Genomic DNA, 115343 nt, shown 5'->3' with positions numbered 1-115343 from the left:
GGAGCGACTCGACCAGACTGGGCACGAGGTTCCTCGTGTAGCAGGTAATCACCCAAAAGCTTTGGAGCGACACACGAGGTTCGAACTCGTGACCTCAACCTTGGCAAGGTTGCGCTCTACCAACTGAGCTAGTGTCGCATCTCACTAACAGCTTTAAGCTAACAGCTATCAGTTTAAAAGTGGTTGCGGGGGCCGGATTTGAACCGACGACCTTCGGGTTATGAGCCCGACGAGCTACCAAGCTGCTCCACCCCGCGTCCGAATTGTATCACCGTTAAGTACGATGAAGACTTACTCTCTATTTAAAGAGAAATTTGGAGCGACACACGAGGTTCGAACTCGTGACCTCAACCTTGGCAAGGTTGCGCTCTACCAACTGAGCTAGTGTCGCATAACTTGTAACTGTCAGCTTGAAGCTATTAGCTATAAGTTTTTGAAAGTGGTTGCGGGGGCCGGATTTGAACCGACGACCTTCGGGTTATGAGCCCGACGAGCTACCAAGCTGCTCCACCCCGCGTCCGAATTGTGTCACCGTTAAGTACGATGAAGACTTTCTATTTGGAGCGACACACGAGGTTCGAACTCGTGACCTCAACCTTGGCAAGGTTGCGCTCTACCAACTGAGCTAGTGTCGCATAACTTGTAGCTGTCAGCTTGAAGCTATTAGCTATAAGTTTTTAAAATTGGTTGCGGGGGCCGGATTTGAACCGACGACCTTCGGGTTATGAGCCCGACGAGCTACCAAGCTGCTCCACCCCGCGTCCGAATTGTGTCACCGTTAAGTACGATGAAGACTTACTCTCTATTTAAAGAGAAATTTGGAGCGACACACGAGGTTCGAACTCGTGACCTCAACCTTGGCAAGGTTGCGCTCTACCAACTGAGCTAGTGTCGCATAACTTGTAGCTGTCAGCTTGAAGCTATTAGCTATAAGTTTTTAAAATTGGTTGCGGGGGCCGGATTTGAACCGACGACCTTCGGGTTATGAGCCCGACGAGCTACCAAGCTGCTCCACCCCGCGTCCGAATTGTGTCACCGTTAAGTACGATGAAGACTTACTCTCTATTTAAAGAGAAATTTGGAGCGACACACGAGGTTCGAACTCGTGACCTCAACCTTGGCAAGGTTGCGCTCTACCAACTGAGCTAGTGTCGCTTCGTAAACGTCTTTGTGCCGTTTAGGGATGCGAATTATAAGAGGTTATTTTTGTGATGCAAGCCTTAATTCTGATTTTTTTTATCTCAGCGCGTTAACTGAATAAAAAAACATCAGATCTTCATGATTGTATCTCTGTAATAACGAAGTTCAGCAATTGATTCGCGAATATCATCTAGCGCTAAGTGAACACCTTTCTTGGTAAATCCATCCAATACTTCTGGCTTCCAGCGACGAGTGAGTTCTTTGAGCGTACTTACGTCCACATAACGATAATGGAAGTACTGTTCTAGTTCAGGCATGTGCTTATACAAGAAACGTCTGTCTTGGCCGATGCTATTACCACAAATCGGTGAAGCTCCCTTCGGTACCCACTTTTCAAGGAACTCTATCGTCAGAGCAACGGCTTTATCTTCATCGATGTCGCTGTTTTGAACCCTCTCTACCAAACCACTATTGGTATGAGTGTTGGTGCACCAATCGTCCATCTTAGCCAGCTCGGATTCTGGTTGGTGAATGGCAATAACAGGCCCTTCAGCCAGAATGTTCAATTCGCTATCTGTAACGATAGATGCGATTTCGATGACTTTATGTGTTTCTGGATCCAACCCTGTCATTTCAAGATCGACCCAGATTAAATTTTTATCGTTCAACGCCATGAATGAAATTGCCTATTATTGTTGTGAAAGAATGAAATCTCAGTGGAGTGACTAATATGGGCTGCATAAAAGTAAGCCGTGACCGCTTAGTCTCGCATCTTGAGGTCAATTGGGTATATCATACTCCTCAATTATAGAAAGCCAACTGGACACTAAATAATACATGGCTAAAAAGAAGAAGCTAACCAAAGGGCAAGTACGTCGAGTGCGCGGCAATCAAAAGAAGCGACTGCAACAAGACAATACTGTTCAATGGGATGAGCAAATGCTTGGTGAAACCAAGAAGGGCTTAGTCATCACTCGATTTGGGCAACATGCCGATATTGAGGATAGTGAGACTGGAGAGATTCATCGCTGCAACTTACGCCGTGGTATTGAAAGCTTGGTCTCCGGTGACCGCGTATTATGGCGAATTGGTCTTGAGTCTATGGCTGGTATCTCTGGTGTTGTAGAAGCGGTAGAGCCAAGAACCTCAATGCTCACTAGACCCGACTATTATGATGGTCTTAAACCCGTTGCTGCCAACGTAGAGCAGATGGTCATTGTATCTTCAGTGCTGCCTGAGCTTTCTCTGTCTATTATTGACCGCTACCTGATCGCGTCAGAAACCCTAAACATCGCGCCACTACTGGTTCTCAATAAGATTGATTTACCCACACCAGAGCAACTTGTCGAGCTTAAAGAACAGCTAACGATCTACAGTAACATTGGCTACAAGGTCTTGCTGGTGAGTAAAGAATCTGGCGAAGGCATTCCTGAATTAGAAGCCGAGCTTGCAGGTAAGATAAACATTTTTGTAGGTCAATCTGGTGTAGGAAAATCGAGCTTAGTCAATGCGTTGATGCCAGAGCTTGAAGTAGAAGAAGGCGTTATCTCTGAAAACTCGGGGTTAGGTCAGCACACCACAACAGCAGCACGTCTATACCACTTCCCTGCGGGTGGTGATCTTATCGATTCACCGGGAGTGCGTGAGTTTGGCTTATGGCACTTAGAGGCCGATGAGGTCACCACAGCCTTCGTTGAATTCAGAGAATTCCTTGGCCTTTGTAAGTTTAGAGATTGTAAGCATGCTGATGACCCGGGTTGCGCCATTCAACAAGCGATTATCGACGGTAAGATTCATCCTAACCGATTTGAAAACTACCAGAAAATCATTGAAAGCATGGTCGAAATGAAAGCCAATCGCCAGTACTCGAAAAACAAGAAGCTGGATCAGTAGTATATTTAGACAAACGATGCCAGTTTGAGTAACATTCTGGCCCAATTTAGGAATAATGGACCTTATTGTGATTGATAAAATCAAAGTCGGTGCCCAATACTGGATGCCACAACACGGCCTAACGCGCCTAGTTGGAAAGCTTGCATCTGCGAAACTTGGCGGGGTTACCACGTCGATCATTCGTGGCTTCATCAAGCAATACAAAATTAACATGGACGAAGCGCTGCACTCAGATCCTGCTCACTTCGAAACCTTTAACGAGTTTTTCGTACGTGAACTAAAGCCAGGGATTCGCCCTGTCGTTGAAGACGACTCGGTTATCACACACCCGGCGGATGCTTGTGTGAGTCAGTTTGGTCCAATCGAAGACGGTAAGCTCATTCAAGCGAAGAAACACAGCTATTCAGCTCGTGAACTGCTTGGCGGTGATCTAAACCTTGCTGAAAGCTTTGCTGACGGTAGCTTTGCTACGCTTTACCTATCGCCTAGTGACTATCACCGTGTGCACATGCCTTGCGACGGCACATTAAGACAAATGATTTACGTTCCAGGCGATCTGTTTTCGGTAAACCCGTTAACCGCAGAGAATGTAGAGAATCTATTTGCCCGCAATGAGCGCGTGGTGTGTATCTTTGATACTGAATTTGGCCCAATGGCACAGGTTCTTGTCGGCGCGACTATTGTCGGTAGTATTGAGCTAATTTGGGCTGGCACCGTGACACCACCTCGTGGAAACACTGTCTATCGTTGGGATTACCCTGCAGATGGAGAGAAAGCTATCCACATTAAGAAGGGTGAGGAAATGGGCCGCTTTAAGCTAGGTTCAACAGTGATCAACCTGTTCCCTAAAGATGCCATTGAGTTTGATGAAAGCATGCAGCTTGAAGCTATTACTCGACTCGGTACTGCTTACGCTCACAAGCGCTAATCGCAACCATTTGAAAAATAAAATTAAAAAAGGAGCCTTAGGCTCCTTTTTTGTTATTCCTCAGTGACACAACTCATTTGCAAACCTTCCTCAAGCAGGAGCAATTGCTCTTTACCCAGTTGAGTTGCCATTGGTTTTACCATGGCCAGTATCTGCAACATGCCTTGCATAATCATTGCCTCTGTCACCTTTTGGTTGGCATTCATCGCTGATTGATAACCGAGCCACCCCGTCGCAATAAAATGCAAGTTAGTGACTAACCTAGGCATGTCCTTGGGATCGACTTCGATTAACTCAAGGGTAAGAAACGACTGTACGATGGCGACTAGGTTAACCCTTAGCTTTTCTTGAACTTCCAAATATGCGTGATGCAGTTGAGTATCACGACTCACAATATCGGCTAAGTTGGCATAGAAAAACCGGTACTTCCACATTAAAGAAAAGGTCGAATTTACATAGTGTTTTAACAACACCAAGCTCTCACCCTGGCTTTCATAGGGGCGAAACCTATCCAACAATTCAGAGGTATAGTCCTCAAAAATAGCTCGGATTATCTCTTGCTTGTTCGAGTAATGGTAATAGAGGTTTCCTGGACTGATGCCAAGATGTGCAGCAATGTGGTTGGTCGTGACGTTGCGCTCACCTTGTTGATTGAACAACTCTAGCGCGCCTTGCACAATTCTCTGCTTTGTTTTCATTAAGCGACTCAATACCCTAGGTCATTGTTAATTAGATCGAAATAGAAAAGAGTTTTGCTATACTCAAGCACTCTTACTGTAACGTAAAAAGCTATTATTACTTTGTCTGTATCTCATTGGCTATCTGCCGCTAGACCCAAAACATTGCCCTTGGCGTTAACTTCTATTGTGACAGGAAGTTGCCTAGCCTATACCCACCAGCAATTTTCGTGGAGTGTCAGCATTCTGGCTCTACTCACCGCAACGCTTTTACAAATATTATCAAACCTTGCTAATGATTATGGTGACGCTCAACAAGGAACCGACAATCAAGATCGACTTGGTCCTACGAGAGCGATTCAATCAGGAGAGATAACGGCGAAACAGATGAAAAGTGCAATGGTGTTGTGCTCACTGCTGAGTCTCGCAGCCGGTCTGACACTGATTCTAACATCTTTAACCACTATGGTGGATATTGGTATTTTCCTCGGCTTAGGCGTCCTTGCCATATTTTGTGCCATCGCATACACCGTAGGCAAAAAACCCTATGGTTACATAGGTTTAGGTGATCTGTCTGTCTATATATTCTTTGGTTTGCTTGGTGTAGGTGGGACTTTTTATCTGCACACCAACGCTATCTCTGCAGACCTGTTTTTGCCCGCCACCGCTACCGGATTACTCGCGGTCGCGGTACTCAATGTCAATAACATGCGAGATATTGATAACGACCGTGCGTTTGGTAAAACGACAATGGCGGTGCGCATGGGACTGGCAAAAGCCAAGCACTATCACGCGTTGCTGGTCTTAAGCGCATGGTTGGCTTATTTCATCTTCGTGCTCAATAATCATGGTAGCTCTATCAGCTTGCTTTTGTCCTCATTAATCTTAGTTCCAAGCCTATTGCATTTGCGTTCACTTAACCGCGCAACTGATAGTTTAGCCATTGCTCCATTGATGGCTGGAGTGGTAAAACTTGCACTAATTGCTAACTTATTATTTTCTTTAGCTATTATTGTTTAATCAAAAAGTTAACTTGCATCAATTTTCAATGAGCGTTGCAGGATATACTCGAGCGTAAGAATACTAACTTAGAAGGTGACTCTGATTATGGAATACAACACTTCAGCCCTGTGTGACGTCTACTTAGATCAGGTTGATGTCGTAGAGCCAATGTTTAGCAATTTTGGTGGTAGTGCGTCATTCGCAGGTCAGGTAACCACCATCAAATGCTTTGAAGACAATGGACTTATTCGCTCTGTTCTCGAGCAAGATGGGCAAGGTCGAGTATTGCTTATTGATGGCGGTGGTTCATTAAGACGAGCCTTGATTGATGCTGAGATAGCGTCTCTCGCTGAGGAAAACGAATGGGAAGGCCTTGTCGTTTATGGCTCAGTACGTGAGATTGATGAGCTTGAGGATATGAGCATTGGTATTCAGGCCCTAGCGTCTATTCCTGTTGGTGCAAGCCAAACTGATGTTGGTGAGCTAGATGTTCCGGTTAATTTCGGTGGTGTAAGCTTCTTGCCTGAGGACTACTTGTATGCCGACAATACTGGCATTATTTTGTCCCAAGAGCCTCTAGACACCAACTTTGAGATTGATGTCGAAGACGAAGCCTAGCCTTTTCACTGTCAGATTGAGTTACATTTAGAAGCAGAACGAGAAATTCGTTCTGCTTTTTTTTGATTAAAAGCAAAATAATCTCGAATAAACTTTATCATTTCAAAAAAAATTGCATGACATCCAAACACTTGCAATAACTTTTCGATAGTCTGCATATTCCATGTAGAGAGGAAGCGATGGAATGGACAAAGAAAATTCGAGCCAGGTAATTAAGTTAGCGTTCTGCATACTTATACCTATTTTAATATTGATGATGCCAAGCAGTTGGATCCCTATCAATGATCTTACCGTGGTTCAACATCGATTATTGGCTATCTTCGTCATGTCCGCCCTACTCTGGGTTTTAGAGCCTGTTCCGGTTTTTGCTACCTCGATACTGATCATTACCCTAGAGCTGATTTTCTTATCCGATAAGGGATTGAACGTTCTAATCGTCGATCACGCCAATGAAGCCTTTGGCACCCTTATTCCTTATACGGACATACTTGGGTCCTTCTCTTCACCCATCATCATCTTGTTTATGGGCGGGTTTGCTTTGGCTATTGCCGCCTCTAAGTACCAACTGGACAACAACCTAGCTCGAGTGCTATTGAAGCCATTTGGCACCCAGCCTCGATACATCATGCTTGGCTTAATGCTGATTACCGCGGTGTTCTCCATGTTCATGTCAAATACCGCAACCACGGTTATGATGCTGGCATTGCTTGGCCCTATCGTCGCCTCTGCCAAACCTGGCGATTTAGGTATCAAGGCTTTAGTTTTGTGTATACCTATCGCTGCGAATACCGGGGGTATCGCGACTCCAATCGGTACTCCGCCTAACGCCATTGCCTTGCAGTATCTTACCGGTGAAAACAGTATCGATTTTCTAAGCTGGATGATGTTTGGTTTGCCTTTTGTGATCGTACAGCTCGCTATTGCTTGGCTGTTACTACAAAAGCTATTCCCATCGTCAGAAGACAAAATGGTGCTCTCTTTAGAGGGTGAATTCTTAAAGTCTTGGAAAGCGATCGTTGTTTACATCACCTTTGCACTGACCATAGTGCTGTGGATGACCACCAAGCTCCACGGTATGAACACCTACGTCGTCTCAGTGATTCCTCTGGCGATATTTACGCTGACTGGCATCATGGGTAAAGCGGAAATCAAACAGATTAACTGGGACGTGCTGTGGTTGGTTGCCGGCGGTATCGCCATTGGACTTGCTCTAGATAAGACAGGCCTAGCCAAAGGGTTAGCTCACTCTATTGATTATCAGAGCCTATCGCCTGTTGCTGTCGTACTCACACTGTCCATCATCTGTTGGTTAATGGCCAATTTCATGTCCAATACCGCAACCGCTAACTTATTAATGCCTATTGCTGCGGCAATTGGCGCATCCATGCCTAGCCTAGTAGCGACCGGAGGACTGCAAGGTCTTCTGATTGTCGTCGCATTCTCTGCATCGCTAGGCATGATCTTACCTGTCTCAACGCCACCCAATTCATTGGCTTACTCCACCGGACTTATTGAGAGTAAAGACATGGCGAAAACAGGCATCATTCTTGGTATCGTCGGCCTAGCACTCGTCTACGTTGCTATGTTTATCCTAACCTAAAAGGAGTGCCAAACTTTAACTAGGGAGAAGTTATGTTTGTTGTCGCCCATAGAGGAACAAGAGAAACCCACCCAGAGAATACGTTACTCGCCTTTGAGAGCGCATTAGAGGGAGGCACAAAAGCTATCGAGTTAGATATCCATCAACATCAAGGAGAGTTCTGGGTAATTCACGATAGCTGGGTCAATCGCACGACTGATGGTGCAGGCCCGCTCAATTGGTTTTCAGCTAAGGGCTTAAAAGAACTTGATGCGGGTGAAGGTGAGCAGATCCCGACTCTGAGAGAGACCCTACACCACCTGTCTGGTCGCTGTGCTTTAAACATCGAGTTAAAGGGGCTGGATGACATAGCAACCTTGCTTGCTCACCTCGACTATGCCGTGAATGAGTGTGGGTTCAAACAAGACCAGCTATTGGTGTCATCATTCAATCATCACTGGCTAGCAGAGCTCAATCGCCAGCGCCCTGAGCTTAAGCTTGCGGCATTAACCGCCAGTAAACCCATCGGCTTGTGCCAATTTGCACAAGAGCTCAATGCGTACAGCGTTAATATCGACTTGCACGTTATCGATGGCGAAATGGTTGATGATGCAAAGAAACGCGGGCTGAAGGTTTACGTGTATACGGTGAACCGCCAAGAAGATTGGCAACGCTTAAAAACGATGGGAGTGGATGGCATTTTCTGTGATGTTCCCAACGAGGCGGTGAAGTACTTCGCCTCAACCACGACTCAAAGCCGAATCTGGCCTGAGTAACACCGCTCAATCGAGGGTTTCTTATCCTCACGATATGGTGCATATTGACGGTATCTATCAAAAACCTCAATGTGCACCATGGGATACGAATGGTTGGCCCTTGCCGCGGCCTTCTTATGGGCGATATCTAGCCTAATTTCAGTTAAACCTGCTCGCCACCTTGGCCCCTTTGCCTACAGCCGTTGGCGAATGGGTTGTACCGCAATCATGCTCAGTAGCATGGCCGCTTTCACAGGGGGCTGGGCAACCGTAGCGACAGAGCATATGACGCTAATGATGCTTTCGGGCCTGATTGGTATCTTCATTGGTGATACTGCCCTATTTGCCTGCATGAATAGAATGGGACCGCGACAAGCAGGTCTGCTTTTTTCATGCCATGCTGTATTTTCAGCGGTATTAGGGTATTGGCTTTTCAGTGAAACCTGGAGTGGCATTGAACTTCTAGGTGCGCTATTGGTATTTGCCGGCGTTGTGATCGCAATCTTCTTTGGCAGAAAACAAACTGGAAAGCATGACTGGGAATCATTACAAGGAAAAATGGCGGTCGGTATCAGCATTGGCCTACTCTCTGGGCTTTGCCAAGCACTGGGTGGCATCATTGCTAAGCCCGTAATGCAAACCAGTATTGACCCTGTTGCGGCCTCTGCTATTCGCATGATTACGGCGTTTGCGGCTCACTCATTGTTTTTGTTTAGTGGTGCAAAGATTGCAAAAGCTAAACAGGCTATCAATCTAAAGATACTTGCGATCACTGCACTAAACGGCTTCTTGGCTATGGCTGTAGGTATGACATTGATACTTTACGCATTACAAGAAGGCAACGTGGGTATGGTAGCCCTGCTCTCTTCCACAACCCCAATTATGGTGCTGCCTCTGCTTTGGTTTATCACCAAACAGCGACCAAGTCGCTACGCGTGGTATGGCGCGATCTTGGCCGTTATTGGCACAGCGTTAATCGTAAGTTGAAGCTGACAGCTCGAAGCTATCAGCGGTCAGTTTTAGGCTCTTGGGAAAGGGAACGCGGTAATTTCATCAATGTGGGTTTGCTTGCAAGCCAGCATGATTAGTCTGTCTATGCCTAAAGCAACCCCTGAGCATTGTGGCAGTCCGTGGCGCAATGCCTCAATTAAATGATAATCAATAGGCTGAGGGGATAACCCCATTTTCTCGCGCTTTTCGTTGTCTTGCTCAAAGCGACGCAATTGCTCATCGGCATCATCAAGTTCATGAAAGCCGTTAGCGAGTTCAATGCCCTTAAAGTAGACCTCAAAACGATCGGCTACCCTATGGTCATTGGGGTTTATCTTCGCCAATGCGGCTTGAGAGGCAGGAAAATCATAGACAAAAGCCGGTACCTGTTGCCCAATTTTAGGTTCAACGCCAATACTAAATAACAGCTGCAATAGCGTGTCTTTGTCTGTTTCTGGCTCGGCAATATCAGACAACCCTAAGGTTCCAGCGACGGCTTTCAGTTCATCTATACTGCCTTGTAAAGGGCACACGTTTAACACATCAACAAACGCCTGCTGATAGGTCATTCGTTCGGCTTGGTTGCATGACAGAACAAGTTGCAGTAGCTGATCCATTTCATTCATCAAGTCATGATGATCAAACCCGATTCGGTACCACTCCAAGAGCGTAAATTCGGGGTTATGGTAACGACCCGCTTCTTCGTTCCTAAAGGCTTTCGCTATCTGGTAGATACAGCCACTGCCAGAAGCTAGTAAGCGTTTCATGTGAAACTCAGGGCTGGTCATGAAAAAGAGCTTTCTTCCACCCGCGTACCCTGGGCCAATAAATTCCGTTTGAAAGGTATGCAAATGAATATCGGTCACAGTGGCATGGCTCATCGCCGGGGTGTCCACCTCCAATACATTGCGTTCAACAAAAAACTGCCTGATGTGGCCGATGAGCTCTGCTCTTCTTTTCAAAGAAGAGAGGTCTGCAGAAGGCTGCCAGTTGAGAGTACTCATAGAATTTCCTGTGAAATGAATTGAATAAGTTTCTGAGATTCAGATGCTTATTTTGACATGATAATGATCACAGTCCCCGTTCTTTTTAGATTTTTTCACCTGGAACGGCATCAAAAAACTAGGTAAATCAATTTTTTCGCAACACGCTTCCCATACAATGGAGCGCAGCATTTCTTAAGAAACTTACAATCACGAGCAGGACAACCTGCCTAACACTCTGGAGGATAACTGTGAAAGTACTACACACAGATATCGCGGTCATCGGCGCAGGGGGTGCCGGTCTTCGAACTGCTATCGCAGCAGCTGAAGCGAACCCTGATTTGGAAGTTGCTTTAATTTCCAAGGTTTACCCAATGCGCTCGCACACTGTAGCGGCTGAAGGTGGCTCTGCTGCCGTCGTTAAAGAAGAAGATAGCTTAGACAATCACTTCAACGATACTGTTGGTGGTGGTGACTGGCTTTGCGAACAAGATGTTGTTGAGTTCTTTGTAGAGAATTCGACCCGCGAAATGATCCAGATGGAACAATGGGGTTGCCCGTGGAGCCGCAAAGAAAACGGCGAAGTAAACGTGCGCCGCTTTGGTGGTATGAAGGTTGAGCGAACTTGGTTTGCTGCAGATAAAACCGGATTCCACATGCTACATACGCTATTCCAAACCTCTATAAAGTACCCGCAAATCAAACGCTTCGATGAGTACTTTGTGGTTGACCTGCTTGTAGTCGAAGGTGAAGTTCAAGGCCTAGTGGCTATTCATATGGCGGAAGGCGAACTGGTAACGATTAAGGCTAAATCTGTTGTTCTCGCAACGGGTGGCGCTGGTCGTGTTTATCATACCAACACCAATGGCGGCATAGTCACAGGTGACGGCATGGCCATGGCATACCGCCACGGCGTACCACTGCGTGATATGGAGTTCGTTCAATATCACCCAACAGGTCTTCCTGGTACGGGCATCCTGATGACCGAGGGTTGTCGTGGTGAAGGCGGCATCATAGTGAACAAAGATGGCTACCGTTACCTACAAGATTACGGCATGGGCCCAGAAACCCCTGTAGGCCAGCCTAAAAACAAATACATGGAGCTTGGCCCTCGCGATAAAGTCTCGCAAGCATTCTGGCATGAGCAGCAAAAAGGCAACACTATCAAACACCCATTGGGAGATGTTGTGCATCTTGATCTTCGCCACTTGGGCGAGGAGTACCTGCAAGAGCGCCTGCCATTTATTTGTGAGCTTTCTAAAGCCTACGTCAACGTAGACCCAGCAAAAGAACCCATTCCTATCCGTCCTACTGTTCACTACACCATGGGTGGTATTGAAACGAACCCTAAATGCGAAACGCGCATCAAGGGTCTATTTGCGGTGGGTGAATGTGCTTCCGTTGGCTTGCACGGTGCAAACCGTCTTGGTTCAAACTCACTGGCTGAGTTCGTGGTATTTGGTCGTGTTGCCGGTGAAGAAGCCGTTAAACGTGCTAGCGAATTCCAAGGCTGGGATGATGATGCTATTACAGCTCAAGTCGAACTCGTTGAAGCTCGCATCCAAGCGCTAATGACACAAGACGGTGACGAAAACTGGTCAACTATCCGTACTGAAATGGGCCATGCAATGGAATCTGGCTGTGGTATTTACCGTAGTGAAGACCTAATGCAAGAAACCATCGACAAGCTTTCTGAGCTAAAAGAGCGCTATAAGAAAATTAGCATTAAAGATAAAGGCAAGGTATTCAACACTGACCTTCTATACGCCATTGAAGTGGGCTACGGCCTAGAAGTGGCAGAAGCTATGGCTCACTCTGCTTTGCTGCGTAAAGAGTCTCGTGGTGCCCACCAGCGCCTTGATGAAGGTTGTACTGAGCGAGATGATGAGAACTTCTTGAAACACTCACTGGCCTACTACACGCCGCAGAGTGCACCTAGCATTGACTACAGCTCAGTGACCATTACCAAATCGCAACCAAAAGCTCGCTTGTATGGCGCGGCGGCTGAAGAAGCAGCTGCGGCAGAGAAAGCAGCGAACAACGCGGAGGAGCAACAGTAATGCCAGCTCGTATTCAGAAAGTAGACATTCTCCGTTACGATCCTGAGAAAGACTCAGAACCGTATTTCCAAACCTTCGAGGTGCCATTTGATGAAACCATGTCAGTGCTTGACGCTCTGGGTTACATCAAAGATCACCTAGATAAAGACCTTGCCTACCGCTGGTCTTGTCGTATGGCAATTTGTGGCTCATGTGGAATCATGGTTAATCAGGTGCCAAAGCTTGCTTGTAAGACCTTCCTGCGTGAATACCCAGATGGCTTGAAAATTGAGGCACTGGCTAACTTCCCAATCGAGAAAGACTTAATTGTTGATATGACGCCATTCATTGAGCGCCTTGAAGCCATCAAGCCTTACATCATTGGTAATGACCGCACACCAGAAGATGGCACAAACATCCAAACCCCAGAGCAAATGGCTCGCTACAAGCAATTTGCAGCCTGCATTAACTGTGGCCTTTGCTACGCAGCGTGCCCTCAGTTTGGTTTAAACCCTGACTTCTTAGGTCCTGCTGCTCTTACCCTCGCTCACCGCTACAACTTAGATAGCCGTGACAATGGTAAACAAGAGCGTATGGAACTAATCAATGGTGACAACGGCGCTTGGGGCTGTACTTTCGTCGGTTACTGCTCGGAAGTGTGTCCGAAGAGCGTTGATCCTGCAGGTGCAGTAAACCAAGGCAAGATTGAATCTTCAAAAGACTTTGTCATCGCCATGTTGAAGCCGGAGGATGTGTAATGAGTAATCGTAAACCTTATGTTCGCGAGATGAAGCGTACATGGTGGAAGGATCACTCTTTCTACCGTTTCTACATGCTGCGAGAGGCAACGGTGCTGCCTTTGATTCTGTTTACCCTGTTCATTACCTTTGGATTGGGTGCCTTGGTTAAAGGTCCAGACGCTTGGGCAACGTGGTTAGACTTCATGAGCCACCCTATCGTTATTCTAATCAATATCTTAGCGTTGGCAGGCAGTCTGTTTCATGCTCATACCTTCTTTAATATGATGCCGCAGGTTATGCCAATGCGCTTCAAGGGTAAGGCGATAGACAAGAAAACTATCGTACTTGCTCAGTGGGCTGCTGTAGCCTTTATTTCTCTTGTTGTTCTCATCATTGTATAAGGAGTCGAATGTGATTAATCGAAACCCTAAACGTTCAGACGAACCCGTATGGTGGGGACTGTTTGGTGCCGGCGGTTCATGGTTTGCCATGATCACTCCAGTAACCGTATTTGTTCTGGGCATCTTAGTACCACTAGGCATTATTGATGCTGAAGCAATGAGTTATGAGCGAGTCTCTAGCTTTGTAACCACTATTATTGGCGGCCTATTCGTGATTGGTACTATTGCGCTCCCTATGTGGCATGCAATGCACCGTCTACATCATGGAATGCACGACCTTAAGCTACACACGGGTGTTGCTGGCAAGGTTGCCGTTTACTTCACTGCAGCCTTCCTAAGTGGTCTGGCTATCGTGTTTGTATTCATGATTTAAGAAAACCCTAGATAACCACTAGATAAACAAAAGGCCGCTGTTCTATGAACTAGCGGCCTTTTTTATGCTTTGTAATCAGTGATTACTTTACACGTCCAACGTATTCGCCAGAGCGTGTATCACACTTAACTACTTCTCCAATTTGGATGAATAGAGGCACACGAACTACAGCACCTGTAGTCAATGTAGCTGGTTTACCACCAGTACCTTGAGTATCACCTTTTAGGCCAGGATCAGTTTCAACAACTTCTAGCTCTACAAAGTTTGGTGGAGTAACAACGATAGGGTTACCGTTCCACAATGTGATCATACAAGTGTTGTTCTCAACCAACCACTTAGCATTCTCGCCCACGGCTTTCACGTCAGCAGCGATTTGCTCGAATGTCTCATTGTTCATAAAGTGGTAGAATTCACCGTCCGAATATAGATAATCTAGGTCGATATCCAGAACGTCAGCCAGTTCTACGTTTTCACCAGACTTAAATGTCTTTTCTAGAACTTTGCCAGACAGTAGTTTACGAACTTTAACACGGTTGAAGGCTTGGCCTTTACCAGGCTTAACGTATTCGTTTTCTAGGATAGTGCATGGCTCGTTATCGAGCATGAACTTTAAACCGCCCTTGAATTCATTGGTACTTACAGTAGCCATTTTTTCCTCTTTAGATTCTTAGAGTAAGTTTTAATGCCGCATATAATAACCCAAAAAGCCTTATCTGTTGAACAAAACTGGTTACAACAACTGGCGAATGGGATCTCAGATCCAGCTGAACTGCTCTCAATGCTAGCAATTGACCCCCAACATTATGCTGATGGTTTCGCAGCGCGCAAACTTTTTGCCCAGCGAGTGCCTCTAAGCTTTGTCGAGAGAATGGAAAAAGGCAATCCCAATGACCCTCTTTTGCAGCAAGTTTTACCTGTTGTTGAAGAGTTTGCACAGGTGGATGGGTTTACCACAGATCCACTCGAAGAACAGGATAATCAGCAGCCAAGTCTGCTGCACAAATACAAGAATCGAGTGTTACTTATTCTAAAGGGAAGTTGCGCTATTAACTGTCGCTACTGCTTTCGCCGACACTTCCCCTACTCTGATAACAAGGGCTCTAAGTCAGTCTGGCAACAGAACCTCGACTACATAGCGCAACATCCTGAGATCAATGAAGTAATCTTATCCGGTGGTGATCCATTAATGGCTAAAGACCACGAGCTAGAGTGGCTTGTGCAAGAGATAGAGAAGATAGAGCATATTCGCACTCTGCGTATTCATTCACGCTTGCCTGTTGTGATTCCCAGCCGAATCACAGAAGCCTTGTGCGCAATGCTCAAAGAAACTCGACTCAACACGGTATTGGTGACTCACCTTAATCACCCCAATGAGATCAACTCTGAGTTTGCTACTGCTATGTCCAAGTTGAAACAGAGCAATGTCACTCTTCTTAATCAAGGGGTCATGCTAAAAGGGGTCAATGATGATGTATCGATACTGAAGAGCCTGAGCGAGCAACTCTTTGGGGTCGGTATTCTGCCCTACTATATGCATGTACTGGACAAGGTACAGGGCGCAGCACACTTTTACATTAGTGATGAGAAAGCAAAAGCATTGATGGCAGGCTTAATGAAAGAGGTCTCCGGCTATCTTGTGCCGTCACTGACCCGAGAGATTGGCGGTAGAGACAGCAAGACCCCCCTTGATCTGCATCTTGAGTGATCAAAAAAGCCCTGATGAAGCTCATCCATCAGGGGCTTTAGTGTCATTGTAACTACTTCGCGAAGTTAACGATTGGGAAACACTTCAAGAAGCCATTGCTCGCACAGTTAATAATACCAATCTGCACACCGTCAATCTTCTCAGTCATATTGAAGAAGCCTAACTGGAAATTTGAGCTTTCTGAAACACTTGCAAATGCAACATCAGCAACCGTGTGTCCTGTTGCATAGTTCACAGCAGCTAAGTTCAAACCTTTCACATCATTGATGACATTCACAGTACCTGCGTTGATGCCTGTTGCGTTGCCGGTATTCCAGTTAAATATACCCAGAGAGACACCACTCATTTGTTGATTTACCTTGGACGCACCAAAGAACAATCCAAAGTTTAAACCTACTGTAGTATCTGTTTCAGACATACCCACTAAAGAGAAGTCCACCCCCTTAACCTGCTGAACTTTACCGTGCAATACAGCCAAACGAACACCACCCACTGCATTTGAGGCTGGTGCATTGAAGCCATTGAGTGAAGAAAACATCACTGGAGAACTTTCAGCGAGTGCCACTGGAGATGCCACTGCTGCTGCCACTGCTAATACTGATAATAGTTTTTTCATTATAAAATCCATCTCTTATTTTTTCCGACATACACATACACCATGGCGTCGAGTCGCCGAAAGGTGCTACTTCGATAAGCATAAGACATAAAGGGTAAACAGCAAGCAAACCATAGATATTTTGTATACTTATCATTATGTTAAAAAAAGCCCCTGCATTTCTGCAGAGGCTCATTAAATATAGAGAATCAGTTGGCTTTATTTGTCGCGAGCTTTTAAGAACTCAGCATAAGTACCACGGAAGTCGTTGATCTTACCGTCTTTTATCTCAAGGATACGCGTTGCCAAAGAATCTACAAATACACGGTCATGAGAAACGAAGAACAAGGTGCCTTTGTAGTTCTCAAGCGCCAAGTTCAATGACTCGATTGACTCCATATCCATGTGGTTGGTTGGTTCATCCATAAGTAGAATGTTTGGCTTATGCATCATGATCTTGCCCAGAAGCATACGACCTTGTTCACCACCAGAAAGTACTTTAACTGACTTCTTAATGTCGTCTTGACCAAACAGCATACGACCAAGGAAGCTACGTACTACCTGCTCATCGTCGCCCTCTTGACGCCACTGTGCCATCCAATCGAATACTTTAAGGTCTTCTTCAAAGTCATGGGCATGGTCTTGCGCGTAGTAGCCAATGTTCGAGTTCTCAGACCATTTGTACTCACCAGAGCGTGGAGCGATTGCACCCGCTAGAGTATTCAATAGTGTGGTTTTACCCACGCCGTTCTCACCGATGATTGCAACGCGCTCGCCTACTTCAAAGATAGCGTTAAAGTTGTTGTACAGGTCTTCTTCAAAGCCTTGAGTCAGGTTCTCGAGAACCAAAGCATTGCGGAATAGCTCTTTAGATTGCTCAAAACGAATGAATGGGCTTTGACGGCTAGAAGCTTTCACTTCATCCAGTTCAATCTTATCGATTTGTTTAGCGCGAGAGGTCGCCTGCTTTGCTTTAGATGCGTTAGCAGAGAAGCGAGATACGAAGGTTTGAAGCTCAGCAATTTGCGCTTTCTTCTTCGCGTTGTCAGATAACAGACGCTCACGTGCTTGTGTAGCCGCCGTCATGTACTCATCGTAGTTGCCTGGGTAAAGGCGCATTTCGCCGTAATCCAGATCAGCCATATGGGTACATACAGAGTTTAAGAAATGACGGTCGTGCGAGATGATGATCATAGTGCAGTTACGCTGATTTAGCGTCTCTTCCAACCAACGGATAGTGTCCATATCCAAGTTGTTGGTTGGCTCATCAAGAAGCATGATATGCGGGTCAGCGAAAAGTACCTGAGCAAGAAGCACACGCAGTTTCCAACCTGGAGCAACTTCGCTCATCAGGCCGAAGTGTTGCTCTTCAGGGATGCCTACCGCAAGCAACAATTCACCCGCTTTGGCTTCCGCCATGTAACCGTCCATTTCCGCGAACTCAACCTCTAGGTCGGCCACTTTCATGCCATCTTCTTCGCTCATTTCAGCCAATGAGTAGATGCGGTCACGCTCTTGCTTAACTGCCCACAGTTCTTTGTAGCCCATGATCACTGTATCGATTACAGTAAATTCTTCATAAGCAAACTGGTTCTGATTTAGCTTTGCTACACGCTCGTTCGGATCGTAACTAACGTTACCACCAGAAGGCTCAAGCTCACCGCTTAAGATCTTCATGAACGTGGACTTACCACAACCATTTGCTCCGATCAGACCATAGCGATTACCTTCGCCAAATTTAACCGAGATGTTTTCAAATAGTGGCTTAGCACCAAATTGTTGAGTGATATTAGCTGTGGAAATCAAAGCAGGCCCTTATGCATTAAATATTTAACCGCGCAAAGGTACTCGTTTGCGGGAAAAATAGCCAGTAAAGTTTGACCTAGAGCACACATTTATCAGCTTCAATGCCCTAACTAATGATCAATCGATGACCTTCTGCCTGAGGTTCAAAATCAATGAAGTGCTCAATGGCCTCTAATGCATCTTCAGCATAATGAGTCACATACAATAACTGGCTCAGGTTTGTTTTCGCGATTCTGTTCAACACAAACAAAACTAGCTTTCGATTGATGTAGTCGAGGCCTTGATAGGGCTCATCGAGTACTAATAATGCCGGTTGTTTTATCAAGGCTCGACCGATCAAGAGTAAACGTTGTTGCCCATAATCTAGGCTCTTAAAACCGATTTTCTCAAACTCACTCATCTCTAATACTTTGAGCCACTGCTGGGCGACTTGTATCTGCTTTTTACTCGGCTGCTCATACAGGCCAATACTGTCAAAGAAACCAGAAAGCAGAACATCGAGAGCGCTACAATTAACTCGATACTGCAAATGCAGCGCCGACGAGACAATACCGATTTGTTTCTTTATATCCCAAATACTCTCACCTGAGCCTCGCTTCATCCCTAACACAGTGATGTCGTTGCTGTAGCATTGAGGGTGGTCTCCCATGATCAATCCCAGCAAGGTACTCTTTCCGCATCCATTAGGACCCCGTATTTGCCAATGCTGACCTACCTTAGCCTGCCAAGTGAAGTCTTTAAAAATAAGGCCATCAAGGTACTCTACCTTAACGTTTTTCATGTCCACTAATGGATCTGGTAATGACTGCTGCTGGTGATATGACTCCATCAACTCATACACCCCTCCGCTCTTCTGCAGTGAGAGCTTCTTTATGTGCTGTTTTATCGGATGGTTATGCCACTCGTCTAGGGTCATCGTTTGAGTTAGGGATTGGTGATCAAATAGCGCTACATGGGTAATACATTCGGGTAATTCATCTTCACGAGAAGTGATAACAATCAATTGCATCTGCTTCGCACACTCATTGAGTAATTGACTCAACGCGAGCCGATGCTCAATATCCAAACCTGAATAGGGTTCATCCAATATCAGAAGTTGCGGCTTAGTCACTAGCGCTCTTGCGAGCATCACACGCCTGGTTTCACCGGTCGACAACTGACGGAACTGACGTTGACGCAATGAGCCAAGATCGGTCTTTTGTATAATCTCTTCCAGCTCAGTTTGAGAGCAGCCCATCTCAAGAATAAGCTGTTCTACTGCTGTTCCATAATCGATGCTGTCTTGAAAGTCGGTTTCATCTTTGGCTATCTCTTCTTCAAGCAGGCGTTGCTGATGTAACAAAGAGACGCAGGCAATGGGCTGTGGGACATTGGAAATACTGCCAGAAGTGGGCTGTAGTTCGCCGCTAAGCAGCTGAACAATCAAGGCCGAACACTGACTTTGTGAAGAGAATATCCCCCAGTGTTGCCCCTGCTCTATGTGCCAATCTGATACAGATAGCTCAGCCATGCCATGTTTGTATTTCAGTTTATCTATGCGCATCATTCGTCCCTAACTGCCTGAATAAAAACAGTGTGCAAGAAAAATAAGCGGATGACTAGCCCACGCTTAGATATAAAAAAAGCGCCACTCAAAAGAGTGACGCTCTACAAGAAAAGCCGATACTTTGCGTTACAGCTGGCTAATCATTACCTTTTTCTGCAAGAAGTCGAACGCGACTTGATAAGAGCCTGTTGCCTCTGGAGTAAATGCAACATTGCCTCCCATCTCAAAGATTGGCAGAGAATCCGCATCAGCAGACACGTCGGCAAATCCATGCTCACACTGCCCCCAGTCACCGCAAGTCAATTTGAACAGATAGGCCTCCCCTGCAGTAAGCTCTCCGGTAGTGAACAGCACTAGGCCATCTTGCTCACCAAAGGTCATCTTACGTTCCTCTGAATGGTCCCAATCACCAGAGATTGAGCCAGGGATGTACCACTCTTTACCCGCATAAGACTCGACCAGTCTTGCATCGAGAACAACTGGATTCGCCGTATCGTTCGCATCTAGTGCAAATTCATACATACCAATCTCAGTAAAGTTAGATGGGCAGTCTTGACCGTCACAGCCCATTGCACTGTTCCAATCTCCAAGAGTGAACTTGTAGCCAGTATCTGCACTCAACCCTAGTTTTACACTGTATACACCAGCTGTCGCATAAGGTGCTTCGATACCAGCAGGATCCCATACCGCCTCGCCAAAGGCACCCGCGATGTAAACGGTTGATGCGCCAAATGGTGGTAGGTCTTGATCTTTCTCAGCGATGGGTAAGCCCGCACCTTGCGCGCCATACTGAGGCTGAACAAACACAGCGGTTGTCAGTGCAGGTACAGAGAAAGTCCCTTCCGAGAAAGAGGCATCTCGTACGATGTAGTCCGCAGAGTTAGCTTGAACCTCATGCAGCTGGAAGCCAGTGGCATTATCAATCTCGAAGCTTTGTTCTTCCGCTGTCGCATTGATCATCACAACCACTGCATCAAGGTTAGGATCAAGGTCTTTACCCGCATAGAAGCCATCATCAATAGACATAACGATGAGACCTTGTGTTTGTTCTTCACCCACATTGCGGAAATCGACGCGCTTCATGACTTCTTGTTTCGAGTTAAGACGGAACAAGTCACTTGAACTGCGAATCTTCAACAATTCAAGAAATTGCTGTTTGGCCAATTCAATGTCTTGAGTATCAGGTTCGTTAGTTGTGTCTGCAATGATGTCAGAGATTAATGCCCAGTTAGCACCATCTTTGTCTTCACGAGGTAGACCTACATTCCAGTTGTTATCAGAGCCATCAAACTTCACTCGGTTAAACCAATCGCCAGAGTCATAAGAGTCTCGCTGCATTGACTTAGAACGCAGCAGCTCAGAGCCCATATGGATAAATGGAATACCTTGCCCCATCATCACAGTAGAGATACCCACTGTTTGCATACGAGCACGTTCGTCTGAGTTGATTCCCGTCGCCGTTTTATAAGCATTGTTGTCCCAGAAGGTTTGGTTATCATGCTTAGAAACGTACGAGATGTTCTCTGAAGGGTACTCTGTATAGCCTGCAGGTGCGCCGTTGTAATCAATACCTTTGCCGTTCTTGGTAGCGCCAGTGTAATCAACCATAACGTAGTCTGCTAAGTTACCCGCCATCCCCAAGCGCACAAGGTCTTGATTGTGCAGTAGGTTGTTGGTTTCTTCTTCGCTCATATCGCGACGCTCATTTGGATAAGCCGCATTGGCAAAGCCTTGGTTCTTACGCAGACCTGTACCATCGCCATCAAATGGGCTACCACCACGTACCGCATCACGCAGGCGATCAGAGAAGGTACCGATTTGTGTCCCCGCCATGTTCAATTGCGTTGCCTGAGTAAAGCGAGCGTTATTGGATACTTCACCAAAGTCCCAGCCCTCGCCGTAGAATAAGATATCAGGACGAACCTTACGTACCTCTTCTAGCGCTTCAACCATAAGCTCTTTTGGCTGATGTCCCATCAAATCAAAACGGAAGCCGTCAACGTTATAGTCTTCAGCCCACGTCACTAATGAGTCAATCATTAGCTTACCCATCATGCGGTTTTCAGTAGCCGTATTGTCACAACAGGTAGAGGTTTCTACGCCACCGGTGTTTACATTTAGACGGTGGTAATATCCAGGAACAATCTTATCCAGCACTGATTTTTCATTGGTTCCTGAAGCATTGGTGTGGTTGTAGACCACATCCATAATAAGCTTAAGGTCCATCTCATGAGTCGCTTTCACCATCTCACGGAACTCAACGATTCGTGCCGTGCCTTCAGCATTAGTTGCGTAGCTACCTTCTGGCACTGTGTAGTGGAATGGGTCATAACCCCAGTTAAAGCTGTCTAGATCACGCAAGTCATTCATTAATAACTGCGCCTGGCCCGTTGTCGGATCATAGCCTTGCAACACGCTTTCAAGGGTTTGAGATGAGTCTTCTGTACCACACACTACTGCGCTCGGTCTTACCGTACAAAGCTCTCCTACCGTATCGTTGATATCTACAGTTTCAGCTTCATTGACCGTAGCAATATCAAAGGCAGGTAAGATATGCAGCGTGGTTAAGCCAGCACCTTGCAGTTCTTTTAGGTGGCTGACTGACTCTCGTTCAGCTTCTGTAAGCGCTAGGTATTTGCCATTAAGTTGCTGACTGCCTTGTGTATCACTAAAGCTAAAGTCTCTTAGGTGTGATTCATACAAGACATGATACTCATCCAAATACTGACCATCCTCTCCAACAGGAGTTTCGGGTCTTTCGTAGTTGTCCCAACCTTTAGGTTTCAGTTTTTTATCTTTCTTAAGGTCAACGACTTGAGAATAAGTAGAATTAGTAGAAACACTCAACGAGTAAGGGTCGGTCACCATCACAGTTTCAATCTGCTTGGTGGTTGGATGGTAAACGGTAACCTCATAGCGGTAGTACTTACCAACAACACCATTCACTCGCTCAGATTCCCAAACACCGGTTTGTGGATTCTCAACCAACTGAACACGCTTAGTCTGCTTTTTGACCTTATTATAGATATGCAAGGTCACGTTTTGCGCCGTAGGAGCCCAAAGCTTGAATTCCGTTCTTGAGCCATTGACGATGGCACCCAGCTCTGCAGAAATGGCATTACCTGCATCTTCGTTTACGAATACGTCATCTAACACACCCGCTTTTTGTACTTCAGTCGCAGCCATGACTTTATCTTGACTATCGTAAGCGACTAATACGATCTGACTTTTAAGGATACGAGCCAACTCTTGATCATCAACATCAATGTCTGTTGCTGTCATGCCACTCAAATGAGGAAAGCGTTGCTGTAGTTCAGAGCTAAGGTCACCGGTAATGGTCAGATCATGAGGTTGCCCACCAGTGATCTCGTTGCTTTCTTCATCTAATTTAATGTCATTGGTAGGAGAAAACCTAAGTTCGACGCGAGAAGCACTTGCGGCATCCTCCCAAGCAATGGTCTCTTTATCTAACCAGTGGGCTTTTTGGCCATCAATGGCAATTGGACGTTCAGCGGTAGGCTCATAGTAAAGCTGGCTAGATCCGTGGAAGCCAAAAATACTGCGGCTATCATCAAGCTGAGTTAACTGTGCTTTGTGGTTTGCGCTGCCAAAGGCTTTCTCATCGCCCTTATGCAAAATGAAGTTCATGCACTCATGAGGATCGCTAGCATTCATGTCGACTTTAAAAATGTAGTAAGCGCCATAAGTTTGGTTAAAGCCGTCTGCTAGATAGGGTTCATCCCAACTGGTCCCTGTTGAGTTAATGCCCATTGCCTCTAAATCAGTGCTGGTACAGCCTTCGCCATTCCAAAGGTGCATACCCCAATCTTGGTACTCTCCCTCATCGGCAGTTCCTCGATTGTAATAGACCACAACCTCGTCTTCAGATGGTACGTACAAGTCTGAAGCAAAAGCGGCGTTAGTTTGCGCATGCCCCATCAAAAGAATTGACGTCACTAACATCGGCATCGTTGCCTTCGCCAGTGTATTTATTTTGAACTCCATAATCCCTTCCACTAGTTAATAAAAACATTAGACCGAAGACGACTCCTTACTACTCTTCGTCATTTGGTCGAACAACATAGTAGAAACAATCGATAACTACAGAGTGTGATCGATAGTTTAAAAGTTCTTTATAAACAGATAGATAAGAATAACTGCAGTAAGTATCACGGATTGCATATCTACAAAACCGCGTCAGGATCATGATTTGTACGCTGAGCTTCTACTCCTAAAATTAAACAGTACTACGCCACTAAACTACGCCTTTTCATAAATATTTTGTATGAATCGAAAAGAAATCCTAAATGACCAAAATTAAAGCAAAAAAAACGAGAGCCGAAGCTCTCGTTTTCTATTTATCGGTGTTTGATGTAATTACATCATGCCAGGCATGCCGCCCATTCCACCCATACCACCCATATCAGGCATTGCCGGAGCATCGCCTTGTGGCTTATCAGTTACCATAGCTTCAGTGGTGATCATCAGACCCGCTACAGAAGCTGCAAACTGAAGTGCGCTACGAGTTACTTTCGTTGGATCAAGAATACCCATCGCTAGCATGTCGCCGTATTCGCCAGTAGCTGCGTTGTAGCCGTAGCTACCTTCGCCCGCTTTAACGTTGTTAGCCACTACAGACTCTTCGTCACCTGCGTTCTTAGTGATTTGACGAATTGGAGATTCCATCGCACGTAGAGCAACGCGGATACCTACGTTCTGCTCTTCGTTGTCACCAGTAAGCTCAGTTAGCTTAGAAGCTGCACGGATAAGTGCTACACCACCGCCTGCTACAACGCCTTCTTCAACCGCAGCGCGAGTTGCATGAAGTGCATCTTCAACGCGGTCTTTCTTCTCTTTCATTTCAACTTCAGTTGCAGCGCCAACTTTGATTACAGCAACACCGCCTGCTAGCTTAGCAACACGCTCTTGAAGTTTTTCTTTATCGTAGTCAGAAGTTGCATCTTCTACTTGCTGACGAATTTGACCAACGCGAGCGTTGATAGCCACTTCATCACCAGCACCATCGATGATGGTTGAATTTTCTTTAGTGATAGTAACGCGCTTAGCTTGACCAAGGTCTTCTAGGGTTACTTTCTCTAGGTCTAGGCCGATTTCTTCAGAAATCACAGTACCGCCAGTTAGAATAGCGATGTCTTGAAGCATAGCTTTACGACGGTCACCAAAACCAGGCGCCTTAACTGCGGCAACTTTAACGATGCCACGCATGTTGTTTACAACAAGTGTTGCAAGCGCTTCACCTTCAACATCTTCAGCAATGATAAGTAGAGGACGAGATGCCTTAGCAACTGCTTCTAGTGTTGGAAGTAGCTCACGAATGTTTGATACTTTCTTATCGATGAGAAGAATGAATGGGCTTTCTAGGTCTACACTACCCGCTTCTTGGTTGTTGATGAAGTAAGGAGATAGGTAACCGCGATCGAACTGCATACCTTCAACTACGTCTAGCTCGTCTTGAAGAGCCTGACCTTCTTCAACAGTGATAACACCATCACGGCCTACTTTTTCCATCGCTTCAGCAATGATGTTACCTACAGTCACATCAGAGTTTGCAGAGATAGTACCTACCTGAGCGATAGCTTTAGTATCAGCACAAGGTTGAGATAGGTTCTTAAGCTCTTCAACTGCAGCAATCACTGCCTTGTCGATACCACGCTTAAGATCCATTGGGTTCATACCAGCAGCGACAGCCTTAAGACCTTCAGTGATGATAGATTGAGCCAGTACTGTTGCAGTGGTTGTACCGTCACCCGCAGCATCGTTTGCTTGAGATGCTACTTCTTTAACCATTTGCGCGCCCATGTTTTGGAACTTATCTTCAAGTTCAATTTCACGAGCAACAGATACACCATCTTTAGTGATAGTTGGTGCACCAAAAGATTTGTCTAGAACTACGTTACGGCCTTTAGGGCCTAGCGTAACTTTTACTGCGTCAGCTAGAACGTTGACACCTTCTAGCATTTTGATTCGTGCGTCGTTACCAAATTTAACGTCTTTAGCAGCCATTTTTATATTCCTTTCTAAATTCTATTTTTTACTTGTTGATTCAGATAATGGTTACTTATTCAACAATCGCCATGATGTCGTTTTCAGACATGATAAGCACTTCTTTGCCATCAATCTTTTCAGTCTTAGTGCCGTAACCTTCAGCGAAGATCACCGTGTCACCAACTTGAACGTCTAGAGGTTGAACGCTGCCATTCTCTAGGATGCGACCCTTACCGACAGCTAGGATTTTACCGCGAGTAGATTTCTCAGCAGCAGAACCAGTTAGTACGATGCCGCCAGCAGATTTTGATTCAACTTCTTGACGCTCAACGATAACTCGATCATGTAATGGACGAATATTCATCGATTGATTCTCCTAATGTGTTTTTCCAACGAATGATAAAATGCCGTTTCTTGGCTAGTGAAGAATATGTTGGGGGCAATCCCTATGATCCCAAGGGTGGGAGGCGAGTTTTTTACAAAAACTTCATATAAGTGTGCACTTAGTTTGCTTAGGTAGAATCTTGCTTCTCTGGTTGAATGTCTTGTAACAATGTATTCTTAACGCCCAACCAGAACGACAGAGTTTCCATGCAAGATAAACACGGCCTTTTAACTGCTCCTATCAACAAGGTTTTGCGTGAAATGACGCTACCTATGGTGCTGGGTATTGTAGCTATCTTGATGTTTAACCTGGTTGATACCTTCTTTATCTCCCTGCTGGGAACCGAGGCGCTCGCGGCCATCAGCTTCACCTTTCCCGTTACCTTTGCCATGAACTGCATCACTATGGGTATTGGCATGGGATTATCGACTCACGTAGGTCGCTTTTTAGGTCAGAACCAACCTGAGCAAGCTGCTCGCTTTTCCAGTCATGGCATATTGCTCGCGATCGTCCTTGTCAGTATTGCTTCATTTATTGGACTGCAGACTATAGACCCACTATTTACTCTATTAGGTGCAGAGCCTCAACTGCTGCCATTGATAGATCAATACATGTTTGTCTGGTACCTGACAGTGCCACTTTTGGTGATACCAATGAGTGGCAATGCAGCTATTAGGGCCTGTGGTGATACTAAAACTCCCGCCAAGATTATGATTGGCGCTGGCGTGGTCAACGGCATATTAGACCCCTTGCTGATATTTGGTATTGGCCCTTTCCCTGAATTGGGTATACAAGGTGCCGCCATTGCCAGTGGCATCAGTTGGCTCGCCGCATTGATAGGCGCTTTTTATTTTCTGGTTGTTCGAGTGAAATTGCTCGCTAAGCCTAAGCCAACGCAGCTACTTAGCGATTGGAAAAGCATTCTTCAAATCGGTACTCCTGCGGCTCTATCTAACGCACTCAATCCATTAAGTGCCGCTATTTTGATGATGATACTTGCGAGCCATGGCACCGCTGCAGTGGCGGCGTATGGCGCGGCACAACGTATAGAGTCATTGCTGTTGATCGTATTAATGGCTCTTACCTCTGTGCTCACTCCGTTTATGGCGCAAAACCTAGGGGCAAATAATCATGAGCGCAGCTTCAAAGCGCTGTTCATGTGCATGCGCTTTTCAATCCTATTTCAATTGCTCATCTTCATTATGATGGTGCCACTTAGCGTTCCTTTCGCCAGCCTATTTAGCCAAGAAGAGAGTGTGCGTCATTTGTTGTGGCTGTACTTAGTCTGCGTGCCAATTAGCTACGGATTTCAAGGGATCATCATGTTGCTGGTGAGCAGCTTAAATGCGATGCACAAGCCTATGCTAGCGTTTGTTTGGAGTTGCTTACGCTTGTTCGTCTTCACCCTGCCATGTGCTTGGCTGGGCAGCCAATGGCTGGGTATTGCAGGGTTGTTTGTGGGAGTCGCACTGGGCAATGTGTTAGGGGGGATTTTCGGATATCTGTATGCACTGATGCTTCGTCGTGACACCCTAAACGAAATAAGCTCAACCGTAGGCTGAGCTTATTGTTAACGTATCGCTGTGGTGCTGAAAGCTAGATACCGTCACCACCAATAAAGCTCTGAGAGCGACCATTAAAGTTTTGGTCCATATCTTCTGAAGGCTTATCGGATTTAGGCTTACCGGTCACTTTTGCTGGCACGCCCGCCACAGTAGTATGTGGGGCTACAGGTTGCAGTACCACCGAGCACGAGCCAATCTTAGCACCCTCACCCACCTCAATATTACCCAGTACCTTAGCACCCGCGCCAATCATTACCCCTTCACGAATTTTCGGGTGACGATCGCCGCTTTCTTTACCCGTACCGCCTAAGGTGACATCCTGCAAAATTGAGACATCATCATCGACAACTGCCGTCTCGCCTATAACGATGCCCGTTGCGTGATCGAGCATGATGGCTTTACCAATTTTGGCCGCAGGGTGAATATCCACTTGGCAAGCCACCGAGATCTGATTCTGCAAATACGTGGCTAGAGCCTTTCTGCCTTGCTTCCACAGCCAGTTGGCAATGCGATAGCCTTGCAGTGCATGATAACCCTTCAAGTACAGCAGTGGTGCGGAATACATGGCGACAGCAGGGTCGCGGTTTACCGTTGCGCAGATATCGCAAGCCGCTGAATCCGTAATGCTAGGATCGGCGGCAAGCGCCTCCTCAATTACATCTCGAACACCCATGGCAGGCATGGATGCTGTCTTCAGTTTATTGGCGAGAATATAGCTGAGCGCTGCCGCAAAGCTATCGTGATTTATGATGGTAGCGTGATAAAAACTGGCCAACATTGGCTCTTGTTCAGCTTGTTCTCTAGCCTCTTTAACGATGCATTCCCACACCGAATTAGATTCACACTTGTCCATCAAAAAATCCTTTGTAATTAATGTTATCGTTCTGCTTTCTTGTCACGAGCCAGTAGGTCTTGAGCCGCTTCTCTGGCATCTTTATCTTGATAAAGCACCTGATAGATTTGGTCGACAATTGGCATTTCAACCCCTTCACGACCCGCAAGCATCCACACTTCTTTAGTGTTTCGGTAGCCCTCTACAACCTGACCAATCTCTTGTTGAGCGGTATCTACGTCTTGGCCTTTACCTAACGCTAGTCCAAAACGACGATTTCGCGACTGATTATCGGTACATGTCAGAACCAAATCACCCAGTCCCGCCATCCCCATAAAGGTCTCAGGCTTAGCACCAAGAGCGGCACCTAGGCGCGTCATCTCAGCAAGACCACGAGTGATCAATGCAGTGCGAGCATTAGCACCAAAACCAATACCATCAGACATACCCGCGCCGATAGCAATAACGTTTTTCACCGCTCCGCCCAGTTGCATACCAATGAAGTCATCATTGGCGTATACACGGAATGATTTGCTACAGTGGATCTTCTCTTGAAGTTCAGTGGCAAAGCTTGGGTCAGATGAAGCTACCGCAATAGCGGTTGGCATACCCATAGCAAGCTCTTTAGCAAACGTAGGGCCAGACAACACAGCTAATGGATAATCATTGCCTAGCTTATCTTGAGCGACATCTTTTAATAGACGACCCGTTTCTGGCTCTAGGCCTTTGGTTGCCCAGCAAATTCGGCTGTCGGCTTTTAGATACGGTTTTAGGCTATCAAGCACAATACCAAACACATGGCTTGGCACGACCACCAACATATCGCGGCTCGCTGCGACCGCTTTCTCAAGGTCACACTCAACAATCAACGAATCAGGAAAAGGAATGTCTGGCAGGAACTCTTTGTTCATTCTGTCAGATTGAAGCTGCTGCATGTGCTCTTTTTCATGACCCCAGATGACAACCTTAGCGCCATTACGGGCTAGAGAGATCGCAAGTGAGGTGCCATAAGAACCTGCACCAATTACCGTCATTGATACATCTTTTAGGTCACAATTTGATGCTGCCATATTTCAATCCATTCATGCGTTATAGAAGGTCTAGTAGCTTTATCTTGGAAAGGCTACTGATCTTGAAAGATAGTATAAATAAAAAATGCACAGCGCATCAGATAATGAGATGCAGTGTGCACTTTTATTTGCCGATAAATTCAATCAATGAAGATTGAGTTTGTCGCTTGATTAAGCGTCAGCTTGTGGCTGTTGCTCTGCCTGCTGTTGGCTCTGTAGGTAGTTCATGAACAATGCGTCAAAGTTAACTGGCGCAAGGTTCAGTTGAGGGAACGTACCCTTAACCACTAGGCTTGAGATAGTTTCACGAGCGTATGGGAATAGGATGTTAGGGCAGAATGCACCTAGGCAATGCGCTAGTTGGCCTTGCTCCATTTTCTCTGCAGAGAAGATACCCGCTTGTTGAATTTCACATAGGAAAGCTGTTTCATCAGCATTCTTAACTGTCACTGTAAGACGAAGAACGACTTCGTATACGCCTTCACCTAGTTGAGCACTTTTAGTGTCTAGGTCAAGGTTAACATCTGGTTGCCACTCTTTCTGGAACATAGAAGGAGAGCTTGGCGCTTCGAAAGAAAGGTCTTTCAAGAAGATGCGTTGGATAGTGAAGTTTTGTTGTGGAGCCTGAGTTGCTGCTGCATCAGTCATTATTTTTATTCCTTAAAATTTGTCTATTTCTGTGATGGACACGAATTATCGCATCCAATCATTACATTATTCAGTCAGCGCTTTCTGCTTTTTCTTGCGTGGCTCTTTTTTAGCGCGCACTAGAGGCAGATTTGCATCGCTCCAAGAAGTTAAGCCGTGTTTCAGCACGAAAACTTTTTCAAAGCCAGCTTTCGCTAGCAGGTTTGCATTGTCGACGGCAGTTTGACCTGTCTTACATACAACAATGATTGGGTCGCTTTTCTTGTTTTCAAGCGATCCAAAAGAACCGTCTTTGATCTCTGAAGGCAAAATGTGAACTGAGTCAGTAATATGCCCTTTTTTGAACTCATCCTTGGTACGAACATCCACAACCACGCCGTTTTCACGGTTGATTAGTAGCGTCATAGCCTGAGTATCAACTTCTTTATACCCTGCAGTAGAAGACTTGATGATATTCATCACTAAGGCCACGATAAGACCAGCCCAAACTACAGACAGAATCATGTTCTGCTGAACGAAATCGAAAATTTCTTGCATCGTCGGATACTCTTTTTTAATTCATAAAGCCAAAATTTTAACGCGCAGTATACCATCACAGACGCAGGATGCGAGAAAGAGCCTAAGGTGATCGCTTTTTAAAAAGGAAACCTAGATCACGAATACGGCACTATTCACTCAAAGGTTCTAATATTGAAACCTGAATGCAACCTAAATGATCGTAAATCCAAACCTTTTTTGAAATTTAGTTACTCATATTGTATAAATTTCAATCTTACTGCCCAATTCAAAGCCGAGATCGATAAATTAATTTGATCTTAAACGCCTTCAATTAGGGTATTCTGTAGTAAAATTACGCTAATTAAAGCTACTGAAAATTAAAACGAGGCCAAACTATGTCAGCTAAGAAGCCTATGGCTCTAGTGATCCTTGACGGTTACGGATACCGCGAAGATAAACAAGACAACGCAATCGCAAACGCAAAGACTCCAATCCTTGACGGTCTAATTGCAAACCAACCAAACACTCTAATCTCTGCTTCAGGCATGGATGTTGGTCTACCAGACGGCCAAATGGGTAACTCTGAAGTGGGTCACACCAACATCGGTGCTGGTCGCGTTGTATACCAAGACCTGACTCGTATCACTAAGTCTATTGCAGACAAAGAGTTCCAACAAAACGAAACGCTTGCGAACGCAATGGACAAGGCTATCAAGTCTGGTAACGCTGTTCACATCATGGGTCTTATGTCTCCAGGTGGCGTACACAGCCACGAAGACCATATCTACGCAGCAGTAGAAATGGCAGCTGAGCGCGGCGCAGAAAAAATCTATCTACACTGCTTCCTAGACGGACGCGATACTCCACCTCGCTCTGCTGAAGGTTCTCTACAACGTTTCCAAGAGCTGTTCGCTAAACTTGGTAAAGGCCGCGTAGCCTCTCTAGTAGGTCGCTACTACGCAATGGATCGTGATAACAACTGGGATCGCGTTCAACAAGCTTACGAATTGCTAACTGAAGCTAAGTCAGAATTCACTTTTGACAGCGCTGTAGCAGGTCTAGAAGCGGCTTACGCTCGTGACGAAAACGATGAGTTCGTTAAACCAACTCAACTTAAAACTGACTCTGAAGAATCAGCAGCGATCGTTGATGGCGATGCAGTTATCTTCATGAACTACCGTGCTGACCGTGCGCGCGAAATCACTCGTAGCTTCGTGTCTGACTTTGATGGCTTTGCACGCAACGTATTCCCATCTGTAGACTTTGTTATGCTGACTCAATACGCAGCTGACATCCCTCTACTTTGCGCATTCCCACCAGCGTCTCTAGAGAACACGTACGGTGAGTGGCTATCTAAAGAAGGTAAAACTCAGTTACGTATCTCTGAAACTGAGAAATACGCACACGTTACTTTCTTCTTCAATGGCGGTATTGAAAGCGAGTTTGATGGTGAAGAACGTCAACTAGTGGCTTCTCCTAAAGTAGCCACTTACGACCTACAACCTGAAATGAGCGCACCTGAGCTAACTGACAAGCTAGTTGCTGCTATCAAGTCTGGTAAATACGACGCTATCGTTTGTAACTACCCTAACTGTGACATGGTTGGTCACACTGGCGTATACGATGCAGCAGTTAAAGCAAGTGAAGCACTAGACGAATGCCTAGGTCGCGTTGTTGATGCAATCAACGAAGTTGACGGTCAAATGCTAATCACAGCTGACCACGGTAACGCAGAAATGATGGTGAACCCTGAAACAGGTGGCATCCACACTGCACACACCAACTTACCTGTTCCTCTTATCTACGTTGGCGGTAAAGACCTAGAGTTCAAAGAAAACGGTAAGCTATCTGACTTAGCGCCAACTATGCTTAAGCTATCAGATATGGAAATCCCAGCCGAGATGTCTGGTCAGGTTATCGTAAATCTGAAATAATCTTTGCTATCAAATCTTTGCCACGGTGTATGCTGTGGCAAAGAAAGCCAAGATTAAAGATTTAGGATGAATCTAATTCCTCAAAAGCCAAAGCTATTGAATAGAAAAAACGTCAGTGCCGTGTGTGCTGGCGTTTTGTTATGTCTATCATCTTCGATATTTGTCTCGACTCCTGCCTCAGCTAGCACTGAAGAGCTAAAGGGAGTAAAGGGAGAAATCACTCGCCAGCAGAAAAGCCTTTCTCAGCAACAGAAAGAACTCGATAAGCTACAAAAGCAGCTGAAAAGCGACGAGCTTTCCATTGCCAACGCGAGTAAAAACCTAGCGCAAACTCGTACTTCATTAAAACGCTCCGAAGCCAATCTCAAGGCATATGATCAGCAGCATCAAGAACTGTTAGAAAAGACTCAAGCTCAAGCTGCTGCGTTGCAGAAGCTGGTTAAGTCGTACTATATGATGCACACCAATGCCAAGATCGAGAGCTTCTTGAGTCATGAAAGCACTCAGGATAAAGATCGTATTAGTCAGTATTATCAGCACTTGGCAAAGCAACGTGCCGAAGTCATCACTGAGCTGCAACAAACGAACGCCAAGCTAGAGCAAAAGAATCTTCAGCTGATTGCCGAACAGCAACAAATAGAGACGCTGCTTGCTCAGCAGTCAGATCAGTTAAATAAACAACGCTCTTCACAAACTAGCCGAAAATCAACCGTCGCTAAAATCAAGCGTGGCATTGCTGGAGATAGCGCTTACCTTAATGAACTAAAACGCAATGAAGCGAGGCTGAAAGCTGAGATAGCAAAAGCCGCTAAGCGTAACTCAGTCCCAATGGATGGATTAGCCAAACAGAAAGGTCGTCTTCCTTGGCCAGTTAAGGGCTCGGTATTACACAGCTATGGCAGCAAACAAAGTGGCCAAGTCAATTGGAAGGGCATGGTAATCAATGCTCAGTATGAGCAACCGGTTAAAGCCGTTTATCCTGGCACCGTCGTATTTGCTGACTACTTACGTGGTTATGGCTTAGTGCTATTGTTGGATCATGGTAAGGGCGATATGACCCTATACGGATACAACCAAGTACTGACCAAGAAAGAAGGCGATAAAGTCACCTCCGGTGAAACCATCGCTCTTGCCGGTGATACCGGTGGACAATCTCGCTCTTCCGTCTATTTCGAGTTGAGGCGTAACAGTCAAACTCAGAACCCTCGTTCTTGGTTGACTCGCTAGAAACAAAAAACGCCAGCTAGTTAGCTGGCGTTTTTTGTTAGCAATGGCTTGGTAGGGTTTATTCTACTTCTTCCATTTTGCCTAGCATGCTGCGAATGCGCTCTTGCCACGCATCATGCTCAGCTTGAACTTGATGAGCGCGTTGTTCAGTTTCAACTTTTTCGTTGCGTAACTGCTCGGCTTCATTGGCAAGCTGTTGCTTTTGTTCTTTAAGTTCTTCAACTTCCATTTGTAGCAGAGTGATTGTGTCTACTGCTGTTTGCACTTTGGCTTCTAGTTTTTCTAATACTTCTAAAGACATCTTGGCCTACCTAATTCGTTATCCATATGTAAAGACTGGCTTCCCAACCATTCTACCCACACACATGTATATAAACACACCTAATAATTTAATTCTGGTTCAAGTGAGCAAAAAAAGAGCGATCCTAATCAAATTTTGACACTCTCAAAGCAATCTTTCGCTTTTGCAGCGAGTAAATGCGGGACGAAATCAATAAACCTCTGGGTTGCGGCTTAAAGTTGAGCAAATTAAGCAAACGTTACCGTGAAGGTATGATAGAATCTCGGCGATTTTTTGAACCCTCTTGATTGGAGTCGATATGAAGCGCGATTTGGCGATGGCATTTTCTCGTGTAACAGAAGGCGCAGCCCTAGCTGGTTACAAATGGCTTGGACGCGGAGACAAAAACGCAGCAGATAATGCAGCCGTTGAAGTTATGCGTAGCCTACTGAACAAAACAGAAATTAGCGGTGAGATCGTTATTGGTGAAGGTGAGATCGATGACGCACCTATGCTATACATCGGTGAAAACGTTGGTGTTGGTGGTGACGCAGTAGATATCGCTGTTGACCCTATCGAGGGAACGCGCATGACCGCAATGGGCCAATCAAATGCATTGGCTGTATTAGCGGCGGGCGAAAAAGGTAGCTTCCTAAAAGCACCTGATATGTACATGGAAAAATTGGTTGTTGGCCCTGGCGCCAAAGGTCAAATCGACCTAGCAGTATCGCTAGAAGAGAACCTAAACAAGGTAGCAAAAGCACTGGGTAAATCACTACAGGAATTGACTGTTATTACTCTAGCTAAACCTCGTCACGACCAAGTTATTGCTGATATGCAAGCTATGGGCGTACGTGTATTCGCTGTGCCAGATGGTGATGTTGCGGCATCTATCCTAACCTGTATGCCTGATAGCGAAGTAGACATGATGTACTGCATCGGTGGTGCTCCAGAAGGTGTTGTTTCTGCTGCGGTAATTCGTGCTCTAGATGGTGACATGCATGGTCGCCTACTTCCTCGTCATGAAGTTAAAGGCGATAGCGAAGAGAACCGTATTCACGGTGAAGAAGAGCTTAAACGCTGTGCTGAAATGGGCGTAGAAGCGAACGTTATCCTTAAGATGTCTGATATGGCGCGTAGCGACAACGTTGTGTTCTCGGCCACTGGCATCACTAAAGGCGACCTTCTAGAAGGTATTACTCGCCAAGGTGATATTGCGACAACTGAAACTCTGCTGATCAGAGGCCGTTGCCGTACTATCCGTCGCATCAAGTCGATTCATTACCTTGAGCGCAAAGATGAAGAGATTAAAGGGCACATCCTTTAAGTCTTCCATTGATAAAAAAACGCAGCTTAACGCTGCGTTTTTTTATGCCTTACCGTTTTCAAATGGCGCGCCATAGTCGTTGTCTTTGTCACTGCCTTTCAGCAAGCCACATTCTACAAATATCCAAAGTCCACATACCAAAGCAATCAGCGATAGAACTCGTGAGAAACCTTCCCCTGTTTCCATTTGAGCCGACATAGGAATCAATGAACGACCAATAATCAGTGGCACGTTCAGCAACAGAAACCGATTGGACTTATTGCGATCATGCCAACGCTTTGCCGTTACTGCTAAATCGGGATACAGCAAGATAATCGCCATTACAGGAACGGCATATAAAGCAGTGCCCGGAGACACTTGAGCTATTGCAGTGGCTACCATAGAAAGGAACACGTAATAGCAGATGTTCCAAATCCAAAATTGCTTACGCCCGATACGGCCTTCAAAAGAGAGTAATAAATACTTAAAGTCCATGGGTATTCCTTGGGTCTGTTGACCTAAATAGTGGTGTGCTTAGCAAAGCAATCTCTATCCATATCTCTGATATTTACCGTGACGCTTCCCACCCAATTCGCTTGCTCTGTCAGTATTGCAAATACACTTTGCGATAAGGCTTTTTTCTGCTCAGGCGTTCTTCCTGAAAGCAACTCAACCGTCACATGGATAAAGTCGTGTTGATCCTCGCTGTCACCGATGAGCCATGAATGGCAACGCAGGGTTCTTGATTTAACTGAGTTTAGATCAAATAGGCCACTATCAATCAATGCTTGATGCATATCCTGAAGCAAGCCTTGGGTGTTGAGTCTGTCTTCTAAAGAATCGGTATATTCCATTACTAAATTGGGCATGACACATCCTCCTGGAACATTAAACCATACACTAGACACAAGCTTTTTGAGTGGTCGACCTGCTTTTTTGCCCACCAGATCACTAGTCCCCTAATTAAGCGGCTATCCTTGTTCAAGAAATGATTAGTATCATGATATAAACATTTTTATCTGTTATATTCTTTCACCTACAACGTATATTTTTTACTAATTTAGAAGGGAGTATTTTTATGCGTCATCCTGTAGTTATGGGTAACTGGAAACTAAACGGCACCAAAGAGATGGTTGTTGACTTGCTAACTGGTCTGAATGCAGAGCTAGAAGGCGTAACGGGTGTTGACGTGGCAGTAGCTCCACCAGCACTATTCATCGACCTAGCAGAGCGTACTCTTACTGATGCTGGTAGCGCTATCATCCTAGGTGCTCAAAACACTGACGTGAACAACCAAGGTGCTTTCACTGGCGACATGTCTCCAGCGATGCTTAAAGAATTTGGTGCAACTCACATCATCATTGGTCACTCTGAGCGTCGTGAATACCACAACGAATCAGACGAGTTTGTTGCTAAGAAATTCGCATTCCTAAAAGAAAACGGCCTAACGCCTGTTCTTTGTATCGGTGAGTCTGATGCTCAAAACGAAGCTGGCGAAACTGAAGCTGTTTGTGCTCGTCAAATCGACGCAGTAATCAACCTACTAGGTGCAGAAGCTCTAAACGGTGCAATCATCGCTTACGAACCAATCTGGGCTATCGGTACTGGTAAAGCAGCAACAGCTGACGATGCACAGCGCATCCACGCTTCTATCCGTGCTCACATTGCACAGAAGAACGAAGAAGTGGCTAAGAACGTTGTTATCCAATACGGCGGTTCTGTTAAGCCAGAAAATGCAGCAGCATACTTCGCACAACCAGACATCGATGGTGCTCTAGTTGGCGGTGCAGCTCTTGACGCGAAAAGCTTTGCAGCTATCGCTAAAGCAGCAGCAGAAGCGAAAGCTTAATTTGTCTTGTTAGACATCTTGATTGAAAGGTCAGCCTAGGCTGGCCTTTTTTATATCTATAGGATTCTAAGCGGCATAAAAAAACCGCTACCTAGGCAGCGGTTCTATCAATTACGACTATAGCCGAGTGAGCTTAGAACAACTCGTCAGCAACAGTGTATAGGTCACTACGAACTGGGCGACGCATGTTTTCAATAGCATCAATAATATCGTGATGGACCAACTCTTCTTTTTGAATACCCACACAGCGACCACCATGACCTTCTAGAAGAAGGTGAACAGCGTAGTTACCCATGCGAGAAGCCAATACACGGTCAAATGCCGTTGGACGACCGCCACGTTGAATGTGACCAAGAACCGTAGCGCGAGTCTCGCGACCTGTCGCAGCTTCAATATCTTTTGCTAGGTCGTTTGCATCAAACATCAATTCAGTCAGAGCAATGATTGCGTGCTTCTTACCTTTTGCGATGCCTTCTTCGATGCTAGTAATTAGCTCTTCCTTGCTCCATTGGCGCTCTGGAGTGATGATGTATTCACAACCACCCGCTATAGCGGACATTAGAGTCAAGTCACCACAGTGGCGACCCATGATCTCAACAATAGAGATACGCTGGTGAGAAGATGAAGTATCACGTAGGCGGTCAATCGCATCGATAACCGTGTTTAGTGCTGTTAGGTAGCCGATTGTGTAATCAGTGCCCGCAATATCGTTATCAATAGTGCCAGGAAGGCCGATACATGGGTAACCCATTTCAGTTAGCTTCTTTGCACCCATGTAAGAACCATCACCACCAACAACTACTAGAGCTTCAATGCCGTGTTTCTTCAGGTTCTCAATCGCTTTCGCACGTACTGCTTCGTCTTTGAATTCAGGGAAACGCGCAGAACCTAGGAAAGTACCGCCTTTGTTGATCACATCAGATACGCTTGAACGATCTAGCTTATGGATGCGATCTTCGTAAAGACCTTGGTAGCCATCATAAATGCCGAATACCTCAACACCTTTTGACAATGCTGTACGTACTACCCCGCGTACTGCAGCATTCATACCAGGTGCGTCTCCACCACTTGTTAGTACACCAATTTTTTTAATCATGTTGACCCTCAATATTTGGGATTGATCTTATTTTTAATTTAAATTGCCTTGTCATCGGCAAGAATTCTTATCACCCCGCTCGAATCACCCTTCTTGATTCTGGTGAGCGAAGCTAACAAAATTTCAACTTGGTAAGAGTATTACAGTTTCCTGTATAGTTAAGATTGATTCAAATCAGAATCATAAAGTTTAACCACTCACCTAACCAAGATAGCTAATTCTACCTAAATTTCCTAAAAAATTCAGTGTTTACACCTTACCACCCTTGTTGCTTCTGGTGTTGCTCTACATTGTTAACAACTGAAACAGGATCTTGATGGATTAAAACATCACACCCTTCAAAATGCTCCATTAGCCGTGCTTCCACTTCATCGGCAATTTGGTGGGCTTCAATCAAAGGTAATTGATCATCCAACTCTAAGTGCAGTTGAATAAATCGAGTCGGACCCGACAAGCGCGTTCTCAATTGATGAATGCCGTGCACTCTATCCACCGATGTTGCTATTGTCTTGATTTCTACAAGCTCTGATTCTGGAAGCTGTCTATCTAGCAGAGATTGCACTGCCTCTGCTATCATTTTAAACGCGCTATACAAAATGAAGATACCGATGCCGATTGCAAATACCGCATCCGCTTGCCCCAAACCATACATACTCAACACTAACGCCAACAATATGGCGGCATTCATATACAGGTCAGACTGATAATGAAGCGAGTCCGCGGCAATCGCTTGACTGCCCGTTTGTCTTACTACGTGCTTTTGGAACGTCACTAAGCCAAAGGTTACTACCATAGCGAACAAGCTGACATAGATACCAAGTTCGGGCTGGTTAATCTCATGAGGACGGAAGAAGCGGTCGATGCCATTTAGGACTAAGAAGAGAGCCGAGCCGGAGATAAACATAGATTGTGCCAGCGCCGCAAGAGACTCTGCCTTACCGTGACCAAAGGTGTGTTCTTTATCTGCCGGTTGCAGGGCGTACTTAAGCACCACAAGGTTTATGGAGGAGGCGGCAATATCCAATAATGAGTCCACGACCGACGCCAACAAGCTAACCGAGCCTGTGACCCACCACACCGCTATTTTCACGATAAGTAAAACCGTTGCCACTATTGTGGCTGACCACGCAGCGATGGTGACTAATTTCTTATACTCTTGCTTCATAATCTTTAATGAAAAAGGTTTGCGCGAATTATACACTGAAATAGTAGTGATGGGAGCATTCACAACAAAAGAGGAATCTAGACTAGTAAATGATGAAATGGTTACGAAAAATGCTAAAACGCTACGATGATTGGTGTTTAAATCTAGGTCTTACGCCTGAGAATAAGCGCAGTTGTGTGCCGTATCGCACTGATCCTTCCCAAAGTAAGGCTTCCGATAAAAACAAAAAGCGCGACCAATAACGGCCACGCTTTCTATGCTTAAGTGTTTTGCTGCAGTCAGCCTTGTTTACAGATTATTCACTGTCTTTTTTAGACATTTTCTTCTGCATTTTTTGCTCGCACTTTTCTGCTCGCTCGGCTCTTTTTTCTACCAGCTGTTGCTTCTGGTCGTCAGTCAATACGCTCATCATGCGATGCATAGTGCGCATTTTCTCAACTTGCATAGCCGTACGCTCTTCTACCATAGATGATGCGAGTTTCTGTGCTTCTGCTTCGTTAAAGTCAGCAGCTAGAACCAACTCTTGCTCTTGAGCTTTCATCTCTTTCATCATCTGACGCTTAGAGTCGCCTTTGGCTTTCATTGAAGAGCGAACATCTTCACGAATAGTTTTCAGCTCTGCTTTCTGCTCATCAGTGAGGTCTAAACCGCGGAATGCACTTTTACCATCCATAGGCATCATGCAAGAGTGACCACCTTTCTGGCCTTTCTCACTGCCTTTATGACCATTTGCTAATACTGATGCACTGCCTAGTGTCAGTGGAACCATCATTGCTACTGCTAACCATTTTTTATTCATTGCCATGAGATATACCTCGATAATTTAGACATAGGCTGCTGTTTTCAGCAGATGCATTTAGAATAATAGTAGGCGTGTAAAGTGCGGTATGCGAAACGTAAAGATAAGTAAATCAAATCCAAGCCCTTTACAATCCGCCTTACAATCTAAGTATCAAACACAGCCGCAGAGTGAGAACCCGATGCCACATATTTTATTAGTAGATGACGATACTGAGCTAACGGCTCTACTAGAAGACATTCTCACCTACGAAGGCTTTACTGTTTCTCAAGCTCATAATGGTATTGAGGGGCTCGAAGCCGTCAATGAAGATATTGATCTGATTCTTCTTGATATCATGATGCCTAAAATGAGTGGCATGGAAATGCTAAAACAGCTTAGGGAAAACTGGCAGACGCCGGTTTTGTTCCTTACTGCGAAAGGAGAAGAAGTCGATCGGGTTATAGGGCTTGAACTGGGTGCCGATGATTTTCTGCCAAAACCATTTAGCGATAGAGAGTTGTTGGCGCGAATCCGCGCTATTTTGCGTCGAACACAAAACACGCCGGCGACCCCAGCATCAAACAATACCTTTGATGACATCTCTTTAAACCCTGGCGCTCAAGAAGCCTATTGTGAAGACGCACTTCTCGACCTAACGAGCACAGAGTACGCCCTACTGGAGTACTTTCTGCGCAACCCGGGACAGGCACTCACTAAAGAAAATATCAGCCTTGAAGTACTAGGTAAGCGTTTGGCGGCATTCGATAGAGCCGTGGATATGCATGTATCAAATCTGCGAAAAAAACTTCCTGAACGTAAAGATGGCAAACCTCGCATTAAAACTCTGCGAGGCAAAGGCTACCTCTTTGTCGAGACAGCATAATGAAACTGCCTAAATTTAATAGCCTCTACGGGCGTATCTTTGCCATATTTTGGCTCACCATTTTGTTGGTGCTACTTGCTGTTATCGGCTTGCAAATGCTCGATCCAAGGAAGTCGCACTCCATCAATAAAGACTCACTAGATAAGATAACTCGCCTAGTCAGCGCAGTAGAGAGTGATCTTAGTAAAAGCACCAATCCGGTACGTACCTTAAGAAAGCTTGAAGAGCGCCGATTTGGTAGTAAAGATTTTCGTCTTTACTTAGTGGATAACGAAGGCACCCTAGTAAGCAGAGAGCATGGCCCTAGACGCCACGCACTTCAGAGCATGGCAGCCCAATACATCAATGCAGCAGAACCGAGCCAACAACTGTTCGGCCGTTTTATGGTAGCGGGTCCCTTCCCAATTCAAATCAGCGGTAATGATTTCGTTATCTATGCGGGCTTTAGCACCAACATGCCACCACCGCTTCTTTATCAATTCTTGGATGCTCCCTTCAAGTTGTTGCTGTTTATCATGATCGTGAGCACCCCATTGCTGTTGTTGTGCGCTTGGAACTTGAGCCTGCCTGCTCGAAGGCTAGAGCTTGCAGCAAAGCGAGTCACCCATGGGCAATTTGAAGTAGACCCTAGCCTTGAGCAAGGCACTAGCGAGTTCAAACAGACCGGTGCAAGCTTTAACCAGATGGTGCTATCCATTAATCAAATGGTTTCGGGTCAGCAAAAGCTCTTATCTGATATTTCGCACGAGCTTCGCTCACCGCTGACTCGCTTGAGAATGGCTAATGCACTTGCCACACGAAAGCAAGGCTCCTCCAAAGAACTTGAGCGTATAGAAACGGAAGCAGAGAGACTGGAGCAGATGATAAAAGACCTGCTCGGACTGTCACGCATGCAGATAGACAGCCATCACAATCGAACGCAATTGCAAGCTCAGTCGTTATGGGAAGAGATGCTTTTAGATGCTCAATTTGAAGCAGAGCAAAGCCAGATAAACTTAAACTTCCAATCTATTCCCGAAGTGACTTTGGTGGGTAACGAAAAACTGCTTTCTAGCGCATTTGAAAACATCGTGCGTAATGCCATTCGCTATGGCCAATCTAAGATAGAGGTACAGTTTTCACTATCTGACCATCAATTAACATTTACCGTTGAAGACGATGGCCCGGGCGTACCAGAAGAGGAGCTTGAAAGCATATTCCGTCCCTTCTATCGAGTTTCAACCGCTCGAGATAGAGAGAGCGGTGGCACAGGGCTAGGTCTCGCCATTACTGAAAGTGCCATTTTACAACACAACGGCACGATCAAAGCTGAGCGTGGCTCCTCATTAGGCGGACTGAAGATGACAGTAAGCTTGCCTATTCAAGCCTAGAGGAATGGCAGGCAGTGCACCTAAAACACGTTTAGGGTTATACTGCCTGCATTATTTATCAATACATGACAGCTTATGTTTGACATCGCTTTATACGAACCAGAAATCGCGCCGAACACCGGCAACATCATCCGACTTTGCGCAAACTGCGGTGCCAACTTGCACCTTATTGAACCACTGGGTTTTGACTTAGAAGAAAAGAAAGTAAGACGTGCTGGCCTTGATTACCACGACCTTGCGCGCGTTAAGCGCCATAAGAACTATCAAGCGTTTATTGATTTCTTAAATGAGCGAGATGGCGATTATCGAATTTTTGCCTGCACCACCAAAACCACAGGTCATCATGTGGATGCCAATTATCAGCAAGGGGATGTATTGTTGTTTGGCCCTGAAACTCGTGGCCTACCCGCAGAACTCATCGAATCAATGCCTATGGAGCAAAGAATTCGCATTCCAATGGTGGCAGACAGTCGTTCTTTGAATTTGTCGAATGCAGTGGCCATTATTGCGTTTGAAGCATGGCGCCAGATGGGATTTGATGGCGCTGTATAATACAGCGCCTGATTAGTTAACTTAGTTGAGACGGTCTTTATCTTGATCGTCTTTTTTCTCAAACTCGCCCTCGAACACATTACCATCATCCTTCTGATGGCTATCAAACGGTCCGCGTTGCTCAAAGTGCGTATGGCTTTGGAAGCCAGAATGCATACTATTTACCTGCACCCTTTTCATTAATTGCTGAGCGATAATAGCTCTTGGTTTAGGCAATAATACCAACATACCCAAAGCATCAGTCATAAAGCCGGGAGTCAACAGAAGCATACCAGCGACTGCCAGCATGACGCCCTCAATAATTTGTTGAGCAGGCATTTCGCCTTGTTGCAGACGGGACTGCACAGAAAGTAGTGTCGCAATACCTTGACTGCGTACCAGTGATGCACCAATCAGCGCCGTCAAGATGACAAGGAATATCGTAGTCCAAACACCGAGAAAACCACCTACTTGAATAAATAGGCCAATCTCAACTATTGGCACCAAGATGAATAACAACAATAAAATAGGAAACACGTATCCTCCTCAAATTCAGATGCTCAGTTTACGCGCAAAAAGGGGGTAAGCTCAATTGATATATAATTTTAGGTGCATAAGCCCGCACAGAGTTTCATTGATAAATAAAATTAATTATGCAGATGATAGAAAACTTCTCTATTTTTCCGCTACAAAAGTGATCAAATTATGATTTTTTTTTGTGGATTGCAGTATCATTGAACAACATAAAATCTAGTCTGATTTTAGAACCATAAAAATCTGCTGAATGGACTCATTAAACAGAATTGGTCATTGAACTAATAGGCTCTCACATTCGCCTTTTAGATAAAAACCAAGATGAATAAAGGTCCATGCTATGACAACAACTACTACACTGTCAGCAACTCGTATAGAAGAAGATCTCCTTGGCCAACGCCATGTCCCTGCCGACGCTTATTACGGCATTCATACCCTACGCGCAATCGAAAACTTTAATATCTCAAATGCGACCATCTCTGATGTGCCCGAATTCGTTCGCGGTATGGTCATGACAAAAAAAGCGGCTGCGATTGCCAACAAAGAACTCAGCGTTATTCAACCCGATGTTGCCAAACACATTATCGATGCCTGTGATGTCATTCTAGAAACAGGCCGCTGTATGGACCAATTTCCTTCTGATGTTTTCCAAGGCGGAGCCGGTACTTCAGTCAACATGAACACCAATGAAGTCATTGCCAACCTAGCCCTTGAACTAATGGGCAAGGAAAAGGGCCAATACGACATCATCAACCCAAACGATGATGTGAATAAGAGCCAATCAACCAACTGTGCCTACCCAACCGGTTTCCGTATCGCGGTATACAACAGCGTAAGCAAACTGATCGACGCTATTGAGTACCTTAAAGGCGCCTTCGATCTTAAGAGCGAAGAGTTCAACACCATTCTGAAAATGGGCCGCACACAGCTACAAGATGCAGTGCCTATGACGGTTGGCCAAGAATTCCGCGCATGGTCAGTGACTCTTGCCGAAGAAATCCGCAACCTGCAATACACTGCCAAGTTACTACTGGAAGTAAACCTAGGTGCTACCGCTATCGGTACTGGCCTTAATGCGGCAGAAGGTTACCAAGAGCTTGCGGTTAAAGCACTGGCTGATGTGACAGGTCTAGAGTGCGTTCCTGCAGAAGACCTTATCGAAGCCACCTCAGACTGTGGCGCTTACGTAATGATGCATGGTGCACTAAAGCGTCTTGCGGTTAAGCTGTCTAAGATCTGTAACGATTTGCGTTTATTGTCTTCAGGCCCTCGCGCAGGTCTCAATGAAATCAACCTGCCAGAGCTTCAAGCCGGCTCTTCAATCATGCCAGCTAAAGTAAACCCGGTAGTGCCTGAGGTGGTTAACCAAGTGTGCTTTAAGGTGCTAGGCAACGACAACACTATCTCGTTTGCTGCAGAAGGCGGCCAATTACAGCTCAACGTAATGGAACCGGTTATTGCTCAAAGCATGTTTGAGTCTCTGGACATCTTGACCAACGCTTGTGTAAACCTGCGTGATAAATGCATCGATGGTATCACGGTGAACAAAGAGGTGTGTGAAAGCCACGTATTCAACTCTATCGGTATTGTGACTTACCTAAACCCTTATATTGGCCACCATGAAGGTGACATCGTCGGTAAGATCTGTGCAGAAACAGGCAAAAATGTGCGTGAGGTAGTGCTCGAAAGAGGGCTACTCACCGAGGCGGAATTAGAAGATATATTCTCTGTTGAGAATCTAATGAAACCACAATATAGAGCGAAGCGCTTCAGCTAGGTTTTGCTTTATTAGGAAGGGGAAACTCAGCTAGGTCTGGTCTACCCTTCCTAAACACTCAATCTCAAGGCCCCCACTTTGAGATTGTTTACAATTACCCCCAAACAAAATCCAATTAAAGGAAAACAACAAATGATAATGGTAGAACTGTTAGTTGTTCTAGTGTTCATATATTTAGGCGCCAGAATTGGCGGCATTGGCATAGGTTTAGCAGGCGGCTTAGGTGTCATCGCCCTCTCACTTGGCCTTGGTATTCCAACTAGCCAAGACTTCATCCCAATCGATGTAATTCTGATTATTATGTCGGTTATTACCGCTATCGCTGCCATGCAGGTCGCCGGTGGTATGGATTGGTTGGTACAGATTGCGGAAGATTTCTTGCGTAAGCACCCAGAGCGAATCACCTTTTACGCGCCTATCGTTACCTTTGTCATGACGCTGATGGCAGGTACAGGACACACTGCATTCTCCACACTTCCGGTTATTGCCGAAGTAGCAAAAGGCCAAGGCATTCGACCTTCTCGACCACTTTCTATTGCCGTAGTTGCCTCTCAGATTGCTATCACAGCTTCTCCAATTTCAGCTGCTGTTGTTGCCTTTGCTGCTATGTTGGAGCCTCAAGGTGTGGATTACTTAACACTACTGGCTATCTGTATTCCGACTACATTCATCGCTTGTATGGTCGGTGCCTTCGTTGCTAACTTTATTGGTTGCCCGCTAAAAGATGACCCTGTTTATCAGGAGCGTCTAGAGCAAGGTCTGATCAAGCTTAATACTGGTGAAAGACGTGAGATCTTGCCTACCGCAAAACGTGCAACCTACATCTTCCTAGGTGCTATCGTATTTGTGGTCTTGTATGCCGCTGCTATTTCAGGCTCTGTGGGTCTAATTGAAAACCCAACCCTAGGTCGTAACGAAGCCATCATGACCGTCATGTTGGGCGCTGCAGCAGTGATCGTGCTAACCACTAAGATTGATGCAGCAATGATCCCGGCGGCAGCAACCTTCCGTTCAGGTATGACTGCGTGTGTATGTGTACTTGGTGTTGCTTGGTTAGGCTCAACCTTTGTTAACGCGCACGTTAATGACATTAAAGAGTTTGCAGGTTCACTTCTTGCTGACTACCCGTGGATGCTAGCACTAGTGCTATTCTTTGCCTCAATGCTTCTTTACTCGCAAGGCGCAACCACAGTTGCACTTATGCCTGCAGCCTTGGCGATTGGTGTAGCACCACTAACAGCTGTAGCATCTTTTGCTGCGGTTAGTGCTCTGTTTGTACTGCCAACCTACCCAACACTATTGGCGGCAGTTGAGATGGATGACACTGGCTCAACTCGAATTGGTAAGTATGTGTTTAACCACCCATTCTTCTTGCCAGGTGTTGCCACTATTACTACTGCGGTAACTCTAGGCTTTGTATTTGGTAGCTTCTTTATCTAAGTACTAGTCATTAATTATCTAGGGGCGCTATTTGCGCCCCTTTTTTATGAACGCCGTAATCCCTCAGATCCACCAACACCGTATAGGCGAACGAAACTTAATCCGCTACTATCAGGTCTACTAGTTATCTGTTCATAAATTGCCGGACACTATGCGCACCGTTTTACTCTCATTTTTATTGCTTTGTTTCTCTCAGGTCTCCGTTGCCTCGTTTAACAGTGAATCAAGCTCGCCTGTTCAAAGTGGCTTTGAGCAACCAAGCTTCGGTCAGCCTAGCTTTTTGCGAGTTGAACAAGCCTTCCCGTTTGATTTTGTTCAGCAAGGAAAACAAGTACGCCTCACATGGCAAGTCACCGATGGCTACTACCTCTATCAATCTCGATTTGATGTCAGTGCAGAAAATGCCACTTTAGGTGAGATCTCTTTAAAAGAAGGGACGCCTTATGAAGATGAGTTTTTCGGCCTAGTCAACATTTACACAGAGCCTGTGACCATTAGCGTGCCCATCTTGGAGCAAGGGAATAATGCCCAGCTGATTGTTCAGTATCAGGGGTGTGCCAAGGCAGGGTTCTGTTATCCACCGGAAACAAAGGTTATTGACCTTGAGCCTGTTGCAGGCTCTGAGAACGCGCAAATAGACGACACCACCAGCACACCGTCAGGATCATCACTACCCAAAAGCGAGAGCGACATGGCAGCGTTGCTCGGTGATTCAATGTGGACCCCTTTGATCTTCTTACTGCTCGGCATAGGGCTGGCTTTCACCCCCTGCGTGTTACCCATGTACCCTATTTTGACCAGCATCGTTTTGGGTAATGGCAAGCAATCCACAGCCCGCGCACTGGCACTTTCTTTTGTTTACGTTCAGGGAATGGCACTCACCTACACCTTACTTGGGTTGATCGTTGCCTCTGCTGGTTTGCAATTTCAGGCAGCCCTGCAACATCCAGTTGTGCTAATCACCATCAGTGTACTATTCGTATTGCTGTCTCTGTCTATGTTTGGTTTATACAACCTGCAACTGCCAAGTAGCCTTCAAACTAAGCTCAATGAAATCAGTAACCAACAAAAAGGTGGTCGCTGGTTCGGTGCTTTTGCGATGGGAGCAATATCTGGATTGGTATGCTCGCCTTGCACCACCGCCCCGCTATCCGGTGCACTGTTATATGTGGCGCAAACGGGCGACTTGTTCACCGGTGCGATCACCTTGTATGCGTTGGCTCTCGGGATGGGAATCCCCCTCATCCTGCTGGCGGTATTTGGCAATCGCTTCTTACCAAAAGCTGGATTGTGGATGGATAAAGTTAAAACCTTATTTGGCTTTGTCTTGCTGGCCGCTCCGCTGTTCTTCCTTGAGCGAATCCTTAGTGCTGAATGGATTTCTGCATTGTGGTCGATACTGGGTGTGTCTTTCTTTGCTTGGCTGTATCACGCCAAGAATCAAGTGCCGTTTGGATCTTGGAAGCAAAGCCTCATAGGTATCATCGCGATACTAGGCTTAATTGGCTCGGCACAACCGGTATGGAACAAGCTACTTGGTTTAGAGAGCAGCGTTGAGGCGCCACAATCTAAGATAGCGTTTATCCGTGTGGCGACCGTTCAAGACCTGCAGCAAGAGCTAGAAAAAGCCAAGCAGGCGGGTAAGCCGGTGATGCTAGATTTCTATGCCGACTGGTGCGTGGCATGTAAAGAGTTTGAGAAGTACACCTTCCATGAAGCTAGCGTGGAGCAAAAGCTCAAAGGCTTCGTGCTACTGCAAGCAGACGTCACTAAAAATCAACCTAGAGATATTCAAATGTTAGAGCACATGCGAGTACTTGGATTACCCACCATTGAGTTTTGGAACGAGCAGGGGGAACACCTTCCATCGGCTAGGCTCACCGGTTTTGTGAAGGCTGAGCCATTCTTAAACCACCTACAACGCTTCAACCTATAAACAAAAGTAGACGCCCATCAAGGCAATTGATGGGCGTTTTATCCATCTAAGCGCATAAATATCGATACAACTCAGAGTTTTAGTGGCCAAATCTTGTTCATTAAAATAAAACCATCAATAATCACTTAAACCACTAATGAATACTCAGGTAAAAGTGATATGGACGCCACTTACACTATTGTTATCGCGGATGACCATCCTCTATTTAGAAACGCTCTGTTTCAGTCCGTACACATGGCGATCAGTGGAGCCAATCTTTTAGAAGCCGAATCACTCGATACCTTACTGGAATTGCTTCGCAAACAGGAAGACGTAGACCTAGTTCTGTTAGATTTAAAGATGCCTGGCGCAAATGGCATGTCTGGACTGATGCAGCTACGCAGTGAATTTCCCGACATTGCTGTAGTGGTGATTTCTGCAAGTGAAGAACCCTCGGTTGTCAGCCAAGTGAAGAGTCACGGCGCGTTTGGGTTTATTCCTAAATCCAGTGATATGCGAAGCCTTATCAATGCGCTCAACCAAGTACTCAGTGGCGATCAATTCTTCCCTGCAGATCTGGCTAAACAAGCCGAGCAATACAGTGACATTTCGGACAAACTCGCCTCCCTTACTCCACAGCAATATAAGGTGCTGGCCATGCTAGCAGATGGCCTCCTGAACAAGCAGATTGCCTATGAGCTTGATGTCTCTGTGGCCACCATCAAGGCGCACATGACCGCTATCTTCCGCAAGCTTGGGGTTACCAACCGCACTCAAGCGGTTATCTTACTGCAGCAATCAGAGGTTGAGTCTTGATGCCAAGACAACCTCTTGATTGGTAAATAAAAGCAATATTTCCTACTTCCGTATTAGACCTTTGGCTAATACCGCGCAAAATCAACTTCACACTTTTCCCTGCAATATCATTAACACCCTGATTTTAAAGATTTTAATTAAAATTATCGTCAAGACCAAAGTTCAAATGAGTTATTACAACCCCACTGCTATCGTATGCTTGAAACATTTTATTAACAAACAAGTGTAAGGAGACGGCAATGGCGTTTGAAAATGAAGAACGAGCCAAAGCCTACTGGAGCAAGAATGTTCGACTCATGATTAGCCTTTTGGTTATTTGGTTTGTTGTGTCATTCGGCTGCGGTATTTTATTTGTGGATCAACTCAACCAAATTCAAATCGGCGGCTATAAGTTAGGCTTCTGGTTTGCACAGCAGGGTGCCATCTACTGTTTCTTGGGCATTATTTTCTACTATGCGTGGAAGATGCGTCAGATTGACCGCGAATTTAACGTAGAAGAATAGGGAGCTACAAAGATGGATCTTAAGACAATTACATACCTTGTTGTAGGTGCGACCTTCGCACTCTATATCGGTATCGCGATATGGGCTCGAGCTGGCACGACCAAAGAGTTCTACGTTGCCGGTGGTGGGGTAAACCCAATCGCGAACGGTATGGCAACAGCAGCTGATTGGATGTCTGCAGCATCATTTATCTCAATGGCAGGTCTAATCGCCTTCATGGGATACGGTGGCTCAGTATTCCTAATGGGTTGGACTGGTGGTTATGTGCTTCTCGCATTACTACTCGCTCCATACCTACGTAAATTTGGTAAATTTACGGTTCCAGAGTTCGTCGGTGAACGCTTTTACTCCAAGACAGCCCGTGTAGTAGCGGTAGCTTGTTTGATCATCGCATCGGTAACCTACGTTATCGGTCAGATGAAAGGGGTGGGTGTTGCATTTGGTCGCTTCCTTGAGGTGGACTACGCAACCGGACTTGGCGTGGGTATGTGTATCGTATTCATCTATGCCGTTATGGGTGGTATGAAAGGTATTACTTACACCCAGATTGCTCAATACTGCGTACTCATTCTTGCTTACACTATTCCAGCAGTATTTATCTCTCTACAACTAACAGGTCACGCTCTTCCTCAAATAGGGTTGGGTAGTACCATGACGGGGACGGATGTCTATCTACTCGACCGGCTTGACCAGGTGGTGACCGAACTCGGCTTTACTGAATACACGACACATGTGCGGGGCGATACCCTCAATATGTTTGTGTACACCATGTCATTGATGATCGGTACTGCAGGTCTACCACACGTAATTATCCGTTTCTTCACTGTACCTAAGGTACGTGATGCTCGAACCTCAGCAGGTTGGGCACTCGTGTTCATCGCGATTCTATACACTACAGCACCAGCTGTTGCAGCTATGGCTCGCCTGAACCTAATGGAAACCGTAAACCTTCCATCTGGACAAAACCTTGTCTATGACGAGCGTCCTGATTGGTTTAGAAACTGGGAGAAAACAGGGCTTCTTGGCTTTGAAGATAAAAATGCAGATGGTGCTATCCAATACACTTCTAGCGCAGCAACTAATGAGCTAAAAGTAGATAGAGATATCATGGTATTGGCAAACCCTGAGATTGCTAAGCTACCAAATTGGGTCATAGCCCTAGTCGCTGCAGGTGGTCTTGCAGCAGCACTATCAACTGCAGCAGGCTTGCTATTGGCTATCTCCTCCTCCATCTCGCACGATCTGATAAAAGGGGTAATAAACCCCAACATTTCAGAGAAGAAAGAACTGCTCGCCAGCCGGATATCCATGGCGGTGGCGATTGGGGTCGCGGGGTATTTGGGACTCAACCCACCGGGCTTTGCCGCCGGTACGGTTGCCCTCGCCTTTGGATTGGCTGCCTCCTCCATCTTCCCGGCCTTGATGATGGGTATATTCAGCAAGAATATTAACAAAGAAGGTGCGATTGCAGGTATGGTCGCAGGTATCGGTATTACTCTGTTCTATGTATTCCAACACAAAGGCGTTTTGTTTGTTGCGGATTGGAAATACCTAGAAAGCTGGGGTAGCAACTGGTTCCTAGGCATTGAACCTAACGCATTTGGTGCGATTGGTGCAGCCTTCAACTTCATCGTGGCATTCGCTGTGTCGAAAGTAACAGCAGAAACACCACAAGAAGTGAAAGACCTTGTTGAGCACGTTCGAGTTCCAGCAGGAGCAGGCTCAGCTCAAGACCACTAATACAATCTATCCAATCTAGTCCACAAAAGCCCCTTCGGGGGCTTTTTTAATAAAGTAAGTCGAGTATTGTAAAGAGAAGAGTATCAAACATAAAAACACCGACACTCTCTCTGGAATTTTACATTGTCGCTAGGATGCAAAAATGTTCAAAAACAAACACTTTATCGTTGCTTTACTGGTCGCCCCTATTTTGGCGGTAATCACTTATTTTGGTATCGATATGGCCGTGAGTGAAAAACCTCATGCGGCCAAACAAGGCGAAAGCTACAAACTCATCAGTAAATCTAATTGTCGCTATACCAGTGGTTTGTGTGATTTTGAAAATGGTGAATTCAAGGTGCAGTTTCGCTCAGAGAAACTCACTGCAGACACTCTAGAACTCACTCTAAGATCTAAATTCCCACTACAGGGTATAAAGGTCGCATTAGCCGAAAATGGTGAGAGTCAGCCTATAGAGATGACACCCACCAATCAAGATATGCGTAACTGGGCTATCTCATTGCCTGCCAGCAATATTGAAACAAAGAATCTTCGTGTTGCCATTCAGGCCGAAGATACTCTCTACTACGGAGAGACTGAGACCACCTTTGTGGTTTACGAGACTCTATTCACCGAAGATAAGTGACGCTCAAAGTTATTGAGAAGGGTTCGAAGCTTTAATGGCTTAACCGGTTTAGGCAAAAATTCAAACCCTTCGCTCTTAACTTGATCGACAATATCTGGCGTTCTATCGGCACTGATAATCACACCATTAAACTCTGTCCCCATGACTTGCTTGAAGTGCTGTAATACCTGTAGCCCTGTTCTGCCATTTTCTAAACGATAGTCAGAAAGGATCACGTCTGGTTGCCAGTGATTATCCAACTGCAACAGACTCTGCTCTAAATCCGTTGCCAATCTCACCTGACACCCCCAGCGCTGTAGCAAGTGCTCCATCCCTTCCAGGATTGAAACTTCGTCATCAACACACAGCACTCGCAAATTGCTCAGTGGAGTAGCCGTTACCACTGGAGCTATAGAAGGGACCTCTTCAACAACGACCTTCTGTGCCAATGGCACAGTGATAGAAAATACGCTTCCTCTACTGGGCCACGAGCGCAATGAGATTGTATGCCCCAACAATTGAGCTATCCCCTTTGAAATAGCGAGCCCCAAGCCAAGGCCTTTGTCAGAACGGATTTGATTGGTGCGGGTAAATTCTTCAAATATTAATTGCTGCTTATCCTCTTCGACGCCAACTCCGTTATCCCAGACCTGAATGGAAAGAGTGTTACCCTCTCTTCGCGCTCCCAATATCACCTTCCCTTGAGGGCTGTATCGAAAGGCATTGGTTAAGAAGTTCTGGATTACCCTGCGCAATAACTTAGGATCGGACTCAACAAATAATGAAGTGGGTATCGTTCTAAAATTGATGCCCTGCTCCTCAGCAATAACACCAAACTCAGCATCCAGGTTGAACAATACCTCACTTAAAGCAAAGGGCTGCACCTTGGCCTCTAGCTTGCCAGACTCCAAACGAGAGATGTCCAGTAGGTCACTGATCAGCACCTCAGCCGCTTCCATTGCACTTTCTATATGGCGTGCCACTTGTTGTGTTTCAGCATCTTTCGCCACCTCTGACAGTGATGAAGTAAACAGACGAGCCGCATTTAAAGGCTGCATTAGGTCATGACTAACAGCAGCAAGGAAGCGAGATTTAGATTGTGATTCTTGCTCTGAGCGCTGGGTTGCGATGGTGAGCTGTCGATTCAATTGCTCTAGCTCATGGGTTCGCTCTTGTACCCTTTCTTCGAGGGTGACATTCGCGTCCTTTAGCGCCTGCTCTGCCTGACGATAAACGGTAATATCACTGAAACTCATCGCAAACCCGCCACTGGGCATGGGATTGCCTTGTACTTCGATGACTCGTCCATCTGCGCGCTGTCGGGAGGATGTATGGTTCGTGCCTCTTCGGAGATGCTCTAGTCGACGCTGTACATGAACTTCCGGATCTCCAGGCCCACACAGTCCTTTCTCTGCGTTATGACGAATAACATCTGCAATAGGCCTGCCCACCTGTATTAATCCTGGTGGGAACTCAAACAGCTCCAAGTAACGCTGATTCCATGCCACCAGCCTCAATTGCTTATCAACTACTGCAATCCCTTGCTCGATGTGCTCAATGGCACCTTGCAAAAGACTACGACTAAAGTCATACAGCTCTGACGCCTCATCGACTATGGTGGCCACCTCTTCAAGCTGCATGTTTTTACCTTGCAGGGCAGAAGTAAGCACTAACTTAGCTGACGAAGCTCCAAATACGCCAGCCAGTACACGCTCTGTATGCCGTATCAGGGTTGAGGGGGCATACTGATTGGGCATCAGCACTTCTTCTTGTTGGCTCCAAAACTGATTAAAAGCACTGCGAACCCTGTGTCTCCCCACAAACTTAGAAGCCACCAGTTCTAATTCTGCGACGGTAACCCGACTTTGATACAGGCTAATATTGTCTGACTCAGGCAGTGGTGAGCCAACAAAAGCCGCAGATTGTAAGCGCTCACTAATATTGGGACGCGTTAGTATCGACACCACTACATAACACACACTGTTGGCACTGATACTGAGCAACATGCCCCAGTCAGAGTTTTTAATATCGAGGCTTGCCAATAACTCTGGTGGTGAAATCATCCAGATAAGAACGTTGTTTCCCGCATCTCCCGCTAGAATGCCAGTTTGGCTCATCAGGGTAACAAGCCAGAGAACAAAGCCTACTACCAAGCCAACGTAAACCCCATTGCGATTTCCGTGTCGCCAATACATTCCACCCAGCAATGCTGGGGCAAACTGAGTGACAGCTGCAAAAGAAAGGAACCCAATCGCAGACAAACTACCTATGCTGTCCAGCACTTGATAAAAGAACCACGCACCGACAATCAGCATGACAATCAGGATTCGGCGAATCACCAATAGACGCCCAGAGAAATGCCTAAAGTTGTGTTGGGAGAGCTTCATTCTGCGCAGAAGCAACGGCATTACGAGGTCATTAGACACCATGATAGCCAAAGCAATCGTGGATACGATCACCATGCCACTTGCCGCAGAAACACCGCCAATAAAGGCAAACAAAGCAACGCTATCTGCACCTAATGCCAGTGGTAAGCTAATGACGTAGCTATCAGCAGGGCTGCCGGGCAATAAACTAGAACCCACCCAAGCGATAGGAAGTACAAATAACCCCATCAACATCAAATAGGCAGGAAAGACTCGCCTTGCGGTATGCAAATCATGGGCACGTTCATTCTCAACCACAGTGGTGTGAAACTGCCTAGGAAGACAGAAGATTGCCATCATGGTCAAAAGGGTGTGGATCAATAAGGTGGGTATGTTGGGAGATTCATAGGTTTGCTTTGCTGCTTGCCAAAGCTCTATATCCGTTCGTTGCAGCACCACAAACATGACAAATATGCCGACAAACAAAAAAGCCACCAGCTTCACTATGGATTCGAAAGCGATAGCCATCATCATTCCGCGGTGATGCTCTGTGTTATCAATATGGCGAGTACCAAATAGCACGGTAAAAGTAGCAAGGGCTGCCACCATCAACCAAGAGACGAGATATTTTTGATTTCCCCCCTCGCCTAATACCTCTGGAGCGGCAAGCTCAATCCCCATCATAATGCCACGCATCTGCAATGCGATATAAGGCAAGATGCCGACGACAGAGATCAGGGTGACGAATACTGCTAAGCCTTGAGATTTACCGTAGCGAGCAGCTATAAAATCTGCAATGGAGTTAATGTGTTCGCGCTTTGCCACCAAAATCATGCGCGCTAAAACGCGCCAAAAAAAGACAAATACGATAATAGGGGCAAGATAAACAGGCAGGAATGCCCAAGGGTTATTGGCGGCTTGGCCTACGGTGCCAAAGAACGTCCAAGAGGTGCAATAAACTGCAATAGAAAGACTGTAAATCCAAGGACGCCAAGAGGCCAGCCATTGAGGACGTTTATCCCCGTACCACGCTACTAAAAAAAGCAGTACTAAATAGAGTAGCGATGCGGGAACAACAACCCATCCTTGCATAAACAATCCTTAACCAGTCTTAATTCTGAATGCATCTAACCCACTATCTACTTTCAGGAGCACATAGGTTTAGATGCTATAAGACTAGTCAAAGATCGCTTTGCAGCTCAATTAGTTAGCTTGTTTTTGTGGTTCAATCCCCACTTCTTCAACATTCCCTTTCTGAGGGTCCAATTTAACAAACATAGCCAACACACCCATAGCGGCCATAACCCAGAAGACATTTGCCCCCCAAAGCTCATAGCCCCAGCCACTCAGTGCCGTCATGGTCGCCATAACAATACCCAGAGGGATGGCATTATAGAGTGCTTGCAGTGCTACCATCTTATGTTGCTCTGCATCTTGGATGTATCGAATGGCAGCAATATGTGCCAATGCAAAGGTAACGCCGTGCAACAGCTGAATAAGCACTAAGGCAAATAGCATGGTGGTTGATGCCGTTAGCCCCCAGCGCACAATGACACCCACAGAAGCGACCAAGAATAGAGAGCGCAGTGTCCACTTACCGAACCAACGGTTACTGAAAGCAAAGATACATACCTCAGCCACCACACCGAGACTCCACAGGTAACCAATGATATCGGCACTGTAACCCGCATCTTTCCAATAGATGGTACTAAAACCGTAATAGGCTGCATGGCTTCCCTGAATAAGGGCGATCAAGCCGATGAACTTAATCACCGACCATTCGCGGAGCAGACTGCTTAGCTTAGGTCTGACCGATTTCACGTTGCCCTGGGTTACAGGCATTGGATTTGGATTGCGCATTGAGGCCACGATAGAGAAGGCAATGCCCGCTAACGCGGTATAGACAATGAAATCAATACCAAAGTTTGCAACAAGGAAACCCACTACCGTTGAGCCTGCAATAAAGGCAATCGATCCCCATAGACGCGTTCGACCATAGTCGAGCATCTTCAAGCGAGCATAGTGATTGGCCATTGCATCAGAAATAGGAACAATCGGTCCACAACAAGCGTTAAACAGGATGGTAGCCACCGCCATCAACCAGAAACTTCCACCCGTAAAAAAGTGAAACGCAATGAAAGCGAGCGAAGCTAGGCTGAGCACCCGAAGTGCGGGCATCAAGTGCTCTATTTTATGAATTCGGGGAGTAATAATAAGGTTTGCGGCGCATCGGGTAGCAAAGGCTATACCCAACAATAGGCCGATATCTGAGGCAGAAACCCCTTGGTCTTTAAACCAAAGCGCCCAGAAAGGGAGATAAACGCCATAGGCAAAAAAGAACCCCAGAAAATACTGAGATAGCCACGCGTATGGAGAGGGTTTCAACATCAAACTGTCCTAGATTAAGCAATATTCGGCGGCAATTATGAAGTGAACCCAGTGGAATAAAAAGGGATAACTTCAATTTCACCTTTTCCCTATTAGACCAAAGTCGTCTGGAGCTTATTTGAGGATTTGTCACACTAGTAGGGTTAGGGTTTGTCGCCAAAGGATTAAGTCTTCATGCCTGAAAAATTTAATACACAACACCCTCCCTTTGACCGCCTCACACCTCGAGAGGTCGAGCAGTTAAAGTCGTCTTTAGATATTGCCTACTTTCGAGCTGGAGAGGTTCTTCTCGATGCTGGACAATCGACAACACACTTGTTCGTGTTGATAAAAGGTTCGGTGGAAGAGAAGTATCAACAAGAGGTCTTTGCTCATTACGGTCACGACGACTTATTTGATGTGCGATCATTGTTTGAAGGAAAGGTTCGTCATCAGTACGTCGCGCTAGAAGACGTGTTGTGTTATCTGTTGCCAAGTGAGGTATTCCTCTCTTTATTCAATAGTAATCAATCATTTGCCGAGTACTTCGATAGCAGCTTGTCCAAGCGCCAACAACTCATCAAGGACGCCAAGAAGCAGCAAAATCTGGCTGAATTCATTCTTACCAAGGTCGACGACTCTATCTATCACCCTCCGCTAGTGCTGACTCCAGAGACCTCAATTAAAGAAGCTACCGCTCTTTTGAATAATGATGATATTGATGCGGCCTTGGTGAAACTTTCTGAGACTGATCCCCGCTTGCAAGAACACCCTTACCAATCACCGTATGCCATTGTTACTCGCACCAACCTTTTACATTCTTTAGTGCTGGAAGAAAAAAGCATGCAAACGCCGGTGTCCGACATATCAACATTTCCGGTATTTGAAGTGCATGAAGGCGATTTTGTATTTAATGCCATGCTCACCATGACCAGAAACAAGATGAAACGAGTGATGGTGGTCAATGAGAAACAAGCGGTGGGCATGCTCGACTTGACCCAGATCCTAAGTGCTTTCTCCTCTCATTCTCACGTTCTCAGCTTGAGCATTGCTCGCGCTAAAAATATCGATGAACTGGCACAAGCCTCTCAAAGGCAACATGATTTTGTTAAAAGCCTGTTGATTAATGGCATCCGTACTCGATTTATCATGGAGCTTATTTCTGTACTCAACGAGCAAATCATTGAGAAAGCCTTCCAATTAATCGTTCCCGAGGACGCACAGCAGCACTGTTGCCTGCTCGTTCTTGGCTCAGAAGGCCGTGGAGAGCAGGTTCTAAAAACAGACCAGGACAATGCCCTGATCCTTGAGGATGGGTTTGACTGGCCTGAATGTGGCCAGACAATGGATACGTTCACAGAGACCCTGCTAGAGCTTGGTTACCCTCTTTGTCCCGGTAAGGTGATGGTCAACAATCCGCTTTGGGTGTCTAGCCAAAGCGAGTGGAAAAAGAAAGTAGCGAAATGGATCGAGGTCAGTAACGCCGATTCAGTGATGCAACTGGCCATCTTTTCGGACGCACTGCCGGTTGCGGGTAATAAACTCTTAGTCGAGCCTGTTCTGAATTCTCTGCACGACGCGCTCACTGGTCGCATGCTGACCCTTTCAGACTTTGTTAGACCTGCCCTGCAGTTCTCTGTGCCTCTGACTCTGTTTGGTAATGTCAAAGCGCGTAAGGAAGGACTGGATATCAAGCAAGGGGGGATATTCTCCATTGTTCATGGCATTCGCGCGCTCGCACTGGAGCACGACCTTCGTCAGCGCAATACCTTTGAAAGAATCGAAGCCCTGCATGAATTAGGCTGCCTCGAAGATGACACAGCGGATAATCTCAGCGAGTCCTTAAAGCTATTCTTCAAGCTACGTCTCGCACAACAATTGGCTCATCAAGACTCATCCAATAACCTAGATCTCAATGCACTGGATAGAACCGAGCGTGACTTACTCAGACACAGTCTGCACGTGGTGAAGAAGTTTAAGCAGTTCCTTAGCTACCATTATCAGATCAGAGACTGACTATGAACTGGCTGACGAGACACTACTGGCACTGGAAGCTAAAGGGCTCCCCTTTTCAATCGCTATTTTCAGAATCTGATAGCAGTGAGTATGTGTCTATCGACTGCGAGACCACCAGCTTAGAGCCAACACGAGCAGAACTGGTGACTATTGCCGCCACCAAGATCATCAATAATCGCGTCATTACTAGTACCCCCTTTCATGTCAAACTCAAGGCGCCTCAATCATTGGATGAGAATTCCATCAAGGTGCATCAAATCCGCCATCAAGACCTTGGTGACGGATTGGAAGAGAAAGAGGCCTTACTGCAGCTGCTCGACTTTATTGGTAGCCGCCCTATCGTGGGGTACCACATTCGCTACGATAAGCGAATTCTCGATATCGCATTCAAGAAGCATTTTGGGTTTCCTCTGCCGAATACCATCATAGAAGTCAGCCATATCTATCAGGAGAAGCTGGAAAAGCATCTACAAAATGCCTATTTCGACCTTAGCCTAGAGGCTATTTGTCGACATCTAGACCTGCCCATTCGAGACCAACACAACGCACTTCAAGATGCCATCACTGCAGCGCTGGTATTCGTTCGTCTCACTAAAGGTGACCTGCCAAGTCTCAATATGCCACATATTAAGTAGCGATTGAGTTCTCAGTTATCGAAATAACCCTTTAATTTCACAGCGATAGTTACCTTCTCATCCTAAAGTCTAATTGTGGAAATTCCGCAGGTAATAGAGAGTTATAACAGTTACCTCGAAATGCCTAACAGACCGTCAGATATTGAGCGACTGTCACAACTAATAGCGGCAGAGTTCACAAGGAGATCAGCAATGAGTGAAGCCCACATTTATCCGGTTAAACAGAACATCAAATCCGTTACCCATGCAGACAACGATACCTACCTAAGCATGTATCAACAGTCCGTTCAAAATCCAGAAGGATTCTGGGCAGAGCATGGCAAGATCGTCGACTGGATTAAACCCTTCACTAAGGTCAAGGAAACCTCTTTTGATACTGGCCATGTGGGTATCAAGTGGTTTGAAGACGGCACACTGAACGTGTCAGCGAACTGTATCGATCGCCATCTTGCCGAGCGCGGTGATGAAGTAGCAATCATTTGGGAGGGCGATGACCCTGCCGATGACAAAACCCTTACCTTCAACGAACTGCATAAAGAAGTCTGTCTATTCTCGAATGCTCTAAAGGCCCAAGGGGTTAAAAAGGGTGATGTGGTGTGTCTGTACATGCCAATGGTGCCTGAAGCAGCCGTTGCAATGCTAGCCTGTACGCGCATAGGCGCCGTACACACTGTTGTGTTTGGTGGCTTCTCTCCAGAGGCGCTTGCTGGCCGTATTGACGACTCTGATGCCAAGCTTGTTGTTACTGCCGATGAAGGTGTTCGTGGTGGTCGCGCTGTCCCTCTGAAGAAGAATGTGGACGAAGCACTTCGTAACCCTAACGTCACCACCATTAGCAAGGTGATTGTATTCCAGCGCACTGGCGCTGATGTTGATTGGAACGCTGATGTGGATGTTTGGTGGCATGATGCCGTGGCTAATGTCGACGCCGACTGCCCACCTGAAGAAATGAACGCTGAAGACCCGCTATTTATCTTATACACCTCTGGTTCTACTGGTAAGCCAAAGGGCGTACTGCATACCACTGGAGGTTATCTAGTGTATGCCACTATGACCTTCAAGTACGTGTTTGATTACCAGCCAGATGACGTGTTCTGGTGTACGGCTGACGTAGGCTGGATCACTGGCCACTCTTACTTGATATACGGACCTTTAGCCAACGGTGCGAAAACCATACTGTTTGAGGGCGTGCCAAACTACCCAAATACTAGCCGTATGAGTGAGGTCGTCGACAAGCATCAAGTCACCATCCTCTACACTGCTCCAACAGCCATCCGTGCATTAATGGCAAAAGGTGACGAAGCCATTCAAGGAACCAATCGTAATAGCCTTCGCATCATGGGCTCGGTGGGTGAGCCTATCAACCCTGAGGCATGGGAGTGGTATTACAACACCATAGGTGATGCAAAATCGCCAATCGTGGATACATGGTGGCAAACGGAAACGGGTGGAATACTGATCACGCCATTGCCGGGCGCAACTGAACTAAAACCAGGCTCAGCAACTCGTCCGTTCTTTGGTGTACAGCCCGCACTAGTGGACAACATGGGTAATCTCATTGAAGGTGAAGCCTCTGGTAATCTAGTTATCCTAGATTCTTGGCCGGGCCAAATGCGCACTGTCTATGGCGATCATGACCGCTTTGAGCAAACCTATTTCTCAACCTTCCAAGGCATGTACTTTACCGGTGATGGCGCAAGACGAGATGAAGACGGCTATTACTGGATTACCGGCCGTGTGGACGATGTGCTTAATGTTTCAGGTCACCGTATGGGGACTGCAGAGCTGGAATCAGCGCTGGTCGCACACGATAAGATTGCCGAAGCGGCGATTGTCGGCGTTCCTCATGACATCAAAGGTCAGGCCATTTACGCTTATATCACTCTAAATGCGGGTGAATACCCAAGCGCTGAGCTTCACAAAGAGGTGAAAGATTGGGTTCGCAAAGAAATTGGTCCTATCGCGGTACCTGATACCTTGCACTGGACTGACTCTCTTCCTAAGACTCGCTCCGGTAAAATTATGCGAAGAATACTCAGAAAGATCGCAACCGGTGATACCAGTAATCTGGGTGATACCTCCACTTTGGCAGACCCAAGTGTGGTTGAAAAACTCATTTCAGAGAAAGGTGAACTCGTTTAGAGCTGTTTCAGAACTGTCCCAGAACTGGTTTAACCACTTGCTTCAAAACCATTAGCCGTCACATCGTGACGGCTTTTTTGTTTAAACACGGTTACAAATTAAACATAATGAAAATAGACAGTTAGCCTATATTCATTACGTGAGGATTTTTTAGTCGATTTAACAATGACCCAACATTAGGTCACGGCTAACCCTTCTCTCATTACCGGTGATTAGACCAGTAAATTGCTGTTAATTTCGTTGAATTAGCTATAATCATGCGCTAATTTGCTTTTTTACAGGAATCTGACTGGAATTTTTTCAGGATTCGTAAAATAATTAAAGGCAACAGTGAATAACTCACAATTACGGAAGATAGCGACAAGATGGCGACAAAATCACGTGTTCTACTCCTGAATGGCCCAAATCTAAATCTACTCGGTAAACGAGAGCCTGAGGTTTACGGTCACGCTACATTAAATGACATAGTCAATAACCTGCATACGCAAGCAGAGCAATTGGATGTAGAACTCACCCATGTTCAATCGAATCGAGAATATGAGTTAATTGAAGCTATTCACGCAGCCATGGGAGAGATTGATTTTATTATCATCAATCCAGCTGCCTTTACCCACACCAGTGTCGCTCTAAGAGACGCACTACTTGGGGTAAATATTCCGTTTATAGAAGTTCATTTATCTAACGTACATGCACGAGAGGCATTTCGTCACCACTCCTATCTTTCAGATAAAGCCGTTGGCGTGATATGTGGGCTAGGTGCACAAGGTTACAAATTCGCATTGTCTGCAGCGATAGAACAGCTTCAGGCAAAATAAATCTGAGCCATCTCGACGAATGCGAGAGGCCACACACAAGACAAGAGAAGAATCATGGATATTCGCAAAATAAAAAAACTAATCGAACTTGTAGAAGAATCAGGAATTGCTGAGCTAGAAATTTCTGAAGGTGAAGAATCTGTACGCATCAGCCGCCACGGCAATGCACCTGTAGCTCCGATTCAATATGCAGCAGCGCCTGCTCCAATTGCAGCTCCTGCTCCAGCGGCAGCTCCAGCAGCAGTTGAAGCACCTGCGGCACCTGCAGAAGCACCAGGTCACAAGGTTCTTTCTCCAATGGTAGGTACTTTCTACCGTGCACCGGGTCCTGATACGAAACCATTCGTTGAAGTAGGCCAATCGGTAACTGCTGGTGACACTATCTGTATCGTAGAAGCGATGAAGATGATGAACCAAATCGAAGCTGACAAGTCTGGTGTTGTAACAGCAATCCTAACAGAAGACGGTAGCCCAGTAGAGTTCGACCAACCGCTTATCGTTATCGAATAATAGAGGTCGATATTATGCTAGACAAATTAGTCATCGCGAACCGAGGCGAAATTGCGCTTCGTATCCTTCGCGCATGTAAAGAGCTAGGTATTAAAACCGTAGCCGTGCACTCAACCGCTGACCGTGACCTTAAACACGTACTACTAGCGGATGAGTCTATCTGTATCGGTCCTGCTCGTGGTATCGACAGCTACCTAAACATTCCACGCATCATCTCAGCGGCAGAAGTGTCTGGCGCTGTGGCGATTCACCCAGGTTATGGCTTCCTATCTGAAAACGCTGACTTTGCAGAGCAAGTTGAGAAATCAGGTTTCATCTTTGTTGGCCCTAAAGCGGAAACGATTCGCATCATGGGTGATAAGGTTGCCGCTATCAACGCAATGAAAAAAGCAGGCGTACCTTGTGTTCCTGGTTCTGACGGTCCTCTAGACGACAACGAAACAGCTAACAAAGCTCACGCTAAGCGCATTGGTTACCCAGTAATCATCAAGGCGTCTGGCGGCGGCGGCGGTCGCGGTATGCGTGTGGTTCGCTCTGAGCAAGAGCTAATCGAAGCCATTGCTATGACTCGCGCAGAAGCAAAAGCAGCCTTTAACAACGATATGGTTTACATGGAGAAATTCCTAGAAAACCCTCGTCACGTTGAGGTTCAGATTATTGCTGATGGTCAGGGCGGTGCTATCCACCTTGGCGAGCGTGACTGTTCTATGCAGCGTCGTCACCAGAAGGTTGTTGAGGAAGCTCCGGCTCCAGGCATCACTGACGATATGCGTAAATACATTGGTGAGCGCTGTACTCGTGCTTGTCTTGAAATCAACTACCGTGGTGCAGGTACTTTTGAGTTCCTATACGAAAATGGCGAGTTCTACTTCATTGAGATGAACACCCGTATTCAGGTAGAGCACCCAGTAACTGAAATGGTTACCGGCGTTGACCTAATCAAAGAGCAGCTTCGTGTTGCTGCAGGTCAGCCTCTGTCTTTCACTCAGGATGATATCAAGCTACGTGGCCACTCTATTGAGTGTCGTATCAATGCTGAAGACCCAGTCCGCTTCCTACCTTGCCCAGGCAAGATCGAGCGCTTCCACGCTCCTGGCGGTATGGGTATTCGTTGGGAATCGCACATTTACACAGGTTACACTGTACCACCTCATTACGACTCAATGATTGGTAAACTGATCACCTTTGGTGAGAACCGTGATGTTGCAATTGCACGCATGAAAAATGCACTAAGCGAAATGATTGTTGAGGGCATCAAAACAAACATCCCTCTTCAACTCGAAATCATGAATGACGAGAACTTCCAGCATGGTGGAGCAAATATCCACTACCTAGAGAAGAAGCTCGGCCTACAATAAGTTTTAATACTTATTGAAAGGGTCAGAACCAGTCATGCTGGTTCTGACCCTTTTTGTTTGCGTAGATGAAGTTGGTTAAAATTACTGCTAAAATCCACGCCAATTATCAATACTCAGAGTGAACTCCATGCCTTGGATTCAAATCAAACTTAACGCCACTGACAAAAATGCCGAGCAAATCAGTGACATGTTGATGGAACAAACTGGTGCCCTATCCGTTACCTTTCTTGACGCTAAAGATACCCCTGTATTTGAGCCTCTACCGGGTGAGACTCGTCTTTGGGGCGAAACCGATATCCTAGCTCTGTACGATGCAGAAGCAGACACACAGTGGATTTTAGGGCAAATAGCGTCTAGTAACCTTCTAGAACAAGGGTTCGCACATAAAGTTGAACAACTTGAAGATAAAGACTGGGAACGTGAGTGGATGGACAACTTCCACCCAATGAAATTTGGTGAGCGTCTGTGGGTTTGCCCTAGCTGGCGTGACATCCCAGAGCCTGACGCTATCAATGTTATGCTCGACCCTGGATTAGCTTTTGGCACAGGCACACATCCAACTACCTCTCTATGTTTAGAGTGGCTAGAAGGACTAGACCTTGAAGGAAAAACCGTAATCGACTTTGGTTGTGGCTCAGGCATCCTTGCGATCGCAGCGATCAAACTCGGTGCAAAAAAGGTGGTCGGGATCGACATTGATCCACAAGCGATCATTGCCTCTAAAGACAATGCAGAGCGTAACGGCGTGAAAGACCAACTAGAGGTGTTCCTACCGCAAGATCAGCCAGAAAATCTTATTGCTGACGTTGTAGTTGCTAACATTCTAGCAGGTCCATTACGTGACCTTTCTGGTGTAATTAAGTCTCTAGTTAAAGACGAAGGCGAGCTAGCCATGTCTGGTGTACTAGATACTCAAGCTGAAGATGTTGCTAACTATTACCGCGATCAGTTCGATATTGCTCCTATTGCAGAGATGCAAGAGTGGTGTCGCATCTCCGGAAAAAAGCACACTAGTTGAGACACATCATATTTTGAGCGAAAAACACTCAAATTATAGAATATTTTTTAAAATGCTCAAATATTAGGCTTTTCACAGGCCGAAAAAATGCGTAAAATGCGCGCCCTTGCTGTTAATAATGTGACCATGATTTGAAAATCGGAAATTACCAACTTAAGAACAATTTGATTGTAGCACCTATGGCTGGCGTTACAGACAGACCGTTCAGAGAGTTGTGTCTACGATATGGTGCTGGTATGGCTGTCAGTGAAATGATGCTAGCCAACCCTAAAACATGGAATACATCGAAATCACTGCAACGAAGAGTACATGAAGGCGAATCGGGCGTTCGCTCAGTACAGATTGCAGGATCGGATCCAAAGTTAATGGCAGAGGCAGCGCAATTTAATGTTAATAACGGTGCTCAAATCATCGATATTAATATGGGTTGCCCAGCTAAAAAAGTGAACAAAAAACTAGCAGGTTCAGCACTACTTAAGCATCCAGAGATTGTTCAGCAAATTCTGAAGGCGGTAGTAGATGCAGTAGATGTCCCAGTGACACTAAAAACTCGAACCGGTTGGGATACAGAACATAAGAACTGTGTCGAAATCGCTAAAATGGCCGAAGACTGCGGCATACAAGCCCTCGCCTTACATGGTAGGACGCGTACTTGTATGTACAAGGGAGAGGCAGAATACGAAAGTATCAAAGCGGTTAAGCAAGCTATTTCGATACCTGTCATTGCCAATGGTGATATAGATAGTCCCGAGAAAGCGAAGCATGTACTGGAATTTACCGGTGCAGACGCCTTGATGATTGGTCGCCCCGCCCAGGGTCGTCCATGGATTTTTCAAGAAATCCAACATTATTTAGAAAACGGCACCACGATGCCCGAGCCTCCTATGCAGGAAGTGAAAGACATCATGCTTGGTCACGTTCATGAGCTTCACCTATTTTATGGTGAGTTCTTAGGTCCGCGCATTGCAAGAAAGCATGTGGGTTGGTACCTAAAAGAGCATGAACAAGCGCGTGAGTTTCGCCGTATCTTCAATGCTATCGAAGTTGCTGAAGAGCAATTAGATGCATTAGAAGAGTATTTCAATTCCTATCCTTGATAGGGATATGGTTGCATCATAATTACGAGAAGAGCTAGACTGAATATGTTCGAACAAAACCTGACTTCTGAAGCACTAACGGTTACTACTGTAACTGCTCAAGACCAAATCGCGCAAAAACCACTTCGCGACTCAGTAAAAGTTTCAGTAAAAAACTATCTTGCACAATTAAACGGTCAGGATGTAGACGACCTTTATGAACTAGTGCTAGCTGAGGTTGAACAACCACTACTAGACATGATCATGCAATACACTCGCGGCAACCAAACTCGCGCTGCATCTATGATGGGTATCAACCGTGGTACACTTCGTAAGAAACTTAAAAAATACGGCATGAACTAATATAAATTAGTTTAAGTATCTGAATTGAAAGGGTTTGCCATTTATTGGCAAGCCCTTTTTTTACATCTAATCTTTACGTAAATGATCATCAAGAGCACCACTTTTATAGTTATTGGGTTTAAATAGCCCTAAAGGGTATAGACCTGTTCTTTGGCAATATTCACTTTGAAAGATAAACATCACTCTCTTTTCAAGGCTGTATAAATCTACGCGTCACTAGCACCTTAACTATCATTAATGATCTACTAAACTTCCATATATAGTTATTGAGTTTAGTATTAACAAAAGCTAGTACACCTGCTCAGAGATAACCTCTTGAAGAAATGTTGGCTTTTCTTTAAGCAAAACAATCATTAATGATCACACTGCATTTCATTTATATAGTTATTGAGTTTAATAGTTCAAAAAGGTTACACACCTGACAACAAGCAAAAATCACACTTTAACCTGAACGCTATTTGGTGACTCGCCAACATACCAATGAGCCAATCACCACCATAGCAACCCCCTGCCAAAAGCTTCCGGATAACGCGACACCTAAGATGATAGAAGAGAATAAGGTAGAGAAGATGGGAGTAAAGTAAGACAAGGTAGCAAGGAGTAACATATTGCCTTTCATAATCCCGCTGTTCCAAAGCCCATAACCACTAGCCATGATCACAGCTGCGAGCAGCAAGTAGAAGCTAGACTCTAGATTGAGAGAGATAGCTGGTTCACTGCTTAAACCATAGTGAATCCACAAAACAACAGCGGTCATCGCAAAGAACAAGGTAATCGCATTCTTACCATTTGAAAGACGCTTAGTAATGTTGCAGTAGATTGCCCATAGGAATGCACCAATAAACGCCATCGCATAGGTTGCAGGATTACTTTGTACATTCTCTGTCAGTTGAGAGACAGAGAGTGATTGATCACCGGTAATCGCCCACGCTACGCCGATAAAGGCGAGCACTACACTGGGATACACCCAAAGACTGGTTTTCTTACTACTGCTAATAACCGCAATTAACACCGTCAATGCAGGCCACAGATAATTTATTACCGCCATATCAAGCGCCTGCTGCCTGTCATTAGCCATACCAATAGCTAGGGATAAGCACACCTCATAAGCTGCAAATAGCCCCCCCGCAACGATGACATAACGCTTTGATAGCGTTTTTAGCTTTGGACTGCCCACAACAAACATCAGAAATATTGTCGCGACCGTATAGATACTCGCAGCCCCGCCAATAGGCCCTAACTGCTCTGCTACCTTACGAGCAACACCAATAACACTGCTCCATAAAAGAATGGCTGCGATGCCGTAAAGGGTATATTTGTGCTTGTTCAAGTGCTTTACATCCAATGTCTAAGGTTTCAACACCTTATCTCAAAACAAGCTTGTAGATAAAGTAACAGGAAATAAAAAGCCTCCTTAAAAGGAGGCTTATCTACTCAGTGATCATTCAGCTAGCGAGCGAAACTTTGACTGTTCTATTTCGCCATTGCTTCCAATAACTTACCAACATCAATACAGCAAGTAAGATACCGGTAGAAACCGTCAACCAGTGTGGGAGTAGCTCGTGTTCCATTGCTGAAAGCGGAGCGACACTAAACCCAAATTGAGCCACCAAGAAATCAGTGAGCAAGCCAAACACTATGGCCATGCCTACTACACCCGTCAGATAAGCAATCAGCGAACGTCTGCCCAGTTCTTTACTGACAACACCTAAGGTAGCAATGTTGGTTGCTGGGCCTGCCAGCATGAAAACGAGCACAGCACCTGGGCTGATACCTGACATTAATAGACCGGCAGCAATGGGTGTTGAAGCCGTTGCGCAGATGTACATAGGTACACTGATGGCCACCATGACAAGCATGCTCCAAATACTGCCGCCCCACTGTGCAAGGAAGTCTGTTTCTACATAGGTCTGCACTAGAGAGGCAAAGAACAAGCCAATCATTAACCAAGTGCTAATGTCTTTCACAAGATCCGTTGCCGCGAAGTGTATACCCGACTTCAGCTTCTCCATTGCACTCTTATCGACCTTAGTTTCTTTCTTTGAAGAACAGCAACTCGACTGCGTGTTCGCATGAGTGGTTGCCTTTTTACCCGAGCAACAACTCACAGGAGCAAAGCTCTTCATTTCAATCTTTTGCTCTTTCTCTGCTTCTTTGCCAACCAACAAGCCCGCAACTATCGCGCTCGATATAGCGGCTATAGGACGAATGATGGCCATGAATGGTCCTAGCAGTGCGTATGAGATCGATACTGAGTCGATTCCGGTTTCTGGTGTTGCCACTAAGAAAGAGGTAGTTGCACTCTTTGATGCACCGCTACGTCTTAGCCCTAAAGCAGCAGGAATCACGCCACACGAGCACAAAGGCAACGGAGCGCCTATAAAGGCAGCTTTTATGGTCGTCTTTGCGCCCTTTCCACCCAGATGTTTTGTTAAGAGGTTTGTAGGTATCCACTCTTTGAGCAATCCTGCGATCACTAATCCCAGTAGCATCCACGGAGCCGACTCGAGAAAAAGGTCAATAAAGTTATAAATCAGGCTCATTATGCTTCTCCTACTGCGTGACTATCCGCACTCTCTAACGCTTCTAAAATGGAGCAATGCGTTGCAGGTTCACTGCCTCCACAGCAGGATTGACTCAGTTTCTGCAGAGAATCGTGAAAAATTTGCAGCTCTTTAATGCGCTCTTCAACCTGATGACATTTCATATCAACAATATCGCGAGCCTCTTTACAGCTATGACTCTCTTTATCTAGCTGGATAGAGAGCAAGTCCATTATCTCCTGTAATGAAAAGCCGACTCGTTTAGCGCGTATGATAAAGCCAAGCTTATCGGCATCCTCATGGGTGTAGACGCGATAGCCTGCCTCACTGCGTGAGCTAGGCTTTAACAGTCCATGTTTTTCGTAGAAGCGTAATGTGTCTGGCTTGATATCAAATCGCTTAGCCAGTTCTCCAATTTTGTACATTCCAATGCTCATCAAATAATCTGTAACTCTATAAGTATAAACCTTAGACATAACTCCAAGGTCAAGCTTTCTGTTCAGCAAAATTGGCCATTATTTATTGGTTTGTTTTATCGGCTCCGAATCCTAAAGCCTCCAAATGACACTTTTTTTACAATAAAATGCAAAAGCCAAACGATTGCGCGAGCTTTTTCGAAGATTATTCGCTAGAATACGCGCCATTCGAATTGATGTTTTTTTGCACGCTGAAGATTTTTGTCAAAGTTGTTTCATAGTCATGATGCAGACTCAACTTTGACAAACATCTTTTCATCCAACTTGATTCCAAAATCAGCAGATGTTGTGAGGATGCACCAGACGATCAAGCTAATGATTCGGGGGCTTCTCATTTATTCTGCCGGTAGCGGATAATCTTAAGTACTTGAGGAATATGGAAGCATGAGTAACGCTCGCCCAATTCGCCGCGCTCTTATCAGCGTATCTGATAAAACTGGCATCGTAGAATTTGCTAAAGCCCTAGCTGAACGCAATGTTGAACTTCTTTCTACCGGCGGTACAGCTCGCCTACTTGCAGAACAAGGCCTAGCAGTCACAGAAGTGTCTGACTACACAGGCTTCCCAGAAATGATGGACGGTCGTGTTAAGACCCTTCACCCTAAAGTGCACGGTGGTGTACTTGGTCGTCGCGGACAAGACGATGAGGTGATGGAAAAACACGGCATCAATCCTATCGATATGGTTGTTGTTAACCTATACCCATTCGCTGAAACCGTAGCAAAAGAAGGTTGTACCCTTGCTGATGCTGTTGAGAACATCGATATCGGTGGTCCAACAATGGTTCGTTCTGCAGCGAAAAACCACAAAGACGTGACCATCGTTGTAAACGCTCACGATTACGATCGCGTAATTGTTGAAATGGATGCAAACGACGCTTCTCTAACTCTTGAGACTCGTTTTGACCTTGCGATTGCAGCGTTTGAGCACACTGCTTCTTACGATGGCATGATTGCTAACTACTTTGGCACTATGGTTCCTTCTTACGGTGAGAACAAAGAAGGCGACGAAGAGTCTAAGTTCCCTCGCACGTTCAACCAACAGTTCGAGAAGAAACAAGACATGCGCTACGGTGAAAACAGCCACCAAGCAGCGGCATTCTATGTTGAAGCAAACCCAGAAGAAGCGTCTGTATCAACAGCTCGCCAAATCCAAGGTAAAGCACTGTCTTACAACAACATCGCTGACACTGACGCCGCTCTTGAGTGTGTGAAAGAATTTGACGAGCCAGCATGCGTTATCGTTAAGCACGCTAACCCATGTGGTGTAGCACTAGGCGAAAATATCCTAGAAGCTTACGACCGCGCGTTCAAAACAGACCCAACATCTGCATTTGGTGGCATCATCGCGTTTAACCGCGAACTAGACGCAGCAACTGCAACCGCTATCACTGAGCGCCAATTCGTTGAGGTTATCATTGCACCGTCTGTTTCTGCTGAAGCAGTAGAAATCGTTGCGGCTAAGAAGAACCTTCGCCTTCTAGAGTGTGGCGAGTGGACAAGCAAGACTACTGGCTTTGACGTTAAGCGTGTAAACGGTGGCCTGCTAGTTCAAGACCGCGACCAAGGTATGGTTTCTCAAGATGACCTTAAAGTAGTGTCTAAGCGCCAACCAACAGAAGAAGAGCTAAAAGATGCGCTATTCTGCTGGAAAGTAGCGAAGTACGTGAAATCGAATGCGATTGTTTACTCGAAAGGTGACATGACTATCGGTGTAGGCGCAGGCCAAATGAGCCGTGTTTACTCTGCGAAAATCGCTGGCATTAAAGCGGCTGACGAAGGTCTACAAGTTGAAGGTTGCGTAATGGCATCGGATGCTTTCTTCCCATTCCGCGATGGTATCGACGCAGCAGCTGACGCTGGCATCAAGTGTGTGATTCAGCCAGGTGGTTCAATGCGCGATCAAGAAGTTATCGATGCTGCTGACGAACATGGCATGGCGATGATCTTTACTGGTATGCGTCACTTCCGCCACTAATTTACTCTTCATATTTGGCACTGTGGCGTCGTTAACGGCTTTCGCCCACCCCAGTCACATAGCGAGCTATGCTCCTGGGGTGAGCTCAATTGTTGCCTAGCCACAGCACCAACTATTTTGAGTAAACGATATTTTGAGATTAAGGATTTTTAAATATGCGAGTTTTAATTATCGGTGCGGGCGGTCGTGAGCACGCTCTAGGCTGGAAAGCAGCACAAAACCCAAACGTTGAGACTGTATTCGTTGCTCCAGGTAACGCTGGTACAGCACTTGAGCCTAAGCTAGAAAACGTCGACATCGGCGTTGAAGACATCGCAGGTCTTGTTGCTTTTGCTAAAGAAAACAGCATCGAGCTAACCATTGTTGGCCCTGAAGCACCGCTTGTTATCGGTGTTGTTGATGCCTTCCGCGAAGCAGGACTGCCTATCTTTGGTCCAACTCAAGCTGCAGCTCAGCTTGAAGGCTCTAAAGCATTTACTAAAGACTTCTTAGCTCGCCACGACATTCCAACAGGTTCTTACGCAAACTTCACTGAAATTGAGCCAGCAATAGCTTACGTTCGTGAACAAGGCGCACCTATCGTTGTTAAGGCAGACGGCCTAGCAGCAGGTAAAGGCGTTATTGTTGCGATGACTCTAGAAGAAGCAGAAGACGCAATCAAAGACATGCTTGCTGGCAATGCATTTGGTGAAGCCGGTAGCCGCGTCGTTATCGAAGAATTCCTAGAAGGCGAAGAAGCAAGCTTCATCGTTATGGTTGATGGCGCTAGCGTATTGCCTATGGCAACCAGCCAAGACCATAAGCGTGTTGGCGATAAAGATACTGGCCCTAACACTGGTGGTATGGGTGCTTATTCTCCTGCGCCGGTAGTAACGCCAGAGATCCACAATCGTATCCTAGAAGAAGTTATTTACCCTACTGTACGCGGTATGGACGCTGAAGGCGCACCATACACGGGCTTCCTATACGCTGGCCTAATGATCGATGCTGACGGTACACCTAAAGTAATCGAGTATAACTGCCGCTTCGGTGACCCAGAAACTCAGCCTATCATGATGCGCATGGAGTCTGACCTTGTTGAGCTTTGCCTAATGGCAATTGATGAGAAGCTAGACGAAGCAGAATCTAAATGGGATCCACGCGCTTCAATTGGTGTTGTATTAGCGGCCGGTGGTTACCCTGCTGATTACGCTAAAGGCGATGTGATTTCTCTGCCATCCGCAGATGCTGAAGACCAAAAGATCTTCCATGCAGGTACCGCTAACAATGAAGCAGGCGACGTTGTGACAAACGGCGGCCGTGTTCTTTGTGCTACGGCACTGGGTAACACAGTTTCAGAAGCGCAGCAGCACGCTTATGCACTAGCGAAACAAGTAAGCTGGAACGGTATGTTCCACCGCAATGATATTGGTTATCGTGCGATTGCTCGCGAGCAGCAAAAGTAATTAAGCTTTAACTCTAAGCAATACCAAAGCCACCTCAGTTACTGAGGTGGCTTTTTTAATATTCATACACTGAATTTATACATTCCCTAAAGGTTTCTCTCTGTTTACCCCAAGCCAGCGCAGGTATAATGGTCTTACCAGAAAACCATAACTACCGTGAATGCCCCTAAGCATTATCAATGACCATGAATAAGCAAAACTTCCATGAGCGACTCAAAGCACTAAGAATTGAAACGGGTTTATCCCAAGGGGATCTCGCCAATCAACTTAGTGAAGAGCATCGTGTATTTGCGAATGTCACTCAATCGATGATCAGCCTATGGGAGCGAGGAAAGGTCACCCCTTCAATCTTGCGTCGCGTGGGGCTTGCACATTTTTTCTCTGCTGATTACCAATATGATCAAGCCGAGCAACAACTCATGAAGCGGGCAAAGGCCTTTGAGATGTTGTTTGAAAAAGAGAACACGTTTTATAATTATCCGGTCACTAGCGAAGAGGTGATTCGATATTCACGCCTTAGCGAGTATCAGCGTGAATGGGTAAAGAATGCGCATTTATACGTGCTTGATGGCGAACTGGCTCTAGAAGAGTCAATGGCAATGCAAGATATCACCGACCCATGGGTTCGTATTTACTATCATCAAGGTGCTATAGTGGCAGCCTTAGTGTATGAAAAAACAGAAGATAAAATCACGATAGTCAGTCTATCTGCGATTAATATTTTCATCTGGAAGCATGTGCATAAGGACATCGCAACCCTTCCGCCAAAAACACTGATTCGAACAAGAATACGAGAGCCTAGCTTATCTCTATTGCTAAGAGACTTGTATGTCGAACCTGAAGAGTACTCTTGTGGTACTGAGATCTATGAAACTTCGATAGGCCATCTTTATCACAATACCTTTGTAAAGAATATGCTGGACAATGATGCCTACGACTTTCGCCTTCTAAGGTATGAGCTCTATAAGAGTGAAGAAGCACGGATTCTGCACGACGTCGCCTGATATCTTCTCATTTTCCGCACAAAATAATGCTATATATTTCATATATCTCGATATCGAAAAATATCGAATAGCGTGCCCTTTCTAACTCCATTATCGTGGCTCATCATCCAGATAAGGAAAGGGATTATGAGTAAAATTGAAAAAGCAGTGGACTACGTAAATCAACATTTCACAACAGCTCTAACTGCAGAAGCTGTCGCTGAAGCGTGTGACTGCTCTGTGTTTTACCTACCCAAACTATTTCGCAATAACCTAGGCATGTCTTATCAGCAGTATGTGATGTTTAAAAGAGTAGAGCGCGCCAAAAACCTGCTCGTAAACAGAAGGCATTACAAAGTATCAACCATTGCTATCGAATCTGGCTTTTTAGATGACACCTACTTTTGTCGTGTCTTTAAAAAACAGACAGGTATGACACCAATAGAATACAGAACTAGGCATATCAACATACAGAAGCTTCAACCCGCCTATTAGTTCCTACTCTATATCATTAGCTCTGTGAGGACGGTCGCTCAATGCACTCATACCCGCCGTTCTTGAGCATCAGCATTTTATCAACGACAATTTTCTTGGCTTTATACTCACCGATAAATGCAACAAAGTGGTCTTCATCTATCAAACGGTCAATGACAAACGATGGAAGCTGGTCTTTAAACTCGATACTGGTGAATGTCCTTCCTTCACAGGTAACAAATGCCCCCTCTTCCCAATAACCTTGTATCAGCTCTAATCCTTGTTTCTGCTGATTTTTTCCCTTAGCTATCAAGTCACTGGCTTGTTGCTTAACGTCATCAATCTGCTGCTTACGCATAGGCATAACCTTGCCATTGATACGCAATCGTTGATAAACCGCTTCTCCAGTGCCGCTGAAGCGCAGAGTCATCTGAAAAGGAATTAGATCACCGGAATTAGACAGTCTTTCACCTGTGCGGGACATTTCCCTAAGGTTATCACTATCCCAAGTGTAATGGCTTTTGTACCAAGTCTTATCTTTGAAGATCACATCATCGGAGCTTGATTCTGGGGAATCAAAACGCTCAGTGAGCCAAAATAAAGAGGTTTTTGTGTTGTCAATTTCGCCACCCGAATATTCAGTAATCTGGGCAGATTGACGCAGAGGAGTCGTAGCAGAAGAACAGCCCGCTAGGGTTAGAATAGCTAAAGCAGAAGCAATAAAGTGTTTCATAAAAAATACGCCGAGCGATGTCACTCGGCGTATTTTACATTAATTAACTGAATCTTTCAGTGCTTTACCAGCAGTAAATGCAGGAACATTTGCTGCAGCAATTTGAATCTCTTCACCAGTCTTAGGGTTACGACCAGTGCGTGCATTACGGTGAGATACTTTAAATGTGCCAAAACCAATTAGTTGAACTTGGTCGCCCTCTTTAAGAGCATCGGTTACGCCTTCAAGAGTAGCTTCAAGAGCTGCTTTTGCTTGTGCTTTTGATAGATCGGCTTTTTCAGCAATTGCATCGATTAATTGGGTCTTGTTCATTAGGGTTTCCCTTCTAAAGTGTTTGAAAACAAAGTCACTCTAAAGCATAAAGCCCCCATCTGGCAAAGGGTTGCGGGCGTTCTTTAGGTTCAAGCGAACATTTTTTAGCTCATTCTGCAATTCAACTCACAAATTGACCGAATCTGAAGGGGTTGATGCTTGTATTTTCAACACTTTCAACCTATTCAACAAGCTATCATTTACAGAAAATGACTGTCATAATCCGCCTGTTTCATAAACAATTCACTAGGGTACCATGTTACTTCTTACAATCTATGTCTCCGTTGCTATCGGAGTCTCGTTCATCTGCTCAGTTTTAGAAGCTGTGCTTTTGAGTATTTCACCAAGCTATATTGCTCAGTTGCGACAGCAAGGACATCCTGCTGCCGACAAGCTAAGCAAACTTAAGTCTGATATCGATCGCCCACTGGCTTCGATTCTGACACTAAATACCATTGCTCACACCATAGGTGCAGCAAGCGCAGGTGCACAAGCGTCTGTGGTATTTGGAAGCCAATGGCTAGGTGTGTTTTCTGCAGTGCTTACTCTTGGCATTCTGATTCTTTCAGAGATTGTGCCAAAAACGATTGGTGCGACCTACTGGCGCCAATTAGCACCATCTTCAGCAGGAATACTAAATTGGATGGTATGGATGCTACGACCTTTCGTTTGGTTCTCTGAGCAAATAACCAAGCGTCTATCTCGTGGCAATGTAGAGCCAAAGCTACGTGACGAAATCTCAGCGATGGCTATCCTAGCAAAAGATTCAGATGAGTTTGGTGAGGATGAAATTCGAATCCTTAACAACCTGCTGAACTTGCCAAATGTACCCGTAACTAAAGCGATGACACCGCGACCTGTGGTATTTCGTGTTGATGCAACGCTCTCTATTAATGAGTTCTTAGCAACCCACCACGATACGCCGTTCTCGCGCCCTCTGGTTTACATTGAGCAAAAAGACAATATCTGTGGCTTTGTGCACCGATTGGAGCTGTATAAGCTACAACAGAAGGGCAGAGGCACTGAGGCGCTAGGCAGCGTCATGCGTCCTATTCATGTATTCCTAAACAATAGCGCTTTGCCTAAGGTATTCGCGAACATGCTAGCTCAAAGGCTACATATTGCTTTGGTTGTTGATGAGTACGGCACAGTGCAAGGCATCGTAACCCTTGAGGATATCTTTGAGTTTCTATTAGGAAAGCAGATCGTCGACGAAGCTGATAAGAACCGCGATATGCAAGTACTGGCTCAAGAGCGCTGGGAACAGTGGACCAAGAAAAAAGGCGTAATCATCAATAATGATGATGAAGAGCCTATTGAAGAAGAACAAACCGAGGATAAACAGCCACCCGCTGAGCCTACGGAAAAATAAATAAAAAAACGGGAGCCATAAGGCTCCCGTTTTTTTTAACTCAACTCTCAGCTTATAGCTGAACGCCGATATTGCTGACGCTTTCTTCACGAAGCTCAGCACGCAAATCTTTAATCAGGTCTACATCGCGCTCGGTGCATTCACGTAGAGGGCGGAAGATAGCCCACTGCACATCCCACTCGTCACACACGGCTTCATTATCTTTCTGATTGTCATTGGTGATCTCTTCGCTGCCTTGTGCAACTTCAAGATCGGCCACTGTCATGACTGAGTTCTGGCTAATTTTTTGTACTGACTCAGGCAATAGGTCACGATCAAGCAGAGAATGAAGTAGCTCTGCTAATCCCATGCATGCATCGATTGCAGGGTACACACCATAAAAGTCGAACTCTTCTGAATTAGGAACCAGCTCTTCTAGCTTCTCTAGTTGGCGCTCAAAGTTTACCTTTGCGCTCTTCACTGTAAGTAGCTCCCAAACGCTATCGAGAATATCTCGGTAGATTCGTGCCTCGGCAAATTCCGTTGTCTGACAAAACATGGCATAGTTTGGATACATACGTTCACACAAACTGACCATAAAAGTGATTTGTTGCCAAGGTTCTAGCTTATCAATACGAACCTGAAGAGGATTCTGTAACATAACGACTCACAATTGTGGGAAAACAGCAAAAGTGTACTTGATAACACCCAAATAACAAAGAAACAGGGACGCGCTTTCAATGAAAACTGCCACTCAATACCTTTATGTATTGTCTAAAAACAAACAAGAGTACCTAGAACTGCTAAAAAGTGCCGATTTGCCACAACTTGAGATTACCGAAGACCCCTCTCTGGCGAATATCCTGCTTGCTTCCCCACCGATGGCCTCTGAGGTTATTAACGACTTCCCGAATCTTGAATGGGTGCAGTCCATCTATGCGGGAGTGGATGCGTTAACTCAGCCTGCGCCGCGCAGTGATTACCAACTCACTAACGTTAAAGACATCTTCGGACAACCCATCAGTGAATACGTATTAAGCTACTCCGTTGCACACTTTCGTCACTTTGCTACCTATAAACAACAGCAAACCGAGCAAGTATGGCAGCCCTACCCTTACGTTTGCTTGAACGAGAAGACCTTAGTCATCTTGGGTACCGGCTCTATCGGCGCTCATCTGTCGAACGTAGCAAAAGCGTTTGGCCTGACTACTATTGGAGTGAACTCTAGCGGCAAGGCTCCTGAAAATAGTCAGTTTGATTCTGTCTTTCCGATATCAGAGCTCAACCATGCGTTAAGCTTGGCGGATATCGTAGTGTCGGTATTACCGAAAACGGCACAAACTAAAGGCGTGCTCAACAAACAGAGCTTGAGTCATTGCAAACAAGCGCTGCTGTTTAACGTAGGGCGTGGCGATGCTATAGAAACCGATGGACTGCTCAGCGCTTTAGAAGAGGGCTATCTTGAGCACGCTTATCTTGATGTATTTATCAATGAGCCTATCTCACAGCAATGCCCGTATTGGCAGAACCCTAAGGTAACAGTGACACCGCACATTGCCGCGCACAGCTTCCCTAACCAGGTGATGGGACTATTTAAAGACAACTATCAACGTTGGCTCAATGATGAGCCTTTAAAGGCTATCGTCGACTTTAACAAAGGCTATTAAAACGCAAAACGCCACCCGAGGGTGGCGTTTTAGACTCTAATATCAGGCTCGATTAGATGCCGTATTGAGCGCGGTAAGCTTTTACCGACTCAAGCTGCTCAGCATTCTCGCCTTTCTCTTCAAGGAAAGTGATTAGGTCAGTCAGGCTTACAATCGAGATGATAGAGCAGCCGAAATCACGCTCTACTTCTTGGATTGCTGAAAGCTCACCCTTACCTTTTTCTTGACGGTCAATAGCCACCAAAACACCCGCTAGATCAGCACCGTTTGCTTGGATGATTTCCATTGACTCACGGATTGCTGTACCCGCAGTAATGACATCGTCCACCAGCATGATACGACCTTCTAGTGGGCTACCGACTAAGTTACCACCCTCACCATGATCTTTTGCTTCTTTACGGTTGAAGCAGTATGGCTTATCCGTATCGTGATGATCCGCCAGCGCTACCGCTGTAGTGGTTGCGATTGGGATACCCTTGTACGCAGGGCCAAACAGCACATCATAATCGATACCAGAATCCGCTAATGCTGCTGCATAAAAACGACCTAGGCGCGCTAAATCACGACCAGTGTTGAACAGGCCAGCGTTAAAGAAGTAAGGGCTAGTACGGCCAGACTTCAGAGTAAACTCACCAAACTTAAGAACCTGTTTCTCAAGTGCAAACTCAATAAATTCACGCTGGTATGCTTTCATTCTTTTCTCTCTTTATTACGGTTTAATCATTTGTAAATACGCCCCCTTTCGGAGACAAAAAAATAGCTCCAAAAGGAGCTATTTAATAAAACTATTCAGCCAGTGCAGCCTTCTGCACTTCGATAATGTCAGCAATGCCCTTTTGAGCCAGAGCCAGCAATTCCATCAATTCTTCATGAGAGAAGGGTTCGCCTTCTGCGGTGCCCTGAACCTCAATCATTTTACCTTCTTCAGTCATGACGACGTTCATGTCTGTGTCAGCAGCTGAGTCTTCAACATACTCTAGGTCGCACAGACCTTTACCATCAACGATACCCACTGAAACTGCAGATACGTGACCCTTCATAGGGTTCGCTTTTAGTTTGCCTTGTGCCACAAGCTTTTGGAAGGCATCAGCCATAGCAACACTTGCGCCAGAGATAGAGGCTGTGCGAGTACCGCCATCCGCCTGAATCACGTCACAGTCAACCGTTACCATGATTTCACCCATTGCTTCTAGGTCAACCACAGCACGAAGGCTACGTGCGATAAGGCGTTGGATTTCCATTGTACGGCCACCCTGCTTACCACTTGCCGCTTCACGACGGTTACGCGTATGCGTTGCGCGAGGTAGCATGCCGTATTCTGCTGTTACCCAACCTTTACCTTTGCCTTTCAACCAACGCGGAACATTCTCTTCTACAGAGGCGTTACACAATACCTTGGTATTACCAAACTCCACTAATACAGAACCTTCTGCATAAGCGGTGTAGTTACGAGTCATTTTAATAGGACGAACCTGATCTACTGCACGATCGTTTGGACGCATTGAGAGTCACCTAAATAATTGGGTATGGGATTGGGTCGAGATTATATAGGAACATGCCACAGGATGCGACCATGCAAGGAAGCTATGATTTGTATCAAGACGCTCTGTTTTGTGCGAAGAAGTGCGGTTTTGTGCTAAGATTGCCCGCAATATAGACGCACACCTATGTGATGAATAAAGGTATTTTAATGATTTACAGCATGACCGCTTACGCGCGCAAAGAAGTTAAAGGCGACTGGGGCAACGCAGTATGGGAAATCCGCTCAGTTAACCAACGTTACCTAGAAACCTATTTCCGCTTACCAGAACAGTTCCGAGGCCTAGAGCCTATCCTTCGCGAGCGTTTTCGTAAGCGTTTAGCACGCGGTAAAGTGGAGTGTCACCTGCGCTTTGAAGCAAACCCAAGTGCTAAGGGTGAGCTAACCATCAACGAAGACCTAGCAAAGCAGGTTATCAACGCTGCAAACCAAGTAATGGCAATGACGGGCGAAACTAGCCGCATTAACCCATTCCAAGTAATGCAGTGGCAAGGTGTGATGGAAACACCTGAGCAAAACATGGACACAGTAAATAAAGACCTACTGGCGGGCTTTGAGGGTGCAATTGCTGACTTCATCGAAGCACGTGCAAGCGAAGGCGAGAACATGAAGGCTCTGATCGACCAGCGTCTAGAAGCCATCACATCTGAAGTGGTTCGCGTACGCGCTCGCATGCCAGAAATCCTACAATGGCAACGCGACCGCCTACTAAGCAAATTTGAAGAAGCGTCTATCGAGCTAGACTCATCTCGCGTAGAACAAGAGCTTATCGTATTGGCTCAAAAATCTGACGTTGCAGAAGAGCTAGATCGCCTAGACTCTCACGTAAAAGAAACCACCAGCATCATGAAAAAAGGTGGCGCTGTTGGCCGCCGTCTAGACTTCATGATGCAAGAGTTCAACCGTGAGTCGAACACACTAGCCTCTAAATCTATCAGCACAGACATCACCGCTTCTGGTGTTGAGTTGAAAGTTCTGATTGAGCAAATGCGCGAGCAGATCCAAAATATTGAATAGTAGTTATACCTGTATTTGCGCGCATTCAAATAATTAAAATACAACAACTTAGACAATAACACTTTCCATCACCGTATGCTTTAATACGCCATTAACCACCACCAACTGGTGGTTAATGCGGTGGGTATGATAGACTCACCACAAAGGTAAGTGGTGGGTAAAGCAATATCCACCAAGATCATGCGCTATTAGAGGTGGGTTATGGCTAAGTTGTCAGTTAAGAAAGTAGAAGCGCTCATTAAGGCTGGTGGCGAGAAGACACAACGCCATGCTGATGGTGAGGGCTTATACCTAGTGGTTCCAGCGTCAGGTACTGCAAGCTGGATGCTACGCTTTACCTCTAATAAAAAACGCCGTGAAATGACGCTTGGTAAAGTTAAAGATCTTACTTTAGCTAATGCCCGTCTCGAAGCTGCGACTAAGATGAAGCAAGTCCGTGAAGGCTTTGATCCCCTCTTACAACGCAAACGTGCTGAACAAGAGAGCATCAAAACCGTTAACGACCTATTTGATGATTGGTACCCCACCCTAGTTAAACGTCTAAAGCACCCCAACATCCCCAAGCGTGTTTACACCAAAGATATCGCCCCACATATCGGTGAAATACCACTCGATAAAATTACGGCCCGAGATATTCGCACAGCAATCACAGCGATTAATGATTCCGGTCGCCCAACCATTGCCAATGACGCTCTAGGTCACTGTAAGCAGCTTTTTAACCACGGGATGAAATTGGACCTTCTGCAAGGCAACCCAGCCTCTGCATTTACCGTGAGAGACGCTGGCGGCATAGAGCAAAGTAAAGATCGCTTCTTGAATGAAGATGAACTAAAGCAGTTCTTTAGTATCGCTAGAGAGAACAGCACAAACTTTAGCCGTGATAACTATCTAGCTTGTGGATTATTGGTTTGTTTAGGGGTGCGTAAATCTGAATTGTGTGAAGCTAAATGGGAAGAGTTTGAGCTAGAGAATGGCTTATGGCACTTACCAAAGGAGCGTAGTAAAACCAATGTGGGTTTTACCATTCCATTAGCACCAGAAGTGTTGGGGTGGCTTGAGGAGTTGAAGGTAAGAGGTTTTGGCGCTGATTACGTGTTTCCGAGTAGAAGAGCTAGCAAGAGCCCTCACATGGGCCCGGACACGCTCAATAGAGCGATTACTAAGCTATTTGGACATGAAGCTGGTAAGAAGAAGCAACCGCCTAACTTGATGGGCGACATGCCGCACTTTACGGTACATGACCTGCGCCGTACTTGTCGTACGCTACTGGCAAAACAAAGCACCCCCGGCCATGTGGCCGAGAGATGCTTAAATCACAAGTTAAAGGGTGTTGAGGGGATCTATGATCAACACGACTACTTTGAAGAAAGAAAGCAAGCCTTGTTTCTTTTATCACAGAAGGTTGTCAGATTTCTCTGATCAACTCAAAGTACCAAAGCAAATATTTTGATATACAGTAGGTTATCCATATATATTATTAAGGTCCTCCATGACTAGGGATCTCTAAGGCACACAATCATGAATGATAAAAGCCGATTAAAAGCTGAAGAAAAAAACTTCCGACCAAGAGCAAGGCTTATGGAATTATTGGGTGAGCAGCTCATAAAAAACCATACTCTGGCCTTATTTGAACTAATTAAAAACTCTTATGATGCCGATGCAAATGACGTTTCATTAACTCTTTTGAACATCGATAAGGATAATGGTGAAATAGAGATCATCGATGACGGCTTTGGAATGGACTACGAGACTGTGGCTAACATCTGGATGGAACCAGCCCATGCGCATAAAGGAGAGGCTCGTAAAAAAGATATTCGCACACCTAAAGGGAGGCTTCCTGTAGGAGAAAAGGGCGTTGGACGGTTTGCGGTACACCGATTGGGCACCAAAATCGAGTTAGTGACAAGATCTATTGGAAAACCAGAGGTACATGTAAGTATTGACTGGCTAAAATTTGAGAAACATGAATATCTTGATGAAGCCCCTGTACTGATAGAAGAACGCTCTCCAAAAGTATTCAATGGTGATTCCCACGGTACAAGAATCATAATTTCAGGCTTAAAACATAACTGGCGACGTGGGGATGTCCGTAAGCTCTACAGAGCTGTACTAGGTATGACAAGTGGAAACCTTGAATTTGAACAAAAACCTGAAAATGACTCCCAAGAAAAAAGCCAAAATGATCAGTCCAGATTTTCGGTTAACTTCTCTTTGGAGCCGAACCAAAATTGGCTCAATGGTTTTTTCGATCCAGAAACTGCTCGAGACCAAGCGATGTTCAAATTTACGTTCTGTATTGATGATTCTGGCCTCAGCTACAATTATGCTTTCACCCCACTTCAAGCTATTCAAGAAGACTACCCCACCCTAATTGAACCACGAACTATTAGTGAGACTAAGATTCACCCAGAGTTTTTTATTAAGACCCCTCCTGGAGAAGAAGGGTGGAAAAATAGAAAAAAAAGGGAGTCTCGCCCTCTAATGGGAAAGCCAGTAGGAACAACTCAGGGCTTGGGGATCGGTCCGCTAAAAGGGTCAATCATTGCATTTGACCTCGATCGCAATGTTAAAGAACGTTACTTGAAAGACGAGATGTCTGGTTTGTCTGAGTTTTTAAAAAGCCAAGGAGGCGTCCGAGTATATAGAGATTCTCTTAGAGTCTACAACTACGGGGAGCCCGGCGATGACTGGTTAGGACTAGATCATAGGCGTATTCAAAGACCAACAGCAAAACTTAGCAATCAGCTAATGCTTGGAGAAGTTCATTTAGATCTTGAGCATAGTGCTAGTCTTCTAGAGAAAACTAATAGGGAAGGTTTCATCGAAAATGAAGCTTTCGATGAACTTCAGTACGCGATGCTTTGCGTACTGACAGAATTTGAAGCAGAGCGCAATAAGGACAAAAAATCTCTTAGAGATGTTCTTACTCTTCCTCCAGGACAGGATACACCTGCACCGAAGAAGAAAAGTACAGATGAACTTCTTCAAGACCTCAAATCTGTTGTAATTGAGAAGAAACTACAACCTGTCATTGGATCTTTAGTTGAGCAAGTGACTAAATCGTACAAAGAAACTAAAGATATTTTGCTATCGTCTGCAGGAGCAGGGCTAGGTTTAATCACTGTCTTTCACGAATTAGAAAGGGGGGTAAGAAACCTGCATGGAGCTATTTCTGGAGGAGTTGAGATAGAGAGGCTACAGGACCAATCAAAAGAACTAATTTCCCTTCTACAAGGTGCAATGTATATGGTTAGTAAAGGGAAGATGGAGAAGCTAACTGCTTCACGATTAGTTTCTTTTGCTTGTCTAACCCAAAAGCTTCGTTTTTCACATCACAAGATTAAATTCATCAATGGCTTTGAAAATCTACATGAACAAGATTTTGAAGTCAAAGGTGTAAGACGCATGTTAACGGCTACTTTAGTTAACTTAATAGATAATGCTATTTATTGGTCATCCCAAACTGACCAAAAAGAGCCCATCATCTGGGTTGGTCCAAGTCACGATCTTGAAGCCCCGTCTATTGTCGTAGCAGATAACGGGCCTGGTTTTATAGACCCAGCAGAAGATATTACCGAACCATTTTTCTCAAGGAAAGTAGACGGTATGGGAATTGGCCTCTACTACAGTGACATGATAATGAAGTCCCATGGAGGAAGGTTAAGCTTCCCTGAGCAACATGCTATTGATACACCGAGAGCATGTGTAGGCGCTAAAGTGGCAATGGTTTTCAAAGGAAGTAAAAATGCCTCATAGAAGTAGAGTACTAATTGTTGACGACAAAAGAGAAGATGGTGAAGCTATTGTTCGCAGGCTTTGGGAGCTCCAAATACCTTGTTTCTTTTTAAAGTATTCAGAAGAAAACCTATTCGGCTTAGATTCCCAAAAAGCGTACACTGGAATCAGAGCGATTTTTCAAGATATTGCTCTTATAACAACCTCAATGCCTGATAACAAAGACTATGCAGCTGCTCAGCTTAGCATCGATACCCTATTAGATAATGAGAATGGTCCTTGGCTATTAATAGCATGGTCTACGTGGGCAGAGGACCCCGAGAGGGGGACCCAATATGCTGAGGAGCTTTTTAGGTATCTTAAGGAACGACTTCCTGAAGGAAAAAAGCCATACGACTTTGTTGTCTTGGATAAAACACCATTCTGCGCAAATGGACCACATAGCGAGCTCAAAACTGAAGATAATCTAACTTCCCTAGATAAAGGAGACCTACTAAATAAGATAAATGAACAGCTTTCAACTCATAGTAACTTGGCCCTACTAAATCAATGGGAGCAGCATATACACCAAGCTGCATCTAAGACGGTTCATGACTTGTGGAATGCTGTTGAAAATGATGAAACCGGAGAGAAAAACCAACAGCTTGGAGGAATTCTATTAGCTCTTGCAAAGGCAGAAGGAGGCACTGTTGTTGAACATACAGATGTTGCTGGACCTCTTTATCAACTTCTTTCAAAGCTCCTCTTCGATCAGGCCAGCCAACTAGTTCCTTCCAAAATGGCAATCGAAAATCCAATAGGTCAGAATCCTCCCAAAGAAAGGCTGAATGGCATGCTTCATTGGGACAATGTCTGTAGTCCCAAGGCTCCAGGTGGCGTATTTAAGTGGCCGGCGAATGGGAGTGTCGATCTCGGGGTTCTAGCGATTGCTGAAGATAACACTAAAGAATTCATTAAAGATGCATTCGTCAAGGACGATAAAAACAAGCAAAAAGATTTTGAGCGCGCCAGAGACATCCTCGACAATGTAGAGCTAGTTCTCATGGATATAACTCCATCCTGTGATCATGCTCAAAAGAAGGCTTTTTGGAGAAGGTATCTAGTAGGAATAAGGGTTGTTGAAGAACATCAAACTCACTTCTATGTCAAACAAAAACTACCTACAGATAACTTGAAAGACACTCCCGTATTTGAAGTTGATGGAAAAAAATTCAGGTTTATATTCAACTCTAAGTTAGTCGTATCTCTAGTGGAAAAAAACGAGTATTACTCTTCAAGAGGAGAAGGAGTTCAAGGCGAAATAAGTTACACACCTGACTCAGACAAGTTAATTCCAATTGGACGCATACGAGATGAGTTGCTCAAAGATATTCAGGCTTGGTATGGTCGAATGGCTACACGCCCAGGTATAGTTTCTTTTTAACTATACATCAAAAGTGAATGACTGCCTTGATACTTTGGAATAAGAGAATAGTGAGCCTACTGCGTGACTCATAGGCCATCTTAAGCACCTTACCTGTCCATTGGCTATCGGGCGAAAATGACTCGCCCAATCGATCGGTTTACGTGCAAAGAGTTCGATTACAACGGCAAGATAACTCCAATGGTTTCCGGCTCACACATAATTGCATACGCCGGAGCAAACCGGACACCTATTCCGGCATTATCCGGACAAAAGAGAGAATGGGTGTCCGGAATCAGCGAAATACGCATAAGTCAGTTATTGAGCGTCTAGGCGCTTATTCTAGCCAAATAAGTACTCCCGACTATTCTCATCTTCAGTGACACTAACTAAGTAACTCTAATACAACCTTACCAATCTGCTGTGCCAAATATGGTGGCACAGCATTTCCTACCTGCACATATTGCTGTGTTCTATTCCCTTCAAATTTATAATTATCTGGAAATGTTTGTAAGCGAGCAGCTTCACGCACAGTTAAGCTTCGGCATTGTTTTGGATCATAATGAATAAAGTAGTGTCCATCTTTAGAAATGTGGCTAGTTACTGTTGTAGAGCACTTATTCGCAGCTTGTGTTCTAAAGCGGTCTGCATGAGCTCCCGTTTTCCAGTTTTCGTGCTTAGGAGCGAGAGCGTCAGGAAAGTCCCTAGCCTTTGGTGACGTCCCACCACTCAACTTGGTATACGCAGCGCTGAATGCATAGCGCAACAAATCACTTTCCATATGGCCACGAGTCTCATGATTAAGCACACTAGTTGGAGCATTATTTCGATACCACTGAATCAGGTGAATTGGCATTTTTTCTGGGTGAGTTACTGGCTGAGTCTCGCTTCTATTAAGTTTTTTAAAAGGCTTAAGGTCTAAATCTTGAGCCTTCTTAAATTGCTTTCTCAGCAACTTCTTAACTTGAGTTCCGTTGTTTGAAACAGTTCTTTCCCATTCTTTCACTTCATCTTTACGCTTAGAAAAACCACTTCTTAATTTAGGCAAATCAGATAAAACTTGCTCTACTGTCGTTTGTCCTTCTCCACGCGCCAGCGTCCCTGGAACTCCTTCAACGTCAGCACGAACACCCAACAAAATCACACGGTGGCGAGCTTGAGGTACACCATAGTTCTCAGCTTTAATCAGAAAGTCCGTAGGGTCATCGTATGAAGGGTTATTTACGTTTTCAGTGTCTACTACTAAGGAAAAAACTTTATACCTAGGGGTAGCAATTTTTGTGATTCGACCTGGAGCTCGCAAGTCTTTCAAAATACGAGGAAACATCACTTCCCCATCAACTTTTGCTGACAGAATACCTCGTACGTTTTCCATAATAAAAACGTCGGGTTGAGCTATAGAAAGTACTTTTAAGTACTCTTTATACAAAAAGTTACGATGGTCTTTTTCTGCTGTATAGCCTTCTATGCCTGCATTGCGCGAACGACCAGCAAGTGAGTATGCTTGGCAAGGTGGGCCACCTATAACAATTCTTGGGCGGTCATCACCGTGCTCTTGAACTAAATCTCTAATGCGCTGGTGTATTTCTTCATTATCATCACCCAAGGCATGAGGAGAGAACAGGGTTTCTTGTTGAGCTTCTTCTGCTTGCTGAGGATACAATTCAAAAAGTTGCTCACGCGTTAGTTCACCGTTTAAGTACGCGTGATAGCTAGCTAAACCGTTATTGATGCCTTGAATTTTTCTATAGAAAGCTCTGGTAGTAAGGGTCTTATGCGCAGATGGTTCTTTTTCGACTGACACGCCAATTTTAAACGGTAAATTACCATTTTCATGCGTTACTGACAACACGCCTTCGCCGAGCCCACCAGGCCCCGCGAATAGGTCGATTACAAGAACTTCACCTGTTTCCATGATTGCCAATTACTCTCTTTTGAATTACTGGGCAAGCATACCAGGCAATTCAAAAGACACAATAGATTTCACTTAGTTAGATCCTATTGAGTCAATACTTTCTACAAAACTAACTCTCCCCTTCAATTTTGCTCATCATCCAATCATCAACGTCACTTTCAAGCCAAGCTTTGCGCTTACCCATTACCGTAACGTTCTTCGGGAAATCACCCGCTTTAATCAGAATGTAGATGCTACTGCGGCAAAGTGTTGTTTTGTCCATGACTTGTTGTAGTTTTAAAAATCTCATGATGAATTCCGGTTAGTTCAACTCATGAGATAACGAGAATGTGCATTTAATTACTCCACTGCGTAAATCACCATACTCCAACTTTTTTCAACCACACATTACCTTTCTGAAGCCAGCCAATCGCAGGCTTCCATTTATGCACTTTTCTTAAACCAAACTAAGCAGGAGGCTCTTATGCCGTTTGTGTTCATTGCTGGCTTTATCGTTGGCGCAGGCTTTTACCACATCAACAAGGAGGCGAATGGTGAATCCCCACCTACCTACTCAAGCGCTAATTAAGTTATTCATCTATGGCGTTGTGAACGGTTACAACTGGGCGAAACAACAAGATAAACAGCGACCATAACCTAAAGCGGCCCAGCGTGATTGGGCTGCTTCTATGGGGAAGGATTCCATTATTTTTTAGCCACATATTACTTGGATGCACAAACCTTTAACGCACAAAAAGGAAAGTACATGCATTCAAATCAATACACGCCAAACGATCCTACAGAGCTTCGTCAAATCCTAGAGACCGCAGCAACTATGCTAGCGGCCAAGTATGCTCGGGCTAGCTCATTCACCAGTCCAGAAAACACTAAGCAATATCTACAGATGAAACTGGCGCATTACGACAGAGAAGTATTTGCCGTGATGTTTCTTGATAATCAAAACCAACTAATTGAATACAAGGAGATGTTCTTTGGCACCATCGATGCCGCTAGCGTTTACCCAAGGGAGGTTGTCAAAGAAGGATTACTACTTAACTCAGCGGCGGTTATCTTTGGTCATAATCATCCATCTGGATTACCTGAGCCATCACAAGCTGACCGGAGGATCACTCAACGTCTCTCTGATGCATTAGCATTGGTTGATATCCGCGTCTTAGATCATGTCGTCGTAGGTGAGCAATGCGTGTCCTTTGCTGAGCGAGGTTTGCTATGAACCAAACCACACCGCATCGACTGCTGGTGGAATACCTCAATGCTCTTGTTGAGCAATTAGACATCCCTACCTTTGCTACACGTATCGCCCTTAACTTTCGAGAGTCGAGCTACTACCAAGATCGTAGTGGTTTTCATCCTGTAGAGATCCAACTCAATAGATCGACAAACCAATCAGATAACACTCATTGGAGCATCGTCTTTGTCACTAGCTTCGCTTACCCAGACGAGTAAGCCGAAAAGATGGAGGTCGAGCTCTACTTCAATTTTCGGCGTGGATGGTTCTATCAACCGGACATTGAACGCTGTGAGCTCCACCAGCCACAAGTAACCAGCCTGAACCAAAGCTATGAACGGTCTTTCCTCAAGCAAATTCAACAAGGCTCCTTTGACGATATACAAGCCACACTCGTCAATATAGACACTCCTACTGAATCATCAATCGCATAATCATCAACCAAGGAGGCATACCATGCCAGCCGCAACCAAAATTCAAACGATGCAGTTTCACCCTTGTGTACTGCCTATCTCTACTCGCTTTCATAACGCAATCACTAAGCAGATTCAGGAAGCGAGTCTTGATTACTATTCAGATACCTTAACCATTAACTTTCGTGACACGAGCTATAACGCTGAAGCTGGTGGATATCATCCAGTAGAAATCATGATCCGCAATGAAGGTGATAAGTGGCGACTCTGTTACATCACCGACTTTGCCTATTCAGGAGGAGTCTATCCAGAGTTAGCCATCGAGCTTGATTTCAATATTGAGAGCAACACAGAATCTTACAAGCTGGCGTTCTGAATATTATTGACAGTTGTGATCTCGCGTTTTTCCGTGCTATCCTTCGCAACCATTTTTCTAGGGTTATTGCGATGTTAACTCTAGTGCTATCTTTATTGATGCTTATTCAATAACACTGTTCATCACTATTTCGGAGCTCTACGAATGGGAAAAGGCACCCTATATATCGTTTCTGCACCTAGCGGAGCAGGCAAATCTAGCCTGATATCAGCTATGCTGGAAAAAAACCCGGTGTACGCAATGAAGGTTTCTGTTTCTCACACTACGCGCGGAGCTCGCCCTGGTGAGGAAGATGGTGTTCACTATCATTTTGTTGAACGCAATGAATTTGAAACATTGATAGAGCAAGGTATCTTTTTAGAGCACGCTGAAGTATTCGGTAATTACTACGGTACGTCTCGTGTTTGGATTGAAGAGAACCTAGATAGAGGCATTGATGTGTTCTTGGATATTGACTGGCAGGGCGCTCGTCAAATCCGTGAGCAGATGCCACACGCGAAAAGCGTCTTTATTCTTCCACCATCTAATGGTGAGCTTGAGCGTCGCCTAAATGTGCGCGGTCAAGACAGTACAGAAATTATCGCTAAGCGAATGAGTGAGGCGAAATCGGAAATGTCACACTATGATGAATATGACTACATCATAGTTAATGACGATTTCGACGCTGCTTTGATGGATTTTAGAGCCATTCTGCGTGCAGAACGCCTTAAACAAGACAAACAAACAGCGAAATACAGTGGAATGCTATCAGCTTTACTAGCAGAGTAATCTAGAAAGCTGTATAATTTCCCGTCATTTAAAAAATAATTTAGTAATTGGAGTCCTCATGGCACGCGTAACTGTACAAGATGCTGTTGAAAAAGTTGGTAACCGTTTCGACCTTGTTCTAATTTCTGCTCGTCGCGCACGTCAAATGCAAACTGGCGGTAAAGATGCACTTGTGCCAGAAGAGAACGATAAGCAAACAGTAATTGCTCTTCGCGAAATCGAAGAAGGTTTGATTACTAAGGAAATCTTGGACGCTAAAGATCGTCAAGAACAACAAGAGCAGGAAGCAGCAGAACTAGCAGCCGTAAGCAGCATCGCTCACACTCGCTAATCTGCACAACACCTCGTAACCTTTTGGGCCCGTAATTTGTATCTATTTGATAGCCTTAAAGATGTTGCCAAAGAATATTTAACAGAGCCTCAAGTTGAGGCTCTACGTCATTCTTATTCGGTAGCAAAAGAAGCACACGAAGGGCAAACGCGCTCTAGTGGCGAACCCTACATAATCCACCCAGTGGCCGTTGCAAGAATCCTTGCAGAAATGCGCCTCGATCTTGAAACCCTCCAAGCAGCACTTCTTCATGATGTTATTGAAGATACCGAAGTCACCAAAGAAGAACTTGAAGACCTTTTTGGTACTGCTGTAGCTGAACTCGTTGACGGTGTTTCGAAACTCGACAAGCTGAAATTCCGAGACCGTAAAGAAGCTCAAGCGGAAAACTTCCGTAAGATGGTTCTGGCTATGGTTCAGGATATCCGCGTCATCTTGATTAAGCTTTCTGATCGCACGCACAACATGCGTACGCTTGGCGCGCTGCGTCCAGATAAACGTCGCCGCATTGCTCGTGAGACTCTTGAGATCTACTCACCACTGGCTCATAGATTGGGTATCCATAACATCAAAACTGAGCTTGAAGAGCTTGGCTTTGAAGCTCTTTATCCCAACCGTTATCGCGTCTTAAAAGAAGTGGTGAAAACCGCTCGTGGTAACCGTAAGGAGATGATCCAACGCATTCACTCAGAGATTGAGGGACGTTTGGAAGAGTGTGGTATCCACTTTAAGGTCTTAGGTCGCGAGAAGAATCTTTATTCTATCTACAACAAGATGAAGACCAAGGAGCAGCGCTTCCATACCATTATGGATATCTACGCGTTCCGAGTAATTGTTGATAATGCCGATACCTGCTATCGCGTGCTTGGTCAAGCTCATAGCTTATACAAGCCACGTCCCGGTAGAATGAAAGACTACATCGCGGTACCAAAAGCGAACGGCTATCAATCGCTACACACCTCTATGGTTGGCCCTCATGGTGTTCCTGTTGAAGTACAGATTCGCACTGAAGACATGGATCAAATGGCGGACAAGGGTGTTGCTGCACACTGGTCTTACAAAAATAATGGTCAACGCTCTGGCACTACTGCGCAGATTAAAGCTCAGCGCTGGATGCAGAGCCTGCTTGAGCTTCAGCAAAGCGCCGGTAACTCTTTCGAGTTCATCGAGAACGTTAAGTCGGATCTGTTCCCAGATGAGATTTACGTGTTCACGCCAAAAGGCCGCATTGTTGAATTGCCTGTAGGTGCCACTGCCGTAGATTTTGCTTATGCCGTACATACCGATGTGGGTAATACCTGTGTGGGCGCGCGCGTTGACAGAAATCCATATCCTCTAAGCAAATCACTGAAGAACGGTCAAACGATCGAGATCATCAGTGCACCAGGTGCAAGACCAAACGCGGCTTGGCTTAACTATGTTGTGACTTCTCGTGCTCGTACTAAGATCCGTCAGGTTCTTAAAACGATGCGTCGCGAAGAATCCGTTGCCTTGGGTCGTCGTTTGTTGAATCACGCCTTGGGCCGCCACTCTATCGATACTATCTACCCAGAGAATATCGCGCAGGTTCTTAGTGACCTCAAACTAGAGTCGGTGGACGATATGCTAGCGGCTATCGGTCTAGGCGAATTGATGAGTATCATCGTTGCGCGCAGACTACTAGGTGATGCTGATTTACTTACCGAAACCAGTTCTGTAGAGCCTCGCTCTGATAAGAAGCTCTCTATTAAGGGCGCTGACGGTATCCTTCTGACTTATGCTAACTGTTGTCACCCAATTCCTGGTGACCATATTTTGGCACACGTATCTCCGGGTCGAGGCTTAGTTATCCATAGGGAAACTTGTCCAAATATCCGTGGCTATCAGAAAGAACCTGATAAATACATGGCGGTTGAATGGTCTGAGAGTCATGAGCAAGAGTTCATTACCGAACTACAGATCGATATGCAAAACAGCCAGGGTGCACTTGCAGAGCTAACCAATGTTATCTCTCGCACTGGGTCAAATATCCATGGTATTTCTACTGAAGAAAAAGATGGCCGTTTGTACACAGTGACCGTTGCCTTAACCACTAAGGACAGGGTTCACCTTGCTGGCATCATGAAGAAGATTCGTGTAATGCCACATGCGCTTAAAGTTCGTCGTCGTCGTAGGTAACAATGAGTCCAGAACGTTATCAAAAAATTGTTTCCGTTCTTAAGGCTCGCCAGCCGGATTTAACCCTCTGCTTAGAGGAAGTGCACAAACCCAATAACGTGTCTGCAGTGATAAGATCTGCAGATGCGGTTGGGTTGCACAAGATACATGCTGTTTGGCCCAACAAAAAAATGCGTACCTTGAGCCACACTTCCGCAGGCGCACGCAATTGGGTTGAAGTAGAGACTCACGACACCACCCAGCAAGCTTACCAAGCACTAAAAGCTCAAGGTATGCAAATTCTAGTGACTAACCTATCCGACACCGCTGTTGATTTTCGTGAAGTGGATTACACCAAACCCACCGCTATCGTCCTCGGTGGTGAAAAAGACGGAACCAGCAGAATGGCTGTAGAGATGGCCGACCAAGATATTATTGTGCCTATGGTAGGTATGGTGCAGTCCTTGAATGTATCAGTGGCAAGCGCCTTGATCTTATTCGAGGCACAACGTCAGCGCCAAAATAAAGACATGTACAATAATCCCCCCCAGCCACTCTCCGATAGTATTATTCAGAAGACACTGTTTGAACGCGGTCACCCCGTATTGGCCAAGGTCGCTATAAGGAAAGGTCTGCCTTATCCTGAGCTTGATGATGCAGGGCAAATTGTCGCTGATTCAAATTGGTGGGCAGAGATGCAGCGTCGGTAACAACAGCTAATCTGCATTGCTACATCCAGCCTCTCTCCGCAAATGACACTACCTCACCATCCCCCACAACAAAATGATCCAGTATTCGAATGTCCACCAGCGCAAGTGCGTCGATTAGACGACGTGTGATGCGCTTGTCTGCCTGACTGGGCTCAGCAACACCCGATGGGTGATTGTGTGCGAGGATCAAGGCGCAGGCATTGTGTTGCAGTGAACGCTTAACCACCTCTCTAGGGTAAACGTTCGCCGCATCTATGGTGCCTTCAAATAGGCTTTCATGATTGATGACTCGATGCTGATTATCGAGGAATAATACATAGAAGACCTCGCGCTGTTTATCCCGCAGTAAACTCAGCAAAAACAGCTTGGTCTGTTGTGGACTCGTCAGTGCATCCCCTTTTTCTAGTGTTTCCGCAAGATAGCGCTGTGTCATTTCGATAAAGGCCTGCAGTTGCACATATTTGGCCTGCCCTAGCCCTTTATGCTGACAAAACTTCTCTTGCGGAGCGGTTAATATGTGCCGTAATGAGCCGAAGGTCTTCAACAGATGATCAGCAAGCTCTAAGACATTCATCCCCGGACATCCTGTGCGTAAGAAAATAGCGAGCAATTCAGCATCCGTTAACGAGCTTGGACCATGATTGATTAACTTTTCTCGAGGGAGAGACTCTTTAGGCAGTGCTTTTAATGTCATATCTTATCCCCTTGCAGATCTGGTTAGCTTTGTAGTATTGATGCAAAATCGCCATTCAGAAGATGAGTTAAGGAAAAACTTGCACCCAAATCGCAAGCAATCAGTCCACTTGTCAAACTCTAACTCCAGCCCAATATATGGTATGGTTACCTTATTAATTTAATTGAGAAAATGAGCATGCAACCTCTTGAAGGGAAAAAAATAGTTCTCGGTATCAGTGGTGGTATCGCAGCCTACAAATGTGCTGAATTAACTCGACGCTTGTCTGAACGAGGCGCTCAGGTCAAAGTTGTCATGACCAAAGCAGCCAAAGAATTTATCACGCCATTGACCATGCAAGCCGTCTCGGGACAGCCCGTATCTGAAAGCTTATTAGACCCAGCGGCAGAAGCGTCTATGGGGCATATTGAAATTGCAAAATGGGCCGATCTAGTCCTGCTTGCCCCTGCAACTGCAGACCTTATCGCACGTATGGCTGCAGGTATGGGCAATGACCTACTGACCACTGTGGTGCTAGCCACCGATGCACCGGTTGCTGTTGCTCCGGCAATGAATCAGCAAATGTACAGAAACGTGGCAACCCAAGAGAATATTGCCACGCTACAGCGTCGTGGAATGACTATCTGGGGTCCAGCGTCTGGCGAACAAGCTTGTGGCGATATCGGTGCAGGTCGAATGTTAGAGCCAATGCAGTTAGTTGAGCGATGCATTGCTCAATTTCAGCCTAAACTATTGCAAGGTAAGAAGATTGTAATTACCGCAGGCCCGACTCAAGAAGCTATAGACCCTGTGCGATTTATCTCTAACCACAGCTCAGGAAAGATGGGTTACGCTCTAGCAGAGCAAGCCGCTAGACTCGGTGCGGAGGTTACGCTAATCAGCGGCCCGGTAAACCTAGCAACACCCGCTAATGTCACGCGCATTAATGTATTGAGTGCTGAACAAATGCATCAAGCAGCGATGGAACACGCGCCTCTTAGCGATGTGTTTATCGGTTGTGCTGCGGTCGCGGATTATCGTCCGGCTGAAATCGCAGAGCAGAAGATGAAAAAAGTCGACGGCAGCGATGAGCTTGTTGTTCGTATGGTGAAGAACCCCGATATTATTGCGGGCGTTGCGAGTCTTACGCAAAACAGACCCTTTACCGTTGGCTTTGCCGCTGAAACTCAAGACGTTGAGAAATATGCTATGGATAAACTGTCGAGAAAGAAACTCGACCTCATCTGTGCCAATGATGTTTCTCAAGCGGGTATCGGCTTTAACTCAAATGACAATGCGTTGAATTTATACTGGCCAAATGGCCACAAGAATTTCCCTCTAGCAAGCAAACAAGCATTAGCGCAAAGCATACTAGAGCAGATTAACGAACTTACTCAATAAGCATCAAGCAATGAAAAAAATCGACTTAAAGATCCTAGACTCTCGTATTGGCAAGCAATTCCCATTACCTCAATACGCTACTGAGGGCTCAGCCGGGCTAGACCTTCGCGCCTGCCTAGACGAAGCCTTAATTGTCACCCCAGGAAAAACGCATCTTGTGCCTACTGGTCTCGCCATTCACATCGGCGACCCTAGCTTGGCTGCGACTATTCTGCCTCGTTCAGGCCTTGGCCATAAGCACGGTATTGTATTGGGCAATCTAGTTGGCTTGATTGATTCTGACTATCAGGGCCAGTTAATGGTTTCTGTGTGGAACCGAGGACAAGATACCTTCACCATAGAGCCTGGTGATCGCATCGCTCAGCTGGTTTTTGTTCCTGTGGTGCAAGCCGAGTTTAACTTGGTTGAAGACTTCGACGCCTCTCATCGAGGTGAAGGTGGCTTTGGTCATTCTGGTAAAAACTAACGCTCTAACGTAATTACTACAGTCAAAGAATAAACAGAAAAAGGACGTGATTAATGACAGGCAAACGTAGTTCAAATCGTCGCGACGAGATTTTGCAAGCACTTGCTTTGATGTTGGAATCCAGCGATGGTACTTCCAGAATTACTACTGCTAAATTAGCGCAACAGGTGGGCGTATCGGAAGCAGCGCTTTATCGACACTTCCCAAGTAAAGCTCGCATGTTTGAGGGGTTAATCGAGTTTATCGAACAATCGGTTTTAGCTCGTATCAACCAGATCATGGATCAAGAAAAAGACACCATGAATCGATTGCATGAAGTGCTGCGATTCGTTCTCCTTTTTGCGGAGCATAACAAAGGTCTCTCTCGCATCCTTTCCGGTCATGCGCTAATGTTTGAAAATGAAAGACTTAGAGAACGCATTAATCAGCTTTTTGGTAAAATAGAAAGCCAACTTAAGCAAATTCTAAGAGAAAGAATGCTACGCGAGGGCAAGGGCTTTGCTGTGGATGAGAAAGTTCTGGCTGCTATCGTGCTGAGTTATGTTGAGGGTCGCTTAAATCGCTTTGTGCGTAGTGACTTTGAAATTAAACCATCCGCTGATTTTGACGAGTATTGGACACTGTTAAGCCAGCAACTAGCTTAAAATCCTGGAAGGGGATCATGAATAAATACGCTCCGCCTCAGTTTTCATTCAAATTGCTCCACCCTAAATACTGGAGTGTTTGGATTAGTTTTGGTGTTCTTGCACTGCTTGTGAATCTGCTGCCCTATGCCGTTCTTTATAAATTAGGGCGTGGGTTTGGTAAATACTCAAGTAGGTTGGCGAAAAGCCGAGTTAAGGTAATAAGGCGCAACATTGAACTCGCCTTCCCTGACAAAACGGCTGAAGACGCTGAGCGTATTGTAGAAGAGAATATTAAGAATACAGGGCTTGCCTTTGTTGAGATGGGCATAACTTGGTTCTGGCCCACTTGGCGACTAAAGCGTCGCATACGCACGGTTAACCTGCAGCAAGCGATTGATTTTGAAAACGAAGGGCGTGGTGTATTGCTGTGTCACCCGCACACGTTAAACCTAGAAATCAGTGCTCGCGCCTTCGCAGTATTGGGCTATCCCGGTAGTGGCGTATATCGCCCAAATAACAACCCTGCCTACGACTTCATTCAGTATTGGGGCAGAACCCACAACGGTAACAAGTTGGTGGATCGCAAAAACGTCAAAGAGATGATTCGTATTCTGAAACGTGGCGAACGCCTATTTTATTTAGGCGATCATGACTATGGTCGAAATAAGTCTGTATTCGTCCCATTCTTTGCTGTAAAAGAGGCCTGCACAACGACTGGGGCCAATATGCTATTCAGTCTAACCAATTGCGCTATGATCCCTGTAACGGGCTTTAGAGACGACAGGGGACAGTATGAATTGAACCTTGCTGATTCCATTCATGAAGAGTTTCCAAAGAAAGATCTTGAAGCAGGCGCTACCTTGATGAACCAAGCTTACGAGCAAGTCATCTTACGTCAGGTTGACCAATGGATGTGGGTACACAAGCGTTACAAGACAATGAAAGATGAAAGCCTGCCTAAAGGCTATCGATACAAGCAATAACACAAGCTAAATTTAATAATCGTGTTCAAGAATACGTAACTTGATCTGCACAATCACTGATAGTGAGAGCATTAAGCGTCATTAAAAAACTTCACTATTAGTGATGATTCACACTACTCCATTTTGAATTTATACATAATTCCGTGGCTTATTGGATCGTATATCTAGTGACTAACTAATCCGCTTTGAAAGGAATTTATGAGTAAATACGACGGTCCCACCTTTAGCACTGCGCTTCTGCACCCTAAATACTGGGGAGTTTGGTTTGGCTTTGGGCTTCTAGCTCTGCTAGTTAATGTTCTTCCTTTTCGTGCCCAATTACTATTAGGCCGAGGCTTGGGAAGAATGGCGATGCCATTCGCAAAGAAACGAGTAAAGGTAGCCCATAGGAACCTTGAGCTTGCTTTCCCTACTATGCCTCAGGACGAGATCCAGCGTACTGTCATTGAGAATTTCAAGAACACTGGCTTCGCACTGTTTGAAACGGGCATCACTTGGTTTTGGCCAACGTGGAGGCTAAAGCGTCACCTTAAGGTGCACAATGCAGAGCCAATCAAAGGGTTTGCGGCACAGAAAAGAGGGGTACTGGTTTGCCATCCTCACGCCCTTAACCTTGAAGTAAGCGCACGTGCCTTTGCCGTATTAGGATACCCAGGTCACGGCGTATACCGCCCTCACTCGAACCCAGCATACGATTTTATTCAGTATTGGGGCCGTACGCACAACGGCAATAAAGTTATCGACCGTAAAAACCTCAAGGAGATGATTCGCACCCTGAAAAGTGGCGAGCGTCTATTCTATTTGGGAGACCACGATTATGGCCCGAATAAATCCGTATTTGTGCCCTTCTTCGCCATCCAAGATGCCTGCACAGTCACTGGAGCCAATATTCTAGTGAAGATGACCGACTGTGCGATTATTCCTATGACAGGCTTTCGTGACACTGATGGGAAGTGGGAATTGTACTTCGATGACCCTATTCACGAAAACTTTCCTAAAGACGATCTCGAAGCAGGTGCAACCTACATGAATAAAGCTCTAGAGGTTGCCATTCTCAGAAAGCTTGACCAGTGGATGTGGCTGCATAAGCGCTATAAAACCATGAAAGATAAAAGCTTGGCTAAAGGCTGTCGTTATCAAAACTAAATAAACGCCACCAGCGCTAGATGCAAAAAGCCCCTCACTTGAGGGGCTTTTTCGTTATTTGTGGTATGGCTTGGATAGCTCATGGACCGCTTCAACAAACACACCTGCGTTTTCAGGTGGTACGTCTAGGTGGATACCATGACCCAAGTTAAACACATGACCGGTGCCCTCACCAAAGCCTTCAAGAATTGTCCCAACTTCTTGACGAATACGCTCAGGTTGCGCATAAAGCATTGAAGGATCCATGTTACCTTGCAGGGCAACCTTATCACCAATACGTTTCTTTGCATCCGCGATATTGATAGTCCAATCAAGGCCTACTGCATCACAGCCCGTTGCTGCGATAGATTCTAGCCACATGCCACCATTCTTGGTGAACAAGGTGACAGGTACACGGCGGCCTTCATTTTCACGAATCAGCCCATCCACAATTTTGTGCATGTAACGCAGTGAGAACTCGTTGTAGTCGCGAGGGGTCAATACACCACCCCAAGTATCAAAGACCATCACAGACTGCGCTCCAGCCTTGATTTGAGCGTTCAAATACTCAATCACGCTGTCAGCTAACTTATCCAGTAGTAGATGCAATGTCGCAGGCTCTGCGTACATCATCTTCTTGATCTTGGTGAATGCTTTAGAGCTTCCACCTTCGACCATGTAAGTAGCGAGTGTCCAAGGGCTTCCAGAGAAACCAATTAGCGGCACTTCGCCTTGTAGATCTTTACGAATCTGACGAACTGCATTCATGACGTATTGCAGTTCACCTTCAGGATCAGGCAGACCAATCTTCTCTACATCCGCTTTGCAGGTAATCGGACGCTCAAACTTAGGTCCCTCGCCTGTCTCAAAGTACAGACCCAATCCCATCGCATCAGGGATGGTCAGGATGTCAGAGAATAGAATTGCCGCATCCAAAGGAAAACGACGCAACGGTTGTAAAGTCACTTCAGAAGCGAGTTCGGCATTTTTGCACAGGGACATGAAGTCGCCGGCAACAGACCTTGTTGCACGATATTCTGGCAGGTAGCGACCTGCTTGACGCATCATCCATACAGGCGTGTAATCAACGGGTTGCTTCAATAAAGCACGCAGGTAACGATCATTTTTTAATTCAGTCATTTTCTAGGTCTTAGTCCCTTACTACGAAAGCGCTATCTTAACACTTTTTACTTATTGGCAATATTTGAGGATTGAGCGGTTGATCATGTTATGCACACTTAGACAAAGGAAATCCTTTGCTCAGTTTACAACCACATGTTAATAATTTGTTCTCTAGCGAAAAATACAACAATCTAGAATAAGAGCAACGCTTGCTCATAACAGTTTACCGTTGCCCTCCACTTGTGGAGGGTATTTTTTTGCCTATTGCTGTGAGGCGATAGAATCAACGGTAGATTGAATCAAGGCCCTGGCGATGGTTCCTTCTGGAGCCACCTCAGGCAATGCATCGATGTTAAACCATTTTGCATCACTTAACTCGGTGTAATCTGGCTTAATATCGCCATCTTTATAATCGGCTAAAAAACCCATCATCATACTGCTTGGAAATGCCCAAGGCTGACTTCCAAAGTAGCGAATGTTTTGTACATCGATACCCGTTTCTTCTTTTACTTCTCGCGCGACACACTGCTCTAACGTTTCGCCAACTTCAAGGAATCCAGCAATAACGGTGTACATGTTCCCTTTGTGTCTAGGGTGCTGTGCGAGAAGTATTTGTGACTCTTTGCGTACCGCGACAATAATGCACGGGAAAATACGAGGGTAATGCAACGTTCGGCATTGCTGACACTGCATTGCCAGTTGATTGTGATTAAGGCTGTTTCTGCCACCACACTGGCCGCAGAAGCGCATGGTTTGCGTCATATGGCCATATTGCACCGCTTTACTTACCAGTAAGAATAAATCGTCTTCTAGGTGTAACAATTCACGCAAAGAGACCATAGGCAGCGAGGCTTCAACATCGGCATCATTCAGCCAATACACTGGATGCTCTTCATAGTGAGCAATTTCAATTGCACTCTCAGTTGGCAATGAAAATCCTTGGCCTACATCATTAGCACTGCCAAAAGGCAGTTGGTCATCTTTCAACCATACATCGCTACCATTGACCACTAACCAATAGCCAATCGCTTGATGTTTACTTTTTTTTAACATCCCGTTATCTCTTTGCTTGCAGTTCTACCATTTTACTGGCAATCTAAATCTATACCAGTCGTATAGAAGAATTGATTCAAAGCTATTGGTATAACACACAATTTTGCTATTAATATGGAACCCTCTCGGTGTGTTCGAGAGCTTTACCTGACCGGTAAAGGATCATGAGGACATGGTCATGCTAAAGAAATTCAAACAAGTACAACAAGAATGGGGTGGCTCTAGTGAAGTCATTGACCATTGGCTAGAGACGCGCCAAGCATTGCTTGTCGAGTATATAAAGCTAGCGGCTTTGCAGCCTTCTTCATCTCCATCCAACGTCATCACGCTACCCACTAAAGATGAGCTTCAAAATTTCTCTCAGCATCTTGTAGATTATATTTCTGAAGGTCACTTTAAGATCTATGACATGGTAATGGATAAGTGGAACTCCACGGGTTTTCAAACCACAGAAGAGATTAGCCAAACTTACGCGAAGATTGTGCTCACCACTGAACCGCTCCTTAGCTTTACAGATAAATATGCAGAAATCGGCGAAGATGAGGAGCTCGAATCATTTGAAAGCGACATGTCTAAAGTCGGAGAAGTTCTAGAGCTTCGCTTTGAGGTAGAAGATAAACTTATTCAATTGATCGCCGATAGCCTAGCAATGCCTCCTGGCGCTTAGCTAACTGCGCTCTACATATTACCTAGGGAGCCTCGACAGCTTTCTAGGTTTTTTCGATTAAAATATTCTCACTAGCATTAAACGCTCTAAAAATTTCGTAATCAGCAGACATTAAAAAAGGCACCCTAGGGTGCCTTTTTGCTATCAGCTAAACAGCTCGATTACTCGTCAGAGAAACCTGCGTTTAGAAGTGCAGCCAAGTTATCCGTTGCTTGTTCAGCAGATGGACCTGGTTGCTCTTCACGGCTAGCTTGACGGTTCTGGTGGTAAGCGAAACCTGTACCCGCTGGGATCAGACGACCCACGATTACGTTTTCTTTCAGACCACGAAGCTCATCACGCTTACCAGAAACAGCAGCTTCTGTTAGTACGCGAGTTGTCTCCTGGAACGATGCCGCAGAGATGAACGACTCAGTTGCTAGAGATGCTTTAGTGATACCTAGTAGCTCACGCTCAAAGCCTGCTGGCTCTTTACCTTCTGCTTCTAGTGCACGGTTAGCAATCTTAACTTGTGAGTATTCCACTTGCTCGCCAGGTAGGAACTCAGAGTCACCAGCGTGTGTAATAGTACACTTACGTAGCATTTGACGAACGATAGTCTCAATGTGCTTATCGTTAATCTTAACGCCCTGTAGTCGGTAAACTTCTTGTACTTCGTTAGCGATGTACTGAGTCATAGCATGGATACCACGTAGACGTAGGATATCATGCGGAGTCTCAGGACCGTCGGCGATTACATCACCGCGCTCAACCTTCTCACCTTCGAACACGTTCAGCTGGCGATGCTTAGGAATCATCTCTTCGTAAGCGTCTCCGCCTTCACGAGTGATTACTAGACGACGCTTACCTTTCGTTTCTTTACCAAACGACACAGTACCTGTGTGCTCAGCAAGAATCGCAGGCTCTTTAGGCTTACGAGCTTCAAACAAGTCAGCAACGCGTGGTAGACCACCGGTGATATCTTTGTTTCCGCCAGATTTCTGAGGGATACGTGCAAGAGTGTCACCAACGCCTACTTCAGCGCCATCTTCGATGTTTACAATCGCTTTACCAGGTAGGAAGTACTGAGCTGGCATATCAGTGCCAGGAATCATTACATCGTTACCTTTCGCATCAACAAGTTTGATAGCTGGACGCATGTCTTTACCAGCAGCAGGACGTGCTGCAGGGTCAGTTACTTCGCTTGAAGATAGACCTGTAAGGTCATCTGTTTGACGAGAAACTGTTACGCCATCAATCATGTCAACGTACTGGATGCTACCTGCCACTTCAGTGATGATTGGCAGTGTGTGAGCTTCCCAGTTTGCGATTACATAACCAGAATCTAGCTTCGCTGATTCAAGATCGCTTTCTTTAATGTTAAGAATCGTACCGTATGGAAGTTTGTGCTTCTCTTTCGTACGACCTAACTCATCAACGATGGTTAGTTCAGACGCACGAGAAGTAATCACTAGCTTACCTTCTTTGTTCACAACGTACTTAGCGTTGTGAAGGAAAGGTGTACCGTCATTCTTAGTCTGGATGCTGTTTTCAGCAGCCGCTGTCGATGCCGCACCACCGATGTGGAACGTACGCATGGTAAGCTGTGTACCTGGTTCACCGATAGACTGAGCAGCAATAACACCTACTGCTTCACCTTGGTTCACTAGGTGGCCACGTGCTAGGTCACGACCGTAACACAGTGCACAACAACCGAAGTCTGCATCACAGGTAACTACTGAGCGCACTTTCATGCTGTCTACAGAGTTTTCTTCCATGATCTGACACCACTTCTCATCAATTAGAGTATTACGTGGGATCAGTACTTCTTCAGTACCAGGCTTAATAACATCTTCAGCTACAACACGACCTAGAGCTAGCTCAGAAAGTGCAACTTTAACGTCACCACCTTCGATATGAGGCATCATTTCAACGCCTTCATGAGTGCCACAGTCATGCTCGTGAACTACAACGTCCTGTGCAACGTCTACTAGACGACGCGTTAGGTAACCGGAGTTCGCTGTTTTCAGTGCTGTATCCGCAAGACCCTTACGAGCACCGTGCGTTGAGATAAAGTACTGAAGTACGTTTAGACCTTCTTTAAAGTTTGCTGTGATTGGCGTCTCGATGATTGAACCATCTGGACGAGCCATCAGACCACGCATACCAGCAAGCTGACGAATCTGCGCAGCAGAACCACGAGCACCGGAGTCGGCCATCATGTAGATGCTGTTGAACGACTCTTGTTGTTCTTCTTCACCGTCACGGTTGATCACAGTTTCAGAAGATAGGTTATCCATCATCGCTTTCGCAACGCGGTCGTTCGTAGACGCCCAAATATCGATAACTTTGTTGTAACGCTCACCCGCAGTTACCAGACCTGATTGGTACTGGTCTTGGATTTCACGTACTTCTTCTTCAGCTGATTCAATCTCATCGTACTTAGCTTGAGGAACAACCATATCGTCGATACCAACAGATACACCAGATAGTGCCGCGTAAGCAAAACCTGTGTACATGATTTGGTCAGCGAAGATAACAGTGTCTTTAAGACCAAGCTTACGGTAAGCCTCATCTAGAAGCTTAGAAATCTGCTTCTTGCCTAGCTTTTGGTTTACTAGATCAAACGGTAGACCCGTTGGAACGATCTGCCAAAGCATTGCACGACCGACAGTAGTATCTACCATCTTAGTTTCTGTCGTGCTATTACCGTCTTCATCTTTGATGGTTTCAGTAATACGAACTTTTACACGTGCGTGAAGTTCAGCGCTCTTAGTGCGGTATGCCTTCTCAGCCTCTTCTGGGCCAGCAAGGTACATGCCTTCACCTTTCACGTTGATCTTGTCACGAGTCATGTAGTAAAGACCCAATACAACGTCCTGAGAAGGTACGATGATAGGATCACCTGACGCTGGCGACAGAATGTTGTTTGTCGACATCATCAGTGTACGTGCTTCAAGCTGAGCTTCCAGAGTTAGAGGTACGTGTACCGCCATCTGGTCACCATCGAAGTCGGCGTTGTACGCAGCACACACAAGTGGGTGTAGCTGGATCGCTTTACCTTCGATTAGTACTGGTTCGAACGCCTGGATACCTAGACGGTGAAGTGTAGGTGCACGGTTCAATAGTACTGGGTGTTCGCGAATAACTTCGTCTAGGATATCCCAAACGACTGCTTCTTCACGCTCTACCATCTTCTTAGCTGCTTTGATCGTTGTCGCTAGACCACGAAGCTCAAGCTTGCTGTAAATGAATGGCTTAAATAGCTCAAGTGCCATCTTCTTAGGAAGACCACACTGGTGCAGACGAAGGTATGGACCTACTGTGATTACAGAACGGCCAGAGTAGTCTACACGCTTACCAAGAAGGTTCTGACGGAAACGACCTTGTTTACCCTTGATCATATCAGCAAGAGATTTCAGAGGACGCTTGTTAGAACCTGTGATAGCACGACCGCGACGACCGTTATCTAGAAGCGCATCAACAGACTCTTGCAGCATACGTTTTTCGTTACGTACGATGATGTCCGGAGCAGATAGCTCTAGTAGACGCTTCAAACGGTTGTTACGGTTGATAACACGACGGTATAGGTCGTTCAGATCTGAAGTCGCAAAGCGACCGCCATCTAGTGGTACTAGAGGACGTAGATCTGGCGGAAGTACTGGAAGTACAGTCAGAATCATCCACTCAGGGTTGTTACCTGATGCTACGAATGCTTCAACCAACTTCAAGCGCTTAGTAACTTTCTTACGCTTAGTTTCAGAGTTAGTCGTTTCTAACTCTTCGCGCATTAGTTCAGCTTCTTGCACAAGATCCATGGTAGAAAGCAGATCTTTGATCGCTTCTGCACCCATCTTCGCAGTGAACTCGTCACCCCACTCTTCTAGTTTGTCCAGATACTCTTCTTCAGTAAGCATCTGACCTTTTTCTAGATCAGTCATACCCGCTTCTGTTACTACGTACATTTCGAAGTAAAGAACGCGTTCGATATCACGCAGTGGGATATCCATTAGTAGACCGATACGAGACGGTAGTGATTTTAGGAACCAAATGTGCGCTACAGGCGACGCTAGCTCGATGTGGCCCATGCGGTCACGACGAACTTTAGTTTGTGTAACTTCTACGCCACACTTCTCACAGATAACTCCGCGGTGCTTCAGACGCTTGTATTTGCCACATAGACATTCGTAATCTTTAACTGGGCCAAAGATACGTGCACAGAACAGACCATCGCGCTCAGGTTTGAACGTACGATAGTTGATTGTCTCAGGCTTTTTAACTTCACCAAAAGACCATGAACGAATCATGTCTGGTGAAGATAGACCGATTTTGATTGCATCAAATTCTTCAGTCTTATGCTGTGCTTTTAGAAAGTTTAATAAGTCTTTCACGATCAGCTCCTGTAAGGAGTTAAAAGGGGCTCACCTACCGGTGAGCACCTTCTTACCAATAACCACTTTTCTTTAAAAGAAAGGGATTACTCTTCGTCTTCTAGCTCGATGTTAATACCTAGCGAGCGAATCTCTTTCAACAATACGTTGAACGATTCAGGCATGCCTGGTTCCATCGCGTGGTTGCCATCTACGATGTTCTTATACATCTTAGTACGGCCATTCACGTCATCCGACTTAACGGTTAGCATTTCTTGAAGGGTGTAAGCAGCACCGTATGCTTCTAGTGCCCATACTTCCATCTCACCGAAACGCTGACCACCGAACTGAGCTTTACCACCAAGTGGCTGCTGAGTTACTAGGCTGTACGAACCAGTCGAACGTGCGTGCATCTTGTCATCAACAAGGTGGTTCAGTTTCAGCATGTACATGTAACCTACAGTTACAGGACGCTCAAACGAATCACCAGTACGACCATCAAACAGAGTTAGCTGACCAGATTCTGGTAGGTCACCCAGTTTAAGTAGATCTTTGATGTTTCTCTCAGATGCACCGTCAAATACTGGAGTCGCGATTGGTAGACCGCCACGTAGGTTCTTGATAAGCGTACGAACTTGATCGTCCGACAGCTCAGCAATATCTACTTCTTGACGAGAGTCACCTAGATCATAAACCTTCTGTAAGAACTCACGGAACTTAGCAAGCTCCTGTTGTTCCTTAACCATTTGGTTGATCTTGTCGCCGATACCTTTAGCAGCTAGACCCAAGTGTACTTCTAGGATCTGACCGATGTTCATACGCGAAGGTACACCCAGTGGGTTAAGAACGATATCGACCGGTTGACCTTTCTCATCGTAAGGCATGTCTTCAACAGGGTTAATCTTAGAGATAACACCCTTGTTACCGTGACGACCCGCCATTTTATCACCAGGCTGGATGCGACGTTTAACCGCTAGGTAAACCTTAACAATCTTAAGAACGCCAGGTGCTAGGTCATCGCCTTGAGTGATCTTACGACGCTTAGTTTCGAACTTCTTATCGAAGTCAGCTTTAAGCTCGTCGTTCTGCTCTGCAAGTTGCTCAAGTTGAGATTGCAGTGCGTCATCTTCAAGAGTCTGCTCTAACCACTGTTTGCGGTTAATGCTGTCAAGTTTCGCTTCCGAGTAACCACCAGCGATCAATACAGCGCGAACACGGTTAAGAAGGCCACCCTCAAGAATCTGGAATTCTTCAGTTAGGTCTTTCTTCGCTTCTTTCAGCTGCATTTGCTCAATTTCTAGAGCACGCTTGTCTTTCTCTACGCCATCGCGAGTGAAGACTTGAACGTCAATGATGGTACCTGAAACAGAGTTAGGTACACGCAGTGAAGTATCTTTAACATCAGATGCTTTTTCACCGAAGATTGCACGTAGTAGTTTCTCTTCAGGAGTTAGCTGAGTTTCGCCTTTCGGAGTTACCTTACCAACTAGGATGTCGCCACCCTTAACTTCAGCACCAATGTAAACGATACCTGACTCATCTAGTTTAGATAGAGCAGCTTCACCTACGTTTGGAATATCAGCAGTGATCTCTTCAGAGCCAAGCTTAGTATCTCGAGCCACACAAGATAGTTCTTGGATGTGGATAGTAGTAAAGCGATCTTCTTGTACTACACGCTCAGAAACTAGGATTGAATCCTCAAAGTTGTAACCGTTCCAAGGCATAAATGCGATACGCATGTTCTGACCAAGAGCCAGTTCACCAAGGTCGGTAGAAGGACCATCTGCTAGAACGTCACCTTTTGCTACTGGTTCGCCAGGTAGCACGGTAGGACGTTGGTTAATACAAGTGTTCTGGTTAGAACGCGTGTATTTAGTTAGGTTGTAAATGTCGATACCGGCTTCGCCTGGTACCAATTCATTTTCGTTAACCTTAACTACGATGCGAGATGCGTCTACAGACTGAACCGAACCGCCGCGCTTAGCTACCGCTGTAACACCAGAGTCAACCGCAATGTTGCGCTCAACACCAGTACCTACAAGTGGCTTATCAGCACGTAGAGTTGGAACTGCCTGACGTTGCATGTTTGCACCCATCAATGCACGGTTTGCATCATCGTGCTCTAGGAATGGGATCAAAGATGCAGCGATAGATACTACCTGGTTCGTAGCAACATCCATATAGCTCACGTTTTCACGTGGGTGCAGACCTGATTCACCCTTCAAGCGGGCTGTGATCAGTTCTTCTGTAAAGGTGTTGTCTTCAGACAGTACGGTGTTCGCCTGAGCGATAACGTATTGACCTTCTTCGATAGCAGATAGGTAATCAACTTCTTCGGTTACTACACCATCAACAACGCGACGGTATGGGGTTTCTAGGAAACCATACTCATTACAACGTGCGTAAGCAGATAGTGAGTTAATTAGACCGATGTTTGGACCTTCAGGAGTTTCGATCGGACATAGACGACCGTAGTGCGTAACGTGAACGTCACGAACCTCAAAGCCAGCACGCTCACGAGTTAGACCACCAGGACCTAACGCAGAGATACGACGCTTGTGAGTAACTTCTGAAAGCGGGTTGTTCTGATCCATAAACTGAGACAACTGAGAAGAGCCAAAGAACTCTTTCACTGCCGCAGAAATTGGCTTAGCGTTGATCAGATCTTGAGGCATGATTGCATCAAGGTCACCAAGGCTCAAACGCTCTTTAACAGCACGCTCAACACGAACTAGACCTACACGGAATTGGTTTTCAGCCATTTCGCCCACAGAGCGAATACGACGGTTACCAAGGTGATCGATATCATCCACTTCACCTTTACCATTACGGATAGAGATAAGCTTCTTCATCACTTCGATGATATCAGTTTCGTCTAGGATGCCTTGCTCACCAGCGTCTTCACGCATGATAGAGCTGTTGAACTTCATACGGCCTACAGTTGATAGGTCGTAGCGCTCTTCAGAGAAGAACAAGCTTTGGAACAGAGCTTCAGCAGCTTCTTTCGTTGGCGGCTCGCCAGGACGCATCATGCGGTAGATTTCTACCAATGCAGAGATACGGTCTGTAGTGCTGTCGTTGCGAACTGTGTCTGACATGAATGGACCATGATCTAGGTCATTCGTGAACAGAACTTCAAGCTTAGTGTGACCTGCTTGCGCAAGGTTCGCTAGGCTCTCTAGGCTGAACTCTTGGTTCGCGCCCACAACGATTTCGCCAGTGCTCTCGTCAATGTAATCTTTTGAAGCCACTTTGCCTACGATGTAGTCAACCGGTACTTCAATGAACTCAACGCCATCTTTTTCAAGAGAGCGGATATGACGAGCTGTAACACGACGGCCAGCTTCAACGTAAGTTTTGCCGTTTGCTTCAACATCAAATGAAGCAGTTTCGCCACGCAGACGCTCAGGAACCAACTCCATCATTAGAGTTTGGTTTTGAACTTCAAAGCGTACTTTTTCGAAGAACAGATCTAGGATCTCTTCTGTCGTTTTACCCAATGCACGTAGGATAATAGACGCTGGAAGCTTACGACGGCGGTCGATACGAACGAACAGGCTATCCTTTGGATCGAACTCAAAGTCTAACCATGAGCCACGGTAAGGAATAACACGTGCGTTATATAAAACTTTACCAGAAGAGTGAGTCTTACCCTTATCGCTGTCGAAGAATACACCTGGGCTTCTGTGCAGCTGGGATACGATAACCCTCTCGGTACCATTGATCACGAAGGTACCATTGTCTGTCATGAGTGGAATTTCACCCATGTAGACTTCTTGTTCTTTAATATCTTTTACAGTACCAGCTGGTGCATCTTTGTCGAATACGACTAGACGCAGCTTAACGCGCAGCGGTTTTGAATAAGTGATACCTCGAATTTGACATTCTTTAACATCAAATACTGGTTCACCAAGACGGTAGCTAACGTATTGCAGCTCAGAATTGCCGTTGTAGCTCTGAATTGGAAAAACAGAACGAAAAGCAGCTTCTAGACCGTATTGTCCTTCAGGATCCTGCTCGATAAATTTATCGAAAGAATCAAGCTGGATCGATAGCAGGTACGGGACGTCCAAAACTTGTGGACGAGTACCAAAATCCTTACGGATGCGCTTTTTCTCGGTATAAGAGTAAACCATGGGGTTCCTCAGCTCGCTGATAAGTGACCCAACTGTCTAATATTCGCTCAAAAATAAAAGACAGAGACTAACAACTGTTTAATATACAAACACTTCGATAAATAATCGAAGTGTTATGCGCGGATACAGGTGGCTAAACAGAGAAAAACACCCGTGCCCTACAGCGCAAAAAGGCCGGTGGTTAATAAACCACCAGCCATTAGCCATTCGGCTAAGAAACTAAGTAATAATTACTTAACTTCAACAGAAGCACCAGCTTCTTCTAGAGTAGCTTTAAGAGCTTCTGCTTCTTCTTTAGAAACAGCTTCTTTAAGCGGTGCTGGAGCACCATCAACTAGAGCTTTAGCTTCTTTAAGGCCTAGACCTGTAGCGCCACGTACTGCTTTGATAACTTGTACTTTGTTACCGCCGATAGCAGTAAGAACTACGTCAAATTCAGTTTGCTCTTCAGCAGCGTCGCCGCCAGCTGCGCCGCCAGCAACTACTGCAGCTGCAGCAGATACGCCGAATTTTTCTTCCATAGCTTCGATAAGCTCAACAACTTGCATTACAGACATTTCTGCAACTGCGTCTAGGATTTGCTCGTTAGTAATAGACATAACAATTCTCTTTTAAGTCAACAATAAGTTTATTTTGCAACCAGTAAAAAGCAAGGCTTAAGCCGCTGCTTCTTCTTTTTGATCGCGTAGTGCAGCGATAGTACGTACCAGCTTGCCTGCAGAAGCTTCTTTCATGCACATCATTAGGCGTGCGATAGCTTCGTCGTAAGTTGGTAGTGTCGCTAATACATCTGCGTCAGTAACCGCGCCTTCAAATGCAGCAGCTTTGATCTCGAAATCTTTGTTCTCTTTAGCGAAGTCTTTGAAAAGACGCGCTGCAGCACCTGGGTGCTCGTTAGAGAATGCAACTAGAGTAGGACCAGTGAAAGTGTCAGTTAGACACTCGTACTCAGTACCTTCCATTGCACGGCGTGCTAGTGTGTTACGCACAACTCTCATGTAAACACCCGCTTCACGAGCTTGTTTACGTAGAGAAGTCATTGCGCCAACAGGAACGCCACGAGAATCAGCTACAACTGCAGAAAGTGCACCACTGGCAGCTTCGTTGACTTCAGCAACAATTGCTTTTTTGTCTTGAAGGTTTAAAGCCATTTTGGATTTACTCCTGGTTGTCGTTACACCACTCACCAAAATTGGTGAGAGTAAAAACAGTGCAGTCCCAGAAGAAAGGCAATCTTTTTCAAGCTTGGCTTTCTGTCAGTTCGGGCACCATCTACGTAGGTATACTATTAAGCTACATCGTTAAAAATAACTTGTAACACCTACGGTCTTGGACGGAGACTCACTCTTACATCGAGATGTTTGAGTCAGCCCCAACCACAAATATTAGGCGCGAGATTATACACTAATTTCGCGCCTACGCAAGATTATGCTTGCGTGTTCAGGCTAGCCTGATCAACAGCAACACCAGCACCCATAGTAGTAGAGATGCTAATCTTCTGCAGGAATGTACCTTTAGCAGAAGACGGCTTAGCTTTCTTAAGAGCAATTAGTAGTGCTTCTAAGTTCTCTTGAATCTGTGCAGTTTCAAAAGATGCTTTACCGATAGTAGTGTGAATGATGCCATTTTTGTCGTTACGGTAACGAACCTGACCAGCTTTAGCGTTCTTAACCGCTTGAGCAACGTTAGGAGTTACAGTACCAACTTTAGGGTTTGGCATAAGGCCACGTGGACCTAGGATAGTACCAAGTTGACCAACTACGCGCATTGCATCCGGAGAAGCAACAACTACGTCGAAGTCCATTACACCCTTCTTAACTTGCTCAGCTAGGTCTTCCATACCAACGATGTCAGCACCAGCTTCTTTCGCAGCTTCTGCGTTTGCACCTTGGGTGAACACAGCAACACGAATGTCACGACCAGTACCGTGAGGTAGTACAGTTGCACCACGTACGTTTTGGTCTGATTTACGAGCATCAATGCCAAGGTTAACAGCAACGTCAACACTTTCATTGAATTTAGCAGTCGCTAGTTCTTTAAGAAGAGCAACTGCTTCGTTGATTTCGTACTCTTTAGTAACATCAACTTTGTCGCGAATAACGCGCATACGCTTAGTAAGTTTTGCCATCTTATTAACCCTCTACCACTAGGCCCATTGAACGAGCAGTACCCGCGATAGTGCGTTTCATCGCTTCGATGTCAGCGCCAGTCATGTCTGCAGCTTTAGTTTCTGCGATCTCTTGAATTTGAGCGTCGGTAACAGTACCCACTTTCTCAGTATTCGGACGACCAGAACCAGACTTAATGCCAGCTGCTTTAAGCAGAAGAACTGCTGCAGGTGGAGTCTTAGTTTCGAACGTGAAAGAACGGTCGTTGTATACAGAGATAACAACTGGGATTGGTAGACCTTTTTCAACAGATTCTGTTTTTGCGTTGAACGCTTTACAGAATTCCATGATGTTCACGCCGTGTTGACCTAGTGCAGGACCAACCGGTGGCGACGGGTTTGCCATACCTGCTGCAACTTGCAGTTTGATATAAGCTTCAACTTTCTTAGCCATGATATTTCCTAATTTTGGGTAGTAACGCTGCCTTACGGCCAGCTCCCCGTTGTTTTAAAAACGCTTTACTTCACATAAGGAAGTAAAGAGGCGCGAATTATAGATACAATTCGCGCCTCAAACAAGCCCTAAAGCCTATTTTTTAGTCAACTTTTTCAACTTGACCAAATTCGAGTTCTACCGGTGTTGCACGACCGAAGATCGATACAGACACTTTAAGACGGCTCTTCTCATAATCCACTTCTTCAACTGTACCGTTGAAGTCAGCAAATGGACCATCGCATACACGAACAATCTCACCCGCTTCGTACATTGTACGAGGGCGAGGAGCTTCACTTGCCTTCTCAAGACGATTTAAGATAGCGTCAGCTTCTTTGTCCGTGATAGGTGCAGGTTTATCTGAAGTTCCACCAATAAAGCCCATAACGCGTGGAACGCTACGTACTAGGTGCCATGATTCATCGTTCATAATCATTTGAACAAGTACATAACCTGGGAAGAATTTACGTTCACTCTTACGACGCTGACCAGCGCGCATTTCGACAACTTCTTCAGTTGGAACCAATACTTCGCCAAACAGTTCTTCCATATCATGCATTCTGATATATTCACGAAGAGAGTTTGCTACGCGACCTTCAAAACCAGAAAAGGCTTGAACCACGTACCAACGTTTCTTTGGAGCTTCACTCATGAATTAAAACCCTCACACCCCAGTCGCTAGAGCAACAAGACGAACCATAATTCCGTCAATGCCCCAAAGCGCTAGAGCCATAACAATACTTACAGCCAATACGATCAATGTAGTTTGCAGAGTTTCTTGGCGCGTTGGCCAAACAACCTTGCGAATCTCCATACGAGATTCACGTGCAAATACGATCGCAGCTTTACCTTTAGTAGTCGTAGCGGCTACACCTAGAGCGATTGCAATTAATACAACCACACCAGCAGCGCGAGCTACTACTGACATTTCACCATACAGGTAATTTCCCACAACAGCAGCGGCTAGCAGAGCAAAAGCGACAATCCACTTGAAGATGTCTGCTGCACTTGAGCTATCAGGAGTTTCTGCATTTGCTTTCATAAAACTAACCTGTGACAAGTCTTACTATAGACGACAATAACCCCGCTGTTGCAGGGCCTATTCATTAGTGTTGAAAATCAACACCTTCTTTCCGAACTTTCTTTCTAATACAGGCTATAAAACCCACAATAGAAATGAAAATTCTCAAAATTCTTTGCTTGTTAGACGATAAAAAGACCATTTTATCTTCTAATCATAAACAGTAGCGCAGAAAAAGGGCATCAAATGATGCCCTTTTGTTTAGATTTCGTCAATTATTAATCGAAAATCTTAGCAACAACACCAGCACCAACGGTACGGCCACCTTCGCGGATTGCGAAACGTAGACCTTCATCCATTGCGATTGGAGCGATTAGCTCAACAGTCATTTGGATGTT

The 115343-nt window shown here is 45.5% G+C and carries 104 protein-coding genes, 9 tRNA genes and 2 pseudogenes (1 of these 115 cut by a window edge); 60 read left to right on the top strand and 55 right to left on the bottom strand.

All coding sequences use genetic code 11. The features are described from left to right. Positions 1–62: 62 nt before the first annotated feature. The 10 genes from OCU35_RS01150 to orn form a co-directional block, all read right to left on the bottom strand. Positions 63–138 (bottom strand) — tRNA-Gly (locus OCU35_RS01150). 42 nt (positions 139–180) lie between these two features. Continuing rightward, positions 181–257: transfer RNA gene (locus OCU35_RS01145), tRNA-Met, on the bottom strand. A 58-nt stretch (positions 258–315) separates the two neighbouring features. Beyond that, positions 316–391 (bottom strand) — tRNA-Gly (locus OCU35_RS01140). A gap of 49 nt (positions 392–440) precedes the next feature. Beyond that, positions 441–517, bottom strand: a tRNA-Met gene (locus OCU35_RS01135). Between the two features lie 42 nt (positions 518–559). Continuing rightward, positions 560–635 (bottom strand) — tRNA-Gly (locus OCU35_RS01130). Positions 636–684: 49 nt separating this feature from the next. Next, positions 685–761: transfer RNA gene (locus OCU35_RS01125), tRNA-Met, on the bottom strand. A 58-nt stretch (positions 762–819) separates the two neighbouring features. Continuing rightward, positions 820–895: transfer RNA gene (locus OCU35_RS01120), tRNA-Gly, on the bottom strand. A gap of 49 nt (positions 896–944) precedes the next feature. Then, positions 945–1021: transfer RNA gene (locus OCU35_RS01115), tRNA-Met, on the bottom strand. A 58-nt stretch (positions 1022–1079) separates the two neighbouring features. Next, positions 1080–1155, bottom strand: a tRNA-Gly gene (locus OCU35_RS01110). A gap of 113 nt (positions 1156–1268) precedes the next feature. Then, on the bottom strand, positions 1269–1814 hold the full coding sequence (gene orn / locus OCU35_RS01105; protein WP_017033086.1) for an oligoribonuclease: 546 nt from the start codon (positions 1812–1814) through the stop codon (positions 1269–1271). 163 nt (positions 1815–1977) lie between these two features. Between orn and rsgA the strand changes: the two genes are divergently transcribed. Then, a complete protein-coding gene (gene rsgA / locus OCU35_RS01100) occupies positions 1978–3033 on the top strand; it encodes a small ribosomal subunit biogenesis GTPase RsgA (protein WP_261825509.1) in 1056 nt (351 codons plus the stop codon). A gap of 70 nt (positions 3034–3103) precedes the next feature. Then, positions 3104–3961, top strand: a complete 858-nt coding sequence (gene asd / locus OCU35_RS01095) for an archaetidylserine decarboxylase (protein WP_026012671.1) — start codon at positions 3104–3106, stop codon at positions 3959–3961. Between the two features lie 53 nt (positions 3962–4014). Here asd and OCU35_RS01090 read toward each other — a convergent pair whose 3' ends face one another. Next, positions 4015–4659 (bottom strand): TetR/AcrR family transcriptional regulator, encoded by a 645-nt coding sequence (locus OCU35_RS01090; protein WP_065210281.1) that lies wholly within the window; start codon positions 4657–4659, stop codon positions 4015–4017. A 96-nt stretch (positions 4660–4755) separates the two neighbouring features. On the opposite strand from OCU35_RS01090, the gene OCU35_RS01085 reads away from it, so the two are divergent. From OCU35_RS01085 to OCU35_RS01065, 5 genes are all read left to right on the top strand, one after another. After that, positions 4756–5658 carry a 1,4-dihydroxy-2-naphthoate polyprenyltransferase gene (locus OCU35_RS01085; RefSeq protein ID WP_026012672.1) on the top strand — a complete coding sequence of 301 codons (903 nt, stop codon included), beginning with the start codon at positions 4756–4758 and terminating at the stop codon, positions 5656–5658. 87 nt (positions 5659–5745) lie between these two features. Beyond that, a complete protein-coding gene (gene rraA, locus OCU35_RS01080) occupies positions 5746–6258 on the top strand; it encodes a ribonuclease E activity regulator RraA (RefSeq protein WP_017027353.1) in 513 nt (170 codons plus the stop codon). Positions 6259–6442: 184 nt separating this feature from the next. Then, positions 6443–7858 carry an SLC13 family permease gene (locus OCU35_RS01075; RefSeq protein ID WP_017027351.1) on the top strand — a complete coding sequence of 472 codons (1416 nt, stop codon included), beginning with the start codon at positions 6443–6445 and terminating at the stop codon, positions 7856–7858. Between the two features lie 32 nt (positions 7859–7890). After that, on the top strand, positions 7891–8613 hold the full coding sequence (locus tag OCU35_RS01070; RefSeq protein ID WP_017027350.1) for a glycerophosphodiester phosphodiesterase: 723 nt from the start codon (positions 7891–7893) through the stop codon (positions 8611–8613). 78 nt (positions 8614–8691) lie between these two features. Further along, positions 8692–9579 (top strand): DMT family transporter, encoded by an 888-nt coding sequence (locus tag OCU35_RS01065; protein ID WP_017033092.1) that lies wholly within the window; start codon positions 8692–8694, stop codon positions 9577–9579. 32 nt (positions 9580–9611) lie between these two features. Here the strand turns inward: OCU35_RS01065 and epmA are convergent, their stop codons facing one another. After that, a complete protein-coding gene (gene epmA / locus OCU35_RS01060) occupies positions 9612–10586 on the bottom strand; it encodes an elongation factor P--(R)-beta-lysine ligase (protein WP_261825508.1) in 975 nt (324 codons plus the stop codon). A gap of 230 nt (positions 10587–10816) precedes the next feature. Here epmA and frdA point away from each other — a divergent pair, with 230 nt between their 5' ends. Genes frdA through frdD form a run of 4 tightly spaced genes read left to right on the top strand, consistent with a single transcriptional unit; the run spans position 10817 to position 14118 of the window. After that, on the top strand, positions 10817–12625 hold the full coding sequence (gene frdA / locus OCU35_RS01055) for a fumarate reductase (quinol) flavoprotein subunit (protein ID WP_017027347.1): 1809 nt from the start codon (positions 10817–10819) through the stop codon (positions 12623–12625). Next, positions 12625–13362: a succinate dehydrogenase/fumarate reductase iron-sulfur subunit gene (locus OCU35_RS01050; RefSeq protein WP_017027346.1), complete on the top strand. Its 738-nt coding sequence runs from the start codon at positions 12625–12627 to the stop codon at positions 13360–13362. The genes frdA and OCU35_RS01050 overlap by 1 nt, the downstream gene beginning before the upstream one ends. Then, positions 13362–13745, top strand: coding sequence for a fumarate reductase subunit FrdC (gene frdC, locus OCU35_RS01045; protein ID WP_017027345.1), 384 nt, complete (start codon positions 13362–13364; stop codon positions 13743–13745). The genes OCU35_RS01050 and frdC overlap by 1 nt, the downstream gene beginning before the upstream one ends. Before the next feature lie 10 nt (positions 13746–13755). After that, positions 13756–14118, top strand: coding sequence for a fumarate reductase subunit FrdD (gene frdD / locus OCU35_RS01040; protein ID WP_017033095.1), 363 nt, complete (start codon positions 13756–13758; stop codon positions 14116–14118). An 82-nt stretch (positions 14119–14200) separates the two neighbouring features. On the opposite strand, the gene efp is transcribed toward frdD, so the two are convergent. Further along, a complete protein-coding gene (gene efp, locus OCU35_RS01035; RefSeq protein WP_017027343.1) occupies positions 14201–14767 on the bottom strand; it encodes an elongation factor P in 567 nt (188 codons plus the stop codon). 33 nt (positions 14768–14800) lie between these two features. Between efp and epmB the strand changes: the two genes are divergently transcribed. Then, a complete protein-coding gene (epmB, locus tag OCU35_RS01030) occupies positions 14801–15823 on the top strand; it encodes an EF-P beta-lysylation protein EpmB (protein WP_102443581.1) in 1023 nt (340 codons plus the stop codon). A gap of 52 nt (positions 15824–15875) precedes the next feature. On the opposite strand, the gene OCU35_RS01025 is transcribed toward epmB, so the two are convergent. The 6 genes from OCU35_RS01025 to OCU35_RS01000 all read right to left on the bottom strand — a co-directional run bounded on the left by OCU35_RS01025 (position 15876) and on the right by OCU35_RS01000 (position 26140). Continuing rightward, positions 15876–16439, bottom strand: coding sequence for a VC2662 family protein (locus OCU35_RS01025; protein ID WP_017027341.1), 564 nt, complete (start codon positions 16437–16439; stop codon positions 15876–15878). Between the two features lie 198 nt (positions 16440–16637). Further along, the gene (locus OCU35_RS01020) at positions 16638–18224 is read right to left on the bottom strand and encodes an ABC-F family ATPase (protein WP_017027340.1); all 1587 of its coding nucleotides are present in this window, start codon (positions 18222–18224) and stop codon (positions 16638–16640) included. Positions 18225–18330: 106 nt separating this feature from the next. Continuing rightward, positions 18331–19767, bottom strand: coding sequence for an ATP-binding cassette domain-containing protein (locus tag OCU35_RS01015; protein ID WP_261825889.1), 1437 nt, complete (start codon positions 19765–19767; stop codon positions 18331–18333). A gap of 129 nt (positions 19768–19896) precedes the next feature. Then, on the bottom strand, positions 19897–23775 hold the full coding sequence (gene pulA / locus OCU35_RS01010; protein ID WP_261825507.1) for a pullulanase-type alpha-1,6-glucosidase: 3879 nt from the start codon (positions 23773–23775) through the stop codon (positions 19897–19899). Positions 23776–24147: 372 nt separating this feature from the next. Continuing rightward, the gene (gene groL, locus OCU35_RS01005) at positions 24148–25794 is read right to left on the bottom strand and encodes a chaperonin GroEL (RefSeq protein ID WP_017027337.1); all 1647 of its coding nucleotides are present in this window, start codon (positions 25792–25794) and stop codon (positions 24148–24150) included. A 55-nt stretch (positions 25795–25849) separates the two neighbouring features. Continuing rightward, positions 25850–26140 (bottom strand): co-chaperone GroES, encoded by a 291-nt coding sequence (locus tag OCU35_RS01000; RefSeq protein WP_017027336.1) that lies wholly within the window; start codon positions 26138–26140, stop codon positions 25850–25852. Between the two features lie 227 nt (positions 26141–26367). On the opposite strand from OCU35_RS01000, the gene OCU35_RS00995 reads away from it, so the two are divergent. Next, positions 26368–27723 (top strand): MATE family efflux transporter, encoded by a 1356-nt coding sequence (locus OCU35_RS00995; protein ID WP_017032916.1) that lies wholly within the window; start codon positions 26368–26370, stop codon positions 27721–27723. Positions 27724–27757: 34 nt separating this feature from the next. On the opposite strand, the gene cysE is transcribed toward OCU35_RS00995, so the two are convergent. From cysE to OCU35_RS00975, 4 genes are all read right to left on the bottom strand, one after another. Further along, positions 27758–28579: a serine O-acetyltransferase gene (gene cysE / locus OCU35_RS00990; protein ID WP_017027334.1), complete on the bottom strand. Its 822-nt coding sequence runs from the start codon at positions 28577–28579 to the stop codon at positions 27758–27760. Between the two features lie 23 nt (positions 28580–28602). Beyond that, a complete protein-coding gene (gpsA, locus tag OCU35_RS00985) occupies positions 28603–29628 on the bottom strand; it encodes an NAD(P)H-dependent glycerol-3-phosphate dehydrogenase (protein WP_017027333.1) in 1026 nt (341 codons plus the stop codon). A gap of 171 nt (positions 29629–29799) precedes the next feature. Beyond that, the gene (gene secB, locus OCU35_RS00980; RefSeq protein WP_017027332.1) at positions 29800–30276 is read right to left on the bottom strand and encodes a protein-export chaperone SecB; all 477 of its coding nucleotides are present in this window, start codon (positions 30274–30276) and stop codon (positions 29800–29802) included. A 66-nt stretch (positions 30277–30342) separates the two neighbouring features. Further along, positions 30343–30813, bottom strand: coding sequence for a rhodanese-like domain-containing protein (locus OCU35_RS00975; RefSeq protein WP_017027331.1), 471 nt, complete (start codon positions 30811–30813; stop codon positions 30343–30345). A 356-nt stretch (positions 30814–31169) separates the two neighbouring features. Here OCU35_RS00975 and gpmM point away from each other — a divergent pair, with 356 nt between their 5' ends. Together gpmM and OCU35_RS00965 are read left to right on the top strand one after the other, a co-directional pair. After that, positions 31170–32708 (top strand): 2,3-bisphosphoglycerate-independent phosphoglycerate mutase, encoded by a 1539-nt coding sequence (gene gpmM, locus OCU35_RS00970; RefSeq protein WP_017027330.1) that lies wholly within the window; start codon positions 31170–31172, stop codon positions 32706–32708. 66 nt (positions 32709–32774) lie between these two features. Beyond that, positions 32775–33935 carry a murein hydrolase activator EnvC family protein gene (locus OCU35_RS00965; protein ID WP_017027329.1) on the top strand — a complete coding sequence of 387 codons (1161 nt, stop codon included), beginning with the start codon at positions 32775–32777 and terminating at the stop codon, positions 33933–33935. A gap of 58 nt (positions 33936–33993) precedes the next feature. Here the strand turns inward: OCU35_RS00965 and zapB are convergent, their stop codons facing one another. Beyond that, the gene (gene zapB / locus OCU35_RS00960; protein WP_017027328.1) at positions 33994–34236 is read right to left on the bottom strand and encodes a cell division protein ZapB; all 243 of its coding nucleotides are present in this window, start codon (positions 34234–34236) and stop codon (positions 33994–33996) included. A 298-nt stretch (positions 34237–34534) separates the two neighbouring features. On the opposite strand from zapB, the gene glpX reads away from it, so the two are divergent. Continuing rightward, on the top strand, positions 34535–35542 hold the full coding sequence (gene glpX, locus OCU35_RS00955; protein ID WP_065210286.1) for a class II fructose-bisphosphatase: 1008 nt from the start codon (positions 34535–34537) through the stop codon (positions 35540–35542). Positions 35543–35584: 42 nt separating this feature from the next. On the opposite strand, the gene OCU35_RS00950 is transcribed toward glpX, so the two are convergent. After that, positions 35585–36016, bottom strand: coding sequence for a DUF805 domain-containing protein (locus OCU35_RS00950; RefSeq protein WP_065210287.1), 432 nt, complete (start codon positions 36014–36016; stop codon positions 35585–35587). Positions 36017–36039: 23 nt separating this feature from the next. Beyond that, entirely contained in the window at positions 36040–36390 is a 351-nt protein-coding gene (locus tag OCU35_RS00945; RefSeq protein WP_026026071.1) for a 5-carboxymethyl-2-hydroxymuconate Delta-isomerase, read from the bottom strand. Positions 36391–36599: 209 nt separating this feature from the next. On the opposite strand from OCU35_RS00945, the gene tpiA reads away from it, so the two are divergent. After that, entirely contained in the window at positions 36600–37370 is a 771-nt protein-coding gene (gene tpiA / locus OCU35_RS00940) for a triose-phosphate isomerase (RefSeq protein WP_017027324.1), read from the top strand. A gap of 133 nt (positions 37371–37503) precedes the next feature. On the opposite strand, the gene pfkA is transcribed toward tpiA, so the two are convergent. Further along, on the bottom strand, positions 37504–38466 hold the full coding sequence (gene pfkA / locus OCU35_RS00935) for a 6-phosphofructokinase (RefSeq protein ID WP_017032953.1): 963 nt from the start codon (positions 38464–38466) through the stop codon (positions 37504–37506). Between the two features lie 256 nt (positions 38467–38722). Then, on the bottom strand, positions 38723–39631 hold the full coding sequence (gene fieF, locus OCU35_RS00930) for a CDF family cation-efflux transporter FieF (protein ID WP_261825506.1): 909 nt from the start codon (positions 39629–39631) through the stop codon (positions 38723–38725). An 89-nt stretch (positions 39632–39720) separates the two neighbouring features. Here fieF and OCU35_RS00925 point away from each other — a divergent pair, with 89 nt between their 5' ends. Further along, on the top strand, positions 39721–39873 hold the full coding sequence (locus tag OCU35_RS00925; protein ID WP_157933309.1) for a DUF5363 family protein: 153 nt from the start codon (positions 39721–39723) through the stop codon (positions 39871–39873). Between the two features lie 53 nt (positions 39874–39926). On the opposite strand, the gene OCU35_RS00920 is transcribed toward OCU35_RS00925, so the two are convergent. Then, on the bottom strand, positions 39927–40436 hold the full coding sequence (locus OCU35_RS00920; protein ID WP_017027321.1) for a Spy/CpxP family protein refolding chaperone: 510 nt from the start codon (positions 40434–40436) through the stop codon (positions 39927–39929). A 175-nt stretch (positions 40437–40611) separates the two neighbouring features. Between OCU35_RS00920 and OCU35_RS00915 the strand changes: the two genes are divergently transcribed. The 3 genes from OCU35_RS00915 (at position 40612) to trmL (ending at position 43217) form a co-directional block, all read left to right on the top strand. Then, positions 40612–41295, top strand: coding sequence for a response regulator (locus OCU35_RS00915; RefSeq protein ID WP_017032951.1), 684 nt, complete (start codon positions 40612–40614; stop codon positions 41293–41295). Continuing rightward, positions 41295–42665, top strand: a complete 1371-nt coding sequence (cpxA, locus tag OCU35_RS00910) for an envelope stress sensor histidine kinase CpxA (protein WP_102376278.1) — start codon at positions 41295–41297, stop codon at positions 42663–42665. Before OCU35_RS00915 ends, cpxA begins: the two co-directional genes overlap by 1 nt. Before the next feature lie 75 nt (positions 42666–42740). Beyond that, positions 42741–43217 (top strand): tRNA (uridine(34)/cytosine(34)/5-carboxymethylaminomethyluridine(34)-2'-O)-methyltransferase TrmL, encoded by a 477-nt coding sequence (gene trmL / locus OCU35_RS00905; protein WP_017027318.1) that lies wholly within the window; start codon positions 42741–42743, stop codon positions 43215–43217. 21 nt (positions 43218–43238) lie between these two features. On the opposite strand, the gene OCU35_RS00900 is transcribed toward trmL, so the two are convergent. Further along, complete coding sequence (locus OCU35_RS00900; RefSeq protein WP_017032948.1) at positions 43239–43733, bottom strand: FxsA family protein; 495 nt, start codon at positions 43731–43733, stop codon at positions 43239–43241. A gap of 337 nt (positions 43734–44070) precedes the next feature. Between OCU35_RS00900 and aspA the strand changes: the two genes are divergently transcribed. The 7 genes from aspA to OCU35_RS00865 all read left to right on the top strand — a co-directional run bounded on the left by aspA (position 44071) and on the right by OCU35_RS00865 (position 52546). Beyond that, entirely contained in the window at positions 44071–45507 is a 1437-nt protein-coding gene (gene aspA, locus OCU35_RS00895) for an aspartate ammonia-lyase (protein WP_017027316.1), read from the top strand. Positions 45508–45639: 132 nt separating this feature from the next. Beyond that, a complete protein-coding gene (locus tag OCU35_RS00890; protein WP_017027315.1) occupies positions 45640–46947 on the top strand; it encodes an anaerobic C4-dicarboxylate transporter in 1308 nt (435 codons plus the stop codon). 151 nt (positions 46948–47098) lie between these two features. Then, entirely contained in the window at positions 47099–48883 is a 1785-nt protein-coding gene (locus tag OCU35_RS00885; RefSeq protein ID WP_261825505.1) for a protein-disulfide reductase DsbD, read from the top strand. A gap of 159 nt (positions 48884–49042) precedes the next feature. After that, positions 49043–49678 (top strand): response regulator transcription factor, encoded by a 636-nt coding sequence (locus tag OCU35_RS00880; RefSeq protein WP_017027313.1) that lies wholly within the window; start codon positions 49043–49045, stop codon positions 49676–49678. A 239-nt stretch (positions 49679–49917) separates the two neighbouring features. Next, positions 49918–50181, top strand: a complete 264-nt coding sequence (locus tag OCU35_RS00875) for a DUF4212 domain-containing protein (protein WP_017027312.1) — start codon at positions 49918–49920, stop codon at positions 50179–50181. Between the two features lie 12 nt (positions 50182–50193). Continuing rightward, entirely contained in the window at positions 50194–51921 is a 1728-nt protein-coding gene (locus OCU35_RS00870; RefSeq protein WP_017027311.1) for a sodium:solute symporter family protein, read from the top strand. 142 nt (positions 51922–52063) lie between these two features. Continuing rightward, positions 52064–52546, top strand: a complete 483-nt coding sequence (locus OCU35_RS00865) for a hypothetical protein (protein ID WP_017027310.1) — start codon at positions 52064–52066, stop codon at positions 52544–52546. On the opposite strand, the gene OCU35_RS00860 is transcribed toward OCU35_RS00865, so the two are convergent. Together OCU35_RS00860 and OCU35_RS00855 are read right to left on the bottom strand one after the other, a co-directional pair. Then, entirely contained in the window at positions 52516–55983 is a 3468-nt protein-coding gene (locus OCU35_RS00860) for a hybrid sensor histidine kinase/response regulator (RefSeq protein WP_017027309.1), read from the bottom strand. The two genes, OCU35_RS00865 and OCU35_RS00860, sit on opposite strands and share 31 nt — an antisense overlap. 111 nt (positions 55984–56094) lie before the next feature. Beyond that, complete coding sequence (locus OCU35_RS00855; RefSeq protein WP_017032943.1) at positions 56095–57279, bottom strand: 3-phenylpropionate MFS transporter; 1185 nt, start codon at positions 57277–57279, stop codon at positions 56095–56097. A gap of 174 nt (positions 57280–57453) precedes the next feature. On the opposite strand from OCU35_RS00855, the gene OCU35_RS00850 reads away from it, so the two are divergent. The 9 genes from OCU35_RS00850 to fis all read left to right on the top strand — a co-directional run bounded on the left by OCU35_RS00850 (position 57454) and on the right by fis (position 67191). After that, positions 57454–59274: a DUF294 nucleotidyltransferase-like domain-containing protein gene (locus OCU35_RS00850; protein WP_017032942.1), complete on the top strand. Its 1821-nt coding sequence runs from the start codon at positions 57454–57456 to the stop codon at positions 59272–59274. 2 nt (positions 59275–59276) lie between these two features. Then, complete coding sequence (locus OCU35_RS00845) at positions 59277–59909, top strand: 3'-5' exonuclease (protein WP_017027306.1); 633 nt, start codon at positions 59277–59279, stop codon at positions 59907–59909. 192 nt (positions 59910–60101) lie between these two features. Next, on the top strand, positions 60102–62051 hold the full coding sequence (gene acs, locus OCU35_RS00840) for an acetate--CoA ligase (protein WP_102481337.1): 1950 nt from the start codon (positions 60102–60104) through the stop codon (positions 62049–62051). 365 nt (positions 62052–62416) lie between these two features. Next, positions 62417–62866, top strand: coding sequence for a type II 3-dehydroquinate dehydratase (aroQ, locus tag OCU35_RS00835; RefSeq protein WP_017027304.1), 450 nt, complete (start codon positions 62417–62419; stop codon positions 62864–62866). A 54-nt stretch (positions 62867–62920) separates the two neighbouring features. Beyond that, positions 62921–63376, top strand: coding sequence for an acetyl-CoA carboxylase biotin carboxyl carrier protein (accB, locus tag OCU35_RS00830; protein WP_261825504.1), 456 nt, complete (start codon positions 62921–62923; stop codon positions 63374–63376). A gap of 14 nt (positions 63377–63390) precedes the next feature. Further along, positions 63391–64734, top strand: a complete 1344-nt coding sequence (accC, locus tag OCU35_RS00825) for an acetyl-CoA carboxylase biotin carboxylase subunit (RefSeq protein ID WP_102322117.1) — start codon at positions 63391–63393, stop codon at positions 64732–64734. A gap of 127 nt (positions 64735–64861) precedes the next feature. Further along, positions 64862–65752: a 50S ribosomal protein L11 methyltransferase gene (prmA, locus tag OCU35_RS00820; RefSeq protein WP_065599662.1), complete on the top strand. Its 891-nt coding sequence runs from the start codon at positions 64862–64864 to the stop codon at positions 65750–65752. 131 nt (positions 65753–65883) lie between these two features. After that, complete coding sequence (gene dusB / locus OCU35_RS00815) at positions 65884–66849, top strand: tRNA dihydrouridine synthase DusB (RefSeq protein WP_026012638.1); 966 nt, start codon at positions 65884–65886, stop codon at positions 66847–66849. Between the two features lie 45 nt (positions 66850–66894). Next, positions 66895–67191, top strand: coding sequence for a DNA-binding transcriptional regulator Fis (gene fis, locus OCU35_RS00810; RefSeq protein ID WP_017027299.1), 297 nt, complete (start codon positions 66895–66897; stop codon positions 67189–67191). Between the two features lie 454 nt (positions 67192–67645). Here fis and yddG read toward each other — a convergent pair whose 3' ends face one another. The 3 genes from yddG to zntR all read right to left on the bottom strand — a co-directional run bounded on the left by yddG (position 67646) and on the right by zntR (position 70159). Beyond that, positions 67646–68536, bottom strand: a complete 891-nt coding sequence (gene yddG / locus OCU35_RS00805; protein ID WP_017027298.1) for an aromatic amino acid DMT transporter YddG — start codon at positions 68534–68536, stop codon at positions 67646–67648. Positions 68537–68636: 100 nt separating this feature from the next. Beyond that, positions 68637–69734 carry an SO_0444 family Cu/Zn efflux transporter gene (locus tag OCU35_RS00800; RefSeq protein ID WP_261825503.1) on the bottom strand — a complete coding sequence of 366 codons (1098 nt, stop codon included), beginning with the start codon at positions 69732–69734 and terminating at the stop codon, positions 68637–68639. Beyond that, the gene (gene zntR / locus OCU35_RS00795; protein ID WP_237334475.1) at positions 69734–70159 is read right to left on the bottom strand and encodes a Zn(2+)-responsive transcriptional regulator; all 426 of its coding nucleotides are present in this window, start codon (positions 70157–70159) and stop codon (positions 69734–69736) included. Before zntR ends, OCU35_RS00800 begins: the two co-directional genes overlap by 1 nt. 435 nt (positions 70160–70594) lie before the next feature. Between zntR and purH the strand changes: the two genes are divergently transcribed. The 4 genes from purH (at position 70595) to OCU35_RS00775 (ending at position 75110) form a co-directional block, all read left to right on the top strand. Next, entirely contained in the window at positions 70595–72187 is a 1593-nt protein-coding gene (gene purH, locus OCU35_RS00790; RefSeq protein ID WP_017027294.1) for a bifunctional phosphoribosylaminoimidazolecarboxamide formyltransferase/IMP cyclohydrolase, read from the top strand. Positions 72188–72342: 155 nt separating this feature from the next. Next, a complete protein-coding gene (gene purD / locus OCU35_RS00785; protein WP_102360293.1) occupies positions 72343–73632 on the top strand; it encodes a phosphoribosylamine--glycine ligase in 1290 nt (429 codons plus the stop codon). A gap of 179 nt (positions 73633–73811) precedes the next feature. Continuing rightward, a complete protein-coding gene (locus OCU35_RS00780; protein WP_065210294.1) occupies positions 73812–74636 on the top strand; it encodes a helix-turn-helix domain-containing protein in 825 nt (274 codons plus the stop codon). A 126-nt stretch (positions 74637–74762) separates the two neighbouring features. Further along, positions 74763–75110, top strand: coding sequence for a helix-turn-helix transcriptional regulator (locus OCU35_RS00775; RefSeq protein WP_017027291.1), 348 nt, complete (start codon positions 74763–74765; stop codon positions 75108–75110). 16 nt (positions 75111–75126) lie between these two features. On the opposite strand, the gene OCU35_RS00770 is transcribed toward OCU35_RS00775, so the two are convergent. Together OCU35_RS00770 and OCU35_RS00765 are read right to left on the bottom strand one after the other, a co-directional pair. Next, positions 75127–75822 carry a DUF1481 domain-containing protein gene (locus OCU35_RS00770; RefSeq protein WP_017242599.1) on the bottom strand — a complete coding sequence of 232 codons (696 nt, stop codon included), beginning with the start codon at positions 75820–75822 and terminating at the stop codon, positions 75127–75129. 39 nt (positions 75823–75861) lie between these two features. Continuing rightward, on the bottom strand, positions 75862–76134 hold the full coding sequence (locus OCU35_RS00765; RefSeq protein WP_017027289.1) for an HU family DNA-binding protein: 273 nt from the start codon (positions 76132–76134) through the stop codon (positions 75862–75864). 256 nt (positions 76135–76390) lie between these two features. On the opposite strand from OCU35_RS00765, the gene OCU35_RS00760 reads away from it, so the two are divergent. Further along, complete coding sequence (locus OCU35_RS00760) at positions 76391–77506, top strand: CNNM domain-containing protein (protein ID WP_017027288.1); 1116 nt, start codon at positions 76391–76393, stop codon at positions 77504–77506. Positions 77507–77558: 52 nt separating this feature from the next. Here the strand turns inward: OCU35_RS00760 and OCU35_RS00755 are convergent, their stop codons facing one another. Further along, positions 77559–78146, bottom strand: coding sequence for a YjaG family protein (locus OCU35_RS00755; RefSeq protein WP_017027287.1), 588 nt, complete (start codon positions 78144–78146; stop codon positions 77559–77561). 79 nt (positions 78147–78225) lie between these two features. On the opposite strand from OCU35_RS00755, the gene OCU35_RS00750 reads away from it, so the two are divergent. Next, positions 78226–79152 carry a D-2-hydroxyacid dehydrogenase gene (locus OCU35_RS00750; RefSeq protein ID WP_261825502.1) on the top strand — a complete coding sequence of 309 codons (927 nt, stop codon included), beginning with the start codon at positions 78226–78228 and terminating at the stop codon, positions 79150–79152. A 52-nt stretch (positions 79153–79204) separates the two neighbouring features. Here the strand turns inward: OCU35_RS00750 and pyrE are convergent, their stop codons facing one another. Together pyrE and rph are read right to left on the bottom strand one after the other, a co-directional pair. After that, entirely contained in the window at positions 79205–79846 is a 642-nt protein-coding gene (gene pyrE, locus OCU35_RS00745) for an orotate phosphoribosyltransferase (RefSeq protein ID WP_017032930.1), read from the bottom strand. A gap of 91 nt (positions 79847–79937) precedes the next feature. Next, entirely contained in the window at positions 79938–80654 is a 717-nt protein-coding gene (rph, locus tag OCU35_RS00740; RefSeq protein WP_017032929.1) for a ribonuclease PH, read from the bottom strand. A gap of 188 nt (positions 80655–80842) precedes the next feature. Here rph and OCU35_RS00735 point away from each other — a divergent pair, with 188 nt between their 5' ends. The 4 genes from OCU35_RS00735 to OCU35_RS00720 all read left to right on the top strand — a co-directional run bounded on the left by OCU35_RS00735 (position 80843) and on the right by OCU35_RS00720 (position 86867). After that, the gene (locus OCU35_RS00735) at positions 80843–81709 is read left to right on the top strand and encodes a YicC/YloC family endoribonuclease (RefSeq protein ID WP_017032928.1); all 867 of its coding nucleotides are present in this window, start codon (positions 80843–80845) and stop codon (positions 81707–81709) included. A 201-nt stretch (positions 81710–81910) separates the two neighbouring features. Beyond that, positions 81911–83128 (top strand): tyrosine-type recombinase/integrase, encoded by a 1218-nt coding sequence (locus OCU35_RS00730; RefSeq protein ID WP_261825501.1) that lies wholly within the window; start codon positions 81911–81913, stop codon positions 83126–83128. Between the two features lie 99 nt (positions 83129–83227). Continuing rightward, positions 83228–85465: an ATP-binding protein gene (locus OCU35_RS00725; protein WP_261825500.1), complete on the top strand. Its 2238-nt coding sequence runs from the start codon at positions 83228–83230 to the stop codon at positions 85463–85465. Next, on the top strand, positions 85455–86867 hold the full coding sequence (locus OCU35_RS00720) for a hypothetical protein (protein WP_261825499.1): 1413 nt from the start codon (positions 85455–85457) through the stop codon (positions 86865–86867). The genes OCU35_RS00725 and OCU35_RS00720 overlap by 11 nt, the downstream gene beginning before the upstream one ends. Before the next feature lie 31 nt (positions 86868–86898). Here OCU35_RS00720 and OCU35_RS00715 read toward each other — a convergent pair. The 3 genes and pseudogenes from OCU35_RS00715 to OCU35_RS00705 form a co-directional block, all read right to left on the bottom strand. Further along, positions 86899–87056 (bottom strand): annotated as a pseudogene (locus OCU35_RS00715) (IS3 family transposase); the annotation flags it as partial. A 175-nt stretch (positions 87057–87231) separates the two neighbouring features. After that, positions 87232–88761 (bottom strand): DNA cytosine methyltransferase, encoded by a 1530-nt coding sequence (locus tag OCU35_RS00710; protein ID WP_261825498.1) that lies wholly within the window; start codon positions 88759–88761, stop codon positions 87232–87234. Between the two features lie 109 nt (positions 88762–88870). Then, positions 88871–89050, bottom strand: coding sequence for an AlpA family transcriptional regulator (locus OCU35_RS00705; RefSeq protein ID WP_261825497.1), 180 nt, complete (start codon positions 89048–89050; stop codon positions 88871–88873). A 456-nt stretch (positions 89051–89506) separates the two neighbouring features. Between OCU35_RS00705 and radC (OCU35_RS00700) the strand changes: the two genes are divergently transcribed. From radC (OCU35_RS00700) to trmH, 7 genes and pseudogenes are all read left to right on the top strand, one after another. Further along, positions 89507–89974, top strand: a complete 468-nt coding sequence (gene radC, locus OCU35_RS00700) for a RadC family protein (protein ID WP_261825496.1) — start codon at positions 89507–89509, stop codon at positions 89972–89974. Continuing rightward, positions 89971–90423, top strand: a pseudogene (locus OCU35_RS00695) (DUF2787 domain-containing protein). The gene radC (OCU35_RS00700) and the pseudogene OCU35_RS00695 overlap by 4 nt, the downstream one beginning before the upstream one ends. 22 nt (positions 90424–90445) lie before the next feature. After that, on the top strand, positions 90446–90778 hold the full coding sequence (locus OCU35_RS00690; RefSeq protein WP_261825495.1) for a DUF2787 domain-containing protein: 333 nt from the start codon (positions 90446–90448) through the stop codon (positions 90776–90778). Between the two features lie 144 nt (positions 90779–90922). Further along, positions 90923–91546 carry a guanylate kinase gene (gene gmk, locus OCU35_RS00685; RefSeq protein WP_017027280.1) on the top strand — a complete coding sequence of 208 codons (624 nt, stop codon included), beginning with the start codon at positions 90923–90925 and terminating at the stop codon, positions 91544–91546. Between the two features lie 58 nt (positions 91547–91604). Next, entirely contained in the window at positions 91605–91877 is a 273-nt protein-coding gene (rpoZ, locus tag OCU35_RS00680; RefSeq protein ID WP_017027279.1) for a DNA-directed RNA polymerase subunit omega, read from the top strand. A gap of 36 nt (positions 91878–91913) precedes the next feature. After that, entirely contained in the window at positions 91914–94034 is a 2121-nt protein-coding gene (gene spoT / locus OCU35_RS00675) for a bifunctional GTP diphosphokinase/guanosine-3',5'-bis pyrophosphate 3'-pyrophosphohydrolase (protein WP_017032925.1), read from the top strand. Positions 94035–94036: 2 nt separating this feature from the next. After that, positions 94037–94723 carry a tRNA (guanosine(18)-2'-O)-methyltransferase TrmH gene (trmH, locus tag OCU35_RS00670; protein WP_017027277.1) on the top strand — a complete coding sequence of 229 codons (687 nt, stop codon included), beginning with the start codon at positions 94037–94039 and terminating at the stop codon, positions 94721–94723. Between the two features lie 19 nt (positions 94724–94742). On the opposite strand, the gene radC (OCU35_RS00665) is transcribed toward trmH, so the two are convergent. Then, a complete protein-coding gene (gene radC / locus OCU35_RS00665; protein ID WP_017027276.1) occupies positions 94743–95417 on the bottom strand; it encodes a RadC family protein in 675 nt (224 codons plus the stop codon). Between the two features lie 177 nt (positions 95418–95594). On the opposite strand from radC (OCU35_RS00665), the gene coaBC reads away from it, so the two are divergent. From coaBC to lpxL (OCU35_RS00640), 5 genes are all read left to right on the top strand, one after another. Then, positions 95595–96797 (top strand): bifunctional phosphopantothenoylcysteine decarboxylase/phosphopantothenate--cysteine ligase CoaBC, encoded by a 1203-nt coding sequence (coaBC, locus tag OCU35_RS00660; RefSeq protein ID WP_017027275.1) that lies wholly within the window; start codon positions 95595–95597, stop codon positions 96795–96797. Positions 96798–96807: 10 nt separating this feature from the next. Next, the gene (dut, locus tag OCU35_RS00655) at positions 96808–97263 is read left to right on the top strand and encodes a dUTP diphosphatase (RefSeq protein WP_017027274.1); all 456 of its coding nucleotides are present in this window, start codon (positions 96808–96810) and stop codon (positions 97261–97263) included. A gap of 53 nt (positions 97264–97316) precedes the next feature. Continuing rightward, the gene (slmA, locus tag OCU35_RS00650; protein ID WP_017027273.1) at positions 97317–97907 is read left to right on the top strand and encodes a nucleoid occlusion factor SlmA; all 591 of its coding nucleotides are present in this window, start codon (positions 97317–97319) and stop codon (positions 97905–97907) included. A gap of 17 nt (positions 97908–97924) precedes the next feature. Beyond that, a complete protein-coding gene (lpxL, locus tag OCU35_RS00645) occupies positions 97925–98872 on the top strand; it encodes an LpxL/LpxP family Kdo(2)-lipid IV(A) lauroyl/palmitoleoyl acyltransferase (RefSeq protein WP_102380652.1) in 948 nt (315 codons plus the stop codon). Between the two features lie 198 nt (positions 98873–99070). Next, positions 99071–100018 (top strand): LpxL/LpxP family Kdo(2)-lipid IV(A) lauroyl/palmitoleoyl acyltransferase, encoded by a 948-nt coding sequence (gene lpxL, locus OCU35_RS00640; RefSeq protein ID WP_065210302.1) that lies wholly within the window; start codon positions 99071–99073, stop codon positions 100016–100018. Between the two features lie 54 nt (positions 100019–100072). Here the strand turns inward: lpxL (OCU35_RS00640) and hemE are convergent, their stop codons facing one another. Further along, positions 100073–101137: a uroporphyrinogen decarboxylase gene (gene hemE, locus OCU35_RS00635; protein ID WP_017026993.1), complete on the bottom strand. Its 1065-nt coding sequence runs from the start codon at positions 101135–101137 to the stop codon at positions 100073–100075. A 243-nt stretch (positions 101138–101380) separates the two neighbouring features. Further along, positions 101381–102172 (bottom strand): NAD(+) diphosphatase, encoded by a 792-nt coding sequence (gene nudC, locus OCU35_RS00630; RefSeq protein WP_261825494.1) that lies wholly within the window; start codon positions 102170–102172, stop codon positions 101381–101383. 172 nt (positions 102173–102344) lie between these two features. Here nudC and OCU35_RS00625 point away from each other — a divergent pair, with 172 nt between their 5' ends. Further along, entirely contained in the window at positions 102345–102839 is a 495-nt protein-coding gene (locus tag OCU35_RS00625; RefSeq protein WP_065210304.1) for an Rsd/AlgQ family anti-sigma factor, read from the top strand. A gap of 161 nt (positions 102840–103000) precedes the next feature. Here the strand turns inward: OCU35_RS00625 and rpoC are convergent, their stop codons facing one another. The 9 genes from rpoC to tuf all read right to left on the bottom strand — a co-directional run. Further along, the gene (rpoC, locus tag OCU35_RS00620) at positions 103001–107209 is read right to left on the bottom strand and encodes a DNA-directed RNA polymerase subunit beta' (protein WP_065210305.1); all 4209 of its coding nucleotides are present in this window, start codon (positions 107207–107209) and stop codon (positions 103001–103003) included. 86 nt (positions 107210–107295) lie between these two features. Continuing rightward, positions 107296–111324 carry a DNA-directed RNA polymerase subunit beta gene (gene rpoB, locus OCU35_RS00615; protein ID WP_017026989.1) on the bottom strand — a complete coding sequence of 1343 codons (4029 nt, stop codon included), beginning with the start codon at positions 111322–111324 and terminating at the stop codon, positions 107296–107298. 230 nt (positions 111325–111554) lie between these two features. Then, positions 111555–111923 (bottom strand): 50S ribosomal protein L7/L12, encoded by a 369-nt coding sequence (rplL, locus tag OCU35_RS00610; protein WP_017032430.1) that lies wholly within the window; start codon positions 111921–111923, stop codon positions 111555–111557. Positions 111924–111980: 57 nt separating this feature from the next. Beyond that, entirely contained in the window at positions 111981–112475 is a 495-nt protein-coding gene (gene rplJ, locus OCU35_RS00605) for a 50S ribosomal protein L10 (RefSeq protein ID WP_017032431.1), read from the bottom strand. Positions 112476–112750: 275 nt separating this feature from the next. After that, positions 112751–113452, bottom strand: a complete 702-nt coding sequence (gene rplA / locus OCU35_RS00600) for a 50S ribosomal protein L1 (protein ID WP_017026986.1) — start codon at positions 113450–113452, stop codon at positions 112751–112753. A 4-nt stretch (positions 113453–113456) separates the two neighbouring features. Then, positions 113457–113885, bottom strand: coding sequence for a 50S ribosomal protein L11 (gene rplK, locus OCU35_RS00595; protein ID WP_017026985.1), 429 nt, complete (start codon positions 113883–113885; stop codon positions 113457–113459). 142 nt (positions 113886–114027) lie between these two features. After that, positions 114028–114576 carry a transcription termination/antitermination protein NusG gene (gene nusG / locus OCU35_RS00590; RefSeq protein WP_017026984.1) on the bottom strand — a complete coding sequence of 183 codons (549 nt, stop codon included), beginning with the start codon at positions 114574–114576 and terminating at the stop codon, positions 114028–114030. Positions 114577–114588: 12 nt separating this feature from the next. Continuing rightward, entirely contained in the window at positions 114589–114966 is a 378-nt protein-coding gene (gene secE, locus OCU35_RS00585; RefSeq protein WP_017026983.1) for a preprotein translocase subunit SecE, read from the bottom strand. A gap of 257 nt (positions 114967–115223) precedes the next feature. After that, positions 115224–115343, bottom strand: the final stretch of a protein-coding gene (gene tuf, locus OCU35_RS00580; protein WP_065210307.1) for an elongation factor Tu. The gene runs 1065 nt beyond the window's last position; only the last 120 of its 1185 coding nucleotides appear in the window; its start codon lies beyond the right edge, outside the window; it ends in the stop codon at positions 115224–115226.

This window comes from Vibrio breoganii (assembly GCF_024346795.1).
GTDB lineage: Bacteria > Pseudomonadota > Gammaproteobacteria > Enterobacterales > Vibrionaceae > Vibrio > Vibrio breoganii.
Note: the sequence above shows the minus strand (reverse complement) of the source record. Positions and strands in the feature narration are given on the sequence as shown.

Coding starts and splice junctions, on each gene's coding strand:
- orn (WP_017033086.1), bottom strand. CDS start 1,814: ATGGCGTTGAACGATAAAAATTTAATCTGGGTCGATCTTGAAATGACA.
- rsgA (WP_261825509.1), top strand. CDS start 1,978: ATGGCTAAAAAGAAGAAGCTAACCAAAGGGCAAGTACGTCGAGTGCGC.
- OCU35_RS01090 (WP_065210281.1), bottom strand. CDS start 4,659: ATGAAAACAAAGCAGAGAATTGTGCAAGGCGCGCTAGAGTTGTTCAAT.
- rraA (WP_017027353.1), top strand. CDS start 5,746: ATGGAATACAACACTTCAGCCCTGTGTGACGTCTACTTAGATCAGGTT.
- OCU35_RS01075 (WP_017027351.1), top strand. CDS start 6,443: ATGGACAAAGAAAATTCGAGCCAGGTAATTAAGTTAGCGTTCTGCATA.
- OCU35_RS01070 (WP_017027350.1), top strand. CDS start 7,891: ATGTTTGTTGTCGCCCATAGAGGAACAAGAGAAACCCACCCAGAGAAT.
- OCU35_RS01065 (WP_017033092.1), top strand. CDS start 8,692: ATGGGATACGAATGGTTGGCCCTTGCCGCGGCCTTCTTATGGGCGATA.
- epmA (WP_261825508.1), bottom strand. CDS start 10,586: ATGAGTACTCTCAACTGGCAGCCTTCTGCAGACCTCTCTTCTTTGAAA.
- OCU35_RS01050 (WP_017027346.1), top strand. CDS start 12,625: ATGCCAGCTCGTATTCAGAAAGTAGACATTCTCCGTTACGATCCTGAG.
- frdC (WP_017027345.1), top strand. CDS start 13,362: ATGAGTAATCGTAAACCTTATGTTCGCGAGATGAAGCGTACATGGTGG.
- efp (WP_017027343.1), bottom strand. CDS start 14,767: ATGGCTACTGTAAGTACCAATGAATTCAAGGGCGGTTTAAAGTTCATG.
- epmB (WP_102443581.1), top strand. CDS start 14,801: ATGCCGCATATAATAACCCAAAAAGCCTTATCTGTTGAACAAAACTGG.
- OCU35_RS01025 (WP_017027341.1), bottom strand. CDS start 16,439: ATGAAAAAACTATTATCAGTATTAGCAGTGGCAGCAGCAGTGGCATCT.
- OCU35_RS01015 (WP_261825889.1), bottom strand. CDS start 19,767: ATGCGCATAGATAAACTGAAATACAAACATGGCATGGCTGAGCTATCT.
- pulA (WP_261825507.1), bottom strand. CDS start 23,775: ATGGAGTTCAAAATAAATACACTGGCGAAGGCAACGATGCCGATGTTA.
- groL (WP_017027337.1), bottom strand. CDS start 25,794: ATGGCTGCTAAAGACGTTAAATTTGGTAACGACGCACGAATCAAAATG.
- OCU35_RS01000 (WP_017027336.1), bottom strand. CDS start 26,140: ATGAATATTCGTCCATTACATGATCGAGTTATCGTTGAGCGTCAAGAA.
- OCU35_RS00995 (WP_017032916.1), top strand. CDS start 26,368: ATGCAAGATAAACACGGCCTTTTAACTGCTCCTATCAACAAGGTTTTG.
- cysE (WP_017027334.1), bottom strand. CDS start 28,579: ATGGACAAGTGTGAATCTAATTCGGTGTGGGAATGCATCGTTAAAGAG.
- gpsA (WP_017027333.1), bottom strand. CDS start 29,628: ATGGCAGCATCAAATTGTGACCTAAAAGATGTATCAATGACGGTAATT.
- secB (WP_017027332.1), bottom strand. CDS start 30,276: ATGACTGATGCAGCAGCAACTCAGGCTCCACAACAAAACTTCACTATC.
- OCU35_RS00975 (WP_017027331.1), bottom strand. CDS start 30,813: ATGCAAGAAATTTTCGATTTCGTTCAGCAGAACATGATTCTGTCTGTA.
- gpmM (WP_017027330.1), top strand. CDS start 31,170: ATGTCAGCTAAGAAGCCTATGGCTCTAGTGATCCTTGACGGTTACGGA.
- OCU35_RS00965 (WP_017027329.1), top strand. CDS start 32,775: ATGAATCTAATTCCTCAAAAGCCAAAGCTATTGAATAGAAAAAACGTC.
- zapB (WP_017027328.1), bottom strand. CDS start 34,236: ATGTCTTTAGAAGTATTAGAAAAACTAGAAGCCAAAGTGCAAACAGCA.
- glpX (WP_065210286.1), top strand. CDS start 34,535: ATGAAGCGCGATTTGGCGATGGCATTTTCTCGTGTAACAGAAGGCGCA.
- OCU35_RS00950 (WP_065210287.1), bottom strand. CDS start 36,016: ATGGACTTTAAGTATTTATTACTCTCTTTTGAAGGCCGTATCGGGCGT.
- OCU35_RS00945 (WP_026026071.1), bottom strand. CDS start 36,390: ATGCCCAATTTAGTAATGGAATATACCGATTCTTTAGAAGACAGACTC.
- tpiA (WP_017027324.1), top strand. CDS start 36,600: ATGCGTCATCCTGTAGTTATGGGTAACTGGAAACTAAACGGCACCAAA.
- pfkA (WP_017032953.1), bottom strand. CDS start 38,466: ATGATTAAAAAAATTGGTGTACTAACAAGTGGTGGAGACGCACCTGGT.
- fieF (WP_261825506.1), bottom strand. CDS start 39,631: ATGAAGCAAGAGTATAAGAAATTAGTCACCATCGCTGCGTGGTCAGCC.
- OCU35_RS00925 (WP_157933309.1), top strand. CDS start 39,721: ATGATGAAATGGTTACGAAAAATGCTAAAACGCTACGATGATTGGTGT.
- OCU35_RS00920 (WP_017027321.1), bottom strand. CDS start 40,436: ATGGCAATGAATAAAAAATGGTTAGCAGTAGCAATGATGGTTCCACTG.
- OCU35_RS00915 (WP_017032951.1), top strand. CDS start 40,612: ATGCCACATATTTTATTAGTAGATGACGATACTGAGCTAACGGCTCTA.
- cpxA (WP_102376278.1), top strand. CDS start 41,295: ATGAAACTGCCTAAATTTAATAGCCTCTACGGGCGTATCTTTGCCATA.
- trmL (WP_017027318.1), top strand. CDS start 42,741: ATGTTTGACATCGCTTTATACGAACCAGAAATCGCGCCGAACACCGGC.
- aspA (WP_017027316.1), top strand. CDS start 44,071: ATGACAACAACTACTACACTGTCAGCAACTCGTATAGAAGAAGATCTC.
- OCU35_RS00890 (WP_017027315.1), top strand. CDS start 45,640: ATGATAATGGTAGAACTGTTAGTTGTTCTAGTGTTCATATATTTAGGC.
- OCU35_RS00885 (WP_261825505.1), top strand. CDS start 47,099: ATGCGCACCGTTTTACTCTCATTTTTATTGCTTTGTTTCTCTCAGGTC.
- OCU35_RS00880 (WP_017027313.1), top strand. CDS start 49,043: ATGGACGCCACTTACACTATTGTTATCGCGGATGACCATCCTCTATTT.
- OCU35_RS00875 (WP_017027312.1), top strand. CDS start 49,918: ATGGCGTTTGAAAATGAAGAACGAGCCAAAGCCTACTGGAGCAAGAAT.
- OCU35_RS00870 (WP_017027311.1), top strand. CDS start 50,194: ATGGATCTTAAGACAATTACATACCTTGTTGTAGGTGCGACCTTCGCA.
- OCU35_RS00865 (WP_017027310.1), top strand. CDS start 52,064: ATGTTCAAAAACAAACACTTTATCGTTGCTTTACTGGTCGCCCCTATT.
- OCU35_RS00860 (WP_017027309.1), bottom strand. CDS start 55,983: ATGCAAGGATGGGTTGTTGTTCCCGCATCGCTACTCTATTTAGTACTG.
- OCU35_RS00855 (WP_017032943.1), bottom strand. CDS start 57,279: ATGTTGAAACCCTCTCCATACGCGTGGCTATCTCAGTATTTTCTGGGG.
- OCU35_RS00850 (WP_017032942.1), top strand. CDS start 57,454: ATGCCTGAAAAATTTAATACACAACACCCTCCCTTTGACCGCCTCACA.
- OCU35_RS00845 (WP_017027306.1), top strand. CDS start 59,277: ATGAACTGGCTGACGAGACACTACTGGCACTGGAAGCTAAAGGGCTCC.
- acs (WP_102481337.1), top strand. CDS start 60,102: ATGAGTGAAGCCCACATTTATCCGGTTAAACAGAACATCAAATCCGTT.
- aroQ (WP_017027304.1), top strand. CDS start 62,417: ATGGCGACAAAATCACGTGTTCTACTCCTGAATGGCCCAAATCTAAAT.
- accB (WP_261825504.1), top strand. CDS start 62,921: ATGGATATTCGCAAAATAAAAAAACTAATCGAACTTGTAGAAGAATCA.
- accC (WP_102322117.1), top strand. CDS start 63,391: ATGCTAGACAAATTAGTCATCGCGAACCGAGGCGAAATTGCGCTTCGT.
- prmA (WP_065599662.1), top strand. CDS start 64,862: ATGCCTTGGATTCAAATCAAACTTAACGCCACTGACAAAAATGCCGAG.
- fis (WP_017027299.1), top strand. CDS start 66,895: ATGTTCGAACAAAACCTGACTTCTGAAGCACTAACGGTTACTACTGTA.
- OCU35_RS00800 (WP_261825503.1), bottom strand. CDS start 69,734: ATGAGCCTGATTTATAACTTTATTGACCTTTTTCTCGAGTCGGCTCCG.
- zntR (WP_237334475.1), bottom strand. CDS start 70,159: ATGTACAAAATTGGAGAACTGGCTAAGCGATTTGATATCAAGCCAGAC.
- purH (WP_017027294.1), top strand. CDS start 70,595: ATGAGTAACGCTCGCCCAATTCGCCGCGCTCTTATCAGCGTATCTGAT.
- purD (WP_102360293.1), top strand. CDS start 72,343: ATGCGAGTTTTAATTATCGGTGCGGGCGGTCGTGAGCACGCTCTAGGC.
- OCU35_RS00780 (WP_065210294.1), top strand. CDS start 73,812: ATGACCATGAATAAGCAAAACTTCCATGAGCGACTCAAAGCACTAAGA.
- OCU35_RS00775 (WP_017027291.1), top strand. CDS start 74,763: ATGAGTAAAATTGAAAAAGCAGTGGACTACGTAAATCAACATTTCACA.
- OCU35_RS00770 (WP_017242599.1), bottom strand. CDS start 75,822: ATGAAACACTTTATTGCTTCTGCTTTAGCTATTCTAACCCTAGCGGGC.
- OCU35_RS00765 (WP_017027289.1), bottom strand. CDS start 76,134: ATGAACAAGACCCAATTAATCGATGCAATTGCTGAAAAAGCCGATCTA.
- OCU35_RS00760 (WP_017027288.1), top strand. CDS start 76,391: ATGTTACTTCTTACAATCTATGTCTCCGTTGCTATCGGAGTCTCGTTC.
- OCU35_RS00755 (WP_017027287.1), bottom strand. CDS start 78,146: ATGTTACAGAATCCTCTTCAGGTTCGTATTGATAAGCTAGAACCTTGG.
- OCU35_RS00750 (WP_261825502.1), top strand. CDS start 78,226: ATGAAAACTGCCACTCAATACCTTTATGTATTGTCTAAAAACAAACAA.
- pyrE (WP_017032930.1), bottom strand. CDS start 79,846: ATGAAAGCATACCAGCGTGAATTTATTGAGTTTGCACTTGAGAAACAG.
- rph (WP_017032929.1), bottom strand. CDS start 80,654: ATGCGTCCAAACGATCGTGCAGTAGATCAGGTTCGTCCTATTAAAATG.
- OCU35_RS00735 (WP_017032928.1), top strand. CDS start 80,843: ATGATTTACAGCATGACCGCTTACGCGCGCAAAGAAGTTAAAGGCGAC.
- OCU35_RS00730 (WP_261825501.1), top strand. CDS start 81,911: ATGGCTAAGTTGTCAGTTAAGAAAGTAGAAGCGCTCATTAAGGCTGGT.
- OCU35_RS00725 (WP_261825500.1), top strand. CDS start 83,228: ATGAATGATAAAAGCCGATTAAAAGCTGAAGAAAAAAACTTCCGACCA.
- OCU35_RS00720 (WP_261825499.1), top strand. CDS start 85,455: ATGCCTCATAGAAGTAGAGTACTAATTGTTGACGACAAAAGAGAAGAT.
- OCU35_RS00710 (WP_261825498.1), bottom strand. CDS start 88,761: ATGGAAACAGGTGAAGTTCTTGTAATCGACCTATTCGCGGGGCCTGGT.
- OCU35_RS00705 (WP_261825497.1), bottom strand. CDS start 89,050: ATGAGATTTTTAAAACTACAACAAGTCATGGACAAAACAACACTTTGC.
- radC (WP_261825496.1), top strand. CDS start 89,507: ATGCATTCAAATCAATACACGCCAAACGATCCTACAGAGCTTCGTCAA.
- OCU35_RS00690 (WP_261825495.1), top strand. CDS start 90,446: ATGCCAGCCGCAACCAAAATTCAAACGATGCAGTTTCACCCTTGTGTA.
- gmk (WP_017027280.1), top strand. CDS start 90,923: ATGGGAAAAGGCACCCTATATATCGTTTCTGCACCTAGCGGAGCAGGC.
- rpoZ (WP_017027279.1), top strand. CDS start 91,605: ATGGCACGCGTAACTGTACAAGATGCTGTTGAAAAAGTTGGTAACCGT.
- trmH (WP_017027277.1), top strand. CDS start 94,037: ATGAGTCCAGAACGTTATCAAAAAATTGTTTCCGTTCTTAAGGCTCGC.
- radC (WP_017027276.1), bottom strand. CDS start 95,417: ATGACATTAAAAGCACTGCCTAAAGAGTCTCTCCCTCGAGAAAAGTTA.
- coaBC (WP_017027275.1), top strand. CDS start 95,595: ATGCAACCTCTTGAAGGGAAAAAAATAGTTCTCGGTATCAGTGGTGGT.
- dut (WP_017027274.1), top strand. CDS start 96,808: ATGAAAAAAATCGACTTAAAGATCCTAGACTCTCGTATTGGCAAGCAA.
- slmA (WP_017027273.1), top strand. CDS start 97,317: ATGACAGGCAAACGTAGTTCAAATCGTCGCGACGAGATTTTGCAAGCA.
- lpxL (WP_102380652.1), top strand. CDS start 97,925: ATGAATAAATACGCTCCGCCTCAGTTTTCATTCAAATTGCTCCACCCT.
- lpxL (WP_065210302.1), top strand. CDS start 99,071: ATGAGTAAATACGACGGTCCCACCTTTAGCACTGCGCTTCTGCACCCT.
- hemE (WP_017026993.1), bottom strand. CDS start 101,137: ATGACTGAATTAAAAAATGATCGTTACCTGCGTGCTTTATTGAAGCAA.
- nudC (WP_261825494.1), bottom strand. CDS start 102,172: ATGTTAAAAAAAAGTAAACATCAAGCGATTGGCTATTGGTTAGTGGTC.
- OCU35_RS00625 (WP_065210304.1), top strand. CDS start 102,345: ATGGTCATGCTAAAGAAATTCAAACAAGTACAACAAGAATGGGGTGGC.
- rpoB (WP_017026989.1), bottom strand. CDS start 111,324: ATGGTTTACTCTTATACCGAGAAAAAGCGCATCCGTAAGGATTTTGGT.
- rplL (WP_017032430.1), bottom strand. CDS start 111,923: ATGTCTATTACTAACGAGCAAATCCTAGACGCAGTTGCAGAAATGTCT.
- rplJ (WP_017032431.1), bottom strand. CDS start 112,475: ATGGCTTTAAACCTTCAAGACAAAAAAGCAATTGTTGCTGAAGTCAAC.
- rplA (WP_017026986.1), bottom strand. CDS start 113,452: ATGGCAAAACTTACTAAGCGTATGCGCGTTATTCGCGACAAAGTTGAT.
- rplK (WP_017026985.1), bottom strand. CDS start 113,885: ATGGCTAAGAAAGTTGAAGCTTATATCAAACTGCAAGTTGCAGCAGGT.
- nusG (WP_017026984.1), bottom strand. CDS start 114,576: ATGAGTGAAGCTCCAAAGAAACGTTGGTACGTGGTTCAAGCCTTTTCT.
- secE (WP_017026983.1), bottom strand. CDS start 114,966: ATGAAAGCAAATGCAGAAACTCCTGATAGCTCAAGTGCAGCAGACATC.